Annotated in this window: 99 protein-coding genes and 4 tRNA genes (1 of these 103 only partly in view); 36 read left to right on the top strand and 67 right to left on the bottom strand. The window is 56.1% G+C overall.

Annotated features, from left to right (window positions below):
* A protein-coding gene (locus ABIE29_RS14450; RefSeq protein ID WP_429619428.1) for an ATP phosphoribosyltransferase regulatory subunit crosses the window boundary here: on the bottom strand, positions 1-727 show its beginning. It extends 824 nt beyond the left edge of the window; only the first 727 of its 1,551 coding nucleotides appear in the window; it begins with the start codon at positions 725-727; its stop codon lies off the left edge, out of view.
* 781 nt (positions 728-1,508) lie between these two features.
* Here ABIE29_RS14450 and hdcC point away from each other — a divergent pair.
* The 5 genes from hdcC to ABIE29_RS14425 all read left to right on the top strand — a co-directional run bounded on the left by hdcC (position 1,509) and on the right by ABIE29_RS14425 (position 7,416).
* Entirely contained in the window at positions 1,509-2,861 is a 1,353-nt protein-coding gene (gene hdcC, locus ABIE29_RS14445) for a histidine-histamine antiporter (RefSeq protein ID WP_429619427.1), read from the top strand.
* 41 nt (positions 2,862-2,902) lie between these two features.
* Complete coding sequence (locus ABIE29_RS14440) at positions 2,903-4,039, top strand: histidine decarboxylase (protein WP_429619426.1); 1,137 nt, start codon at positions 2,903-2,905, stop codon at positions 4,037-4,039.
* A 199-nt stretch (positions 4,040-4,238) separates the two neighbouring features.
* Positions 4,239-5,690: an amino acid permease gene (locus ABIE29_RS14435; RefSeq protein WP_429619425.1), complete on the top strand. Its 1,452-nt coding sequence runs from the start codon at positions 4,239-4,241 to the stop codon at positions 5,688-5,690.
* Positions 5,687-6,946 carry a histidine--tRNA ligase gene (gene hisS / locus ABIE29_RS14430; protein WP_429619454.1) on the top strand — a complete coding sequence of 420 codons (1,260 nt, stop codon included), beginning with the start codon at positions 5,687-5,689 and terminating at the stop codon, positions 6,944-6,946. Before ABIE29_RS14435 ends, hisS begins: the two co-directional genes overlap by 4 nt.
* A 107-nt stretch (positions 6,947-7,053) precedes the next feature.
* Positions 7,054-7,416: a hypothetical protein gene (locus ABIE29_RS14425; RefSeq protein ID WP_429619424.1), complete on the top strand. Its 363-nt coding sequence runs from the start codon at positions 7,054-7,056 to the stop codon at positions 7,414-7,416.
* A 163-nt stretch (positions 7,417-7,579) separates the two neighbouring features.
* Here ABIE29_RS14425 and ugpQ read toward each other — a convergent pair whose 3' ends face one another.
* The 11 genes from ugpQ to ABIE29_RS14370 form a co-directional block, all read right to left on the bottom strand.
* On the bottom strand, positions 7,580-8,326 hold the full coding sequence (gene ugpQ / locus ABIE29_RS14420; RefSeq protein ID WP_429619423.1) for a glycerophosphodiester phosphodiesterase: 747 nt from the start codon (positions 8,324-8,326) through the stop codon (positions 7,580-7,582).
* Positions 8,326-9,399: a sn-glycerol-3-phosphate import ATP-binding protein UgpC gene (locus ABIE29_RS14415; protein WP_429619422.1), complete on the bottom strand. Its 1,074-nt coding sequence runs from the start codon at positions 9,397-9,399 to the stop codon at positions 8,326-8,328. Before ABIE29_RS14415 ends, ugpQ begins: the two co-directional genes overlap by 1 nt.
* A 5-nt stretch (positions 9,400-9,404) precedes the next feature.
* Positions 9,405-10,250 (bottom strand): sn-glycerol-3-phosphate ABC transporter permease UgpE, encoded by an 846-nt coding sequence (gene ugpE, locus ABIE29_RS14410; protein ID WP_429619421.1) that lies wholly within the window; start codon positions 10,248-10,250, stop codon positions 9,405-9,407.
* Positions 10,247-11,134, bottom strand: coding sequence for a sn-glycerol-3-phosphate ABC transporter permease UgpA (ugpA, locus tag ABIE29_RS14405; RefSeq protein WP_429619420.1), 888 nt, complete (start codon positions 11,132-11,134; stop codon positions 10,247-10,249). The genes ugpE and ugpA overlap by 4 nt, the downstream gene beginning before the upstream one ends.
* A 114-nt stretch (positions 11,135-11,248) precedes the next feature.
* The gene (gene ugpB / locus ABIE29_RS14400) at positions 11,249-12,568 is read right to left on the bottom strand and encodes a sn-glycerol-3-phosphate ABC transporter substrate-binding protein UgpB (RefSeq protein ID WP_429619419.1); all 1,320 of its coding nucleotides are present in this window, start codon (positions 12,566-12,568) and stop codon (positions 11,249-11,251) included.
* Positions 12,569-12,761: 193 nt separating this feature from the next.
* Positions 12,762-13,949, bottom strand: a complete 1,188-nt coding sequence (locus tag ABIE29_RS14395) for a PLP-dependent aminotransferase family protein (protein ID WP_429619418.1) — start codon at positions 13,947-13,949, stop codon at positions 12,762-12,764.
* A 43-nt stretch (positions 13,950-13,992) separates the two neighbouring features.
* Entirely contained in the window at positions 13,993-14,694 is a 702-nt protein-coding gene (gene livF, locus ABIE29_RS14390) for a high-affinity branched-chain amino acid ABC transporter ATP-binding protein LivF (protein ID WP_021807790.1), read from the bottom strand.
* 4 nt (positions 14,695-14,698) lie between these two features.
* On the bottom strand, positions 14,699-15,466 hold the full coding sequence (gene livG / locus ABIE29_RS14385) for a high-affinity branched-chain amino acid ABC transporter ATP-binding protein LivG (RefSeq protein WP_179251101.1): 768 nt from the start codon (positions 15,464-15,466) through the stop codon (positions 14,699-14,701).
* The gene (locus tag ABIE29_RS14380) at positions 15,463-16,746 is read right to left on the bottom strand and encodes a high-affinity branched-chain amino acid ABC transporter permease LivM (protein ID WP_024529578.1); all 1,284 of its coding nucleotides are present in this window, start codon (positions 16,744-16,746) and stop codon (positions 15,463-15,465) included. Before ABIE29_RS14380 ends, livG begins: the two co-directional genes overlap by 4 nt.
* Positions 16,743-17,669 carry a high-affinity branched-chain amino acid ABC transporter permease LivH gene (gene livH / locus ABIE29_RS14375; RefSeq protein ID WP_021181499.1) on the bottom strand — a complete coding sequence of 309 codons (927 nt, stop codon included), beginning with the start codon at positions 17,667-17,669 and terminating at the stop codon, positions 16,743-16,745. Before livH ends, ABIE29_RS14380 begins: the two co-directional genes overlap by 4 nt.
* Before the next feature lie 148 nt (positions 17,670-17,817).
* A complete protein-coding gene (locus ABIE29_RS14370) occupies positions 17,818-18,933 on the bottom strand; it encodes a branched-chain amino acid ABC transporter substrate-binding protein (RefSeq protein WP_429619417.1) in 1,116 nt (371 codons plus the stop codon).
* Between the two features lie 463 nt (positions 18,934-19,396).
* Here ABIE29_RS14370 and panM point away from each other — a divergent pair, with 463 nt between their 5' ends.
* Genes panM through ABIE29_RS14355 form a run of 3 tightly spaced genes read left to right on the top strand, consistent with a single transcriptional unit; the run spans position 19,397 to position 23,065 of the window.
* Positions 19,397-19,789, top strand: a complete 393-nt coding sequence (gene panM, locus ABIE29_RS14365) for an aspartate 1-decarboxylase autocleavage activator PanM (RefSeq protein ID WP_429619416.1) — start codon at positions 19,397-19,399, stop codon at positions 19,787-19,789.
* Positions 19,786-21,003 (top strand): DUF3142 domain-containing protein, encoded by a 1,218-nt coding sequence (locus ABIE29_RS14360; RefSeq protein ID WP_429619415.1) that lies wholly within the window; start codon positions 19,786-19,788, stop codon positions 21,001-21,003. The genes panM and ABIE29_RS14360 overlap by 4 nt, the downstream gene beginning before the upstream one ends.
* Positions 20,990-23,065: a hypothetical protein gene (locus ABIE29_RS14355; RefSeq protein ID WP_429619414.1), complete on the top strand. Its 2,076-nt coding sequence runs from the start codon at positions 20,990-20,992 to the stop codon at positions 23,063-23,065. The genes ABIE29_RS14360 and ABIE29_RS14355 overlap by 14 nt, the downstream gene beginning before the upstream one ends.
* A 57-nt stretch (positions 23,066-23,122) precedes the next feature.
* Here ABIE29_RS14355 and rpoH read toward each other — a convergent pair whose 3' ends face one another.
* The 4 genes from rpoH to ftsY all read right to left on the bottom strand — a co-directional run bounded on the left by rpoH (position 23,123) and on the right by ftsY (position 27,527).
* A complete protein-coding gene (gene rpoH / locus ABIE29_RS14350) occupies positions 23,123-23,980 on the bottom strand; it encodes an RNA polymerase sigma factor RpoH (protein ID WP_021181503.1) in 858 nt (285 codons plus the stop codon).
* A gap of 313 nt (positions 23,981-24,293) precedes the next feature.
* On the bottom strand, positions 24,294-25,247 hold the full coding sequence (ftsX, locus tag ABIE29_RS14345; protein ID WP_021181504.1) for a permease-like cell division protein FtsX: 954 nt from the start codon (positions 25,245-25,247) through the stop codon (positions 24,294-24,296).
* Positions 25,237-25,908, bottom strand: coding sequence for a cell division ATP-binding protein FtsE (gene ftsE / locus ABIE29_RS14340; RefSeq protein WP_094982265.1), 672 nt, complete (start codon positions 25,906-25,908; stop codon positions 25,237-25,239). The genes ftsX and ftsE overlap by 11 nt, the downstream gene beginning before the upstream one ends.
* 5 nt (positions 25,909-25,913) lie before the next feature.
* On the bottom strand, positions 25,914-27,527 hold the full coding sequence (ftsY, locus tag ABIE29_RS14335) for a signal recognition particle-docking protein FtsY (protein ID WP_429619413.1): 1,614 nt from the start codon (positions 27,525-27,527) through the stop codon (positions 25,914-25,916).
* Positions 27,528-27,748: 221 nt separating this feature from the next.
* On the opposite strand from ftsY, the gene rsmD reads away from it, so the two are divergent.
* Both rsmD and ABIE29_RS14325 read left to right on the top strand, forming a co-directional pair.
* Complete coding sequence (gene rsmD, locus ABIE29_RS14330; RefSeq protein ID WP_429619412.1) at positions 27,749-28,372, top strand: 16S rRNA (guanine(966)-N(2))-methyltransferase; 624 nt, start codon at positions 27,749-27,751, stop codon at positions 28,370-28,372.
* A complete protein-coding gene (locus tag ABIE29_RS14325; RefSeq protein ID WP_021181508.1) occupies positions 28,362-28,634 on the top strand; it encodes a DUF1145 family protein in 273 nt (90 codons plus the stop codon). Before rsmD ends, ABIE29_RS14325 begins: the two co-directional genes overlap by 11 nt.
* 29 nt (positions 28,635-28,663) lie before the next feature.
* On the opposite strand, the gene ABIE29_RS14320 is transcribed toward ABIE29_RS14325, so the two are convergent.
* Entirely contained in the window at positions 28,664-29,023 is a 360-nt protein-coding gene (locus ABIE29_RS14320) for a DUF2500 domain-containing protein (protein ID WP_429619411.1), read from the bottom strand.
* Positions 29,024-29,184: 161 nt separating this feature from the next.
* Here ABIE29_RS14320 and ABIE29_RS14315 point away from each other — a divergent pair, with 161 nt between their 5' ends.
* From ABIE29_RS14315 to ABIE29_RS14295, 5 genes are all read left to right on the top strand, one after another.
* On the top strand, positions 29,185-29,811 hold the full coding sequence (locus tag ABIE29_RS14315; protein ID WP_429619410.1) for a lysoplasmalogenase: 627 nt from the start codon (positions 29,185-29,187) through the stop codon (positions 29,809-29,811).
* 141 nt (positions 29,812-29,952) lie between these two features.
* Positions 29,953-32,289 carry a zinc/cadmium/mercury/lead-transporting ATPase gene (locus ABIE29_RS14310; protein ID WP_429619409.1) on the top strand — a complete coding sequence of 779 codons (2,337 nt, stop codon included), beginning with the start codon at positions 29,953-29,955 and terminating at the stop codon, positions 32,287-32,289.
* 381 nt (positions 32,290-32,670) lie between these two features.
* Positions 32,671-33,534 (top strand): hypothetical protein, encoded by an 864-nt coding sequence (locus tag ABIE29_RS14305; RefSeq protein WP_429619453.1) that lies wholly within the window; start codon positions 32,671-32,673, stop codon positions 33,532-33,534.
* Positions 33,534-34,670 (top strand): BamA/TamA family outer membrane protein, encoded by a 1,137-nt coding sequence (locus ABIE29_RS14300; RefSeq protein WP_429619408.1) that lies wholly within the window; start codon positions 33,534-33,536, stop codon positions 34,668-34,670. Before ABIE29_RS14305 ends, ABIE29_RS14300 begins: the two co-directional genes overlap by 1 nt.
* Positions 34,670-35,791 (top strand): DUF4056 domain-containing protein, encoded by a 1,122-nt coding sequence (locus tag ABIE29_RS14295; RefSeq protein ID WP_429619407.1) that lies wholly within the window; start codon positions 34,670-34,672, stop codon positions 35,789-35,791. The genes ABIE29_RS14300 and ABIE29_RS14295 overlap by 1 nt, the downstream gene beginning before the upstream one ends.
* A 15-nt stretch (positions 35,792-35,806) precedes the next feature.
* Here ABIE29_RS14295 and tusA read toward each other — a convergent pair whose 3' ends face one another.
* The gene (gene tusA / locus ABIE29_RS14290) at positions 35,807-36,058 is read right to left on the bottom strand and encodes a sulfurtransferase TusA (protein WP_429619406.1); all 252 of its coding nucleotides are present in this window, start codon (positions 36,056-36,058) and stop codon (positions 35,807-35,809) included.
* A gap of 198 nt (positions 36,059-36,256) precedes the next feature.
* On the opposite strand from tusA, the gene ABIE29_RS14285 reads away from it, so the two are divergent.
* Positions 36,257-36,922, top strand: a complete 666-nt coding sequence (locus ABIE29_RS14285) for a 7-cyano-7-deazaguanine/7-aminomethyl-7-deazaguanine transporter (RefSeq protein ID WP_429619405.1) — start codon at positions 36,257-36,259, stop codon at positions 36,920-36,922.
* A 217-nt stretch (positions 36,923-37,139) separates the two neighbouring features.
* The gene (locus tag ABIE29_RS14280) at positions 37,140-37,706 is read left to right on the top strand and encodes a DcrB family lipoprotein (RefSeq protein WP_429619404.1); all 567 of its coding nucleotides are present in this window, start codon (positions 37,140-37,142) and stop codon (positions 37,704-37,706) included.
* Between the two features lie 35 nt (positions 37,707-37,741).
* Here ABIE29_RS14280 and glpC read toward each other — a convergent pair whose 3' ends face one another.
* Genes glpC through glpA form a run of 3 tightly spaced genes read right to left on the bottom strand, consistent with a single transcriptional unit; the run spans position 37,742 to position 41,848 of the window.
* Positions 37,742-38,941, bottom strand: coding sequence for an anaerobic glycerol-3-phosphate dehydrogenase subunit GlpC (glpC, locus tag ABIE29_RS14275; protein ID WP_429619403.1), 1,200 nt, complete (start codon positions 38,939-38,941; stop codon positions 37,742-37,744).
* Complete coding sequence (gene glpB, locus ABIE29_RS14270; protein ID WP_429619452.1) at positions 38,938-40,209, bottom strand: glycerol-3-phosphate dehydrogenase subunit GlpB; 1,272 nt, start codon at positions 40,207-40,209, stop codon at positions 38,938-38,940. The genes glpC and glpB overlap by 4 nt, the downstream gene beginning before the upstream one ends.
* Complete coding sequence (glpA, locus tag ABIE29_RS14265; RefSeq protein ID WP_429619402.1) at positions 40,199-41,848, bottom strand: anaerobic glycerol-3-phosphate dehydrogenase subunit A; 1,650 nt, start codon at positions 41,846-41,848, stop codon at positions 40,199-40,201. The genes glpB and glpA overlap by 11 nt, the downstream gene beginning before the upstream one ends.
* 361 nt (positions 41,849-42,209) lie before the next feature.
* Here glpA and glpT point away from each other — a divergent pair, with 361 nt between their 5' ends.
* Positions 42,210-43,562: a glycerol-3-phosphate transporter gene (gene glpT, locus ABIE29_RS14260; protein WP_021181519.1), complete on the top strand. Its 1,353-nt coding sequence runs from the start codon at positions 42,210-42,212 to the stop codon at positions 43,560-43,562.
* A 104-nt stretch (positions 43,563-43,666) separates the two neighbouring features.
* Positions 43,667-44,746: a glycerophosphodiester phosphodiesterase gene (glpQ, locus tag ABIE29_RS14255; protein ID WP_429619401.1), complete on the top strand. Its 1,080-nt coding sequence runs from the start codon at positions 43,667-43,669 to the stop codon at positions 44,744-44,746.
* A 34-nt stretch (positions 44,747-44,780) separates the two neighbouring features.
* Here the strand turns inward: glpQ and ABIE29_RS14250 are convergent, their stop codons facing one another.
* Positions 44,781-45,269: a DUF2938 domain-containing protein gene (locus ABIE29_RS14250; protein ID WP_429619400.1), complete on the bottom strand. Its 489-nt coding sequence runs from the start codon at positions 45,267-45,269 to the stop codon at positions 44,781-44,783.
* A gap of 90 nt (positions 45,270-45,359) precedes the next feature.
* On the opposite strand from ABIE29_RS14250, the gene ABIE29_RS14245 reads away from it, so the two are divergent.
* On the top strand, positions 45,360-46,031 hold the full coding sequence (locus tag ABIE29_RS14245) for an ArsR/SmtB family transcription factor (protein ID WP_429619399.1): 672 nt from the start codon (positions 45,360-45,362) through the stop codon (positions 46,029-46,031).
* Between the two features lie 101 nt (positions 46,032-46,132).
* A complete protein-coding gene (locus tag ABIE29_RS14240; RefSeq protein WP_429619398.1) occupies positions 46,133-46,843 on the top strand; it encodes a hypothetical protein in 711 nt (236 codons plus the stop codon).
* A gap of 75 nt (positions 46,844-46,918) precedes the next feature.
* Here the strand turns inward: ABIE29_RS14240 and yigL are convergent, their stop codons facing one another.
* The gene (gene yigL / locus ABIE29_RS14235; protein WP_429619397.1) at positions 46,919-47,719 is read right to left on the bottom strand and encodes a sugar/pyridoxal phosphate phosphatase YigL; all 801 of its coding nucleotides are present in this window, start codon (positions 47,717-47,719) and stop codon (positions 46,919-46,921) included.
* Between the two features lie 11 nt (positions 47,720-47,730).
* Positions 47,731-48,768: a lysophospholipase L2 gene (pldB, locus tag ABIE29_RS14230; protein WP_429619396.1), complete on the bottom strand. Its 1,038-nt coding sequence runs from the start codon at positions 48,766-48,768 to the stop codon at positions 47,731-47,733.
* Between the two features lie 105 nt (positions 48,769-48,873).
* Between pldB and rhtB the strand changes: the two genes are divergently transcribed.
* Positions 48,874-49,494: a homoserine/homoserine lactone efflux protein gene (gene rhtB, locus ABIE29_RS14225; RefSeq protein ID WP_429619451.1), complete on the top strand. Its 621-nt coding sequence runs from the start codon at positions 48,874-48,876 to the stop codon at positions 49,492-49,494.
* Positions 49,495-49,527: 33 nt separating this feature from the next.
* Here the strand turns inward: rhtB and rhtC are convergent, their stop codons facing one another.
* The 3 genes from rhtC to pldA are packed head-to-tail and all read right to left on the bottom strand — an operon-like array spanning position 49,528 to position 52,933.
* Entirely contained in the window at positions 49,528-50,154 is a 627-nt protein-coding gene (gene rhtC / locus ABIE29_RS14220; RefSeq protein ID WP_429619395.1) for a threonine export protein RhtC, read from the bottom strand.
* 12 nt (positions 50,155-50,166) lie between these two features.
* Positions 50,167-51,999 (bottom strand): ATP-dependent DNA helicase RecQ, encoded by a 1,833-nt coding sequence (recQ, locus tag ABIE29_RS14215; RefSeq protein ID WP_429619394.1) that lies wholly within the window; start codon positions 51,997-51,999, stop codon positions 50,167-50,169.
* Positions 52,000-52,054: 55 nt separating this feature from the next.
* Positions 52,055-52,933 (bottom strand): phospholipase A, encoded by an 879-nt coding sequence (pldA, locus tag ABIE29_RS14210; RefSeq protein WP_429619393.1) that lies wholly within the window; start codon positions 52,931-52,933, stop codon positions 52,055-52,057.
* A gap of 202 nt (positions 52,934-53,135) precedes the next feature.
* On the opposite strand from pldA, the gene ABIE29_RS14205 reads away from it, so the two are divergent.
* Both ABIE29_RS14205 and rarD read left to right on the top strand, forming a co-directional pair.
* Positions 53,136-53,606 (top strand): thioesterase family protein, encoded by a 471-nt coding sequence (locus tag ABIE29_RS14205; RefSeq protein WP_429619392.1) that lies wholly within the window; start codon positions 53,136-53,138, stop codon positions 53,604-53,606.
* Between the two features lie 101 nt (positions 53,607-53,707).
* Complete coding sequence (gene rarD, locus ABIE29_RS14200) at positions 53,708-54,595, top strand: EamA family transporter RarD (RefSeq protein WP_429619391.1); 888 nt, start codon at positions 53,708-53,710, stop codon at positions 54,593-54,595.
* On the opposite strand, the gene ABIE29_RS14195 is transcribed toward rarD, so the two are convergent.
* From ABIE29_RS14195 to ysgD, 3 genes are all read right to left on the bottom strand, one after another.
* Positions 54,587-55,648, bottom strand: a complete 1,062-nt coding sequence (locus ABIE29_RS14195; protein WP_429619390.1) for an AbrB family transcriptional regulator — start codon at positions 55,646-55,648, stop codon at positions 54,587-54,589. The two genes, rarD and ABIE29_RS14195, sit on opposite strands and share 9 nt — an antisense overlap.
* A 131-nt stretch (positions 55,649-55,779) precedes the next feature.
* A complete protein-coding gene (gene corA, locus ABIE29_RS14190; RefSeq protein ID WP_429619389.1) occupies positions 55,780-56,730 on the bottom strand; it encodes a magnesium/cobalt transporter CorA in 951 nt (316 codons plus the stop codon).
* 166 nt (positions 56,731-56,896) lie between these two features.
* Positions 56,897-56,968: a YsgD/CorL family protein gene (gene ysgD, locus ABIE29_RS14185; RefSeq protein WP_363136375.1), complete on the bottom strand. Its 72-nt coding sequence runs from the start codon at positions 56,966-56,968 to the stop codon at positions 56,897-56,899.
* 207 nt (positions 56,969-57,175) lie between these two features.
* Here ysgD and ABIE29_RS14180 point away from each other — a divergent pair, with 207 nt between their 5' ends.
* On the top strand, positions 57,176-57,649 hold the full coding sequence (locus ABIE29_RS14180; protein ID WP_429619388.1) for a WbuC family cupin fold metalloprotein: 474 nt from the start codon (positions 57,176-57,178) through the stop codon (positions 57,647-57,649).
* A 216-nt stretch (positions 57,650-57,865) separates the two neighbouring features.
* Here the strand turns inward: ABIE29_RS14180 and uvrD are convergent, their stop codons facing one another.
* The 6 genes from uvrD to lptM form a co-directional block, all read right to left on the bottom strand.
* On the bottom strand, positions 57,866-60,028 hold the full coding sequence (gene uvrD / locus ABIE29_RS14175) for a DNA helicase II (RefSeq protein WP_021181533.1): 2,163 nt from the start codon (positions 60,026-60,028) through the stop codon (positions 57,866-57,868).
* 78 nt (positions 60,029-60,106) lie between these two features.
* Positions 60,107-60,823, bottom strand: coding sequence for a 5-amino-6-(5-phospho-D-ribitylamino)uracil phosphatase YigB (yigB, locus tag ABIE29_RS14170; RefSeq protein WP_429619387.1), 717 nt, complete (start codon positions 60,821-60,823; stop codon positions 60,107-60,109).
* On the bottom strand, positions 60,823-61,734 hold the full coding sequence (gene xerC / locus ABIE29_RS14165; protein ID WP_429619386.1) for a tyrosine recombinase XerC: 912 nt from the start codon (positions 61,732-61,734) through the stop codon (positions 60,823-60,825). Before xerC ends, yigB begins: the two co-directional genes overlap by 1 nt.
* Complete coding sequence (locus ABIE29_RS14160; RefSeq protein WP_429619385.1) at positions 61,731-62,435, bottom strand: DUF484 domain-containing protein; 705 nt, start codon at positions 62,433-62,435, stop codon at positions 61,731-61,733. Before ABIE29_RS14160 ends, xerC begins: the two co-directional genes overlap by 4 nt.
* Complete coding sequence (gene dapF / locus ABIE29_RS14155) at positions 62,432-63,256, bottom strand: diaminopimelate epimerase (RefSeq protein WP_021181537.1); 825 nt, start codon at positions 63,254-63,256, stop codon at positions 62,432-62,434. Before dapF ends, ABIE29_RS14160 begins: the two co-directional genes overlap by 4 nt.
* 70 nt (positions 63,257-63,326) lie before the next feature.
* Positions 63,327-63,521 (bottom strand): LPS translocon maturation chaperone LptM, encoded by a 195-nt coding sequence (gene lptM, locus ABIE29_RS14150; protein WP_429619384.1) that lies wholly within the window; start codon positions 63,519-63,521, stop codon positions 63,327-63,329.
* A 78-nt stretch (positions 63,522-63,599) separates the two neighbouring features.
* Here lptM and cyaY point away from each other — a divergent pair, with 78 nt between their 5' ends.
* Positions 63,600-63,920: an iron donor protein CyaY gene (gene cyaY / locus ABIE29_RS14145; protein WP_024484168.1), complete on the top strand. Its 321-nt coding sequence runs from the start codon at positions 63,600-63,602 to the stop codon at positions 63,918-63,920.
* Positions 63,921-63,958: 38 nt separating this feature from the next.
* Here cyaY and ABIE29_RS14140 read toward each other — a convergent pair whose 3' ends face one another.
* Positions 63,959-66,517, bottom strand: coding sequence for a class I adenylate cyclase (locus ABIE29_RS14140; protein WP_429619383.1), 2,559 nt, complete (start codon positions 66,515-66,517; stop codon positions 63,959-63,961).
* Between the two features lie 314 nt (positions 66,518-66,831).
* Here ABIE29_RS14140 and hemC point away from each other — a divergent pair, with 314 nt between their 5' ends.
* The 4 genes from hemC to hemY are packed head-to-tail and all read left to right on the top strand — an operon-like array spanning position 66,832 to position 70,854.
* Positions 66,832-67,773, top strand: coding sequence for a hydroxymethylbilane synthase (gene hemC, locus ABIE29_RS14135; RefSeq protein ID WP_429619382.1), 942 nt, complete (start codon positions 66,832-66,834; stop codon positions 67,771-67,773).
* The gene (hemD, locus tag ABIE29_RS14130; RefSeq protein WP_429619381.1) at positions 67,770-68,510 is read left to right on the top strand and encodes a uroporphyrinogen-III synthase; all 741 of its coding nucleotides are present in this window, start codon (positions 67,770-67,772) and stop codon (positions 68,508-68,510) included. The genes hemC and hemD overlap by 4 nt, the downstream gene beginning before the upstream one ends.
* Before the next feature lie 22 nt (positions 68,511-68,532).
* Positions 68,533-69,657 (top strand): uroporphyrinogen-III C-methyltransferase, encoded by a 1,125-nt coding sequence (gene hemX / locus ABIE29_RS14125; RefSeq protein ID WP_429619380.1) that lies wholly within the window; start codon positions 68,533-68,535, stop codon positions 69,655-69,657.
* A 3-nt stretch (positions 69,658-69,660) separates the two neighbouring features.
* Positions 69,661-70,854, top strand: a complete 1,194-nt coding sequence (gene hemY, locus ABIE29_RS14120; RefSeq protein WP_429619379.1) for a protoheme IX biogenesis protein HemY — start codon at positions 69,661-69,663, stop codon at positions 70,852-70,854.
* 435 nt (positions 70,855-71,289) lie between these two features.
* Here hemY and ABIE29_RS14115 read toward each other — a convergent pair whose 3' ends face one another.
* The 20 genes from ABIE29_RS14115 to trxA form a co-directional block, all read right to left on the bottom strand.
* Positions 71,290-71,538: a hypothetical protein gene (locus tag ABIE29_RS14115; RefSeq protein WP_429619378.1), complete on the bottom strand. Its 249-nt coding sequence runs from the start codon at positions 71,536-71,538 to the stop codon at positions 71,290-71,292.
* 601 nt (positions 71,539-72,139) lie between these two features.
* A tRNA-Pro gene (locus tag ABIE29_RS14110) sits at positions 72,140-72,216 on the bottom strand.
* Between the two features lie 76 nt (positions 72,217-72,292).
* Positions 72,293-72,379, bottom strand: a tRNA-Leu gene (locus tag ABIE29_RS14105).
* 47 nt (positions 72,380-72,426) lie between these two features.
* Positions 72,427-72,502: transfer RNA gene (locus ABIE29_RS14100), tRNA-His, on the bottom strand.
* Between the two features lie 70 nt (positions 72,503-72,572).
* Positions 72,573-72,649: transfer RNA gene (locus tag ABIE29_RS14095), tRNA-Arg, on the bottom strand.
* Between the two features lie 135 nt (positions 72,650-72,784).
* On the bottom strand, positions 72,785-74,188 hold the full coding sequence (gene thrP, locus ABIE29_RS14090) for a bifunctional threonine/serine APC transporter ThrP (protein WP_429619377.1): 1,404 nt from the start codon (positions 74,186-74,188) through the stop codon (positions 72,785-72,787).
* Positions 74,189-74,503: 315 nt separating this feature from the next.
* Entirely contained in the window at positions 74,504-75,244 is a 741-nt protein-coding gene (wecG, locus tag ABIE29_RS14085) for a lipopolysaccharide N-acetylmannosaminouronosyltransferase (RefSeq protein WP_429619376.1), read from the bottom strand.
* Between the two features lie 8 nt (positions 75,245-75,252).
* Complete coding sequence (gene wzyE, locus ABIE29_RS14080; protein ID WP_429619375.1) at positions 75,253-76,620, bottom strand: ECA oligosaccharide polymerase; 1,368 nt, start codon at positions 76,618-76,620, stop codon at positions 75,253-75,255.
* The gene (locus tag ABIE29_RS14075; RefSeq protein WP_429619374.1) at positions 76,617-77,702 is read right to left on the bottom strand and encodes a TDP-N-acetylfucosamine:lipid II N-acetylfucosaminyltransferase; all 1,086 of its coding nucleotides are present in this window, start codon (positions 77,700-77,702) and stop codon (positions 76,617-76,619) included. Before ABIE29_RS14075 ends, wzyE begins: the two co-directional genes overlap by 4 nt.
* Positions 77,699-78,949, bottom strand: coding sequence for a lipid III flippase WzxE (wzxE, locus tag ABIE29_RS14070; protein WP_248945033.1), 1,251 nt, complete (start codon positions 78,947-78,949; stop codon positions 77,699-77,701). Before wzxE ends, ABIE29_RS14075 begins: the two co-directional genes overlap by 4 nt.
* Before the next feature lies 1 nt (position 78,950).
* Entirely contained in the window at positions 78,951-80,081 is a 1,131-nt protein-coding gene (gene rffA / locus ABIE29_RS14065) for a dTDP-4-amino-4,6-dideoxygalactose transaminase (RefSeq protein ID WP_429619373.1), read from the bottom strand.
* Positions 80,068-80,787 (bottom strand): dTDP-4-amino-4,6-dideoxy-D-galactose acyltransferase, encoded by a 720-nt coding sequence (gene rffC / locus ABIE29_RS14060; protein ID WP_429619372.1) that lies wholly within the window; start codon positions 80,785-80,787, stop codon positions 80,068-80,070. The genes rffA and rffC overlap by 14 nt, the downstream gene beginning before the upstream one ends.
* A complete protein-coding gene (rfbA, locus tag ABIE29_RS14055) occupies positions 80,765-81,646 on the bottom strand; it encodes a glucose-1-phosphate thymidylyltransferase RfbA (protein WP_059199113.1) in 882 nt (293 codons plus the stop codon). Before rfbA ends, rffC begins: the two co-directional genes overlap by 23 nt.
* Positions 81,647-81,712: 66 nt before the next feature.
* Entirely contained in the window at positions 81,713-82,780 is a 1,068-nt protein-coding gene (rffG, locus tag ABIE29_RS14050) for a dTDP-glucose 4,6-dehydratase (RefSeq protein ID WP_429619371.1), read from the bottom strand.
* A complete protein-coding gene (wecC, locus tag ABIE29_RS14045; protein WP_021181554.1) occupies positions 82,777-84,039 on the bottom strand; it encodes a UDP-N-acetyl-D-mannosamine dehydrogenase in 1,263 nt (420 codons plus the stop codon). Before wecC ends, rffG begins: the two co-directional genes overlap by 4 nt.
* Complete coding sequence (gene wecB / locus ABIE29_RS14040; protein ID WP_429619370.1) at positions 84,036-85,166, bottom strand: non-hydrolyzing UDP-N-acetylglucosamine 2-epimerase; 1,131 nt, start codon at positions 85,164-85,166, stop codon at positions 84,036-84,038. Before wecB ends, wecC begins: the two co-directional genes overlap by 4 nt.
* 86 nt (positions 85,167-85,252) lie before the next feature.
* Positions 85,253-86,305 carry an ECA polysaccharide chain length modulation protein gene (gene wzzE, locus ABIE29_RS14035; RefSeq protein WP_429619369.1) on the bottom strand — a complete coding sequence of 351 codons (1,053 nt, stop codon included), beginning with the start codon at positions 86,303-86,305 and terminating at the stop codon, positions 85,253-85,255.
* Positions 86,306-86,325: 20 nt separating this feature from the next.
* The gene (gene wecA / locus ABIE29_RS14030) at positions 86,326-87,423 is read right to left on the bottom strand and encodes a UDP-N-acetylglucosamine--undecaprenyl-phosphate N-acetylglucosaminephosphotransferase (RefSeq protein WP_429619368.1); all 1,098 of its coding nucleotides are present in this window, start codon (positions 87,421-87,423) and stop codon (positions 86,326-86,328) included.
* 283 nt (positions 87,424-87,706) lie between these two features.
* The gene (rho, locus tag ABIE29_RS14025) at positions 87,707-88,966 is read right to left on the bottom strand and encodes a transcription termination factor Rho (RefSeq protein ID WP_021181558.1); all 1,260 of its coding nucleotides are present in this window, start codon (positions 88,964-88,966) and stop codon (positions 87,707-87,709) included.
* Between the two features lie 447 nt (positions 88,967-89,413).
* The gene (gene trxA, locus ABIE29_RS14020) at positions 89,414-89,740 is read right to left on the bottom strand and encodes a thioredoxin TrxA (protein ID WP_024484188.1); all 327 of its coding nucleotides are present in this window, start codon (positions 89,738-89,740) and stop codon (positions 89,414-89,416) included.
* A 131-nt stretch (positions 89,741-89,871) separates the two neighbouring features.
* Here trxA and rhlB point away from each other — a divergent pair, with 131 nt between their 5' ends.
* A complete protein-coding gene (gene rhlB, locus ABIE29_RS14015; protein WP_024484189.1) occupies positions 89,872-91,161 on the top strand; it encodes an ATP-dependent RNA helicase RhlB in 1,290 nt (429 codons plus the stop codon).
* Between the two features lie 9 nt (positions 91,162-91,170).
* Positions 91,171-92,670, top strand: coding sequence for an exopolyphosphatase (ppx, locus tag ABIE29_RS14010; protein ID WP_429619367.1), 1,500 nt, complete (start codon positions 91,171-91,173; stop codon positions 92,668-92,670).
* 148 nt (positions 92,671-92,818) lie between these two features.
* Here the strand turns inward: ppx and rep are convergent, their stop codons facing one another.
* On the bottom strand, positions 92,819-94,843 hold the full coding sequence (rep, locus tag ABIE29_RS14005) for a DNA helicase Rep (RefSeq protein ID WP_429619366.1): 2,025 nt from the start codon (positions 94,841-94,843) through the stop codon (positions 92,819-92,821).
* 115 nt (positions 94,844-94,958) lie between these two features.
* On the opposite strand from rep, the gene ppiC reads away from it, so the two are divergent.
* A complete protein-coding gene (ppiC, locus tag ABIE29_RS14000) occupies positions 94,959-95,240 on the top strand; it encodes a peptidylprolyl isomerase PpiC (RefSeq protein ID WP_021181563.1) in 282 nt (93 codons plus the stop codon).
* Between the two features lie 249 nt (positions 95,241-95,489).
* Here the strand turns inward: ppiC and ABIE29_RS13995 are convergent, their stop codons facing one another.
* The 9 genes from ABIE29_RS13995 to bcsR all read right to left on the bottom strand — a co-directional run bounded on the left by ABIE29_RS13995 (position 95,490) and on the right by bcsR (position 111,730).
* On the bottom strand, positions 95,490-96,986 hold the full coding sequence (locus ABIE29_RS13995; RefSeq protein WP_429619365.1) for a M16 family metallopeptidase: 1,497 nt from the start codon (positions 96,984-96,986) through the stop codon (positions 95,490-95,492).
* 318 nt (positions 96,987-97,304) lie between these two features.
* On the bottom strand, positions 97,305-98,597 hold the full coding sequence (locus ABIE29_RS13990) for a dicarboxylate/amino acid:cation symporter (protein WP_429619364.1): 1,293 nt from the start codon (positions 98,595-98,597) through the stop codon (positions 97,305-97,307).
* A gap of 315 nt (positions 98,598-98,912) precedes the next feature.
* Positions 98,913-100,925: a biofilm formation regulator HmsP gene (hmsP, locus tag ABIE29_RS13985; protein ID WP_429619363.1), complete on the bottom strand. Its 2,013-nt coding sequence runs from the start codon at positions 100,923-100,925 to the stop codon at positions 98,913-98,915.
* Positions 100,926-101,244: 319 nt separating this feature from the next.
* Positions 101,245-104,718, bottom strand: coding sequence for a cellulose synthase complex outer membrane protein BcsC (gene bcsC, locus ABIE29_RS13980; protein ID WP_429619362.1), 3,474 nt, complete (start codon positions 104,716-104,718; stop codon positions 101,245-101,247).
* Complete coding sequence (gene bcsZ / locus ABIE29_RS13975; protein WP_429619450.1) at positions 104,700-105,812, bottom strand: cellulose synthase complex periplasmic endoglucanase BcsZ; 1,113 nt, start codon at positions 105,810-105,812, stop codon at positions 104,700-104,702. Before bcsZ ends, bcsC begins: the two co-directional genes overlap by 19 nt.
* Positions 105,813-105,820: 8 nt before the next feature.
* Entirely contained in the window at positions 105,821-108,130 is a 2,310-nt protein-coding gene (bcsB, locus tag ABIE29_RS13970; RefSeq protein WP_429619361.1) for a cellulose biosynthesis cyclic di-GMP-binding regulatory protein BcsB, read from the bottom strand.
* Positions 108,131-108,194: 64 nt separating this feature from the next.
* A complete protein-coding gene (gene bcsA / locus ABIE29_RS13965) occupies positions 108,195-110,798 on the bottom strand; it encodes a UDP-forming cellulose synthase catalytic subunit (protein ID WP_429619360.1) in 2,604 nt (867 codons plus the stop codon).
* Positions 110,795-111,532, bottom strand: a complete 738-nt coding sequence (gene bcsQ / locus ABIE29_RS13960; RefSeq protein ID WP_429619359.1) for a cellulose biosynthesis protein BcsQ — start codon at positions 111,530-111,532, stop codon at positions 110,795-110,797. Before bcsQ ends, bcsA begins: the two co-directional genes overlap by 4 nt.
* 3 nt (positions 111,533-111,535) lie before the next feature.
* On the bottom strand, positions 111,536-111,730 hold the full coding sequence (bcsR, locus tag ABIE29_RS13955) for a cellulose biosynthesis protein BcsR (protein ID WP_429619358.1): 195 nt from the start codon (positions 111,728-111,730) through the stop codon (positions 111,536-111,538).
* 192 nt (positions 111,731-111,922) lie between these two features.
* Here bcsR and bcsE point away from each other — a divergent pair, with 192 nt between their 5' ends.
* Genes bcsE through bcsG form a run of 3 tightly spaced genes read left to right on the top strand, consistent with a single transcriptional unit; the run spans position 111,923 to position 115,337 of the window.
* Positions 111,923-113,485 (top strand): cellulose biosynthesis protein BcsE, encoded by a 1,563-nt coding sequence (bcsE, locus tag ABIE29_RS13950; RefSeq protein WP_429619357.1) that lies wholly within the window; start codon positions 111,923-111,925, stop codon positions 113,483-113,485.
* On the top strand, positions 113,482-113,679 hold the full coding sequence (gene bcsF / locus ABIE29_RS13945) for a cellulose biosynthesis protein BcsF (protein WP_429619356.1): 198 nt from the start codon (positions 113,482-113,484) through the stop codon (positions 113,677-113,679). The genes bcsE and bcsF overlap by 4 nt, the downstream gene beginning before the upstream one ends.
* Positions 113,680-113,681: 2 nt before the next feature.
* Positions 113,682-115,337 (top strand): cellulose biosynthesis protein BcsG, encoded by a 1,656-nt coding sequence (gene bcsG, locus ABIE29_RS13940; protein WP_429619355.1) that lies wholly within the window; start codon positions 113,682-113,684, stop codon positions 115,335-115,337.
* Positions 115,338-115,343 lie beyond the last annotated feature (6 nt).

Here is a 115,343-nt window from a genome sequence, read left to right as displayed (position 1 = left end):
ATTGCAGCATGATATGTTCCAGCTCGATATCAATATGCTGATAGCCGAATGCCTCAACACCCACCTGCTGATATTGTTCAATGTGAGTTTCACTGTTGGCGCGAAACATGGTGCCAAGATACCAAAGCCGGCTGGTCGCCTGCAGATGCTGATGCTGTGCAATGGCCCGCAGACTCCCCATGGTACCGTCACCGCGCAAGAGAGCCTGATGGTTACAGATAAAATCGTTATCTAGTGTACGATCATGACGGAAAGCAAAAGCATTTTCAGGGTGCTCTTCCCCCCATTTCTCCAATAACGGCAAACGAATTTCCTGGTAACTGTAGCGTTGTAACAGCCGCGATGCCTGATTTTCCAACCAGACCCAATCAGACACCTGATTATGGTAATGCTTACGGGGGCGACCACAATGGCGGGGCCTGACATGGCGATGAACCAACGCTTCTACCTGCTGGCAATACTTGGGCGTACCCAATACACAGTTCTGATTCAGACAGTTTTGGATCCGGGCCTGAATCGCCGGGCTGAGTAAAGCCTGAATAAAACGACGATAGCTGGTGGCCTGCTGCGCAGCAGTATCGCCGAGCTTCAGGTATTCAGCATGAGGGGTAATTCTATCCAGTTCAGCCTCGCCGATGTGATGCGCATAGCTACTCCATACGGGGTTGCCATTATAGCCGTCTGTCTGCAATTTTTCATAAGTATCAACGAATTGCTGTGTCAGCAATAAATAGGCTCCGGGTTCGATCGGACAACTGTTATAGCGCCCCTCCCATAATGAGCCACTACGGTGATATTTGTTATTGTAATAAGGCACATAGCTGCGACCAACATGCTGGATTAAACGACTGAGCGACTCTTTACTCGGGGGCGTTAACAACAGCAATAATTTATTTGGCAGAAGAGTGTAAGCATGCAACTGACAAGAATACTGTGTTAGTGCGCTATCCAGAAAGTTAAGGAATGATTGAAAATCTTCATGATCAATAAATAATCTTTCATTATTATGGCCCTTGAGCTGAATGAGCTGAGGTAATCCTGGTATATAAATTCGCTCTCTTCTTGACATATTTATCTTCTATCTTTAATTGTTGGCTTATCGTTATTGCTCTAAAAATCAATTAACAAAACTTACTGATAGACTCGGTGTCAAAATCGTTTAAATACTTGATTATTTATTGTGTCATTGTCAATGTAATTATCGTTACAAAAAGAGATTGACGATTATCAAATGTTTTGTGATAAATATGTTTTAATAATGTTATTGCTAACGCAAGTATATTACCCAAGAATAAAACCGCATTAAAAAAGCAAATATTAAATGGGACAGAGTGCTTTTTGGTATTTTAGAAAAAAAAAGGACGTAATTTGCACAGATTAAAAACGCCTCCCCCATTGAGCGTGATCCAGATCACGTTATGAGCCTGTTCAGTTCTTAGAATCCCTCTGTCTTAGTGATACATCGCCTGTATTCACTTCATTCTAATGCTACTTATAGGACATTTAATATGGGATCAGTAAGTGCAAGTTCAGCCCACAAAATGGGGGTTGTAGCGCTTACACTTGTTACTGCATCGAATATGATGGGGTCAGGTGTATTTATGCTACCAACCAACCTCGCCGGTGTTGGCTATATATCACTGTGGGGCTGGTTATTGACCATTGTTGGCGTTATTGCTCTGGCTTTGGTTTTTGCCAAAACCAGTCTGATTACGCCACGGAACGGTGGGATTGTCGCCTATGCCAGCGATGCATTCGGTCCATTCATCGGCTTCCAGACTACAATGTGTTACTGGATCAGTGCCTGGGTGGGTAACGTTGCCCTATTGGTGGCAGGCGTGGGTTATCTTAGCTATTTCTTCCCCCAACTGCGTGATCCCACCATTGGCAGTATTGTCGCCATTGTCATTTTGTGGGGCTTTATCGTTCTTGCCAGCTTTGGTGCCCGAGTGGCTGGCCGCGCACAATCCTTTACCGCAGGCTGCATGCTGGTTGTCGTTCTTGGTGTTGGTGTGGTCGGCTGGTTCTGGTTTGACCCACATATGTTCACCCAGGTGTATAACGGCACGGGAAAAAGCAATTCATCCGCAATTATCACTGCCGCATCTATCGCACTATGGGGTTTTCTCGGGGTAGAGTCCGCCGTAGTCTCCAGCGGTCAGGTTGAAAAACCGGAATATACCGTGCCAAGAGCAACAGTCTACGGTTTACTGATTGCCTCTGTGTGCTATGTGGGCAGTTGCTCGGTCATTATGGGCCTGGTTCCTCATAGTGAATTGGTCAACTCGGCAGCCCCTTTTGCCGATGCCGCACGTTACATGTTCGGCGAAACCGCTGGCAACATCGCCTCCGCGCTCAGTATTATCGCCTGTTTTGGTTCCATTTCCGGCTGGCTGATCCTTCAGTCTGAAGGGCCACGTGCGGGTGCTCAGCAGGGATTGTTCCCTCAGTTCTTCGCCGATGCAAATAAAAATGACGTGCCGATGAAGAGCCTGATTTTTACCGGCGTACTAATGAGTGCCGTATTGCTGATGACAGCGTCGCCAAACCTGGCGAAACAGTTTGAAGTGGTTATCCTGATGTCGGTATTCGCGTCGTTGTTACCCTACATGTATGCACTGATTTCTCTACCCATCATCATGGTTTCCAAAAAATTAAACCGTGGGCGCGCCTTTATGTTTTATAGCGTGATGGTCGTTATCGGGATGGTCTACAGCATATTTGCCCTGCTGGGTTCAGGTTCGGACTCCATGTACTGGGGCATCGTCATGATGATGCTGACCATTCCACTCTTCTGTTTTGTCGCCGCAGGGCGAAGTAAAAAAGGAGCTGACGTACTTTATCTTGATAAAAGATCTTGAGTGACATTGTTTAAACCAATCATTGAATAGAGAGATTAAAAATGACGTTATCAATTGCCGATCAAAATAAACTTGATGCATTCTGGTCTTATTGTGTAAAAAACCAATATTTTAATATTGGCTACCCTGAATCAGCAGACTTTGATTATACGCTGCTGGAGCGTTTCATGCGATTTTCCATTAATAACTGTGGCGATTGGAGTGAGTATTGCAACTATCTTTTAAACTCCTTTGAGTTTGAAAAAGAGGTAATGGTGTACTTCTCCGAACTGTTCAAAATTCCCTTTGAGGAAAGCTGGGGGTACGTCACAAACGGTGGTACCGAAAGTAATATGTTCGGTTGTTATCTGGGCCGTGAGATTTTCCCGGATGGTACACTCTACTATTCTAAAGACACGCATTATTCCGTGGCTAAAATTGTCAAACTGTTACGAATTAAATCACAGGTTGTTGAATCATTACCTAACGGTGAGGTCGATTACGATGATTTAATGGCCAAGATTGCCAAAGACAATGAAAAACACCCGATTATCTTTGCCAATATCGGTACTACCGTTCGGGGCGCTATCGATGATATTCATCTTATTCAGCAACGTCTGAAAGAGGCCGGCTTCAAACGTGAGGATTACTATCTGCATGCAGATGCAGCATTAAGCGGGATGATTTTACCGTTTGTTGATGAACCGCAAGGCTTCACGTTTGCCGATGGCATCGATTCGATAGGCGTGTCTGGTCACAAGATGATCGGCTCTCCGATCCCATGCGGGATTGTCGTGGCCAAGAAAAAAAATGTCGATCGTATCTCGGTAGAAATTGATTACATTTCCGCACACGATAAAACTATCACCGGTTCTCGCAACGGCCATACGCCGATGATGATGTGGGAGGCAATCAAAAGCCACAGCCTTGCAGACTGGCAACGCCGTATCGAACGCAGCTTGCACATGGCGCAGTACGCGGTTGATCGTATGCAAAAAGCCGGAATTAACGCCTGGCGCAACAAAAACTCCATTACCGTCGTTTTCCCTTGCCCATCCGAAGCCGTGTGGAGAAAACACTGCCTGGCAACCTCACACGAGGTCGCCCACCTCATCACAACGGCTCACCATCTGGATACCAGCCAGATTGACGCCTTGATCGATGACATCATCGCCGACAGCCGCGCCAACGCGGCATAAAAAAAAGCAGTGAGGATCTCTCACTGCCCCTTTCTTACTTGCGTTGCCGGCTCTGACGCCAATCACACCGGCAACACCTATTAACCTAAACAGATTGAGCAAATGATGCAATAACAGACTGGCAGGTCACTCTGCCTTCGGCGTGCATTATGCCTTGCATCTTTGGTCGCTGTAGCTACCTCAGTGAAGATAAAATGACATGGGTTCAAACCGCCAAACCACCAACCGCATGGGGCTTACGGCTCTAACCATAATGACGACGTCCAATATGATGGGAAGCGGCGTTTTTATGCTGCCCAGCTCATTGGCGCAAATCGGCTCGATTTCTGTTTGGGGATGGGCGTTAACGTTCTGTGGCGCACTCGCGCTTGCCCTGGTATTCGTCAAAGTCAGCGAACTGACCTCTTGCAAAGGCGGTGTCATCGCCAATATCGGCAACGCTTTTGGCCCGTACATCGGGCTGCAAACGACACTGTTTTACTGGCTTTCTACCTGGATAGGCAATTGCGCCCTGCTGGTTTCCGGCGTGGGCTACCTCGCCTATTTCTTCCCTACGCTACATCATCCTCTCCATGCCTCCCTGGCCTGTATCGCTATCCTGTGGATCTTTGTCGCCTTGGGGTTACAGGGTGCCAGGGTCGTTGGTTATGCACAAATTTTTACCGGGACATGCATGCTGGTTGTCGTGCTCGGTATCGGTACTTTAGGCTGGTTCCACTTCGATTACAGTCTCTATACACAAACCTATAACGTCACAGGGCAAAGTAATACGCATGCCATCCTGAGCGCAGCGCTTATCTCGCTATGGGGATTTTTAGGTCTCGAGTCCGCATCGGTTTCAGAAGCGTTGATTATCAAACCCAAGCGCAATATTCCATTGGCAACGATTTGCGGGTTAGGGATTGCCGCACTCTGTTACGTTAGCTCCAGCAATGTCATTATGGGGATCCTGCCTCACCAACAGCTGATCGCCTCAACCTCACCCTTTGCCGATACCGCCAGGTTGTTATGGGGAAGCACGGCGGGCAACTGTATTTCAGCCATGGCGATAATCGCTTGCCTGGGTGCCATGCCAGGCTGGCAGATCCTGCAAACAGAAGTGCCAAGAACCGCCGCACAAGCCGGTTTGTTCCCTCAAATGTTTGCCGTCACCAACCGACACGGGGTCCCCTACAAGGGGCTGATTTGTACGGCCTGTCTGATGACTGGCGTTATCTTGCTCACCATTTCTCCCCATCTGGAACAACAGTTCAGGACCATCATTATTCTGGCCATCTCCGCCTGCCTGATCCCCTATGCCTTTGCCGCCGTTTCTCTGCCCGTGGTAATGGTGACCAAAAAGCTCAGACGCGGCCGACAATTTGCCATTTATAGCAGCCTGAGCCTGCTCGGACTGGCTTTCGTTGCCGTCGCACTGGCGGGTGCCGGGACGCAACCGCTCTTCTGGGGAATCATTTTGCAGATGGTAACGATACCCTTGTATCTGCTGTTCATTATGCGGCAACAGGCCTCATCAACGTTTACCGAAGGTTCAACGCTCAGCGCACTACATTCAGAACGGCGCTTGGGCAATGGGCCTTCTGCGCCAATATCTGCTGGCAACACCGGCGGCAGGTACCTTGTTGATACAGTGTATAAGGAACAACAATAGTGAAGATTCAGTCAATTAGAGGAATGAGAGACATTCTTCCCGAAGAAACGCCCCTCTGGCAGTGGTTGGAAAGCAAGGTCCGGAATATCACCTATCGTTATGGTTACCAGGAGGTGCGCCTACCGCTTCTGGAACCCGTTGCGCTGTTCGAACGTGCCGTTGGGGAGTCTACCGACATTGTCTCAAAAGAGATGTATAACTTCCGGGACAAGAATGGCGAACATATTACGTTACGCCCGGAAGGAACCAGCGGTTGCGTACGCGCGGTTATCGAAAACAACATGTGCTACAACACCACGCAACGCCTCTGGTATCAAGGCCCGATGTTCCGCTATGAGCGACCTCAAAAGGGCAGACTGCGTCAGTTCACCCAATTTGGCGTAGAGACCTTCGGTATGCCAGGCGCGGATATCGACGCAGAATTAATCTATATGGTCAAAGATCTCTTCAAGGCGCTAGGGGTCGATCGCTATATTCGCCTGGAGATTAACTCACTGGGTACGCTGCCGGAGCGGAAAGAACACCGTCGCGAACTGATTGAGTATTTCCTGCAACATAAGGAATTACTCGATGAAGACAGTCTGAATCGCCTGGAAACCAACCCGCTGCGGATCCTGGACAGTAAAAATCCGGACATGCAGGAGATGCTTGAAAACGCACCGCGGCTGCTGGATTTTCTGGGTGAGGAGTCTCGACAACATTTTACCGACCTGTGTCAGTTGTTGGATCAGGCAGGCATTGAGTATATCGTCAACCCGCGTCTGGTAAGAGGCCTGGATTACTACACGCGCACGGTGTTTGAGTGGATCACCGACGAGTTAGGTTCTCAGGGCACGGTCTGCGGCGGTGGCCGCTATGACGGGCTGGTGGAACTCTTCAGCAACAAAGGGTTACCCGCCTCCGGTTTCGCTATCGGTATTGAACGCCTGTTGTTATTGATCCAATCAGTGGACAGTAACAAGAATATCACCAATAAACCTGACATTGTCGTCACCTATGAGGAGGCAACGGCGAATATCCCCGCCCTGCTGTTGGCCAACCGTATTCGTCAACATCTGCCACAGCTGAAGCTCCTCAGTGATTTCAGCGGCTCAAAGCTGAAGCGCCAGCACAGCAACGCATTGAAAACCGGCTGCCGCTATATCGTTACGCTCAACGCAGACGGCAAGATTGGCCTATGGGATTTGATCAAAGACCACAGTGAAATTGTGGCGGAAGAGGAAATTTGGGCAATAATAGAAGCTGAGTCGAAATAGCAGGACAACCTCATCCCCGGCGCTCAATAGCTGCTTTCATCCTTCGGCCCAGGCGTTTGCTGGGCCGTAATCAGCGTTCAGAGGTGGGGATAGCCGGAGTGGATCTCATGCACAATCAACGACTGTTCGCCTTACTGCTGCTGCCCTGGTTGGCGGTGGCGGAAAACGGCGTTACCACACTCAGTCAGCAACAGCAGTTTCTTCACCACAGTGACCAGCAGTGGCAGCAACAGCGCGTCCTGAACAATCAGCAAATGGAACAACGCCATCAGCAGCAAGGTTATCCGCTCAAGATGAACCAACCCAAAATGCTGTCAGATAACCCAGGTGGCAACCCGATGCGGCCAATGAACGCTAACCGCAATACGATGCTGCAAAACGGCGGAGGGCCGCGCAATCCATTTAATAACACGCCTCCCGTGGTGCCACAGGCCCCACTCCCGGCGACCCTCTCACCCCCCTCATGGTAAGGATCAACGGATTGGTCAGTACCCTGCGCGTCGTTTTGATAGAACCTTGTCGCGTCAGTGAGGCGTTCGAGACACCCTATCCCCGAAAAACGGATACTAACCCCGCGCACCGGCTGACTCACTCCCCCTTTGAAAGGAGGCATTATCGCCCAGGAATAAGGAACTAACCGTTTGAAAAATCGGGGCCTATTAAATCTATCCGGTCGGTACAAATACAGTCAACGCCCCAGCTTAGTAATACACGTGCCCGCTCTGGTTGATTGACGGTATACACCAGAATACGCAGCCCGGCGTCTTTTAGCGCCGCGACACGCTCGGCGGTCAGTTCTTTATGATTAATATGCAGCGAGACACAGCCCAGGCGCTCGGTCAGCGCACGCCAATTGTCATCCCACTTGTCCAGCAACAGACCACGCGGCAGTTCTGGGGCGGTCTGCTGTGCTGCCGCCAGGGCTTCCACCGAGAACGAAGAAAGCAGCGGATCGGTTTGCCCTTGCCACAACATGCTGGCGGCAAACGCCACCACCCGGCCGGTTTCCTCGTCACTGCCGGTGGTTGGCTTGATTTCAATATTGGCCATCATGCCGTGCTGCTTACAGCGCTCCGCCACGTCCGACAGCAGCGGCAAACGCTCCCCTTTAAAGGCCGAGCTGTACCAGTCGCCGGCATCCAGTTCTACCAGCTTTTCCCATGGCAGTTCTCCCGCCACGCCCCAGCCGTTGCTAGTGCGTTCGAGCGTGTCATCATGCAGCAGGAAAATCTGCCCGTCCTGCGCCAGTTTGGCGTCAAACTCGATCATCTTATGGCCATGACGCGCGCCGACATCAATCGCGGCCAGGGTATTTTCCGGTGCCAGAGAACCGCCGCCGCGATGGGCGACAATATGGGGATAAGGCCAGGCTGTAGTCATCAATCCATCCGTGTTCCGCTATGGGTAGCAAAAAAGTGCAGCGCCGACGCAGGCAGCTGTAAATACAGGATGCTGCCCGCAGGCGGCAGGGTTTCATGGCTCAGGCGGACGATCACGCCTGCACTCCCCCATTGCCCATGTGCCAGGTTATCGGCACCGAGCAACTCCAGCGTTTGCAGCTCTAACGGAATGCCGCCCTGCTCGCGCGTACTCAGTTGAATATGCTCCGGTCGGATACCCAACGTCAACTCCTGTCCACCCCACTGTGGCCGAGGCTCTGGCAGATCCAGCGCCATACCACCGGCCAGGTGCAGTTGTTTGCCATCCGCACTCAACGTGCCGGGTAGCAGGTTCATCGCCGGGGAGCCGATAAAGCTGGCGACAAACAGCGTCGCCGGGCGTTGATAAACCTCACTCGGCGTACCGATTTGCTCCGCCACGCCTTTATTCATCACGATCACCCGCTGCGCCAGCGTCATCGCTTCAACCTGATCGTGGGTGACATACAGGCTGGTGGTTTTCAGGCGGCGATGCAACTGCTGCAATTCCAGGCGCATCTGGACGCGTAATTTGGCGTCCAGGTTGGAGAGCGGCTCATCAAACAGGAACACCGCCGGTTCGCGCACAATCGCACGCCCCATCGCCACCCGCTGGCGCTGGCCACCGGAAAGCTCACGCGGTTTGCGCTGCAACAGGGGTTCCAATTCCAGAATACGCGCGGCTTCCTCCACTCGCTGGCGGATGTGCTGTTTGCCAAAGCCACGGATTTTCAGGCCATAGGCCATATTGTCGTACACGCTCATATGCGGATACAGCGCGTAATTCTGGAACACCATGGCGATGCCGCGATCTTTCGGTTCCAGATCGGTCACGCGCTGGCTATCGATATAGATATCCCCGCTGGTGGTGCGCTCCAGCCCTGCCACCATCCGCAACAACGTCGATTTGCCACAGCCGGAGGGGCCAACCATCACAATAAATTCACCGTCAGCCACGTCGAGATCGATCTGCTTGATCACCGGCGTTTTGCCGTCGTAAGACTTGGTGACCGCCTGTAGTTTTAAACCTGCCATATTCGTTACTTCTCGCTATCAACCAGACCGCGCACAAACCAGCGCTGCATCAGAAGAACCACCGCCAACGGCGGGATTAAAGTCAACATCATTGCCGCCATCACCTGATTCCACTGGGTCGGTGCGCCGGAGGTGGAAATCATGCTGCGGATCCCCGCCACCGCCGTGCTCATCGAGGCGTCACTGGTGACCAGGATCGGCCACAGGTACTGGTTCCAGCCGTAGATGAAGGTGATGACAAACAGCGCCGCCAGATTGGTTTTCGACAGCGGCAGTACGATGTCCCAAAAGAAGCGCATCGGCCCGGCACCGTCGATACGGGCTGCCTCCAGCAGCTCATCCGGCAGGGTCATAAAAAACTGACGCAGCAGGAAGGTGGCCGTGGCCGAGGCCATCAGCGGCAGCGTGAGGCCGGTGTAGCTGTCCAGCAGGTTGAGGTTGGAGATCACTTCCACCGTCGGGAAGATACGCACCTCGACCGGCAGCATCAGCGTCATGAAGATCAGCCAGAAGAACAGGCTGCGCAGCGGAAAACGGAAATAGACGATGGCATAGGCGGACAGCACCGAAACCACGATCTTGCCGCAGGTGATCGCCAGCGCCATGATCACGCTGTTAAGCAGCAGCATCGAGAACGGCACCTTGAGGGTGCCCACACCGCCCTGCCAGATATGGCGGACGTTGTCCCACAGGTGTCCGCCAGGGACCAGCGTCATCGGCACCTGGAACACTTGCTGATCGTCCAGCGTAGCGGCCACGAAGGCCACATACAGCGGGAACAGCACCACCAGCACGCCAACAATCAGCATCGTATGGCTGAAGATATCCAGCCCGCGTCGGTTCTCAATCATTGGTAACGCACCTTACGTTCGACAAAGCGGAACTGGATCACCGTCAGGCCAATCACCAACAGCATCAGCACCACCGACTGCGCCGCCGAGCTGGACAGATCCAGACCGGCAAAGCCTTCACGATAGATTTTGTACACCAGCGTAGTGGTCGATTGCACCGGCCCACCGCCGGTAGCGGCGTCGATCACCGGGAAGGTATCGAAGAAGGCATACACCAGGTTCACCACCAACAGGAAGAAACTCACCGGCGTGATCAGCGGCAGCACCAGGTTGAAGAAACGCCGTACCGGGCCTGCCCCGTCGATCGCAGCCGCTTCCACCAGGGAACGTGGGATGGATTGCAAAGCGGCCAGGAAAAACAGGAAGTTATAGCTGATCTGCTGCCACACCGATGCCAACACCACCAGGAACATTGCCTGGCCGCTGTTTTGCGCATGGTTCCAGTCGTAACCAAAACCGGCGAGCACATGGGTGATCAGGCCCATACCGGGGCTGAACAGGAAGATCCACAGCACCGCCGCTACCGCAGGGGCAACCGCATAAGGCAGGATCATCAACGTCTGATAGAAGCGGCTGCCGCGCAGCACGTAGTCCACCAGCGCGGCAAAGAACAGCGATACCAGCAGGCCAACACCGGCCACCAGGAAGCTGAACAGTAACGTGGTATAGAAAGAGTCCAGGTAATACGGGTCCTGGAACAGCTGTGTAAAGTTGTCCAACCCGACAAACTGGCTGGAGAGGCCGAACGGATCGACGCTTTGTACCGAGTACCACAGCGCCTGACCGGCAGGCCACAGGAAGAATACGACGGTGATCAGCAGCTGTGGCAGCACCAACATATAGGGCAGCCAGCTACAGCCAAAGCCGGGACGGGATGATGACATAGGGTTAACCGTTAAATATGGATGAGGACCGGTATCAGCCCCTCACCCCAACCCTCTCCGAAAGGAGAGGGAGTGGATCGATGTCGTTTGGCAGAATATCGCCCAATCTGACGCTTACTTGGTGGAGGCTTCGAAGCGGCGCAGTAACACGTCACCGCGCTGTACCGCGGCATCCAGCGCCTGCTGCGGGGTTTTCTTGTCGGTCCACACGCTTTCCAGTTCTTCATCCACCACGGTACGGATTTGCGGCATATTGCCCAGGCGCAGCCCTTTGGTGAATGCCAACGGTGGCTTGTTCAGCATCTGGCGGGTGGCCACATCAGCCCCTGGATTCTGGTCGTAGAAGCCCTGTTGCTTGGTCATATCAAAGGCGGCAGTGGTGATCGGCAGGTAGCCGGTCTTCTGATGCCATTCGGCGGCAATCTCAGGCTGGGCCAGATATTGCAGGAATTCCGCCACGCCTTTGTAGGTCGCCGCGTCTTTGCCGTTCATCACCCACAGGCTGGCCCCGCCGATAATGGCGTTCTGCGGTGCATTTTTTGCGTCAGCATCAAAAGGCATCATGCCCACGCCGAAGTCAAACTTGGCGTATTTGCGGATGCTGGCCAGCGAGCCGGAAGAGGCGGTCGCCATGGCGCAGTCGCCGTTGTAGAACTTCTCGGTAGGTTCGTCTTTGCGGCCGAAGTAGGTGAAATCGCCCTTCTTGTTCATGTCTTGCAGGAACTGAATATGTTTCACCTGTAGCGGCTGGTTGAACTCCAGCTTGGCATTGGTGCCGCCAAAGCCGTTGTTTTCACTGGCGAACGGCACGCCATGCCAGGCGCTGAAGTTCTCCAGTTGGATCCAACCCAGCCAACCGCTGGTGTAACCACACTTCATGCCAGCCGCGCGCAGTTTGGCCGCATCAGCCGCCAGCTCCTGCCAGGTTTTCGGTGGCTGATCCGGGTTCAAGCCCGCTTTCTTGAAGGCGTCTTTGTTGTAATACAGCACCGGGGTGGAGCTGTTGAAAGGCTGGGACAGCAAATGGCCGCTCTTGTTATCGGTGTAGTAACCGGCCACGGTCGGCACAAACACCGATTCATCGAACTTGACGCCCGACTCCTGGAACACCTGATACACCGGCTTGATCGCCTTGCTCGCCATCATGGTGGCGGTGCCCACTTCGTAGACCTGCAGGATCGCCGGAGCCTTGCCGGAACGGTAGGCGGCAATGCCCGCCGCCAGACTTTGTTCGTAGTTGCCTTTATAAACCGGGACGATCTTCACATCGCTGTGAGTTTGGTTGAAACGGTCCGCCAGAGAGTCCACTTCAGCGCCCAGTTCCCCTTCCATCGAATGCCAGAATGGGATCTCGGTGGCAGCAATTGCATGGCCGCTGACCGCCAGGGCCAAGGTAACGCACAACGTGGTTTTTTTAATCGCGTGAGCAAACATGCCTAACTCCTGAAAAAGCTGGTGTGATCAAAACGCGTGAGCGAAAAGAAACAGTTTTTGTTCGGATGCTAAACATGCCATGCGCGGATGACAGAAAAATAACCGTTAGATGACAACAAGATGACGGAAGGGGGAAGTGCAGATGACGGTTTGATGTCGGCGGCAGGGAATTCACCCCACCGCCGCAGAGAGATTACAGCGAGCGACGCAGGCGGGCGACGGCCTCTTGCATCTGTTGTTCGGTTGCCGTGGCAAACGACAGACGGAAGGTAGAGCGATCCGGTTTTTCAGAGAAGAAGTATTCTCCCGGCACAAACACCACGCCCTGCTTCAGGGTGGTTTTCAGCCACTCGGTGGCATCGAATTGCTGACGGAAACGCGCCCACAGGAACATGCCGCCTTTCGGCATATCAAAGCTGATCACATCACCCAGCTCTTTTTCCACCAGCCCGGCCAGGATCTCGCCTTTGTGCTTGTAGGCCGCGCGGATCTTTTCGATCTGCGCCGGTAAACGATCCAGCCCCAGGTAACATTCGACGATGCTCTGCGACAGCGCGCTGGCATGCAGATCCGCCGCCTGCTTGATGATCGCCACTTTATGCAGCAGGAATGGCGGCAGGATGGCCCAACCCAAGCGCAGGCCCGGAGCCAGGATTTTGGAGAAGGTGGAGGTATAGATAATGTTTTCGGTATGGCCCAGTACCTGCTGCGAAACCTGATACAGCGTAGCATTACGCTCTTCGGTGAAGCGCAGCTCGCCGTACGGGTCATCCTCGATAATCAGGAAGTTATGCTCCACCGCCAGTTTCACCAACTGCTCACGGCGTGCGGCGCTCAGGGTCAGGCCGCTCGGGTTGCCGAAGTTCGGCACCACGTATACCCCTTTGATCTTCTGGGTTTTCAGCAGTTCAGCCAGTTCATCAACCACCATGCCGTCGCTGTCTGAAGAGACGGACATGACGTTGGCTTCCGCCAGTTCCAGCGTTTGCAGCGCTGCCAGATAGGTCGGGCGCTCTACTACAAACACATCACCGGGGTTAATCACCGCACGCATCACCAGATCCAACGCCTGCTGGGAGCCTGCGGTCACCACGATATCTTCCGGCCTGGCATTAACGCCACGCTGTGCGCATAGGGTACAGATGCCTTCACGCAGCAGTTCGCTGCCTTCGGTCAGCCCATATTGGAACGCGCTTTTTGGCTGCTCGGTAATGGCCTGCTGGGTGGCAATGCTCAATCCTTCGAAGTCAAACAGCGCATCAGAGGGAATGCCACCCGCCAGCGAAATGACGTTTTCCATTTTGCTGTGCTTGAGCAATTCGCGGATTGCCGAGCTTTTGACCTTTACGATGCGCTGCGCGAGTAGTCCTTCTGTCTTCATTGCTTGTTCTCGTAATCGTTAAAATACGTATATTGCCGATGGTTCAACCACCGAGATAGGCCGAGCGTACTGCTTCGTTTGCTAATAATGCGGCCCCCGTATCTTCCAACACCACGCGGCCGTTTTCCAGCACATAACCACGATCCGCCAGTTTTAGTGCCTGGTTGGCGTTTTGTTCCACCAGGAAGATGGTCATCCCCTCTTCGCGCAGTTGCTGGATGATATCGAAAATCTGCTGGATGATGATGGGGGCCAGCCCAAGTGAAGGCTCGTCCAACAGCAACAACTTCGGCTGGCTCATCAGCGCACGACCAATCGCCAGCATCTGCTGCTCGCCACCTGACATGGTGCCAGAGCGCTGGCTACGGCGCTCCAGCAGGCGTGGAAACAGGGTAAATACCCGCTCGATGCGTTGGTGATACTGCTCGCGATCGGCAAAGAAACCGCCCATCGCCAGGTTCTCTTCCACCGTCATGCGTGAGAACACCCGCCGCCCTTCCGGTACGATCGCCACGGCCTCACGCATGATGCGCGCTGTCTGCCACTGGGTGATGTCCTGATCCATCAAGGTGATGGACCCTTCGCTGGCCCTTGGGTCGCCGCATAGCGTGCCTAGCAGGGTGGTTTTACCGGCACCGTTGGCGCCGATCAGGGTGACGATCTCCCCCTGTTGAATGTTCAGGCTGACCTGGTGCAGCGCCTGGATTTTGCCGTAATGGGCGGAAACCTGATTAAATGACAACATATGCTTATTCGCCCAGATAGGCCCGGATCACGTCCGGGTTATTGCGGATTTCTGCCGGTGTGCCTTGCGCCAACGGCGTTCCCTGATTCACCACGTAGATGCGATCGGAAATCCCCATCACCAGTTTCATATCGTGCTCAATCAACAGCACCGACACCTGGTGCTGGTCACGCAGCTCGACGATCAGGTGATCCAGCTCATCGGTTTCTTTCGGGTTCAGGCCCGCCGCCGGTTCATCCAGCATCAATAGTTCCGGGCGCGTTACCATGCAGCGGGCGATCTCCAGCCGACGCTGCTGGCCATAGGCCAGATTACCCGCCGAACGGTTAGCCATCTCCAACAGGCCCACACGCTCCAGCCACACCGCCGCACGCTCCAGCGCATCGGCCTCTGCACGGCGGAACGCCGGGGTTTTCAGCAAACCGGCAAACACGCCGCTTTTCAAATGCTGATGTTGGGCCACCAGCAGGTTTTCAATCACCGTCATTTCACGGAACAGCCGCACGTGCTGGAAGGTGCGTACCACGCCCATGCGGGCAATGGTCTGGCCGGAAAGCCCTTCCAGATGGCGATCGCGCAGTTTGATGGTGCCACTGGTCGGGCGATAGAATCCGGTCAGGCAGTTGAACACCGTGGTCTTGCCCGCGCCATTCGGACCAATCAACGAAACAATCTCACCTTGATGCAGTTCCAGCGCGACGTTGTTTACCGCCAGCAAACCACCAAAACGCATCGAAAGCCCGGCTACCGCCAGTAAAGGTTGAGTACTCATGCCTGCTCCCCCTTCACGGCTTTGATATCAGCCACTTTCAGCTTCAACTGCGGGCGTTTCATCGGTAGCAGCCCCTGTGGCCGCCAAATCATCATCAACACCATCAGCGCCCCCAGCAGCAACATGCTGTATTCATTCAGATCGCGCATCATCTCACGGGACACTACCAGCAGGATCGCCGCCAGGATCACCGCAAACTGTGAGCCCATGCCGCCCAATACCACGATCGCCAGCACAAAGGCCGACTCCACAAAGGTGAAGGATTCCGGGCTGACAAACCCCTGACGTGCGGCAAACAGCGTGCCGGCAAAACCGGCAAAGGCGGCACTGATGGTGAAGGCGGTCAGTTTGATTTTGGTCGGGCTCAAGCCCAGTGAACGGCAGGCGATCTCATCTTCGCGCAACGCTTCCCAGGCACGGCCCAGCGGCATACGCAGCAGGCGGTTAATCACAAACAGCGTCAATATCACCAGCAGCAACGCCACCAGATAGAGGAACACGATGCGGTCACTGGGATCGTATTTCAGGCCAAAGAAGTTATGGAAGGTATCCCAGCCACCGTCGCGGGCGCTGCGGTTAAACTCCAGACCAAAAAAGGTGGGTTTCGGGATCTGGCTGATGCCGTTCGGCCCGCCGGTAATTTCGGTGTTGTTCAGCAACAGGATGCGGACGATTTCACCAAAACCGAGCGTGACGATCGCCAGATAGTCTCCCCGCAGGCGTAACACCGGGAAACCGAGCAGGAAGCCGAAGATGGCAGTGACGATCCCCGCCAGCGGCAGGCTTTCCCAGAATCCCAGGCCGTAATAATGGTTCAGCAATGCATAGGTATAGGCACCGATGGCGTAAAAACCGCCGTAACCCAGCACCAACAGACCGGAAAGACCGACCACCACGTTCAGGCCCAGCCCCAGCATCACGTAGATCAGCGTCAGGGTAGCGATATCCACCGTGCCGCGCGACACCAGGAACGGCCAGACGACGGCGGCAATGATGATCGCCGCTGCCAGCACCTTCTGGCGCATGGTGGAACCGTCAAAGCTGGGTAAGACGAACGCCGGGCCGGAGATTTTCTTCATCCCGTGCTGCATCAGCGGACGCAGCAGTTGGAAGAAAAATACCACCACACAACCGATCCCAATCCACATCCAGCGCACTTCGGCAGCGCCGTGCACTACCAGCTTGGTGCCGTCGAGGCTCAGTTGCATCCCCATCAGGAAGGAGGCCATGACAAACAGCACGACCGTGGCAATACAGGCGTTAAGCAGACCGAGTTTCATACTTTCTCAACCTCCGGACGCCCAAGGATACCGGTTGGCATCACCAGCAACACCACAATCAGCAAGGCGAAGGACACCGCGTCTTTGTATTCGGTGCTCAGATAGGCCGAGGTGAGCGCTTCAGCCACGCCCAGCACCAGCCCGCCGATCATCGCCCCAGGAATGCTGCCAATCCCGCCCAGTACCGCAGCGGTGAAGGCTTTCATCCCGGCCATAAAGCCGATGTAAGGGTTGATCACGCCGTAGAACTGGCCGAGCAACACGCCCGCCACCGCCGCCATCACCGCGCCGATCACGAAGGTAAGCGAAATCACCCGGTCGGTATTGATGCCCAGCAGGCTGGCCATCTTCAAATCTTCCGCACAGGCCCGGCAGGCACGGCCCATACGCGAATAACGGATAAACATCGTCAATGCCAGCATCGCCAGGAAGGTGACCACCCAGATGATGAGCTGCATGGTGCTGATGGTCGCGGCAAAGCCGTTGCTCTCACCCAGTACCCACTGGCCGGTGACCAGGCTTGGCAGCGCCACATCACGTGACCCCTGCGTCAGGCTGACGTAGTTTTGCAGGAATATCGACATCCCGATGGCGGAAATCAGCGCAATCAGGCGCTTGGAGTTGCGCACCGGTTTGTAGGCCACCCGCTCGATGCTCCAGCCATAGGCGCTGGCAATCACGATCGACACCAGGAACGCTGCGCCAATCAGCAGCCAACCCACGTCGATGCCAATCATCATCAGGGCGGCGATCACGATAAAGGAGACATAGCTGCCGATCATATATACCTCGCCGTGGGCGAAGTTGATCATGCCGATAATGCCGTAGACCATGGTGTAACCGATGGCGATCAATGCATAGGTGCTGCCCAGCGTCACGCCGTTGAACATCTGCTGCAGAAAATAGAGAAACTGCTCTGACATACTCTGACCTTCTAAGGTGTTGTACTGGCCGACAAAGAGCGGCCCAACGGCCTGCTGACGTTGCAGGCACCGAGAATTCCCGGTTTGTAGATTTTGCTGTCGAGGTGGCCTCCGCGCCCAAAAAGCGCCGAGGCCACCTTAAACGGGCTTATTTAATCGGCGTTGATGAGCCGTCGGCATGCCATTCAAACACCCCGAACTCGAAGCCTTTCAGGTCGCCTTTATCATCCCAGCTCAGTGGCCCCATCACGGTTGCCACCGGTTGGCCGGTTTTCAGATCTTTGACGATATCTGCCGGTTCCTGGCTACCACTGCGCTCCATGCCGGTGACCAGCGATTGCAGTGCTGCATAGGTGGTCCAGACAAATGGCCCAGTCGGATCCAGCTTCTTGGCTTTTAATGCATCAACCACCGGCTGGTTGGCTGGCACCTGATCGTAACGTTTTGGCAGCGTCACCAGCATGCCTTCAGACGCGGCACCGGCGATGTTGGACAGCGAGGAGTTACCCACACCTTCCGGCCCCATGAAGCGAGTCGTCATGCCCGCCTGTTTGGCCTGACGCAGGATCTGCCCCATCTCCGGGTAGTAACCGCCGAAGTAGACGAAATCGACGTTTTCTTTCTTCAGGCGAGCCACCAGGGTAGAGAAATCTTTATCCCCGGCGGTGATACCTTCAAACATCACGACGTCGGTACCCTGCTTTTTCAGGCTGTCACGCACTGAACGCGCCAGCCCTTCACCGTATTGCTGCTTGTCGTGGACCACGGCGATACGCTTGGGTTTAATCTCGTTGAGGATGTAGCTGGCAGCCGTTGGGCCTTGATCGGAATCCAGGCCAGTAGTACGCAGGATCATCTGGTAACCACGGGTGGTCAGATCGGCGTTGGTCGCCGCCGGGGTGATCATGATCACGCCTTCGTCTTCATAGATGTCGGAAGCCGGCTGGGTCGAAGACGAGCACAGGTGGCCGATCACGTAACGAATGCCGTCATTGATGACCTTGTTGGCTACCGCCACCGCCTGTTTCGGGTCGCAGGCATCGTCATACTCTACCGCCACCAGCTTATCGCCCTTGATCCCGCCTTTGGCGTTGATATCGGCAATCGCCTGACGCGCACCGGTGAACTCCATATCACCATACTGCGCCACCGGGCCGGACATGGCGCCCACTACGGCAATCTTGATGTCTTTTGCCACAGCGACATGGCCGATAGCCATCGCGATACAACCGGCCAGCAGCGCTTTACCCTTTGTTAATTTCATCCGCATAATCCCCATCTGTCGTTGTGAGTGTTTCTGTTGTATTTGTCACACCTAATCATTGTTTCTGCCCGGCAGATTGCAAGTAACGGCCAACTGACCGTGGCTTGCGAAACGCCGGTAAATCGCTTTTATCTATAAGTAATAATGATTTAGGTAGATTCGCGACAATATTTTCTAATAAGACTTTATTTTTCATGCCATTAAACAGGAGTTTTCTTCTGCAAAGCAACTCTCAATGCCAGAAACAAGCGGTGTAAACAGGATAAAATCCGGATTAATTCTGCGCTGTTTAGCGTAAGGAACAGCGTGATATGCTGGTTAACACCTCATTAACCAATCGTTTACTCGGAAAATGTCCACAGCAAAAAACATTTCGCGCAGACCTCGTATAGAAAAACTTACACAACGCGCTGTGCAAGATCCATTACACTGTCGACATTCCTTATCGGTGCGGAAATCCGGCATGAAACTGACCATTGAACGCTTGACCAGTTTGTCCCCACAAGACCTTATCGACCTTGGTAAAATCTGGCCACATCAACAGCCTGCGCAGTGGCTAAGCTGGCTGGAGGAGGGTAAAGCGCTGTTTGCCGCCCGATTTAACGAGCGGCTGCTGGGGGCGGTAAAAATCGAGATAGAGGGCCAGAACGCCCAATTGCACGATCTGCTGGTGCGCGAAGTGACACGCCGCCGAGGGGTGGGACTGTATCTGATAGAAGATGCCCAACGCCAATTGCCACAGGTGCAGCATTGGCAACTGGCTACTACCGGGTTGGCCGCACGTGAACGTGGTGAGGTCGGCAACTTTATGCGCGCCTGCGGTTTCCAGGCTCAGGGCGATTGCTGGCAAAAATGAAACGTTGGATAGCTCTGAGCGTCGTCACGCTGCTCGCAATAATGGCCTGGTTTGCAGGGCGCTACCAGGCAATGAATCTTCATCAGCCTTGGGATCAGCAGACCTACGTTTGGCAAAGGGTGTGGACACCTCAGCATGCCGAGGCGCTGGCCGCCAGCCATGACCTGTTTGCTACCCTGCGTGTGTTGGGCTTGCAGGCGCATCCCCGTGAGGGTTTCAGGGACATCACGGTCAATACCACCCTGCTGAAACAGGATGGCCGCCCGCTATGGCTGGTGGTACGGGTAGACGGGCAATTGATGCAGTTGGATGAGGCCGCCATCTATGCCCGTCTGCAACAACAGCTGCAACGCTGGCAGGCGGCCGGTTTACCGGTGATTGGCGTGGAAATCGACCATGACGCCGCCACTGCACGGCTGCCCAAATATCAACAATTTCTGCGTCAACTGCGCCAACGACTTCCCCCTTCATTACAACTTGGCATCACCGCCCTGCCCGCCTGGATCGGCTCCCCGGCACTGCCCGGCGTGCTGCGACAGGTAGACAGTTCGGTGCTTCAGCTACATGCGGTGCTCTCTCCCACCCAAGGCTTATTCGATGGCCGGTTGGCGCAGGAGTGGACACGCCAGTACGCGCGCCTTAGCCCTAAACCCTTCCGTATTGCCCTGCCGGCCTACGGCATGGCTCTGCTAGGGTTCGATGCCCAGGGGGCTCTGGTTGAAAGCGAAGTCTCACAGCGCGTGGCGGGCAAGATCCAGGAACTGACCGTGGCACCGCAGCAGGTTGCCGATTTTTTGCAGCAGCTCGCACAACGCCCACTGCCACGTCTGCGCGGCATTATCTGGTTCCGCCTGCCACTGGAAACCGATCGCCGCGCCTGGTCGATGGCGACGCTACGGGCAGTGATCCAACATCAGCCATTGCTCACTAACTGGCAGGTTAAGTTTTTGCCGCAGCCACAGCAAAATGGGTTGTATGATTTGATTATTGAGAATCAGGGACCGGTGGATGCCCCGTTACCCCGTGAGATCCACATTCAGGCCGAAGGTTGCCTGGCTGCTGACGCGGTAGGTCATTACCAGTTGGCAACGCCATCGGAACCCCAACGCTTTATCCGCATTAGCGGCGATCAGCTACGAGCAGGGCAATCACGCCCCTTGGGCTGGCTACGCTGCCAACAGATCACGCCAGGAGGCACCCATGTCATACCTTGATTTGCACGTAGCAGGGCGCCGTCGCCGTGCACTTCCGTTAGCATCCCTGATCGCTGCGGCATTGATGATACCGCTGAGCGGCCAGGCCTGTGGGCCAAACTTCCCCAACCGCCTGCTGGTTAACCGCAACGGCACCCTGCTGCTTATGCCAGAGGGCAACTTCGCTTTCGAAGCCACCCGCCTGGTGCCGGTAGATCCACAGTTGCCACGCTGGCATGCTCCGGCCCCGGCGATACCGCCAAAACCGATGCCCCTCTCGCCGGAACAGCAAGCTATTACCCAGATGCGGGCGACACAGACCGTAGAAGAAGCCGACGCGGTGAATGCGCAAGGGCTATCTAATGCCGCGCGCTTATATACGCTGGGGGCAGTAGCCTTTGCCGCAGAAGATCCCCGGGCGTCGCAATATTTCCAGCAGGTGTTGGCGTTGCCAGCCGCCGAGCAGGGAGCATGGGGATTACGGGCACAATACTCGCTTGGCCGTCTGCTGATGGACGATCATGGCACGCCGGAAAGCGAGTCTGGGGCCAAGCCGGTGGTGATCCTCCCCGAGAAAGCTCAGCTTGAACAAGCCCAAGCCGTCTTCCAGCAGGTGATCGAGCAGGTGAAAAATGGTACCGCCGATCCCGATCAACTGGCGCTGAGTAGTCTGGGCCAGCAAGCACGTATTCATTTGTGGCTCAGGGAGATCGCTCCGGCAGCACAGCTATATGCCCAGCAGGCCGCTCAAGGCGATCCCGATGGCGGGCTTTCGTTGCAGTATATCTCCAGCTATTTGATCAACCCGCAGCATGTAGAGGCGTTAAAACAAGCCATTCACGATCCGCTGGTGCAGCAGTTGGTCACCATTGAGCTGTTCGCTCGCAGCAGTAACCTGGAGATGTCCGGCATCATTAACGGTGAGACCGGCGCCAAACAGCTTGTCGATCAGACCCTGACGCTGCTCAATGACTCGGTTAAAAGCGGTTTCACCGGTAGCGACCGGCTGGCGGCGCTGGCCTATCGTTCCGGGCAATATGCCATGGCGGCCAATCTGCTGAAAAATGCGGGTGATGGCGGTTTAGCCTGGTGGTTACGTGCCAAAATGGCCCTGCGTGATGGCGATGTGAAAGCCGCCACTGCCGCCTATGCCAAAGCCGCAGCCGCATTCCCTACGGATGAAAGCTGGGGAGTACAGCGTAACGAAGACTTCGTAGCCGAAATGATCGTGCCGGATTGCCGAGTTGCCGGCGAGCAGGCCATTCTGGCGCTGAACCGGGGGGATTATCTGCAAGCGATGGACCTGATGTATCGCGGCAAAGAAAACTACTGGGCAGACGTGGCGGATATCGCCGAGCGGGTGCTGACGATCGATGAGCTGAAAGGCTTTGTGGATAAGCATGCACCAGCGCCCACCACGCCGCTCAAGCCGGTCAAACCCAATGAATACTATGGCGAGCGGATCACCCAAGAGGTTCAACTGCGTGAATTGCTGGCACGGCGCATGATGCGCGCTGGCCGCTATGATGAGGCGGTGAACTACTTTGCCATTCCGAACTACCGCCAGACGGCGCAGGACTTTGCCAATCTGATGAAAGCGGCGCAGGATAAAGCGGCAGATAAGAACGCACGCGCCAAAAGCTACTATCAGGCGGCGGCGCTATTGCGCTCGCAAGGGTTGGATTTCACCGGTTATGAGATGACGCCGGATTACAATATTTATGGCGCGGGGTATTCCTATGTGGGGGATGCTTTCGACACCAAAGATATCAAAGACAAGAGCTGGATCAGCGCGGCAGAAGCGGCTCGGGCCAAGAAATCGTTGCCCGATGCGGATAACCGTTTCCTGCATTACCGCTGGCAGGCGGCGGGTCTGGCGCAAAAAGCCGCCGATCTGCTGCCAGCGAAAAGCCAGGCCTATGCCGCCGTATTATGTAATGCCGCAGGTTGGGTGATAGCCCGCGACGCCAAGACTGGCCGGGCGCTGTATCAGCGTTATATCAAGAACGGCACCCAATTTGAATGGGGAGCCAAATTTGGCTACGACTGCCCGGCACCGGAGTTTGATAGCGCAGCCAACTAACTACAAAAACAGAAAAGCCCGGCAAGCCGGGCTTTTCAAGCGTTAGCGCTATCGGTATCAGGCTTCGATCGCCATCTTCAGTTTCTTCATGGCGTTCTTTTCCAGCTGGCGCACACGCTCGGCAGAGACGCCGTACTGATCGGCCAGCTCTTGCAGGGTGGACTTGTTGTCGTCGTCCAACCAGCGGGCGCGAATGATATGCTGGCTACGCTCGTCCAGACCTTCCAGCGCGTAGGCCAGTTTGTCTGCGGCGTTGCTTTCCCAGTTATCTTCTTCGATCCCTTCGGCAAAGTCCGAGCTTTTATCTTGCAGATAGAGCATTGGGGCCATGGCATGACCGTCACGCCCTTCGTCTTCCGGCGTTGGGTCAAAGGTCATGTCCTGCGCCGCCATACGCGACTCCATCTCACGCACGTCTTTGCTGGTGACACCCAGCTCGCGCGCAACCAACTCCACTTCGTCCTGATTGAACCAGCCCAGACGCTGCTTGGTTTTACGCAGGTTGAAGAACAGCTTGCGCTGTGCCTTGGTGGTCGCCACCTTGACGATACGCCAGTTGCGCAGCACGTATTCGTGAATTTCTGCCTTGATCCAATGCACCGCAAAGGACACCAGGCGTACGCCAACCTCTGGGTTGAAGCGGCGCACGGCCTTCATCAGGCCGATATTCCCTTCCTGGATCAGGTCTGCCACCGGCAAACCGTACCCTGAATAGTTACGGGCAATATGAGCGACAAAGCGCAGGTGAGACAGGATGAGCTGCTTAGCTGCTTCCAGATCGCCCTGATAATGCAGCCGTTCAGCCAGTTCCCGCTCTTCCTCTGCCGTCAGCATCGGATAGGTGTTGGCTGCCCGCAGGTAGGCTTCCAAGCTGCCCTGTGGGACTAAGGCTAAAGTGCGCATTTCTTTGGTCATTCAAAACCCTCTCTTGATAAAACTGGTCATGCAGGTGATTTCACGGCGGGGAGTTAGTGATCTTGCGGCAGTTGCTGTTGCAAAAGCGGTTCCACACGCCGGGCACCTAAACATTTGCTGCAGATTTGGACCGTGCTCAACCCCAAAAGTTCACCGTTTTCACACACAGTGCAGACGACAATACGTCATGCAAGCTCAGGTTGATTGGGAATTTGTGCGTTTGAGAAGAGATCGGAGATATTGCGGTCTGGCAGCTCTTCCCCCGCAGCACGGCAACCGGGCCGCAGCAGGAGAAGAGTATACCAAAAATTCACTATTGTGGTGTAAATCGGCGTAAATGTTGCACGGTGGCCAACCAGGCGGCAATCCAGCCAATCATCGCCGAGATCAGCAGCAACAATAGCGCCTCATCCCAACCCAGGCCATGCAGGGTAAAGGTGGTGCCAAACACCTTCGCCACGTTGGTCACTACCGACTCCAGCTTCCACACCAGCGCGCCAGACAGGGCCAGCGATAACAGCGCGCCGAAGAAACCGAGCATGGCACCACCATTAAGGAACGGCCGCAGGATAAAACCGTCGGTGGCACCGATCAGCTTCATCACGTTGATGGTATCGCGACGGCTGAAGATGCTCAGACGCACGCTGTTACCAATCACCAGGAATACCGCCACCACCATCAGTATGCCGATCATCAAGGCCACCTGGCCCACCAATCCGGTCAGCGCCGCCAGGCGGGCAAACCAGCTGTCGTCCATCCTGACTTCATCCACGCCCTGCACCGCCGCTACGCGATCACGCAGGGTGGTGAGCGTATCGGAACTCTGGAAACTCATCTGCGGCGTGACAATCGCCACGGCTGGCAGCGGGTTTTCTTCCAGCATATCCAGCGCACCGCCAAAGCCAGACCAGTTGCGGAACTCGCCCCGCGCCTCTTCACGCGACAGGTAGTTCACCTTCTCCACCCCGGCCTCGGCCTTGATGGCATCCAGCACTTTGACCGCCGCGTCATCGTCGAGGGATTTATCCAGATACACCGTCAGCTGTGGCGTTGGGTACCACTGTGTCGCCGCGGTACTGACGTTCTTCCAGACGATGTAGCAAACGCTCGGCAGCGTCAGAGAGATGGCGATGACCATCACGGTCAGCAGCGTTGCCAGCGGTTGGCGCAGCATATCGGCAATGGCGTTCATCCAGGCATAGCGCCACTGTTCACGCCAGCCACCGCGCAGTGCCTTGCTCTTGGCGGTTTTTGCATTATTCGCCATGCTGTGTGCCCCCTACCATACGGCCCTGGCTCAGCGTCAGGATGCGGTAATTGCGCCGGGCGATCAGCCCGGTGTCGTGGGTTGCCATCAGCACCGTCACTCCAACGCGGTTAAATTCTTCAAACAGGCGCAGGATCCCTTCCGACAGGGCGTCGTCCAGGTTACCGGTCGGTTCGTCTGCCAATAGCACCGCTGGCTTGTTCACCACCGCGCGGGCAATGCCAACGCGTTGCTGCTCACCACCGGAAAGCTGAATAGGGAAGTTCTTCGCTTTATCCAGCAGCCCGACCTTGTCCAGCGCAGCCGAAACGCGGCGACGGATATCTTCGGTACTGGCTCCAGCGATGACCAGCGGCATCGCCACGTTGTCATACACCGTGCGATCCAGCAGCAGATGGTGATCCTGGAAAATCATGCCGATCTGACGGCGCAGGAAAGGCACCTCACGGTTTTTCAACCGGCTGATGTCATGCCCGCCAAACCAGATATGACCGGCGCTTGGCCGCTCAATCCCACAAATCAGTTTCAGCAGGGTACTTTTCCCCGCGCCGGAATGGCCGGTCAGAAACGCCATCTCCGCCGGACGCAGATGAAAATCTACCCCCTGCAGGGCTTGCCGTCCGCCCAGATAAGCTTTACTGACCTGTTCAAAGCGAATCATCCGTATCAATCCTCTCGGGCAAAAAGTGCCTCAATAAAGTCATCAGCCTTAAACGGCCGCAAATCTTCGATGCCTTCACCAACGCCGATGTAACGGATCGGGATGGTAAACTGATCGGCGATGGAGAAGATCACCCCGCCTTTGGCGGTACCGTCCAGTTTAGTCAGCGTTATGCCGGTCAGGCCCACGGCTTCATTAAATAATTTCGCCTGGTTAACCGCATTTTGTCCGGTGCTGGCATCCAGAGTCAGCATAACCTCATGGGGGGCCTGCTCGTCCAGTTTTTTCATCACCCGCACGATCTTCTTCAGCTCTTCCATCAGGTGCGCCTTGTTCTGCAGGCGACCGGCGGTATCAGCAATCAGCACATCGATATTGCGGGCTTTAGCCGCCTGCACCGCATCGAAAATCACCGAAGCGGAGTCGGCGCCAGTATGCTGAGCGATGACAGGAATACGGTTACGCTCACCCCAGACCTGCAACTGCTCCACCGCAGCGGCGCGGAAAGTGTCGCCTGCGGCCAGCATCACCGATTTACCTTCGGCCTGGAACTGACGCGCCAGTTTACCGATGGTGGTGGTTTTACCCACACCATTCACGCCAACCATCAGGATCACGAACGGCGTTTTGCCGCCGACATCCAGTGGCTGATCCACCTTGGCGAGAATTTCCGCCATCTCTTCTTTCAGTTTGCCATACAACGATTCGGCGTCTTTCAGCTGCTTACGGCTGGCGTGCAGAGTAAGAGACTCAATGATTTTACGAGTGGTTTCTACGCCAACGTCGGCGATTAACAGCTGTTCTTCCAGCTCTTCGAACAGATCGTCGTCGATCTTCTTGCCGCGGAACAGGCCGATAAAACCGGAACCCAGGTTCTGTTTGGTTTTCAGCAGGCTGCGTTTAAGACGGGCGAAGAAGCCTTCTTTGCTAGGGCGCTCTTGCTCTTGCGTCACCGCCGGAGCCAGCAGTTCAGGCTGTTCAGGTTCCGCAGCCAGTTCTGGTTCGATAACCTCTTCAATCAGCTCTGGCTCAGGTTCGATAATCTCCGCGGGCGCTTCGATGACCGCTTCAATTACCTCTGGCTCAGGTTCGATAATCTCGGCAGGCGCCTCGATAACCGCTTCAATCACCTCTGGCTCAGGCTCGATAATTTCAGCAGGCGCCTCGATAACCGCTTCAATCACCTCTGGCTCAGGCTCAATAATTTCAGCAGGCGCCTCGATAACCGCTTCAATCACCTCTGGCTCAGGCTCGATAATTTCAGCAGGCTCTTCGATAACCGCTTCAATCAGCTCTGGTTCTTCTGCTTGCAGCTCAGGCTGTTGCGCTACGGTAACTTCTTCGATCGCTACCGGCTCAGCGTGGTGTTCATCCAGCGGCAGGATATTTTCGGTGATAGGCTCGCCACTCAGGCTGCTATCCCACTCCCCTGGGGTATCTTTGGTGGCGGCGGGTGCAGACTCCTGGGCGGGAAGCTTATCGTCCAGTTTGGGGGCAGCCGGGGTTTCTGCGGCCTGCTGTTCCGCCTGTTCTACGGCAGACTCAGGTTGTTGCTGCTCTTCTTCCTTCTGGCCGAAGCCCAGCCAGGAGAAAAACCCACGTTTTTTATCTTTTGCCATGCTCTGACCTACTCCGTACCAATGGCTTAATGTCCACGAAAATCTAATTAACTCATTATTTTTTGAGTTTATCACTTTCCCTCGCGCAGCAATACGCATCGGCAATGCTTTCATCACGGTAGTTTTAACGCTCCCACCGCCTCCAGGCTGCAACTTATCCGCAATCCGGTATAGAATAGCGGCAACTTTTCGTTAACCCCGCAACTGATTAAGACTCTTTTATGGCAAAACAACCACCGCGCGGCGCGCTCAAAAAACCGCAGACGGCCTCCGCTGGCCAGATCCGTATCATCGGCGGCCAATGGCGCGGGCGCAAACTGCCGGTGCCCAACAGCGAAGGGCTGCGGCCAACCACCGATCGCGTACGCGAAACCCTGTTCAACTGGTTAGCCCCGGTGATCCGCGGCGCTCGCTGTCTGGACTGCTTCGCGGGTAGCGGTGCGTTGGGGTTGGAAGCGCTGTCGCGCTATGCCGAAAGCGCCACGCTACTGGAATACGAACGTTCGGTAGCCCAACAGTTGGGGAAAAATCTGGCGCTGTTGCAAGGCAATGGCAGCGTCGAGCATACCAACGCGTTGACCTGGTTGGCAGGCAACGGGCAGCCTTTTGACGTGGTGTTTCTCGATCCCCCGTTCCGTAAAGGGTTGCTGGCCGAAACCGTCACGCTGCTGGAGCAACAGGGCTGGTTAGCGAACGAAGCCTGGATTTACGTGGAGGCCGAAGCCGAAAGCGCCGCCACCGATGTTCCTGCAACCTGGACACTGCACCGCGAGAAGGTCGCCGGTCAGGTAGCCTACCGTCTTTACCTCCGTACTCTTGAAGAGAAAACCGAACATGCTGATTAATCTGGGCCGTCTGCTGATGCTGTGCGTGTGGGGCTTTCTGCTCACCAACCTGTTTCATCCGTACCCCAAGCCACTGACCTACTTCATCAACGTAGCCTTGTTCTTTATGGTGGTGATGCATGGGCTACAGCTGGTGTTGCTGAAATCCACCCAGCCGAAAGATCAGCCCATCAGCCGCTGGCTGGAAACCAAGATCTTTATTTTTGGCGTGTTTGAGCTGTTGGACTGGCAGAAAAAACAGCCGCCACTAAAGAAAAAATAGACTTTTAACGGGCGCCGCATGCGGTGCCCCTACGATTTCTGCGCCGTGAAGGAGATAAAGCGGGTGCCCTGCAGGCTCAGCGTACCCTGAGCGCCTTTATCTATTTGATTATATTGCTGCTGAGGCAGCGGTATTTTGATCTCGCCACCGCCCGTCAACGGGCGGAAATACACTTCGTAACGCATATCTTCCACTACAATATTTTCCCGCTGCCGCGAACGACGATTCGGCGAGGGGAACTCACGCTTGGCACTGACCTCCACTTGTAATGTACGCACCGGCTGGCGGTCATTATCCGCATCCTGACGACGTTTGTTGAGATATTGGCGGGTCGCCAGCACCGCAATCAGCGCGATCACGGCAACAAAGAACAACGGTGGTTTACTCATCAAAGGCTTTCCTCTTTACCCGGCGGATTTCATTGCGTCTAAAACCGCGTAAACATAGCATTCAGAAGAAAGCATTGTCGAACCCACGTGCGCTGCTTACACTGGGAAAGTAACAACCTGGAGCTGGTTATCCCGGCTCCCATCATGAATAAGGAAGACATATGAGTTGGCCGTTCCTTGCCGTATTTTTTTCCGGTTGGTTGTTCGTTGATGCCTCCTATCGCGGCCCGCGCTGGCAGCGCTGGGTGTTTAAACCGGTCACCTTGCTGCTGTTGCTGTTATTGGCCTGGCAGGCCCCGGTATTAGGCCCCGCGGGTTACCTGATCGTTCTGGGCCTGTTGGCGACGCTGGCGGGCGATGCCTTGCTGCTGTTGCCACGTGAGCGGGTACTGTACGCCATCGGCGCTTTCTTCCTCTCACAACTGCTGTATACCCTGAGCTTTGCCAGCCAGATGACCTTCAGCCTGTTCTGGCCCTTGCCGCTGGTGCTGCTGGTGATTGGTGCACTGCTGCTGGCCATCATCTGGAGCCGCCTGGAAGAGATGCGCTGGCCGATCGCCACGCTGGTCACCATGACGCTGCTGATGGTATGGCTGGCAGGGGAACAATATTTCCTGCGCAGCACCGACTTTGGCTTCTCATTGCTGGTGGGCACCGCGCTGCTGCTGCTGGCCAATATCGTCTGGCTGCTGAACCGCTACCGCTTTACCTTCCGCGCGGCAGACGCCGTGGTCGCCTTCTGCTACTTCTCCGGGCATTTCCTGGTCGTTCGCTCACTTTATCTGTAATGACAGGCTGCGGGTGCGGGCAACCGGATCCGTAGCGCCCCTTCAATTAATAATAATTCTCATATCGCACTTGACTCTGGAGTCAGCTCCAAGGTGTAGAGTGGTTATTGAGACGATATTGGATTGCCTGAAGGGGGCGCTATGCAGACTCATAAACCGCACAATCACCAAGAGCATCAGCATCAAGAGCATCATCACGATCACAGCTGCGGCTGTAACCATGATCACGCCAAAACCCAGCATGGCTGTAGCAATGAAAAAACCGCAGTGGGAGCAACGGCTGCCCACGACCATCGATCGGCCCATGAGCACGGAGCCAGCTGTTGCAGTAGCGATGGCCCCGACGATCCAGATGAGGAAAGCGACAGTCTGGCTGCCGCTCCCCCTTCCGGCAGCCAGCGTTTCAGTTGGAAAGTCACCGACATGGATTGTCCCAGCTGTGCCAAAAAAATCGAAAATGCCGTAACGTCGATCCCCGGCGTCGACAGCGCTCGCGTGCTATTTGCCACGGAAAAACTGGTGGTGGATGCCCAATCCGACGTCAGCATGCGGATCCAGGAGGCGGTAAAACAGGCTGGCTTTACCCTGTTGGGGACTACCCCTGCGGCAATAGGCGATGACCCCAAAGCCTCCCGCCTGGGCGAGTACGGCCCCCTGCTGTTGCTCTCCGCGCTGATGGTGCTCAGTTGGGTTCTGGACTTCTTCAACCCACGGCTGGGCGAAATTGCCTTTATCGCTACTACCTTGGTCGGCCTGGTGCCGATTGCCAGCAAAGCCCTGCGGCTGATACGGTCAGGCACGCCGTTCGCCATAGAAACCCTGATGAGCGTTGCCGCCATCGGCGCGCTGTTTATCGGTGCCACCGCCGAAGCGGCCATGGTGCTGCTGCTGTTTATGGTAGGGGAGCTGCTGGAATCCTACGCGGCCAATCGTGCACGCCGTGGCGTGAAGGCATTGATGGAACTGGTACCGGAAGATGCTCTGCTTATCCAGGATAGCGAACGCAAACGCGTGCCGGTGGTCAGCCTGCGCCCCGGTGACGTGATAGAGATCGCGCCGGGGGGCCGTTTGCCTGCCGATGCCGAATTGCTCAACCCGTTCGCCAGCTTTGACGAGAGCGCTTTAACCGGTGAGTCCGTGCCGGTAGAGCGCCTACGGGGTCAGAAAGTGGCCGCTGGCAGCCTGTCCGTCGATCAGGCCGCACAGATGAAGGTCACTTCCGAGCCGGGCAAAAATGCCATCGACCGTATCCTGCAACTGATTGAAGAGGCCGAAGAGCGCCGGGCACCGATTGAACGCTTCCTCGATCGCTTCAGCCGCTACTACACTCCGGCGATCATGCTGCTGGCCGTGGCGGTGATCCTGGTGCCACCGCTGCTGTTTGCCGAACCTTGGGAGATGTGGATCTACCGGGGTCTGACCTTGCTGCTGATCGGTTGCCCGTGTGCCTTGGTCATCTCCACGCCAGCGGCCATCACCTCTGGCCTTGCTGCGGCCACACGCCGGGGAGCGCTGATTAAAGGTGGTGCTGCATTGGAACAGTTGGGCCAAGTGCAAACCATCGCGTTCGACAAAACCGGTACGCTGACCGAAGGCAAACCGACCGTGACCGACGTACTGCCGGCAGACGGCCTCAGCGAGCAGCAACTGCTGGCCATCGCAGCGGCAGTCGAGGCGGGCTCACACCACCCCTTGGCGCAAGCTATCGTCAATCGCGCGGCGCAAAACGGGGAGGCGTTACCTCTGGCCGAAGGCCGCCGTGCGCTGGCGGGTATCGGGGTTGAGGGGAAAATCGACGGCAAAACCATCCTGATCAGCGCACCGGGCAAGTTGACGGAAAGCCAGTTGAATAACCAATGGCGCAGCCAGGTAGAGACGCTGGAAACGGCGGGTAAAACCGCTGTGGTGGTGCTAGAGGACGGGCAGCCTGTCGGTTTGCTGGCGTTACGTGACACCTTACGTCGCGACGCCAAACAGGCGATTGCCGAGTTGGCGCAGTTAGGCATTCGTGGCGTGATGCTCACCGGCGACAACCCGCGCGCTGCGGCCGCCATTGCCAATGAACTGGGGATCGATTACCGCGCCGGGCTAATGCCGGAAGATAAAGTGAAAGCGGTAACCGAGCTGAGCAAGCTGCAACCCACCGCCATGATCGGCGACGGTATCAACGACGCCCCGGCGATGAAGGCCGCCAGCATTGGTATTGCGATGGGAAGCGGCACCGACGTGGCATTGGAAACGGCGGATGCCGCACTGACGCACAACCGATTGACCGGCGTTGCCGAGATGATCCGCATCTCCCGCGCTACACACGCCAATATTCGCCAGAACATTACCATTGCGCTAGGGCTGAAAGCGATTTTCCTGGTCACCACTCTGCTGGGGATGACCGGCCTGTGGCTGGCCGTATTGGCAGACTCCGGGGCGACCGCGCTGGTGACCGCCAACGCCTTACGGCTGCTGAAAAAACGTCAGTAAGACCATTCTATCGTCAGGGTACAACCCACTGTGCCCTGACGCTCTTACCTGAAAAAATAGCGCGAACAAGACGCACTTAATGCCCCTGCAAACCACAGGACTTTATTATATTCTCCAAGCACCTTTACATTACATACCTATAAATTCTATGAATTTATCAGGGTAATGGTCGAATGAATGAAACCACTACATCATTATAAAATTCTGAATCTGATCGTTGTTACCTTTATTCCTTCCCTGGCTCTGGCGCAACAGCCTGATACCGCCGCTACCGCACAGCTCATTGATGAAGCAAAACGCCCACCATTCACCCAAGGTGCGGCGATGCCAACCACCCAACACAACGCACCAACAACGGCAGCACTCCAGCCAGAACATCGTATGTTGCCGATTTGGGGGGATGAGGCTCGAGCCCGCGGCTATGAGCTGCCGGAACCTTTCGGTGTTGGCGTCAACTACATGAACATGCGGCAGAATATCAATGTCGACAGTATCAATTTTTCCGGACTAGGCTTGGGACCGCTCGCAATTCCGTCGGATTTGTTCAGCATCGGCGTTGGCAAAACCCGCGAACAGAGCAAAACGGAAACCATGCGTCTGGACACCTGGCTGTTTCCGTTCCTCAACGTCTACGGCATTGTTGGCCATACCAAAGGCAGTTCGTTATCTCAGGTCTCCGTGGACGCCGATCCCAGTAAATACAAAGGATTGGATCGTATCATCGCGTCTGCCGTGCACAGCCTGAACCGAAGCGGGCAACTGCGCGATCTGGACTTCAAGCTCGATTTTAAAGGCACCACTTACGGCGCAGGCGTCACGCTAGCCGGGGGCTATGAGAACTGGTTCACCACGCTCGATACCAACTATACCCGCACCAGTTTCAATATTCTTGACGGCCAAATTTCTGCACTGACGGTGACACCCCGTGTTGGCTACCGCTTCCAGGTGCCCGGTATCCATGGCCAGAGTAATCTGAACCTGTGGGTCGGCAGCATGTACCAGGATGTGCAGCAGGAGTTCCGAGGCAGCCTGTCTGATCTACAGATGCCCGCAGCGCTGCAGCCCCTGATCGCCATCGCCAACCAGAAAGGAGAAGGCCGTTTCGACGTGAAGCAGCATCTGCAATCACCTTGGAATATGCTGCTTGGTGCACAATATGAGATCACGCAGCATTTCAACCTGTTGACCGAATTTGGCTTTAGCCAACGCAACAGCTTTATGGTCTCGGGTGAATATCGCTTCTGATGGCGATACCGCTCCGCTGCCTGGCGCTGACCCTGCTCGCTCTGCTGCCCGGTGCCCATGCCGCTTGGCTGTCACGTCAGCAAGTTGATGGAATGCTAGCCCCTCTGGGTTCGGACAATCATTTCGACAACAGTAAAACCATCGATTGGGGTATCTTGCCCGGCCCGTTTTATACCCCAGAACTCGGTCTTGGCATCGGCACCGCTGTCGTAGGCATGTACCGGCCAGACAGCCTTGACAGCGCCAGCCAAAATTCGACGCTGGCGCTGAAGGGCTTTTTCAGCAGTACAGGTGCCTTCGGCGTTGGCTTTGAAAACTACAGCTTTTTCGCTAACGACCAATGGCGCTTCTTTGCCAGCGGCTCCCTGAATAATATGCCAACCTATTTCTGGGGCACCGGTTATCAAGCCGGGCGTCACGATGGTAATAAGGAAAAATATACCCAGCAAGCGTTCCAGATAGCACCACAGCTGCTGTATCGTATTGCCAATGCCACCTACGCAGGGGTTGGCTGGGATTTTTCTTCGACGCACGCCAGCGATCCCGATGGGGGAGATAGTAGCCTGTTCAAAGCTCAAGAAGCTGGCCCCTCATCGATCAGTTCAGGGATCAGTGGCTCGTTAAGTTACGATACGCGCGATTTCGTTTCTAATGCCAGCCGAGGCCAGTTTCTCAGCCTGAGCGACACCTATTTCGCGCCAGAATTGGGCGGCGATAGCCGCTTCAATACCCTTGCAGGACAATACAATGCCTATCACAGTCTGAGTGAAAAGAGCGTACTGGCATTGGACGTCTACAGCCGTCTGACCACCGGCGATGTCCCCTGGGACAGGCTGTCCGAACTGGGAGACGACAAACGGATGCGGGGCTATTACCAAGGGCGTTATCGCGACAGGAATACGCTCAGCGGCCAGGTTGAATATCGCCGCAAATTGAGCTGGCGGCACGGTTATGTCCTTTGGGCAGGAGCCGGAACCCTAAGCCGCAAAACCGGTGATCTGGGCCAAGGGCCTTGGTTGCCGACGGTGGGGGTTGGCTACCGTTTTGAATTCAAACCGCGGATGAACGTACGGCTCGATTTTGGGGTCGGGCGTGAAAGCAGCGGGTTTTATTTTCAGGTAGGAGAAGCTTTTTAATGCGTTTTATTGCGCTGATATTTTTGCTGCTGCTTAGCCCCATGCTGCCCGCCAAGGCCCTGGAAACGCTGATCACCTCGCAACCTACCCGTGAGAGCCTTGTTGCCTGGCCGGTGACTGAGCCACTCTCGCCACCGGATGGTTTGCGCCCTTGCTGCGCCTTTGGCTATAACCTCAAAGTACAGGCGTTAGGCATCCCGGTGCCGTTTTATCAATTGGGTAATGTCGTAGACGCCGATCGGCTTGGCGCACATCACTATAATGACAGCGCTTTCAATGCCATCGGCAACTTGCTGGGATTGGGCAGTGAGCAATTGGGGTTGGTCTACACCTATCGTGGGGGATTTATCGACATCGCTCACGTTCGCGATACTGCCGACAATACCCTGTTCCTGTTCAGCCAGCTGTTGCCTAAGCTGGGCCAGCAATGGACTCTCGATCTTGGCCCGGAATTGGCAAAGCGTCGTATACAACTGAACGCCTTTACCCCACCACGAGAGGCTGCCCAACGCTATACGTTAGCGGCTTACCTGGCCGGAGAGCTCGCCTTCCAGATGGCGGCATGGCATGAAGTGGCACAGTGGTACGGCTACCAATCGGTGCCCGGATTTCCTGAACAGATTTCTGCATTTACGCCAGAGGATTTGTATTCCAACCTGCTGGGGGCAAGGTTGGCGATCGACGCTATCCTGCAAGGGCGCGCGGTATCCGTTGCCAGTTACAATAGCGCAATGGAAACGCTGATACCCGAGGCATTGCACCAGCTTGGCGCAGTTTCAATCACCGAAACCCAGCGGCAATTTGACGGCATTGACGGCGACTGGTGGGACAGCCACCGCCGAGTACCGGAGAAATTTTTAGTCTTAAAACGGGATTACACCACCAGCAGCAATCGCCTGCCCAATCAGCCGCCCTTCGAATATACCGCTCCGCAACGTCTGACGTTGCCACTACAGATTGAAGGATTAACGCTGGCGAAACTGGCGGAACTGCAACTCTGGCCTGGGGATGCCATGCACAACTTGCCAGCCCCGGCGCATTATTATCGCCCGGAGGATTTTAGTGGGTTGGCCTTACACGCGAGTGCACTGGACGCGCAGCAGATACTGCAGAAACGTTAAGCAACCGCTCAGTGATTAACTCTCGATCCCTTTGCGCAGCAGATAGCGATACGGGGCCTGCTCGGTTTCCTGAGCCACCAGCGTATGTTCCATAAAACGGCAAAAACCCGGGATGTCGCGGGTGGTGGCCGGATCGTCGGCGATGATCAGCAAGGTTTTACCGTTATCCATATGGCGCACGGTTTTACGCACCATCATTACCGGTTCCGGACAGCGCAGCCCCAGCGCATCTAGCGTCTGGTCTGCCTGGGCAAAAATGTCAGTCATACATCTCTCTCGATCTAAAACGATCGGCGAACCCTCGCCGGATCTGATTACCCGCTAGTTTACGCCGGTAGTTTTTCTGCGCAAGATACGTTAACGTTTGCGTTAAATTTAACCATTGCATTGAATGCCCAAACGCGTACCATGTCGCCGCGCAGTTAACAATGGGTTCCCTCACCCCACACTCAAAAAGGCTACATTATGTATTCGTTTACCGATCGACAACGCTTAATCGCGTTGGTTTGGCTATCGCTATTCCACATCGCCATCATTACTTCCAGCAACTATCTGGTGCAGTTACCGATCAGCATTTTCGGCTTTCACACCACCTGGGGTGCCTTCACTTTTCCGTTTATCTTCCTGGCCACTGACCTGACCGTACGGATCTTCGGAGCCCCGCTGGCACGCAGGATTATCCTTGCCGTGATGGTCCCGGCGCTGTTTATCTCCTATGTGATCTCCACCGTCACTTTCCAGGGCGAGTGGCAAGGCTTTGCCGCCTTGGCCAGCTTCAACCTGCTTGTGGCGCGTATCGCCGCCGCCAGCTTTATGGCGTACGTGCTGGGCCAGATCCTGGACGTACAGGTGTTCAACCGCCTGCGCCAACGCAGCGCCTGGTGGGTTGCTCCCGCCGCGGCCATGTTCCTTGGCAATATCAGCGATACCCTGGCCTTCTTCTTTATCGCCTTCTACAAAAGCAGCGATCCCTTTATGGCCGCCAACTGGGTGGAGATCGCACTGGTGGATTACAGCTTCAAGGTGCTGATCTGTCTGTTGTTCTTCCTGCCGATGTACGGGGTACTGCTCAATATGCTGCTAAAACGTCTGGCAGAGCGCCAACCCGCCAGCCGGTTGCAACTGAGTTAATCCACCTTCTGGTTTATACTGGGCAGCCTGACTTTATGGTGGCTGCCCATGTGCTTGACCACTCGCCATGCTAATAATGCTCATTAGCCACAAATATCAGATTTTCACTCTAGAAAAGAAAGGCGAAGTAGACGACTATCGTCTATTACTTAAAAAACCTGTGACATCTTGCCATACGGTCAACCAACTCTCTCTGCAAAGGAATAAGGAACACCAGATGCGTAAAGTAACAAAATTGATGGGTATCGGCCTGTTAGTGCTTGGCCTGGCGGCCTGTGATAGCGCCACCAAAGACAGCAATGCACCAGCAGGTAACGCAGCAGCCAGTGTCCCAACCGGGCAACAGGTGAGTTTATTGGATGGCAAGCTGACCTTTACGCTGCCAAACGGTTTGGCCGATCAGAGCGATAAGCTGACCAACCAGCCGACTAACGTGCACATCTATACCGACAGCACCAACCAGCGTGCGGTGATCGCGATCGTCGCGGACAAGGCAGCGGACGATCTGGAAACCCTGACCACGCGTATGGAAGAACAGCAACGCTCCCGCGATACCAACCTGCAGGTTATCACCAATAAAGCGGTTGAAATTAACGGTACGCCAATGCGCCAACTGGATACCGTGATCACCGTGGCTGGCCAAAAAGCCTACTCTGGCGTACTGCTCAGTATGCTGCCAAACGGTAAGCAACTGACCCTGCAAATCACGCTGCCGGCAGATAACCAGCAGCAGTCTCAAGACATAGCGGCTGGCGTGTTCAATACTGTGAAGATCAAGCAGTAAGCGCAGTGGGCCAGCATGCTGGCCCGATTAATGCGTTACGCCAATGCCTGTGCCAACAGGGTGATCGGATGTTCACAGCGCTTGCTGGTGGACATCTCGATCTGCCATTTGCAGGTTTCACAGTCGGTGATCACCATATCCACCCCGCTCGCTTCAATCTGGCGAAATAGCGAGGCACCAATGCCTTGCGAGGTTTCATAGTTTTCCGACTTGAAGCCGTAAGTCCCGGCGATACCACAGCACTGCGAATCCAGCACCACCAGTTCCAGCCCTGGGATCTGCCGCAATAGCTCCAGCGTATAGGCCGTCCAACCCATTTTCTCCATATGACACGGCGTGTGGTAAGCCACCCGCAGCGGCATCTGTTTGAGCGGCAAGGTGCGCCCTTCAGCGATCAGGCGATAGAGATAACGCGTGGCCAGCTCCACCCGTTCACGTACCGCCGAGGTGTCCACCTCCAGCAAATGCGGGTACTCGTCACGCAGGGTGAACGTGCAGCTCGACGAAGTAGCCACCACCGGTATGCCTTTGGTCAGGACCGCCTCATGCAGCGATTCCGCATTCACTTTGGCCTGTTTCTTCGCCTGCGCAATAAAGCCGTTGGCGATCAGCGGTACGCCGCAGCATTTCTCACGTTTGAGCAGCTGCACGCCGATATCCATGGCGTTAAACACCTTGATCAGGTCTTTGCCAAGCTGCGGATGGTTGTAATTGACAAAGCAACCGTGGAAAAACGCCACCTGCTCGGCATAGTGCTGTTGCTGCTCTGCCTGCTGGCGATACCAACGGCGGAAGGTGCCAAACGAATATTTCGGCAGCTCACGCCGATGGTCGATCTTCAGCGCCTTATCCAACAGTTTGCGTACCGGCTTCAGGCCGGTAGTCGCGTTAACGATCGGCGCAAACGGCGTCGACAGAGTGCCCATGATGTCGGTATGGCTGAGGATGGCATCGCGCAGCGTCGGTTTGCTTTGGCTGAAATTGGCCCGGGCGCGTTGGATAATATCGCCAATTTTAACGTCGGAAGGGCAAGCCACTTCGCAACGTTTGCAGTTAGTACAATATTTCAGTGCTTCGTCGTAAAGTGCAGGATCTTTCAGCCGCAGGCGCTCCCCGTCCGGCCCGGCCTGTTTTGGCCCCGGATAGAGCGGGTTGGCCTTGGCAACCGGGCAATAGGTAGTGCAGACAGTGCATTTGATACAGCTCTCGAAGCTGTTGTCTGGTAACAGGCTCATGCTACAACCTCCTCTGCCAGGATCTGTTGGGCCACGTGCAGCGCACCGAGCAGCGAAACCCCAGCGCCACAGCCCTGCTGCAACGGATCGTAACCGCCAGCCACGGCTCCGATAGCATACAGATTAGTCATCGCCTCACCCTGTTTTAACGCCCGCAGCGCGGTATCGGTCTGAACCCCAAATTGCAGGTACGGCTGCGGGGCAAACAGATCGGCATCGCTCCAGTCGGCACGTTCGGCTTTGCTGTACACGTCGAGGCCAAATACCGGCTCACGAATGCCGTCAAAAGCGGCCACCAGGCCGTTGCTGAAGAAGCTGCCGCTGGCCAGTATCACCTGCTGCGCCCGCAGCGGAATATCGGTGTGATTGCGGGTATACAGACCGGTGACGCGCTGCCCGTCGAAGCTGGCACGCAATACGCTATCCCCCGGCATAAACACTCCACCCAGCTGCTGCAAGCGCTGGCGCAGTGCCTGATGCAGCCGCATACCGAGCACGGAAGGCGGCAGCGTGGGTAACAGATAAACGGGCTTACCGACCAGCCGGCGCAACGTCATCAACGGTTCATCATCCTCTAACCCCAGGCAGGCAGGTAGCAAAATAGCCTCTGCCTCACCTGCCTGGCGCGTGATCTCCTCTGCCAGCAGAGCCAGATGTTCTGGCAGATCCAGTACGCGGGCAATATTCACCGCGCGGAACTCGCTGGGATTATTACGTAGCCGATCCAATACCGGCAGATGCAAAAATGCCACCTCGGCCTTGAGAGCCTGCTCTTGCATCAATGAGCTGGCCGCCATCTGCGGTTGGAAATCCAGAAAGCCTTCAATCCCCAGTACGGCGATATTCTGCCACGGCAACTGGCCGTCCAAGGGTGAGACAGGGATCGCCAGGGGGCTGAGCCAGGTGGCACGGCAAGTCCCGAGAGGGGTCACGCGTAGATGGTTTTGGCTGCTATCACCCTGCATCTGCCACCCGCAACGCTGTAGCAATTGCTCGGCTTGCGTAGCCAGCGCAGCCACCTGTGTGGCCCCCATCAGACTATACGGATGCTGCGGAGCCTGCTGCGCCAGCGCGGGTAAGGCGGACAGAGGCGACGCCACCGGCGTCCCATCGGGCAGATGGGCCAGCAGATCGAGCGAGCCGGAAGAAAAATAGAGCGCACTTTGGCCGGAACTGACCACTGCGCAGCGTTTGCCATGCTCGGCTAAACGGATAGCACAGCTCAACCCGGCCAAGCCACCACCAATCACCACCGCATCAAATTGCATCATCCGCCTCCTGCTTAGGATCGCCCTGCGCATCCAACCCACATAGCCCTTGATATACCCAACTGGTGAATTCGCTCTCCCGCAGGGCATCGCCCCAGGCGATAGGCCGCACGCCTTTCCAGCGTTCATTGAGGAAATGGGACAGTTGGGTGATGGATTGCTGCGGCGTCACCACGTTAAACCGCGTCAACAAACCTGCGGCACGGCAGGCACACAGCTCACCCTGGCAGGTCCCCATACCAACGCGGGTACGGCGGCGCAGATCGACCAGATTGTTGACGGTCAGAGAATCCACCGCATAACGTACCTCACCGGCGGTCACCGCTTCACACTCACACACCAGGCTGTTGTCCAGCCGGTTGCCAGCAGGGACCAGGCTGGCGCGATCGCCATGACGGTACACTGCCGAACCCCGGATGCTGGCAGGCAGTGAAACCACGCTGCGCACCGTTTCTTCGGCGCTCTGACGGGAACCGGGCAACGCCACTTCCGCCGTGGTACAAAGGCTGTCAATGCCCAGCTTGGCGCAGACCAGGTCGGTGGCCCATTCGGCCATCAGCCGGTAAGTCATCAGTTTGCCGCCGGTAATGGTGATAAACCCCTCCAACCCGTCGCGCGCCGCATGGTCGAGCAGCACGATGCCACGGCTGACGTTGCGCCCAGAGGGATCGTCGTCGCTGGCAACCAGTGGCCGCACCCCCGCATAGGCACGTAGAATGCGCGTTTGCGCCAGTTTCGGGGCCAGCAGCGAACCTTCGCGGATTAATATATCCACTTCCTGTGGCGTCACCACCATGTTGTCTATCTGATCGTAATCGATATGGGTGGAGGTGGTACCAATCAGCGAGATGGTATCGCCAGGCACCAGAATGTCGGCATCTGCCGGTTTGCGGCAACGGTTAATCACCATGTTATTGATGCGATGGCCCAGGATCAGCAACGCCCCTTTAGCAGGGAACATACGGATGCGCAGATCGGCATACTCGGCAATTTGCTGGCCCCAGATCCCGGCGGCGTTGACCACCACCTGAGCATGAATATCGTACTGATGAGCGGCCTGATGATCGAAAACGCGCACGCCCGTCACGCGATCGCCAGTACGCAACAAACCTGTAACCTGATGATAGGTGAGGATTTGTGCGCCATGTTCACGCGCATCAAGCATGTTGGCCGCCGTTAAGCGGAAAGGATCGACGGTGCCATCCGGTACTCGCACCGCGCCGATCAGCGCCGGGTTAGCCGCAGGCTCCAGGCGTAATGCCAGTTCGGGGTCAATGGCTTCGGCCTCAATCCCGGCGCTGCGACAGGCGGTAATAAACTGCTGCTGAAAGGCCAACGAGTCCTGAGGCAAAGTAATAAACAGGCCGTCGGTACGTTCGATGCAGTGGTGGGCAATACGCTTGAGGATACGGTTTTCTTCAATGCATTCCCGTGCCGATTCGCCATCGGTGACCGAATAGCGTGCCCCGCTGTGCAACAACCCGTGGTTGCGGCCGGTAGCGCCAGTGGCGATGTCATGCCTTTCCAGTAAAACGCAACGCAGACCGCGCCGCGCACAGTCACGGGCAATCCCCGCGCCGGTAGCGCCGCCGCCAATGATGATCACGTCCGTTTCGGTGATTAATGAGTTGTTGCTCATCACGCCCCCTGAGCCTGTAGTTATGGGTTTATTTAGCCACAGCCAGTAGGGTCTTTGTTTGATAAGGAACAATAACGAACAGAAAACGAAAACAATATGGCCATAAAAAGCCATGAATGTGACCAACGTCACGCATTTGTGCTATTTAGTCATTCCAAAATGTTAACCGATCACTCAAAATCCGCCACAGTTTCATAAAAGTGTAACAAATGCGCCACCCATCACGGTGATACCGGGGGATTTTCTCTAGCATTGCGCTCGTTATGGAACATTTAACAACACTTCAGGTATCCGCAAGCTCATCTTCAGGACAGCCATTTCCTGTTGAGGCAATAAACAGATAAAGCCATCGGAGGCGCTCATGTTGAGTATTTTTAAGCCAGCCGCACACATTTCTCGTGTGCCAGTCGATAAGGTAGACCCGCTCTACCGTAAACTGCGCTGGCAAATTTTTATGGGGATCTTTTTCGGTTACGCCGCCTATTATCTGGTGCGTAAAAACTTCACCCTGGCGATGCCGTATCTGATCGATCAGGGCTTCAGCCGTGGTGACCTGGGCTTTGCGCTGTCGGGGATCTCCATCGCCTACGGTTTCTCCAAGTTCATCATGGGTTCGGTTTCTGACCGTTCCAACCCGCGTGTATTCCTACCCGCCGGCCTGATCCTGGCCGCTGCCGTCATGCTGTTTATGGGCTTTGTGCCTTGGGCAACCTCCAGCATCGCCGTGATGTTCGTGCTGCTGTTCCTGTGCGGCTGGTTCCAGGGCATGGGGTGGCCGCCTTGTGGCCGGACCATGGTGCATTGGTGGTCACAGAAAGAACGTGGCGGTATTGTTTCGGTATGGAACTGTGCGCACAACGTCGGTGGCGGCCTGCCTCCACTGCTGTTCCTGCTGGGTATGGCCTGGTTTAACGACTGGCATGCGGCGCTGTATATGCCTGCCTTTGGTGCGATCCTGGTGGCCCTGATCGCCTTCGCCTTGATGCGCGACACCCCGCAATCTGTTGGTCTGCCGCCGATTGAAGAATACAAAAATGACTACCCGGATGATTACACCGAAGAAGCAGAAGAAGAGCTGACGGCCAAGCAGATCTTCATGCAGTACGTGCTGCCAAACAAACTGCTGTGGTACATCGCGATCGCCAACGTGTTCGTGTATCTGCTGCGCTATGGCATCCTGGACTGGTCACCAACCTACCTGAAAGAAGTGAAACACTTCGCGCTGGATAAGTCCTCCTGGGCCTACTTCCTGTACGAATACGCCGGTATCCCTGGCACCCTGCTGTGCGGCTGGATGTCGGACAAGGTGTTTAAAGGCAACCGTGGTGCCACCGGGGTGTTCTTCATGGTTCTGGTGACCATCGCCACCATCGTTTACTGGCTGAACCCGGTAGGTAACCCTGGCATCGATATGGCCTGTATGATCACCATCGGCTTCCTGATCTATGGCCCAGTCATGCTGATCGGCCTGCACGCGCTGGAACTGGCACCGAAGAAAGCGGCAGGTACCGCCGCAGGCTTTACCGGTCTGTTCGGTTACCTGGGCGGTTCGGTCGCAGCCAGCGCCATCGTCGGCTATACCGTTGACTACTTCGGTTGGGACGGCGGCTTTATGGTGATGATCGGCGGCAGCATCGGTGCGGTGATCCTGCTGGTGCTGACCATGATCAGCGAGAAGAAACACCACGCAGAAATCGCGGCCAAACGCGGTTAAAAGCTAAGCGGGCGCAGCATGCAGCGCCCCTACCTACCCTTTATCGTCAATCTAAGGCCGCGCTGCGGCCTTTTTCTTACCTCTACAACATGGAGCAACACAGAATGCGGACTCAAACCAAAGCCCTGCTGACAGGGATCATTCTTGCCACTTCAATGCTCAGTGCCGCCCAGGCTGCGGATAAAGTGGTTATCGCTCACCGCGGTGCCAGTGGCTATCTGCCGGAGCATACGTTACCGGCCAAGGCGATGGCCTACGCGCAGGGTGCCGACTTCCTTGAGCAAGATCTGGTGATGACCAAAGACAACGAGCTGGTGGTGTTGCACGACCACTATCTGGATCGCGTCACCGACGTTGCCGAGCGCTTCCCGGACCGGGCGCGTAAAGATGGCCGCTACTACGCCATCGACTTTACGCTGCCTGAGATCAAATCGCTGAAGTTCACCGAAGGCTTTGATATCAAAGATGGTAAGCAGGTGCAAAGCTACCCTGGCCGCTTCCCGATGGGCAAATCCGACTTCCGCGTCCACACCTTCCAGGAAGAGATCGAGTTCGTACAGGGTCTCAACCATTCAACCGGCAAGAACATCGGCCTCTACCCGGAAATCAAGGCCCCCTGGTTCCATCAGCAGGAAGGAAAAGACATCTCCACCAGGGTGCTGGAAGTCCTTAAGCAATACGGCTACACCAGCAAGAGCGATAACGTCTATCTGCAGTGTTTTGATGCCAACGAGCTGAAACGCATCAAGGATCAGCTGGAACCCAAGATGGGGATGGATCTGAAGCTGGTGCAGCTGATTGCCTACACCGACTGGAACGAAACCTACGAGCAGAAGGCCGACGGCAAGTGGGTCAACTATGACTACGACTGGATGTTCAAACCGGGTGCGATGCAAAAGATCGCCCAGTATGCCGACGGCATCGGGCCTGACTATCACATGCTGATCGTCGAAGAAAAATCCAAACCGAACCAGATCGTGTTGACCGAGATGGTCAAGGACGCTCATGCCAGCAATATGGCGGTGCACCCTTACACCATTCGTGCCGATAAGCTGCCGAAATACGTCACCGACGTGAACCAACTGTTCGACGCGATTTACAATCAGGCGGGCGTTGACGGCGTGTTTACCGACTTCCCGGACAAGGGCGTACAGTTCCTGCAAAAGCAGGGGCAACATAAGTAACGACGACTCCCCCACCGGGTTACCCCGGTGGGGATCAGAACCAAGCCTGCCGTAACAGCAAAGCACTCACATAAATGCCTATACCAAACGAGGCATGGGCGATCAGGCTACGCTGGCGTGCAACATTGGGCTGCGGCGTTCTGGCAGCCGCGAAGCCAAAACCGAAACTGGGCTGCATCAGGAAAAATGGCGCAACTACGCTGATAATCCCCATCGCCAGAGCGGGCAGGAAGGTTGGCTGTTCGAGCCAGGCTGGCCCCATGATGATGAGAAATAGCCAGGTAAAGACGATACCGATCAGGTAATGCGCCCCCCACCCCATCAAAGTTTCGCCCTTGACCGGCGTTGCCTGCACAATGGTGTGGTGAACCCACTTCCCCCTTGGCATATGCCCGATCCAGCGCCCAACTAGCCGATAGTTGAGCGAAGGGATATTAAACAGGCGTTTCTGCCCTATTGCCCAGAGATCCATGATCAGGGTCGCAGCGATCCCGAGTACGGTGGCGTGTAATAGCATATCCATCAAGCGGCCCTTTTGAGCTGGCTAGCGTCAGCCAGTTTTGATATCCTAACATTCAATTAATAAATTGAATGATGATTTAACGAGGACCGCATGTCAACACTCAGTGATGATAGCCAACGCCTGGTGTTTAACGAGTTTGCCGAAATCACCCGCTCACTGGGCAATGTGCATCGCCTGGTGCTGCTTGAACATATCGCCCAAGGAGAAAGGCCAGTAGAAAGGCTGGCCGAACTGGCTGGCCTGACGATAGCCAACGCCTCCCAGCATCTGCAACACCTCAAACGCGCCGGTTTTGTGCAATCACGCCGGGAGGGAAAACACGTTTACTACCGTTTGGGGGATGGGCCTGTGCAACCTCTGCTGGCCGCTATCCGCCAGTTTATGGAGTTCCGCCATAATGAGATCGGCAGCTTTGTCGCCGACACCCTCAACCAGCGCGAGCGTCTGGAATCCATTTCCCGCGCCGAGTTGCTGCGCCGACTGCATGAAGGTGATGTCACATTGCTGGATGTGCGGCCAGCGGAAGAGTTCGCCTCTGGCCATCTGCCTAACGCCATTAACATCCCGGTGGAAGAATTGGCAAGCCGACTGCCTGAGTTACTCAAGCAGCAGGAGGTGGTAGCCTATTGTCGCGGGCCTTATTGTGCGCTGTCTGTTAATGCCATGAAGACGTTACGCGCCAACGGATTTACCGCTCGCTGTCTGGAAGATGGTTTTCCGGAATGGAAAGCGGCGGGATTGGAAGTGCAAAACGACGGGTAGGACGTTGATTTGCCACTCTGGCAATAATGAGTCTCCTCCTTGATTATTACTCTAGGTGATGAAAGGATACGGCCGTCGGCGATTGATAAGGAAAAGAGATCGTGGAACGTTCAGTGTTACTGCATCATATCAAGACGTCTTGTTATGCCCTTTCCGCCATAGTGCTGACCGGTTGGGTCACCGATGCGCTGAATGAAGGGCTGATCTTCAAGATGATATTGCGCTTCTTCCGCCCGGATGACGTCGAGCGCTATGCGCACCCGTTTACCGATCTGACCAGTTTCTTCATCTGGTTTATCCCGCTGTTGTTTACCACGCTGCTGTTGCTGTTGGCCTCGGTCATGACGTTACACCACGTTAAAAAACCCCATATCTACCGCATCACCAAGAAAAAACCGCTGCTGCACGGCCCACATGTGGTCGGCACCCCGGCGGTTGGCAAAGTTGTGCCGTTCCTGCAAACCTATACCAATGCAGAGAAACTGTCGTTGCTGCTCCCTCAAGCCTTACAGCTTGAGTATCAGACCGAACTGGCCAGCATTGAAGGGGCAAGAGAGGTTGAGATCCACCTGCTGAAAGAAAATGACGATCTGCAAAAAATCGCGCTTGAGCTGGAACAGTGGGTAAAGAAACAGTTGAAAAACAGACCGGCTGATAACGTCAGCCGCCTGTTCATGGATATTACCTACGCCACACCGCTGCACAGCGCCGCCGCTTTATTTTGCAGCCTGGATCAGGATATCGAGCTGATCCAAGGTACCCCGGACGGCAAATTATCTTCGTACGATTTGGTCTGCAAGGTCCAGGAATAATGCTTCACAGCTGACCATGGAATGTGAGCCAGGTCGCTCGGTGGGCGCAGCCGGTGAAGACTGCGCCCCGATCAGTTAAATCGAGTACATTTTACGCAGGTAATGAGGCACGGCGTCGTCAACGTTGGAGCCAATCACTTCCAGCTCCGGCAACTTGTCTTTCAGACGCTGCTGGGCATCCTGCATGATGCAGCCTTTCCCCGCCATCGACAGCATTTCCAGATCGTTCATACCGTCGCCAAAGGCGATGCACTCGTTGAGCGAATAGCCGATGATCTTGGCCACCTCTTCCAACGCATGGCCTTTCGATACGCCACCGGCCATCACTTCCAGGCAGGTTGGGAACGAGAAGCTGACGTTGACCCGATCGCCCCAGCGCGCGTTGATGGCATCTTCCAACGGCAGCAGCAAATCATGATCGTCGCAGGTGAAATACACCTTGCACACGCCATCGGTTTCCAGCAAGCCCGGCTCAAACAGCTCATATTTAAAGATCGATTCCTGGAAAAATTCTTCCTGCTCCGGGCTTTCACGGTTCATGAACCAATCGTCGTTGCGGTAGACGTTGGTCAGGATATCCTGGTTATCGTGCATCATGTTGTACAGATCGCGGGCGATATCTTCATCCAGATTGTGGCTGAAGATCAGCTCACCGGCGGTGTTATGTACCCGCGCACCGTTGGAGGTGATCATAAAAGCACTGATGCCGAGATTATCGCGGATCTGGGAAACGTCGATATGGTGGCGGCCGGTTGCGAAAACAAAGTGTACGCCCTGCTGCGTCAGCAGTTGCAGAGTTTCTTTGGCGTATGGTGTCAAGGTGTGCTCAGGGGACAGCAGAGTGCCGTCTAAATCGGAAGCAACGACGTGATACATAGCGATATGTTCTAACCTCTAGTGGAATTTTCGGCGGCAGCAGTACCGCCTAAGTGCTGAGCAAAGAAACGCAGGATTGCGTTCAGTGCCTCGGCGCGCATCGCGTCCCGTTCAAACAGGATCTCATGGCGAGCGCCTTTGATAACCCACGGTTTTCCCCCTTCACAAGGGTGCCCCGCGTCTGACAGTGCCTGACAAAAAGCGCGCTGGGAACGGTTGTCTACCACCCGATCCTCACCGGCCTGTAATAATAAAATCGGCGTAGTGATGCCAGCAGCCTGGGCAATGATCTGCTGCCCGGCCAGAATACTTTCCCTGACCCAGTGATAGGTTGGCCCACCGACCCGCAGCTCGGGATAATCGGCGTAATAACGCAGGTTGCGACGATAACGCTCGCGGCTGTGGGTCAGCGTATTGACCACATAGGGCAATGGCCGCCATTGCCCGGTACCAACCGCGTAATAGTCACGCAGCCCTGGGCGCTTTTCCGTCCAGTTCAAAATACCGTTGACCATCCAGCCCGGCATCGGCAGATAAATGCCCAACATCGGCGCACAGAGTGCAGCTGCAGCAAACGCCTGTGGCTCCCGTGCCAGAAACTGCGCCAGTATCGCGCCCCCCATCGAGTGTGCCAGCGCAACATGCTGCCGGTAACCCAAGGGTTTAACCTGCTGATGGTAAAACTGGGCAAAATCGTCCACGTAGTCGGCAAAGTTTATCACATGCCCACGGTGCGTATCTGCCAACATACGTCCGGACAGCCCCTGACCACGATGATCGATGATCATCACGTCATAGCCGCTGTGAAACAGATCGTACGCCACTTCCGAGTACTTGATATAGCTTTCGATGCGCCCCGGACTAATCACCACCACCCGCTGATGCAACGGGGAAGCAAAGCGCACAAAGCGGATCGGTACGCCCCCCACGCCGGTGAACTCCCCTTCTTCACGTCGCCGCCAAAAATCCAGCAGTGGCCCGGTCGCGAAGGCAGAAAACTGCTTTTCACGGTTTAACCATTGCGCGGGATCAAGGGTGAATGACGACATGGCCTACCTTTTAACGGGATGTTCAGAGAGGTGAATGTGATCTCTGGCACGGGAAATCATACTAGCGTATTGTGGCACAAATTGGTGACAAATTGGTGTATTGCGATGACCCTGGACTGGTGGTTAACCTATCTGCTGACAACCCTTATCCTCAGTCTTTCCCCCGGCTCCGGTGCCATCAACACCATGAGTACCGGCATCAGCCACGGCTATCGCGGAGCGGCAGCGTCGATCGCGGGTCTGCAGGTTGGCCTGAGTATCCATATCGTGCTGGTGGGGATTGGCCTCGGCGCGGTGGTCTCCCAATCGCTGCTGGCCTTTGAATTGCTGAAATGGTTTGGTGCGGCCTATCTGGTGTGGCTGGGTATCCAGCAGTGGCGCGCCGCAGGCGCGTTGGATCTGCACACTCTGGCAGGCACCCTGCCACGCCGCCGTCTGTTTCGCCGTGCCGTGCTGGTGAATCTGACCAACCCCAAGAGCATCGTGTTCCTGGCGGCCCTGTTCCCACAGTTCATCATGCCCAACCAGCCACAGGCCGAGCAGTATGTCATTCTCGGCGTCACCACGGTGGTGATCGATATCCTGGTGATGATTGGCTATGCCACGCTGGCCACGCGCATTGCCGGTTGGCTAAAAACTCCGCGCCAGATGCAGTTGCTGAACCGGATTTTTGGCTCACTGTTTATTCTGGTGGCAGGATTACTGGCAACAGCAAGAAAGGCATGATCGATTGGGCCGAAGCGTTCGGCCCGACGATCATTAACGGGTAAAAATCAGGTGCAGACCAAAACCGGTGAATAACACCCCGGCCAAGCCATCGATCCACTTCGCCATCCGCTGATAGCCCCGGCGCATGGCGGGTAACGCGAAGATGATCGCCACCAGGGTGAACCAGATAAAGGTTTCACCGGTGATCAGCGCGAACAATCCCCAACGCGCCCCGGCTCCCACATCCTCACCAACAAACAGCGAGAACACGCTACCAAAGTAAATCACCGCTTTCGGATTGGAGAGATTGGTGAGCAAGCCACGGATAAAGCTGCGGCCCGGCTTGGGTAACGCCACCTTCACCTCTGCTGCCGGAGCCGTCTGCCCATTCTGGCTACGGGCGGAGCGCAGCAGTTGCCAGCCCATCCAGCACAGGTACAGGCCGCCGCCCACCATGATAATCTGGTGCAACCAGGCCATCTTTTGCAGGATCAGGTTCAACCCCAGCAGCGCCACACTGGCCCAGACCATGACGCCAAGGGAGATCCCCACCACGCCCATCATTGCTTCGCGGCGGGAACGGCTGGCTGCGGTTTGCGATACAAAAAAGAAGTCCGGCCCTGGGCTTATCAGCGCAATCAAATGCACCATCGCCACCATTAAAAACAGCATCAGCATCAGTGATTCCCTTTATTCGTCGTCACCGTCAAGGTGAGCGCGGATCATCGCCATAAATGGCGCACCAAAACGTTCCAGCTTACGCTGCCCCACGCCGTTGACGCTCAACAGCTCGCTGGCCCTGATCGGCATCTGTTCGGCCATCTCCAGCAGCGTTGCGTCGTTGAACACCACGTACGGGGGGATGTTCTCTTCGTCGGCAATCGATTTACGCAGCTTGCGCAGTTTGGCAAACAGCTTGCGATCGTAATTACCGCCGTAGGATTTCTGGTTGGCGCTGCTGCGTACCTTGAAGCTCTGAATACGCGGCACTGCCAGCTGTAGCACCACTTCGCCACGCAGCACCGGGCGGGCAGCCTCGGTCAGTTGCAGCGCCGAATGCATAGCAATGTTCTGGGTGATAAAACCCAGATGGATCAGTTGGCGCAGCACGCTGGTCCAGTGTTCGGTGGTCTGATCGCGGCCAATGCCGTACACCGGCAGCTTTTCATGACCATATTCACGGATACGCTGGTTATTGGAGCCGCGTAGCACCTCCACCACATAACCTATCCCGAAGCGTTGCCCAACGCGGCCAATCGCCGACAGCGCCTTGCGGGCATCCTCCAGGCCGTCATAACGTTTGGGCGGGTCGAGGCAGATATCGCAGTTGCCACAGGCCTGCTGCTTGCCTTCACCGAAGTAGTTCAGCAGCACCAGACGGCGGCAGGTTTGCGCTTCGGCAAAAGCCCCCATGGCGTTGAGCTTATGGCGCTCGATATCCAGTTGCTGCCCCGCCGGTTTCTCTTCCAGGCAACGGCGCAGCCAGGCCATATCTGCCGGGTCATACAGCAGGATAGCTTCCGCTGGCAGGCCATCACGCCCTGCACGACCAGTTTCCTGATAATAAGACTCGATGTTGCGCGGAATATCGAAGTGCACCACAAAACGCACGTTGGGTTTGTTGATGCCCATGCCGAAGGCCACGGTGGCCACCACCACCTGCAAGTCATCCCGTTGGAAGGCTTCCTGCACCTGGGAGCGGCGTTCGTTGTCCAGCCCGGCGTGATAAGCCCCAACGCTCAATCCACGGCTTTGCAGACGTGCGGTGGTGTCTTCGACCTTGGCGCGGCTGTTGCAGTAAATAATGCCGCTTTTACCGCGCTGGTCCTGCACGAAGCGCCAAAGTTGGTCGAGCGGCTTGAACTTCTCCACCAGCGTGTAGCGGATATTGGGGCGGTCGAAACTGCTGATCTGGATCAGCGGCTCGTCTAGCGCCAACAAACGCACAATATCTCCCCGCGTGGCTTCATCAGCAGTGGCCGTCAATGCCACTACCGGCATGGTCGGGAAGCGTTGTTTTAACTGGCCCAGTGCGCGGTATTCCGGGCGGAAATCGTGGCCCCACTGGGAAATACAGTGCGCCTCATCCACCGCCAGCATCACCGGCGGGCAGTGATCCAACAGTTCGAGGAAGCTGTCCATCATCAGCCGCTCGGGGGCGATATACAGCATCTTGATCTGACCGCTGCGGCAGCCTGCCATCACCTCCAACTGCTGTTCCCGCGTTTGCGTCGAGTTATAGCAGGCAGCGGAAACGCCGTAGGCCAAGAGCTGATCGACCTGATCTTTCATCAACGAGATCAGTGGGGATACCACCAGCGTCAGTCCATCCATCACCAGCGCCGGGATCTGGTAGCACAGCGATTTACCCCCGCCGGTCGGCATCACCACCAGGCAATCCTGGCCGCCGATAATTGCGTTGATAATCGTTTGTTGACCCGGACGGAACTGCTGGTAGCCGAAGGTATCGCGTAATACCTGCTCTGCCAGCAACTCTCTGTTTATCACTGCTGCGGTTGACACACACTTCCCCATTTTTCGCTATCACGGTGCCTGGCTGACACCGTTATTACCTAAACTACATAATATCGTTAAGCATGACACCAACACCCAGCCGTGTCTGCTTGAAGTTGTAATCAATCATCGATTCGCCGTAGCCGCTGAATACCTGGGTATAGAAACGCACATGGCTGGTAATTGGGTAGCTCCAGCCCAACTGTGCGCCGCCAAAGCCGCTATTCCAGTTGTATTGGCCTTCGGCACTGAACACGCTTTCCCCCAAGGCATAGCCCACCGTCAGGCGGTAATAGCCCATATACTTGGTGATATCCGGGTTATCGTCGCTGCTGTCGCTTTCCGAGAAGCGGAACCAGGGTTTGACTTCGACCTGCCAGTCGCCATTCTGCGCCATCAGGCGTGCATAACCACGGTTCCAGCTACGTGAGGTAGGATCTTCACGGCCATTGGACTCATGATTCAAACCCACTTCGATATCACGCAGCGTCCAGCCGGCAAATTTATACGCCGTGGCCCAGCCGACAAAAATTTGCGGTTCGTAGTTGGTTTCACGAAACGGTGAAGATTCGCCATGGTTGGAGAGCTGCCACCAGGAACGCTGGGTGTAAGAGGCCCCCAATACCGAGTTTTCGCCAGCAATGCCACGCCAGATCGGAAAGGCCAGGCTGAGCTGGAACTTCACCTCATCCTTGCGGGCATTTTCCGCCCAACTGTAGGATTTGATCGCTTCTTTGTTCAGATCGCTGGTATCGGTATAGATCAGGTAGTTCGTTTCATAAGGGTACAGAGTGAACGGATTATCATAGTGTTGCAGCATGTTACCGATGATACTGCCACGAACCGCCGGTTTATTCAGATTCTTTTGCTCGGTGGCCTCATCAGCCTGCACCACTACTGGCGCAAACAGCATCGCCATCACAATCCCAGACAGAACGCGCATAATTTTGTTTACTCTCGAAAGATAAGGAAAAACCCAGAAATAAAAGCAGGTCATTTTACACACATTGCAGGATTTACCGCACTAGTGAATACATTTATCTGTCAGGTCTGGAAAGCAACAAAAGATAAGCATAAAATCCACAAGTTATTAACCTGGACTGACCAGTACATCGGCTGGCCAAACTCAAATGAAGAAAGGAATTATGTCACACACTCTGTTAACCCTCGAAGCCGCCCGCCAGAAAATAGGCGAAATCTTCGTCTATCACATGCCGTTTAACCGTGAATTGGGACTGGAACTACGCCGCTTTGAGGACGACTACGTTGAATTGAGCTTTACCAACCAGCCTAAGCTGGTGGGCAATGCCGCCCAGAAAATCCTGCATGGCGGCGTGATCGCTTCCGTACTGGATGTTGCCGCCGGGCTAGCGTGTGTGGGCAGCGTGCTGATGCGCCAGGATCCGCTGATCGAAGAAGAGCTGGCGGCCCGCCTGTCGCGCATGGGGACGATCGATCTGCGCGTCGACTATCTGCGCCCAGGCCGTGGTGAGCATTTTGTCGCATCCGCCAGCGTACTGCGCAGCGGCAATAAAGTGGCGGTAGCCCGCGTTGAGCTGCACAACCACGATGACTTACACATCGCCAGCGCCACCGCTACCTACCTGGTGGGCTAAAGTTGCCAGCTGGTTGTGCTCCACAAACCACACAATTGTGGGACACGGCCGGTTATCTTCAGTAAAATCACCGCATCTCCTTTTCCCATCCGGTAACCGTCATGGACGCTCAACAGACGCGGCAGGGCATTTTCTTTGCTCTGGCCGCCTATTTTATTTGGGGTATCGCCCCCGCCTATTTCAAACTGATCCAACAAGTCCCTGCCGATGAAATCCTCACCCACCGGGTGATCTGGTCCTTCTTCTTTATGCTGGGGTTGGTGTCATTGGGCCGTAACTGGCCACAGGTGCGGGCCGCCTGTAAAAACCGCAAGCGGCTACTGCTGCTGGCCGTCACCGCGCTGTTGGTGGGAGGGAACTGGCTGCTGTTTATCTGGGCGGTGAATAACCACCATATGCTGGAGGCCAGCCTGGGCTATTTCATCAATCCGCTGGTGAACGTGCTGCTGGGGATGCTGTTCCTGGGCGAGCGTTTCCGCCGTATGCAGTGGGTGGCCGTAGCCTTGGCCTTTACCGGAGTGCTGGTGCAGCTGTGGCAGTTTGGTTCGCTGCCGATCATCGGGCTTGGTCTGGCCTTCAGCTTTGCCTTCTACGGCCTGCTGCGCAAGAAGATTGCCATTGATGCACAAACCGGCATGCTGATCGAAACCCTGTGGCTGCTGCCGGTGGCCGCCATCTACCTGTTCCTGATTGCCGATAGCCCAACCAGCCATCTGAGTGCCAACCCATGGTCGCTGAATTTACTGCTGGTTGCGGCCGGGGTGGTCACCACCGTTCCACTGCTGTTCTTTACCGCAGCAGCCACCCGCCTGCGCCTGTCAACGCTCGGGTTCTTCCAATACCTGGGGCCAACGCTGATGTTCCTGCTGGCGGTCACCTTCTACGGCGAGACCATCGGCCAGGATAAGCTGGTGACCTTTGGCTTTATCTGGGCAGCCTTGGTGCTGTTCCTGCTGGATGCCTTATACCAGCAGCGAAGGCTACGCTGATTGTGCGGGCAGGGCGTGGTTGGAGATGAATCTGGCCATCGCCGGGCCAGTCAGCAAAATAGTAAACAGCCGCAGCGTCTGCATCGCCATCACAAAAGTGATATCGACCCGGCTGCCTGCGGCGATGATCGCCACGGTATCCAACCCGCCGGGGCTGGTGGCCAGATAGGCCGTCAGCAGATCGACCGGCAGGAACTGGGTCAACATCCACGCCAGCCCGCCGCAAAACAGCATCAGCGCGACAATCGATACCACCATCTGTGGCAAGGTGCGTAACGCCAGCAGGAAGATCGGCCGGGTAAAACGCAGCCCAACGCTCCAGCCAATCAACGTGTAGGCCAGCGCCAGCAGCCACTCGGGCACCTGTAACGCCATGATGCCGGTAGAATGTAATGCCGCCCCCGCGATCATTGGCAACATCAGCGCACCGGAAGGAATGCGCAGGCGCGGTCCTAACCAGGAGCCGATAATGGCCACCCCCATGGTGCCAGCAAAGCGCCAGTCGAGGGTAGGGAACCATTCCAACGCAGCGCTACCCTGCCCGGCCTGATCACCCAGACCAATTCGCGCCACGACCGCTGCTGCCGTCGCGACAAACAGTACGCGCAGATACTGCATAAACGCCACCAGCCGCACATCCGCGCCGAAATCTCCCGCCATCGCTACCATCGCCGATGCGCCGCCAGGGGAAGATCCCCAGGCACCGGTAGGACCGGGCAGCCCACTGAAACGCACCAGGCACCAGCCGGACACGCCGCTCGCCAACAGCGTCGCGATCAGCACCAGCAACACCAGCGGCCAGTCATCCAACAGGGGGGTAAGAATATTGGGCGAAAGGCTTTGGGCGATCATACAGCCCAATATCGCCTGCGCCGCAATAAAGAAGGGGCCAGGAATGCGCACCGAAGCGCCGAGCAACCCCATCGCGACACCGACAATCATCGGCCCCAGCAGCAAGGCGGCAGGAACGTGGAAGGCCTGTAGACCAAACCCCAACACCAGCGAAGCCAGCAGCAGGATCAGCCATTGAATGACGCGCGGGAACTTCTCCATCAAAACTCATGCCTTACGAGCCGATAAGCAGTGGGGATATTCTACCCCGGTTTAACGGGCGAAGGAGGGATCATTGAAGATAAAATGGGGCGATGGTGCAGACCACCACCCGAAGCGTACGAGAGCCGGATTTAAAGCCAGTTCTTGCGTTTGAAGTAGAGATAAGGTGCCAGCCCCGCCACGATCATCAACGCTATCGCCCCCGGGTAGCCGAACGACCAACGCAGCTCGGGCATAAACTCAAAGTTCATCCCGTAGCTTGAAGCCACCAACGTCGGCGGCAGGAATACTACCGAAACCACCGAGAAGATCTTGATGATGCGGTTCTGTTCGATGTTGATAAAGCCCATCGCCGCCTGCATCAGGAAGTTGACCTTCTGGAACAACGATTCGTTATGGGGCAGCAGGGATTCAATATCGCGCAGCACTTCCCGCGCCTGTTCCAGCTGGCTGGTTGGCAAACGCGCCTTGCGCACCAGGAAATTCAGCGCACGTTGGGTATCCATCAGACACAGGCGTACCTTCCAACCGATATCTTCCTGCTCGGCCAGCGTGGACAGCGCTTCATCATATTCGTCGCCCTGATGCCCTTCCATAATCACCCGGCTGAGCTTTTCCAGATCGCTGTAGACGTTTTCTATCTCGTCGGCCAGCTGTTCAATTTTGGTTTCAAACAGATCCAGCAGCAGCTCGTAGGCGTTGCCGTCCACCATCCGCATATTGCGCGCACGCATCCGGTAAAGCCGGAAAGCGGGCAGTTCGCGTTCACGCAGGGTATACAGGCGGCCATCGCGGATGGTGAATGCCACGGTAGAGTTGCCCGCGTGATCTTCGGCGTCTTCGTAGTAGAAAAAGGAGTGGATATGCAGGCCGTCATCATCTTCGAAGAAACGGGCCGAGGCTTCGATATCATCCAGTTCGGGGCGTGTCGCCAGACTTTGGCCCAACTCACTTTGCACGCGCTCGCGTTCGCCTTCCTCCGGCTCAACCAGGTCAACCCACAGCGACGAGGTCAAATCATCTGAGTCATCCAACTCCAGACGGGATAAGCGGCTGTTATCTAATTTAAAAGCGCTTAGCATGTGCCAAAACTCCCTAATGGTAACGGGGTAGACAACGCATTGAAGCACAGAAAGCGAGGGAAGTATGCAATACCAGCTCGTTCCAGACCATGAAGAGATCTGACTCGGAGCGACGCTGGGGAGGGTCGCCGACAACCACGAAGGGTATCAGCGCAATGGGATAGCCTTAGAAGTTGTACCTGGTGTCCAGGTCTGTGAGCCAGTATCTACTGGGTGTGTCCAAGGCGTGTGTCCTCATTGATATTCGTGCGCGCATGTTACGCCGAGAAGAAAAAGCCTGTCAACCGGTTAGGGCGGATAATCGCGCAACAATTCATCACGCTCGCGGCCAGTTTGTAACACTCCTGCAACCTTGGCACGCCTGATGGAAAACCTGGTCGCGATCTCTGACCGCGGCCACGAATCTTGCTAAGATTAGCGCACAGAAATATTGCGGATTGACGACATGAAACAGATTACCGCCCACGACTTGACGACCATGAGCGAACAGGCAGCCACAGTGCCACGCCTGCGTGCCCATCGTACCTTGCATGAAGAGTTGAGCGATCCGGTGCAGCGCCTGGCGATTGCCATGGAGCCTGGCACCTATATTCGCCCACACCGCCACCCGCAAACCTGGGAGTTACTCACCCCGCTGCGTGGCCGTTTCGTGGTGCTGCAGTTCAATGACGAAGGCGTGGTCACCCAACGCACCCTGCTAGGTGAAGAAACCAAGGTGCTGGAGATGCCGGCGTTGACCTGGCATGCGGTGCTGTCTGTCGATCCGGGTGGCGTGGTGTTTGAAGTGAAGCATGGCCCTTATCAGGCACTCGGCGAAGAAGACTGTATGCATTGGGCTCCACCGGAAGGTGGCGAGGGGATCGAAGCGGTAATGCGCTGGTATGCCACGGCCAAAGTGGGCGATCGTTTCGCTCACTAAATTATTGTCCCCTCACCCTAACCCTCTCCCAAAGGGCGAGGGGACCGATCGAGTTGGCCTGAAAGAACGGTGATACGTCATGTGCTTTTGTTGGCTCACCTTAGGTGAAGGGAAACTCAAGTTTTGCTGAGATTATCTTCTAGCCTCCAACAGAGCAGGGACTTTCAGCTCCCTCTCCCTGTGGGAGAGGGTTGGGGTGAGGGGAACGTTTCCCCGTTACACCGTTTCCAGCTTGGCGTAAGCCGCTACCAGCCACTTGATGCCTTCACCCTGAAACGCGATCTGCAACCGGCTGTGTTCACCGCTGCCTTCCAGATTGACGATGGTACCCTCGCCAAACTTGGCATGGCGCACACGCTGCCCCAGCTTGTAACCGGTGTCGTTTTCACTGATCGGCGTCCCCATCCTGCGGTGGCTCACTGAACGTGAGACACTGGCCCGCAGGCGCACCTCTTCCACACAGTCTTCCGGGATCTCACCGATAAAGCGTGATGGCCGGTGATACACCTCTTTGCCATACAGGCGGCGGGTTTCCGCATAGGTCAGCGTCAATTTTTGCATCGCACGGGTCAGGCCAACATAGGCCAGACGGCGTTCCTCTTCCAGGCGGCCACCTTCGTCCAGCGACATCTGGCTTGGGAACATGCCCTCTTCCATGCCGACGATAAACACCTGGCGAAACTCCAGCCCTTTGGCCGAGTGCAGGGTCATCAGCTGAACTGCGTCCTGATAGGCATCTGCCTGCCCTTCTCCCGCTTCCAGCGCGGCATGGGACAGGAAGGCCTGCAACGGCATCAGATCCTGATCTTCATCCTGGTAGCTGTACTGGCGCGTAGCCGTGACCAGTTCCTCAAGGTTTTCGATACGCGCCTGACCCTTCTCGCCCTTTTCCTGCTCATACATGATGAACAGCCCGGAATCGCGGATCACCCGGTCGGTTTGCACATGCAGCGGCATTTCGGCGGTTTCGTGAGCCAGTGAGTCCACCAGCTCCAGAAAACGCTGCAGGGAGGACGCTGCACGGCCCGCCAGCACCTTATCTTGCAGCAGCGCACGCGTAGCCTGCCACAGCGTCAGCTGGCGGTCTCGTGCCGCCTGGCGCACTACGTCGAGGGTGCGATCGCCAATGCCACGCGTTGGGGTATTCACAACGCGCTCAAAGGCCGCATCGTCGTTACGGTTGGCAATTAAACGCAGATAGGCCAAGGCATCCTTGATCTCCTGACGTTCGAAGAAGCGCATGCCGCCATAAATTCGATATGGCATGGCGGTTTGCAGCAAGGCTTCTTCCAGCACGCGCGATTGGGCGTTGCTGCGATACAGGATGGCGCAGTCGTTCAGCGCGCCGCCGTTGTCCTGCCAGGCCTTGATGCGGTTAACCACAAAGCGGGCTTCATCCAGCTCGTTGAACGCACAGTAAATCGAGATCGGCTCGCCTTCGGCCCCTTCGGTCCACAGGTTTTTGCCCATGCGCCCGTCGTTATTGGCGATCAGGGTGTTGGCAGCCTTTAGGATGGTGCTGGTCGAGCGGTAGTTCTGCTCCAGACGCACCGTTTCCGCACCGGGGAAATCCTTCAGGAAACGCTGGATGTTTTCCACCTGCGCACCACGCCAGCCGTAAATCGACTGGTCATCATCCCCCACGATCATCACGTTGGCCTTACCCCCGGCCAGCATGTGGATCCAGGCGTACTGGATGCGGTTGGTATCCTGGAATTCGTCCACCAGGATATTGGTGAAGCGCTCACGATAATGATTGAGGATATGCGGCTTGTTCAGCCACAGCTCATGGGCGCGCAGCAGCAATTCGGCAAAATCGACCAGCCCTGCACGGTCGCAAGCCTCCTGATAAGCCTGATAGATCCGCAGCCAGGTGGCTTCCACCGGATTGCCGTAGCTTTCGATATGCTGCGGGCGTAGGCCATCATCTTTCTTGCCGTTGATGTACCACATCGCCTGGCGTGGCGGCCATTGCTTCTCGTCAATGTTCAGCGCCCGCACGATGCGTTTCAGCAGGCGCAGCTGGTCTTCACTATCCAGGATCTGGAAATCCTGCGGCAGGTTGGCGTCCATATGATGAGCGCGCAGCAGGCGGTGTGCCAGACCGTGGAAAGTGCCGATCCACATGCCGCCCTGGCTGGTGCCAATCAGGTGTTCGATACGGTGGCGCATCTCTGCCGCCGCCTTGTTGGTGAAGGTCACCGCCATGATCGAGTACGGCGAGCAGTTCTCCACCGCCAGTAGCCAGGCAATGCGATGCACCAGCACCCGGGTCTTGCCGCTGCCTGCACCGGCCAGCACCAACAGGTTGCTGCGTGGCGCAGCCACGGCTTCACGTTGTTTATCATTCATGCTGTCGAGCAGGTCGGAAACGTCCATAGGCACCATTGATTGGTAAAGGGAAAACCCGCCTTCCACGCGCTTTCCACTGGGAATTTATACAGAGTTCTGCTGGGATTATAACAATGCTGTCAGCGATGCCAACTGCGAAATCTCAATATGTGGTAGAAGGCGGCTGTCAGCCACCTGCATCAGGCTGCGCTGACGGTCGTTGATCCAGCAGGCTTGCAGGCCCGAACGCAGCGCCCCGGCAACGTCGGTGGTCAGATCATCCCCGACATGCAGGATTTGGTCTGGCGCCACGCCCAGCCTTTCGACCGCCAGTTGATACATATCCTGATACGGTTTGGCGCGGCCATCTGGCCCGGAGCGCAGCACAAACTGGAAGTATTGCTCCAGCCCGCACTGGGCCGGATCGGCATTGCCGTTGGTGATCGCCACCAGCGGATAACGTTGCCCCAACGCCCGCAAGGTCGCGTGAGTGGCTTCTGGCACATCGATACGGCTGCGCCACAGGGCAAAGTTCTGCATGGCGGCATCCGCACCAATGGACGCTTCAGCATCGCGCAGCCCCTGACGGCTCAACGCCAGGTGGATCGCCCGCCAACGCCATTGGGTAACGTCGTGGTAAATCTCCGGATCCTGTTCCCGCAGTTCCTGCCGCAGACGATGGAAATCCGCCGACTGAAAGTGGCTCAATCCCGGGTGGTAGTTCTGCAGAAAGGCCACCGACTCATGCTCGGTCTGCTTGATCACCGGACGGTTGTCATACAGCGTATCGTCCAGGTCGAAAGTCAGCGCAACCAACGGGCGTAACGGACGGTAAAAGTGCATCAGGATTTCCCTCGTTTGGCGCGTGGATGCGCGGCATCGTACACGTTCGCCAGATGTTGAAAGTCGAGGTGGGTATAAATTTGCGTGGTGGTCAGGTTGGCGTGCCCCAGCAACTCCTGCACCGCGCGCAGATCGCCGCTCGATTCCAGCATATGGGTGGCAAAGGAGTGGCGCAGCTTGTGCGGATGGATATGGCTGTTGATGCCCTGCTTGACGCCCCACTCGGCAAAACGCTTTTGTACATTGCGCGCCGAGATACGCTTGCCCTGATTGGAGAGGAACATGGCATCATCCTGTGGCGCAAACAGATCGCGCAACGCCAGCCAGTGTTCCAGCCAGGTAACCGCCGTGCGGCCTATTGGCAATTTACGCTCTTTGCTGCCTTTCCCCAGCACCCAGATCTCACCGCCGCCCAGATCGACATGGCGGCAATCCAGCCCCACCAGTTCGGCCAGACGTAGCCCGGCCCCGTACATCACCTCCAGCATCGCGCGATCGCGAACCGCCAGCGGATCGTTGAGATCGATGTTCAGCAGTTGGTTCATTTCATCGACGTCGATATTCTTCGGCAAATGACGGCCACTGCGCGGTGTACGAATGCCTTTGGCGGGGTTGGCGCTTATCACACCCTGGCCGACCAGCCAGTCCAGAAAGCTGCGTAATGCAGAGAGGCGTAGCGCCAGGCTGGAAGACTGCAACCCAGCCCGCTTACTGCGGGCTGCCAGTTGACGCACTCTGGCAGCATCCAGCATCGGCCATTCGCTGACACCCAGTTCGCTTGCCAGGGTAATCAACGCCTGTAGTTGGCGCGAATAGCTGATCTGCGTCAGTGGGCTGAGTTGCCGCTCCACCTTTAAATAACGCAGGAAAGCGTCCACCGGCGGTTGCAGGTTGGCCGCTACGCCGGTCATATGCGTTCTATCCAGCGTTCCAACAGTTTTGGCAACATACGCGCCAGTTGGCCGAGCATCACGGTGCCCATCCCCTGTTGATAATGTTGGGTATCGCGGCTGCTGAAGATCACCATGCCGAGATCGCCCTGCTCCCCCAGCAACGACAGTGCCACGGAACCAACCTGTTTAGCCTGCGGCAGCAGCAACAGCAGCTCGGGGCAATTAAGGTTGCCGAGGTAGTGATAGCGATCGCCCAGGCGTTGAATACGCAGCGGCTCAAACGCCGAGCGCGCCAGGCCAAGATGGGTGAAATCCGACGGCGCGCCAATATTCCAGCGATCGGTAAACAGGCGGATATTCGCACCTGCCAGCCCAAACCCGCTCGCCCAACGCTGCAAGCGGTTGAGCATATCCTGCAGGCTGCTGGCGGTGGCCAGGTCGGCCTGTAGATGCAACAGGCTGCCAAACAGTGATTCGTTGGCGCTGGCCTGCTCCATCAGCAAAGTGATCCCTTCTTCCAACTGGGTGATTTGATTGCGCTGACGCGCCAGATGCCACTCCACCAACGATACCGTACCCCGCACCGGGTGAGGGACTCGCATCTGTTCAACCAACCGGGCATTGCGCATAAAGAAGTCCGGATTCTGCATCAGAAATTGCATCACCGTTTCATCATCAAGCTCAACGCCCGTGGCTATCCGATCGTCAACCTGCTTCATAAGTGAATAAATCCATCATAAACATGAGTGGCTGGGCCGGTCATAAATAACGGCTCCCCTGGCCCTTTCCAGCGGATATGCAGGCTACCGCCGGGCAGTTCGACATGCACCTCTTCCGCCAGCAGCTCTTGCTGGATGCCCACCGCCACGGCGGCACAAGCGCCGCTGCCACAGGCTTGGGTTTCACCGGCACCGCGCTCATAAACCCGCAGTTTGATGTGCTCACGGCTTACCACCTGCATAAAGCCGATGTTGGCGCGTTCCGGGAAGCGATCGTGCCCTTCCAGTACCGGCCCCAGCAGCTCTACCTTGGCGGTTTTCACGTCGTCTACCTGCAATACGCAATGTGGGTTGCCCATCGAGACCACGCCGCACAGCACCGTATGTTCCGCCGCGCGCATGATGTAGGTTTTTTCCGCTTTAGTGGCGCGGAACGGCACAATCTGCGGATCGAAGTTCGGCTCACCCATATTGACGCACACCAGGTCATCATCGGTGACGCTCAGTATCATGCGCCCGGTCTGGGTGCTGACGCGGATATCACGTTTGTTGGTCAAGCCTTTCAAGCGCACAAAGCGGGCAAAACAGCGAGCGCCGTTGCCACACTGAGCCACTTCGCTACCGTCAGCATTGAAAATGCGGTAATGGAAATCGAGTTCGGGATCGTACGGCGGTTCTACCACCAGCATCTGGTCAAAACCCACGCCCAAATGCCGATCGGCCAGGCGGCGGATCAGCTCAGGTGAAAAGTAGACGTTCTGTGTAACGGCATCGACCACCATAAAGTCGTTGCCTAAACCGTGCATTTTGGAGAACTGCATATCATACTCCGCTTTCTGGACGCGCTATCCGTCTGATATTTATGGCGGCATCAGCCACCATAAAGGCTCATTACTGGTTGCTCATCGACGGTTGCGGCTGAGTGCCCGCGGGTTCTTGTTGGTTTTTACTAACGGTACCGGCACTGGTTACCGGTTGCTCTGCCGGTTTGTCCTTCGGTGGAAAATACAGTGGGCCCTTCAGGCCACAGCCAGAAAGCCCGGCCAGCAAAACGGCCATCAGCGCATAGCGTAGTTGTTTTTTCATTTGCATTAATGCCTGTAATTCATGCGTCCAAGCTCACTATAATCGCAGGTGGATCATGAAAAGCAATAGGAATCGAATATGAACGATAGCGAGTTTCACCAGTTGGCCGACCAACTGATGCTGAATATTGAACAGACCCTGGACGATTTTGACGGCGATGCGGATATCGATTACGAAACCAACGGTGGGGTGATGACGCTAAGCTTCGAAAACGGCAGCAAGATTGTGATCAACCGTCAGGAGCCGTTGCACCAGGTGTGGCTGGCCACCAAGGCCGGAGGCTATCACTTTACCTATCGTGACGAGAGCTGGCAGTGCGATCGCAGCGGCCGGGAATTTTACGAGCTGCTGAGTGAAGCGGCCAGCACACAGTCCGGTGAAACAGTCAGCTTTAGCTGAGTGCTGCTGAGGGGCGCAAGCGACTGCGCCCTCGAGCATTAATGCAGCTGGAACTGTTGCTTCAGAGGCTGTGCGGCATTGCCGTCGGCGACCGTGATACACAGGTTCGACAGCGCATTGCTGCGAAATGGGATCACCTGGGTGCGGCCATCAAGATGGACTATCTGATAGAACTGCGGCAGGTTGAAGTTGATAAAGCTGGAGCCGTAGGTAAAGCGATCGTGTGAGGAGGAATAGAAGCGGCTGACGTCGCGCACCAACTCCTCTTTGCTCCCTTCACAGTGGTGATAAACCTCAACCCGGTTCGACTCATCCAGAATATAAATGTTGAAACCTTTATCATCCGTGGTGTCTTCAAAGAAGAACTGGATAATCCCCTCACTGGCAAAACCATCGACTACCGGTGGCAAATGCACCTGATCGGTTTCTACCTTGATTGACAGGCCATGCAGTTTGTTGTTGGAAATCGCCCCGTAGAACTCCACCGCGTTTTCCAGCTTCTGCACCGACACGCTCAGGCGTTCGAAGAACAGGCCCCAGGTTTGCCCGGCCACACGCACCGCTTTAAACCGGCCCGGCTCCAGGCGAGTGCTGGAAAGACGCAGCTCGATGCATTCGGAAACCAGCTGTTGAATGCGGGTACGGATCAGGCCACGCAGGTGCTGGCTATAGCAGAATACCTCCACCGATTCCGGCGGTGCAGCATCCTGATGCATCTTGCCCAGAATGGTCTTCAACGCTTCAAGCACCGACTGCTCACCGCTGAAATGCAGGGTGCGCACTTCATTCCATGAGTTGCGGTACAGCAGATCGATACTGCCAACCAGGCATTGCTGCTGCTGGCCAAAGCTGAACACATCCAGCTTGCGGAAATCGAAATGCACCACCTGATTCCGGAAGGCCGCCGTCGGGTCGTTTTCCAGGTTGACGATAATCGCCAGATGGCGAATTTCGCACGGGCTGTAGAGCGCTTTCGGCGTCGGAGCGGCCAGGCGCAGCGGGAAATGGTGCGATACGTCGGTAACCAGTTCCTGCAGTTTGGCGGGGTCGCAGATATTGCCGCTCTTGATATGCAAGCGGGTGCGCGAAGTGAGCAGGCCGTTGAAATAGGCCCAGGCCACCAGCTTGTTGAGATAGCGGTTATATTCCAGCGGCTGATGGCTGACAATCGAACTCATCTCCGGTGCCTGGTTGTACAGGTACCAGCCAGTGCGGTTGGCGCGGCCAATCGGCACGTGAATAAAGGTCAGGTCGTTTTCTGACAGGTCTGGTGAAATTTGCGGGTTCACCAGCGTCACCTTACCCGGCAGAGCCTCAAAGGCCGCGTACAGTTTACGGGTCAACACCCCGATATCCTGCGGGCTGGCACTGACGCTGAGATTGTTGCGGCGAGCGAAACGGATCAGGTTGCGATAGCTTTGCATCATCGCATCCAACAGTTCGTTATGGGCTTCGCGCACCCGTTCGATCTTCCAGTTAGCCCGGTTATCGAGGATCTCCAACCGCTCTTCGTCCCAACCCCACTCACTGACCAGTTGGCTGAGGATTTCCCGCCGCCAACCGATAGTGGCGTTGTTGGACTGCGACAGTTTCTCGCAGACCTTCAGATAGAAGCAGCGGCGAACCAGGTCAAGACGGGTGGTATCGTTGATTTCGGTCAGGTAGTGGGTGACGCGCTCGAGCATCATGCAATAGGCATCAAGGCCGAAGCAGACGATCTCCCCCTGGTGCAGACGATGTTTGATCCCCATCGCCAGCAACTGAGTTTTCGGGTATTCCCATGAATAGGCTTCGAGCAGCAGCGTTTTCAACACCGCCTTGTAGGGCGAATCAATGCTCTTATACAGCTGCCACAGGCTGGCACCGAAGTACTCTTCGGCAGAGAGCGTGCTCAATCCGCCGAGATCCAGCCACTCATTCGGGGTTAATACCCCCTGGGAATAGAGCGACAGCACATATTCATCGTAATGTGCTTCCTCTTCGCCCGGCACCATATTCCACAGGATGCGTTTCCCCGCCAGGCGCACGGCCGTGCGGTAGAACTCATCGAGCAACAGAATATGTTGGGTCGAGCCGCAGTCTTCACCACCCAGGCTGCCGCTTTCGTTATGGCGGAAGCGGTTTTCGTCGATCAGGAAGAAGCTGACTTCCACCCCCATCGAGGCCGCCCATTTCTCCAGCAGGCTGCATTTTTGCTGCAGGCGGCTGCGCTCTTCGTTGTCCAGCCAGGACTGGTGGCAGACCCAGATATCCAGATCCGAGGTGCAGCTCTGGCCGATCGAGGAGGTGCTGCCCATAGAGTAAAGCGCCGTAATCGGCAGTTCGCCCGTGGCCATTTTCTCAAACGGGCTGCCCCATTTGTCTTCTAAATCATTGAGATAAGCTTGTTGGGTTTCATCAGGCGTGTAGAGACAGATGCCATGGGGAACGTTACCGTTGAGGTAGCCCGGCATCAGTGGATGATGGTGGTGCAATAAGGTAGGCAGCAGACTGTAGACCCGTTGGAACGCAGGCTTCATGGCTGCCAGGGCACGATCGACACGTAGTTGGTTGATCGCATCCAGTCTTTGTTTCAGTGTCTCGATGTAGAGGTACAAGACGTCTCGCCTGATTATCCCGATGCTTGAAAAAAACCCGTATTCCCGCTGCGTCTTGAGTTTAGAAGAATTTTTGACGACTTATTGCTGGAAACGTGACCAATCTAACACTTTGCTGATTGACCGTAAAGGAGGTAAAGCGACACACTTATCCTAGCGCCTCTATAAACGATTTACCCGCAGTGTGAACTGCCGCCAACCTCCCCTCACGCCCCTTTGATTCCGTTGTCCTTTCTCCGCCTGTGGCTTCTTGCACTGACAGTTTTGATCCTCAGTGGTAGGATGGACGGCGAATTATAAAAACGGTAACCAGCATGTTAGACAAAATTATTCGAATTGCCACCCGTCAGAGCCCACTTGCCCTATGGCAAGCCCACTATGTTCAGCAGCGCCTGATGGCTAGCCATCCGGGCCTGCAGGTGGAACTGGTGCCTATGGTCACGCGCGGCGACATCATTCTGGATACGCCGCTGGCCAAGGTTGGTGGTAAGGGCCTGTTCGTCAAAGAGCTTGAGCTGGCTCTGCTGGAAGGCCGGGCAGACATTGCCGTGCACTCGATGAAAGACGTCCCCGTCGACTTCCCCGCCGGCTTGGGGCTGGTCACCATCTGCGAACGTGACGACCCGCGTGACGCTTTCGTTTCCAACAACTTTGCCTCGCTCGATCAACTGCCGCAAGGCAGCGTGGTCGGCACCTCCAGCCTGCGCCGTCAATGCCAGCTGCGTCGCCGTCGCCCAGATCTGATCGTGCGCGATCTGCGTGGTAACGTCGGTACGCGGTTGGGCAAGCTGGATAACGGCGATTACGACGCCATTATTCTGGCCGTGGCCGGGTTAAAACGTCTGGGCCTGGAACAACGTATCCGCTGCCCGTTGAGCGCCGAAGAATCCTTGCCCGCTGTCGGCCAGGGCGCAGTCGGTATCGAATGCCGCCTTGACGATGACGTCACCCGCGCTTTGCTGGCCCCTCTCAACCACCGCGAAACCGAAATTCGTGTCCGTGCCGAACGGGCGATGAACACCCGGCTGGAAGGGGGATGCCAGGTTCCCATCGGCAGCTATGCCGAACTGACAGGCGATGAGCTGTGGTTACGCGCGCTGGTAGGTGCCCCCGACGGCAGCCAGATGGTTTGCGGTGAACGCCGTGGCCCATCGGCACAGGCTGAGCAAATGGGCGTAGCACTGGCAGAAGAACTGTTGGCTGCCGGTGCCCGTGAGATCCTGCATGACGTTTATCAGGGAAACCCTCCGGCATGACCATTCTGGTAACCCGCCCTTCTCCCGCCGGGGAACAACTGGTGAGCCGCCTGCGCGCACTTGGCCGGGTTGCCTTCCATGCGCCGCTGATCGACTTCGCCCCCGGTAACGATCTTGCCCGCTTACCTCAGGGGCTGGCAGAGTTGCAGGCGGGCGATCTGGTGTTCGCCCTGTCACAGCACGCCGTCAGCTATGCCAGTTCGGTCATCAACCGTGCCGGGCTTCAATGGCCTGGCCAGTTGTCCTATTATGCTATTGGCCGCACCACCGCGCTGGCAATGCATCGCATCAGCAGCCTGCCGGTAGACTATCCGCGTGAGCGTGAGATCAGCGAAATGCTGCTGCTGTTGCCCGCGTTGCAACAGCTCACCGGTAAACAGGTATTGATCATGCGGGGCAACGGCGGCCGTGAACTGCTAGGCGAGACGCTGGCAGAGCGGGGTGCTACGGTAAGCTATTATGAATGCTATCAACGCAGCCCGGTGCATTATGATGGCAGTGAGCAAAGCGCCCACTGGCAACGCGCCGGGATCGATACGCTGGTGGTGACCAGCGGTGAAATGTTACAACAGCTCTATACTTTAGTTCCTGATTACTATCGCTCTTCGTGGCTATTACGTTGCCGCCTGATAGTCGTCAGCGAACGTCTTGCTACCCTTGCCCAGGAGCTGGGTTGGAGCACTATTCGGGTAGCTGAAAACGCAGATAATGACGCGCTGATCCGCGCGCTACAATAACCTGACTATGGGATGTGCCACTATGACGGAACAAAACACTCCATCCGCCGCGGTTGAAGAACCAACCCCAGCGGTTGAGAGCCCCCAGCAGCCAGCCGCTGACCACCGGAAAGGTAAAAATACCGGCCCGGTATTGGGTACGATTGCTATCGTGCTGGTCATCGCTCTGGGTGCTGGCGGCTATTACCACACGCACCAGCAGGCGCAGACATTAATCGCTGCCAACCAGGCTTTCCAGCAACAGTTGGCAGAACTGAAGCAGAGCCAGCAGCAGGAAAAGAGTGCGCTGGAAGGCTTGCTACAACAGCAGGGTAAAACGCTGGAGGCCGCCGATCGCGAGCAAACCTCGCTGGTGCGTCAGCTCAATGAACTGCAAGATAAGGTTGCCACCATTTCCGGCAGCGATGCCAAAACCTGGCTGCTGGCGCAGGCGGACTTCCTGGTGAAAATGGCAGGCCGCAAACTGTGGAGCGATCAGGATATCACCACCGCGGCTGCGCTGCTGAAAAGCGCCGACGCCAGCCTGGCAGAGATGAACGATCCGAGCCTGATCGAGATCCGCCGCGCCATCACCGAAGATGTCGGCACCCTCTCCGCCGTGGCGCAGATAGATTTTGACGGCATCATTCTGAAGGTCAACCAGCTGTCCAATCAGGTCGACGACCTGCGTCTGGCGGATAACAACCGTGACGAACGGCCGATGGATGAAGACGACGGCGAACTGTCCAGTTCGTTGAGCGAATGGCGTCAAAACCTGACCAAGAGCTGGCATAACTTTATGGCGGACTTTATTACCGTCCGTCGCCGTGATAGCAGTGCCGAACCGCTGCTGGCACCGAATCAGGATGTTTACCTGCGTGAGAATATCCGTTCGCGCCTGCTGGTTGCCGCACAGGCGATCCCTCGTCATCAGAACGAAGTGTTTAAACAGTCGCTGGAAACGGTGTCGACCTGGGTACGCGCCTACTTCGATACCACCGATCCGGCCACCAAGGCGTTCCTGGAAGAGTTGGACAACCTGAGCCAGCAATCGATCTCTATGGACGTACCGGGCGAGTTGAAAAGCCAGCCGATGCTGGAAAAACTGATGCAGACCCGGGTGCGTAATCTGTTGGCCCAGGCCCCTGCCACTCACCAGGAGGGATAAGCCATGTTACGCGTGTTATTCCTGTTTCTGGTGCTGATTGCCAGCCTGGTGCTGGGGCCGATGCTGGCCGGGCACCAAGGCTATGTGCTGATCCAGACCGACAATTACAACGTCGAAACCAGCGTCACCGGCCTGGTGATCATGGCCGTGCTGTTGTTCCTGGCGCTGTTGGTCATCGAATGGATCCTGCGCCGCGTCTTCCATACTGGCGCGCGTACCCGTGGCTGGTTCCTTGGCCGCAAACGCAGCCGCGCCCGTAAGCAAACCAAAGCAGCGTTGATCAAACTGGCGGAAGGGGATTACAAGCAGGTAGAGAAACTGCTGACCCGCAATGCCGATCATGCCGAGCAACCGGTGGTGAACTACCTGCTGGCGGCGGAAGCGGCGCAGCAACGTGGCGATGACTTCCGCACCAATCAGTATCTCGAGCGTGCCGCAGAGGCCGCCGATACCGATCAGTTGCCGGTAGACATTACCCGCGTGCGTATTCAGTTGGCGCAGGGTGAAGTCCATGCGGCACGGCACGGCGTCGATCGCTTGCTGAACCAGGCGCCGCGTCACCCGGAAGTGCTGCGGCTGGCGGAGCAGGCCTATCTGCGCACCGGTGCTTATGCCTCACTGCTGGAAATCCTGCCTTCGATGAGCAAAATCAACCTGCACAGCGAAGAAGAGCTGCAAGCTTTACAGCAGCAGGCCTATATCGGCCTGATGAATCAGGCCATGGCCGATGAAGGCAGTGAAGGGTTGAAGTGCTGGTGGAAAAATCAGAGCCGTAAAATTCGCCACGAGATCCCGCTGCAGGTAGCGATGGTAGAACATCTTATTGAGTGTGATGACCATGAATTGGCACAAAGCATTGTGCTGGACAGTCTGAAACGCCAATACGACGAGCGGCTGGTGTTGCTGATCCCACGTATCAAGTCAGGCAACCCAGAGCAGTTGGAAAAAGCGTTACGCCAACAGATCAAGCAGCATGGCGCGACGCCGTTGCTTAACAGCACGCTGGGTCAGTTGCTGATGAAGCACGGTGAATGGCAGCAAGCCAGCGATGCGTTCCATGCGGCACTGCAACAGCGGCCAGATGCGTATGACTTCGCCTGGCTGGCAGATACGTTGGATAAACTGCACCGCAGCGATGAAGCCACACAGATGCGCCGTGAAGGGCTGATGTTAACGCTCAAACAAAACGGCGAGTAACCTCTTCGGTTGGATTATCAGGGCTCAGCATGCCGTGCTGAGCCCTTTTCTTTGCCTGCAACTTTCCTTGGCGCAAAAAAAAACACTTGCCGCAAGACAAGTGTATAAAAGAAGCAATCAGGTCTAGGACAACTGGGGTGGTGCCTCACTCAACGTTTTGCCCGGAGTGTGATGAAGCCGTTGCAAGCAACCCTTTCATCGTTCTGGTGGGCAATAGGCACCCTAAAATCGGCTCTGCATCATTCCTGGGTTTATGAGGCCTAAGGCGAACATAAGAAGTGGAATGAGCATCTACGATAGAGATATTGCACTTCGCGTGCCAACTTTTAACTGATGAGTGCCAACGAGCAAAAAACAAACGCATTACATTGAATTTAAACGATTTAAAATAATTTCCGCCAGGCCCTTTGATTTTTCCCTCCCGTTCGCTGCTTTTTACCCCGTTACGGATCCTGTCGCCTTAAAACGACGGGTTAATGAGAAGTCTTTTTTATTGATTAAAATCATCAGGTTAAATGTCTCAAACTGACGACAACAGGCATACCCATAAAGGACAAAAGGAGACAGGTTGAAATTTCGTTGGGTTTGCCAAGATAAAGCCGCTCGATAAAACGACTGCTCTCTGGGGTAGGAATGGCATGATGCCGATATGCTCCAGAAGTCGTTGCGTTGTTTATCCTCCATTTCGCACCCTGCCATTTTTCCCGCGCTTATCTCTGCTTCCTTCTGATCATTCCCTTGTAAGGCCAGCTCTAAAGTCGTCTGTTTCCCCTCACCCCAACCCTCTCCCAAAGGGCGAGGGAGCTGTCCGGAGCGCTTGATTAGCCCGTGCTGCTTCGGAAAGTGATGAGTAAGAAGAAAGGCTGAATATTACACAGAGAAATCAACGAACTCGATCGCATCTCTCCCAAAGGGCGGGGAGCTGTCCGGAGCGCTTGATTAGCCCATGCTGCTTCGGAAAGTGATGAGTAAGAAGAAAGGCTGAATATTACACAGAGAAATCAACGAACTCGATCGCATCTCTCCCAAAGGGCGGGGAGCTGTCCAACGTTGTTAGCTAATCTGTGGCTTGGTTGATTTGAGGACAAATGCTGTATAAGTGTGGCACTTTCGGTCCCCTCTCCCTGTGGGAGAGGGTTAGGGTGAGGGGCCAGCACGATATCTCAGGTATCGGACACCCACAATGTCACTCAGATAAAAAGCAAAAAACCCGCTCATTGCTGAACGGGCTACACAAATTCCAGACGTAAAAAAACCTGCTTAAAAAAGCAGGTTTCTTTGAAATTGGTCGGCGAGAGAGGATTCGAACCTCCGACCCACTGGTCCCAAACCAGTTGCGCTACCAAGCTGCGCTACTCGCCGATTTCTTGTTGCTGATACTACCGAACTTTCCAGCCTATGTCTATGTAAATATTAAATTTATCAGACATTTTGTGTGTGGTGCGAAGAGAGGGACTTGAACCCTCACGTCCGTAAGAACACTAACACCTGAAGCTAGCGCGTCTACCAATTCCGCCACCTTCGCACTGTCACAAAACAGCTTTCAATTCTTTTACTTTACCCTAGGTAAAGTGGGGTGGCTAATGGGGCTCGAACCCACGACAACTGGAATCACAATCCAGGGCTCTACCAACTGAGCTATAGCCACCATAACTACTTTATCTACTGCTTACTTCACGCGGTAATCATACCACCGCAGCTCCTGCGCACAAAATTAATGGCGCGCCCGACAGGATTCGAACCTGAGACCTCTGCCTCCGGAGGGCAGCGCTCTATCCAGCTGAGCTACGGGCGCGTAGCGCCGTTGCGGGTGGGGATACTACGGTTTTATGCCCATCCTGTCTAGTGCTTTTTCTCAGAAATGTTGAGTTCGCTGACCCTTTGCTCACTCTTGCAGCAGAAAGGGCCCGGCAAGGCCCTTTTCTTAAGTTTAGCGCTGACTTTCTGTCCGCTTTTCAGGCTGATGATGAACTTTGTGCATACCGAATGCAAAGTAGCACAGGCTCACCGCAGCCAGGAAAATCATCCCCACCAGCAACGAAATCCGCGTATCCGGGTTGATCCCCATGCCAACCAGCACACAAATCAGGAAAGCGAGGGTCAGGTAGTTCACGTAAGGGAACATAAACGACTTGAAGCTATGGGTCTTCATCGCTTCTTTATGGGCACGGCGGAAATAGATCTGGCTAATCAGCACCACAAACCACGGCATCATGCCCGGCAGCACGCTGGCGCTGTAGACATAGACGAACACCTGCTGAGGATTGGGGATGACGTAGTTCAGCGCCGATCCCACCAACAGGCAAATGATGGTAATGGCAATGCAGTTGACCGGCACACCGCTGGCAGAAAGCCGGGTCAATGCCGCTGGCAGTTGGCGGTTCTTGGCCAGGGCATACAGCATACGGCCACCGCTATACATGCCGCTGTTGCAGCCGGAGAGCGCGGCGGTCAGCACCACAAAGTTGATGATACCGGCGGCGGCGACGATACCAATCTTGGCAAAGGTCAGCACAAACGGGCTGCCAGCGGTGCCGATGCCGTTCCACGGGAAGATGGTGACAATCACGAAGATGGCCCCGACATAGAAAATCAGGATGCGCCACAGGATGTTGTTGATCGCACGTTTGAGCGTCATCTGCGGGTTTTTGGCTTCCCCGGCGGTAATGCCAACCAGCTCAACCCCCTGGTAAGAGGCCACCACGATACACAGCGCAAACAGGAAGCCTTTCCAGCCACCGGCAAAGAAGCCGCCGTGAGCCGTCAGGTTGGCAAATCCGGTCGGCTGCCCGCCGTTACCGAAGCCGAAGAAGATCACCCCCAGCCCCACCAGGATCATCACGATAATGGTGGTGACCTTAATCATGGCAAACCAGAACTCCAGCTCACCGTACAGGCGCACCGCCGCCAGGTTGGCTAACGCGACCATGGCGACCGCGATTAATGCAGGCAGCCATTGGGGTATCTCTGGGAACCAGAACTGCACATAGACGCCGATAGCCGTGATTTCCGATATCCCCACGGCAAGCCACATAAACCAGTAGCCCCAGGCGGTGAGATAGCCGAAAAAGGGGTTCATGTATTTGTGTGCGTAGACGGCGAAAGACCCCGCCACCGGCTCCAGGAACAGCATCTCGCCCATCGAACGCATGATGAAGAACACAAACAGGCCGGCGATGATATAGGCCAGCAGCACCGAAGGCCCGGCCCATTTCAACGTACTGGCCGAGCCCATAAACAGACCCACGCCGATCGTGCCACCCAGGGCGATCAGCTCTATATGTCGCGCTTCTAACCCGCGATGTAAACCTTGTGGTTTTTCTTTGCTTGCCATAAATCCTCAGTCATATTTTTTATGATGTTGTTTGCCTGCCGATCGGTGCCGGTCATTATTGTTTTAGATAAGTTTAGGGCCATTCATCCCCCGCCAGGCAAAAGCATTCCGCACAATTTAGTGACGGGGGAAATTTTCGGGCGCTATGGTTTCGCATTTTGCCGCTATAAGCAAACCGCGAATTAAAACCTTATGGAATAACTGCAGGGGGAATGATTAATCGAGGTTATAGCCTTGACCACGTTATGGTCGATAGGGAGATTATTTGGGCAAAACAGACGCTGGAGCAACGGAGGGGCTGCTCCAGCCGGAGGATCACATCTTGCCGGTGTAGTAATAGCCGACGAACTTGAGTAGCCGAAGTTGACGGCGAATACGGCTCGGCTGGCTGAGCAGGCGGTAGAGCCACTCCAGGCCCAGATTCTGCCACACCTTGGGCGCGCGCTTCACATGGCCGGTAAACACGTCATAGGTGCCGCCTACCCCCATATATAGCGCCTGCGGATGCCCCTTGCGGCAATCCCGCATCAGGATTTCCTGCTTTGGCGATCCCATTGCCACGGTCACGATAGCCGCGCCGCTGGCACGAATGCGTTCAAACAAGGCATCCCGCTGTTCCGGCTTGAAGTAGCCATCCTGGCTGCCTACCAGATTCACATTCCACTGGCTACGCAGCTTCTGCTCGGTCTCTGCCAGCACAGAAGGTTTGCCGCCAACCAGAAATACCGGCGTGCCTTCCTGCCCGGCGCGCTGCATCATGGCTTCCCACAGATCGGCCCCAGCTACACGAGACACCTCCGCGCCAGGATACTTGCGGCGGATGGAACGCACCATGCTGATGCCGTCGGCATACTTGTACTCCGCCTCATCCAGCAGGGCATGCAGTGCCGGATCGGTTTCTGCATTGAGGATTTTCTCGGCGTTCATCGCCACCAGGGTACCTTGCTTTACCCTGCCACCATCGAACAGAAAATCCATGCACTGCGCCATGTTGCGAAAGCCCCACAGGCTGAAACCGCGCAGCTCATACTTGGGAACCGAAATATTTGCTTCCATTGTCACTGTTACCTTGGCACAAGGGAGCTGGCCACGGGAGCCAACGCGCGCTTGCGCATAATTCGAGTCTTGATAAGACCGGCAGCATCAAACAGCCAGTACAGTAATTTTGCCAATACCAGGCAGGCACCAAAAATGATGCAGAAGAACACCACGCGCGAGACAAAGGAATCTACCCCCTCACGCGCCAGCACGATGATATTAAACACCGCACCAAAGCAGAACCCTTGCAGAATCGCCGCCTTAAAGCGGTTCTGCTCGCTTTTGCCCAGTTCATACAGCCAGTCGAACCACTTGACGATCAGGCCCACCACAATGGCACCCAGCGGGATAAACAGCACCCCGCCCATCACCACCAGCGAACCAATCAGCGTCGGGGAAATTGCCAGGCCGGAGTGGTTGTCCAGCACTTCCCAGGTAAAGTAGTTGGCGGTGTTCAGCACCAGATCAGGCCGCCCCGGCCACAGCCAGGAAGGGATAAAGACATAAAAATCACGCACGATCGGGGCCAGCCCCTGGAAGTCGATCTTGTCGTAATTTTGCAGCAGCAGCCCCAGGTTCTCCCACGGCGAGAAGGTATCACGGGTCAGATACAGGAAAGTGTAGAACGCTTCCGGGCCGCTGACATCCAGGCTATAGCGTTTCAGCGCCAGCCAGAACATGCCGACAATGCCAAACACCCCTGCGGCCACCAGCATCCACAGCGAAATCCAGCCGCGCACAATGCCGATAAACAGGAACAGCGAGAAAGCGATGATAATGTTGGCACGGGTACCGCCCACGATCACGTAGGTCAGAATGCCAAAAGACACCGTAGCCGCCAGGAAGAAGAACCAGGCGCGCAGATCCTGCTTAAGGAAATAGACCACCAGCATCGCCGGGATAAAGAAGTAGAAGAAGCGCTTGAGCGCCACCCCTGACACATCGCTGGAGAAGATTTGGCTGTAGGAGTTGAGCTTGAACAGCAGGAAACCGTTCTGCATAAAGAAAATGCCCACGGTGCCGATCGCCACCAGCGCCAGCAATATCCAGGTGATATGGGTCTCTACCCGGTTCATGGTGAACACCGGCTTATGCGGCTGGCTGCTGCGCTTACGCAACCGGGTCTTGTAACTAACATAGTAAATCGCGTAGAAGCCGGTAGCGGAAAGAATGGCGTACAGCAGGAATTCTACTGGCACCACGGCCACATCAAACTGGAACACCAGCAGGCAGGTCAGCGGGAAGCCAAAGTAAAACGTCAGCAGATAGAGCAAGGAAAAGAAGACGTTAAAGTTGAAGCGGACGCGACGAAACTCCTGATAGGTCAGGGTCAGCACAAACAGCGCCCCGATCAGATAGACGACAAGCAGCCCGCCAAACTGTGCCAGCGTCATGGGTTTTCCCCCGCCGCCAGCGCCAATGCCTGCTGCCAGCCATCCACGTAGTTCGGATTGAAAAAGGCGATGGACTGTTTGTCCAGCGTTGCCAGTTGGCGCTGTGATTCTCGTACCACCGCTTCATCCAGCGAGTCACCATAGAACAATACCGGCAGATGCTGCTCGGCCAGGTCTTGCCAGAACGGGTTCTTGCGGCTGAGCACAAAAGGCACGCCAAACTGGATCAACAGGCACAGCGTACCGACCCCCTGCTGGCGGTCGAAAATGAAGTAGCCGAGATCGCACTCACGCAGGATATTGAGATAATCGTCAAACGCCACCTGCTGGGTCAGCAGTTGCAGATTCGGCTCGGAGAACAACTTCAGGCCCGCCGCGCGCACCTGGGCAATATAGGCGTCGTTATTGGCCGGATAGCCCATCGGCAAAATCACCCGCACCTTGTCACCAAATTGCTGATGGATCGCCTGTAACGCCTCAATATGGCGGTTGGTAGTATCGCCAGAGTTGCCCACCAGGATGGTCATCGGCCCAGCCAGGTTCTTTTCGACTTCGATACCTGTCAACGCTGGGTCCATCCGCGTCGGGAAATACAGCAGCGAGGCCGGAACGCGCGCGTGCCGCTGCTGGTAGTGGATCAGGTCGCCTCGGGTGGCAAACACGTGGCCCACCCGCCCTTGGGCAATGCGGCGCAGCATATAGAACAGGCGGTATTTCCAACTGGTGGCGTTTTCATACAGATCGGCCCCCCAGATATGCCAACTCACCTGGCGCGATTTGATCTTGCCACTCAGCAAGGCCAGCCACAGCGCTGCGTTAAACTGGCCATGCAGGAACAGGCGGGTATCGCGGTTGGCCTTGGCGCGTGCAATCACCGCCTCTGCCAGGCTCTTTTTGCCTGGGAAAGCCTCGATGGTCAGTTTGGGAAAGTGCCCCAACGCGGCCACGTCTTTGGCTGCCACCATAAAATGACACGCAAGTTCTGCGGGCAGGCGTTCGGCCAGCACGTCATTAAAGAAGCGCAGCACCGTCTGATTATGATGCGGGATATCAGATCCCAGTACGTGGATCAGTATGGTCATACTCGTCTTCGATAAAGAATAAATACGCAGCTACAGAGCGCAAAATACACGATGTAGGTTGCCATATAGGCCTGTGCCGCCCCCAATGCGCCGTGCAACGGGATCAGCCAGTGCGAGAACAGCGTCAGCAAGGCGAACTGACTGACCTCTGCCAGAATATAAAAACGTAGCGACGCCTTGGCGATCACCAGATAACCAAAGACGTAGGCCCCGACTTTCAACACGTCCCCCACCAGTTGCCAGGCAAACAGATCGCGCATGGCAACGAATTTCTCAGAGAACAGCAGCCAGATGGCGAAGTCACGCAGCAGCCAGACGGTAAAGCTGGCAGCGGCGACCGCGGGCAGCACAAACTTCAGCGAGCGCACGATCTCCCGCGAAATGGCGCTTTTCTCTTGCAGGCGCGACAGCGTTGGCAGCAGGTAAACGGTGAACGAAGCGGTAATAAACTGCAGGTAGGCATCGGAGATACTGCTCACCCCTTGCCAGATCCCCACTTCGTCCCAACCGTAATGCTCCGCCAGCAGGTTACGCATCATTACATAGGCAACCGGCAAGGTCACGGAGGTGATCAACGCCATCAGGGTAAACTTACCGAGATGGCTGGCCAGCGCCTTATCCCAGGCCAGCGCCAGATAGCGCAGCGGCAGTGCCTTGCGCCGCCACAGCATGAAACCGGCAGGCAACACCACCAGGGCTGGAACCAGAGCCAGCCCGGCCAACGCGCCTTCATAGCCGCCCAGCTTAAAGCATAGCGTAAAGGCAACCACACCGATCAGGCTGCCAGCGATCACCGCCAGCGCGTTACCCATCGCATCGCGATAACCTTTGAGGATCGCCAGGAACAGGTTGGCGTAGGCAATCCCCATCTGGATAAACGCCACCGCCCGCACCACGTTCACATAGTCACCATGGCCAAACAGCCCACGGCTGATCGGCTCGGCAGCAAACAGGAACACCAGCGCCAGCAGGGTTGAGAAACCCAGCACGATGCTGGATGCGGTACCCACCGCCATCCGCAACCGCTGCGGATCCTGATGGTATTCCGCCACATACTTGGTGATACCGTTAAAAATCCCGGCACCCGACAGCACGCCCAGCACGGTGATCAACTGGCGGAAGTTACCCGCCTGCCCGACCCCGCTGGGGCCGAAGGCCACCGCCAGCATTTTTACCACCAACAACCCCACGCCGATCTTGATCAGCGTGGAGCCAGCGGTCCAAATCGATGCTTTTGCCAGCGACATATCAGACGAGGAAGCTCAGGATGGTATTGATCACCGTACGCTGGTTGACGTCTGACATGTTAAAGAACAGCGGCAGACGCACCAGGCGCTCGCTCTCTTTGGTGGTGAAGCGGTCTTCGCCGGAGAAACGGCCAAACTTCTCACCTGCCGGGCAGGCGTGCAGTGGGATGTAGTGGAACACCGACATGATTTCGGCTTCTTTCAGGTAGTCAATAAACTCGGTGCGATCCTGCACGTCTTTCAGCTTGATGTAGAACATATGGGCGTTGTGCACGCAGTTGGCTGGAATGACCGGCAAGGCGATACGCCCCGCAGCCGCCAACGGCTTCAATGCATCGTAATAGTTCTGCCACAGCTTCAGGCGGCGCTGGTTGATCGTCTCGGCGGCTTCCAGCTGTGCCCACAGATAAGCGGCTTGCAGATCTGACATCAGATAGCTGGAACCAATATCGCGCCAGGTATATTTGTCCACCTGGCCACGGAAGAACTGGCTGCGGTTGGTGCCTTTTTCACGGATCACTTCGGCACGATCGATCAGGGCCGGGTCGTTAATCAGCGTCGCGCCACCTTCACCGCCAGCGGTATAGTTTTTGGTCTCATGGAAGCTGAAGCAGCCGATATGGCCGATAGTCCCCAAGGCTTTGCCTTTATAAGTCGACATTACGCCCTGCGCAGCATCTTCCACCACCATCAGGTTGTACTTCTTCGCCAGCGCCATGATGGTGTCCATTTCGCAGGCCACGCCAGCGTAATGCACCGGCACGATGGCGCGGGTTTTATCGGTGATCGCCGCTTCAATCTTGGTTTCATCGATGTTCATGGTGTCTGGACGCAGATCGACAAACACCACCACCGCACCACGCAGCACAAAGGCGTTAGCGGTGGATACGAAGGTGTAGCTCGGCATGATCACTTCATCACCCGGCTGGATATCCAGCAGGATGGCGGCCATTTCCAGTGACGCAGTGCAAGACGGCGTCAGCAGCACTTTCGGGCAGCCAAAATGCTGTTCCATCCACTGCTGGCAGCGACGGGTAAAACCACCGTCACCACAGAGTTTGCCGCTGCTCATCGCAGCCTGCATATAATCGAGTTCCGTGCCAACAACCGGTGGAGCGTTAAATGGGATCATGTAAACCTCTATAGAACCAATACGCGGTGCTTTCTAGGGTGGCACCGTGCCGTTGATAGAGCCGTAACGCGGCAATATTACTTATCTGAGTCGCGATCCGCAGGCGCTGCAGGCGTTGCTGCTGGCACCAGGCGATCGCGGCAGTCATCAGCCGAGAACCGGTCCCTTTTCCTTGTACACCTGGGAATGCCGCCAACAGGCCGATACGCGCCTCTTGCTGGCCGATATCACGCAGGCTGACAAACCCTTCTGGCTCCCCATCGCTGCCCAGCACAAGCAGGCACTGATGGTCAAACGTCCCCAGCACCGCTTTTTCAATCCAGGTGGCGTAAAAACGCCCGCTGTCCTGCGGCTGATACCAAGGCGCGCGAAAACGGCTGGCGGCAAAAACCTTGGCCGCCACCGAACGCAACAGTGGAATATCTTCAGGCTGGGCGATGCGGATGGCCGGTAAATCCAATGCACAATCTGTGCCAATTGCCAGGGCAAAGTCCACTTCGCCCTCTACCAGCCGAAATCCCACGCCAGCCAAACCATCGGCCAGATCCAGGCGCTGGGCCGGGATCTTGGCCTGAACCAGCGCAAACGCGTCCAGATCGGCAGTGGCGAGCACCGGAGCCGCATCGTCAAAATGCAGCTTGGCGCTGGTGAGCTGGAAATACTCGCTTTCCCAACCCAAAGGCTCAATATTGGCGTGGACGGACATGCAGTAAATCCAGTAAATATTTGCCATAGCCGGTTTTGGCTAACGCCTGCGCCGAGCGTCTTACGCCATCATCATCCAGCCAACCGTTACGCCAGGCGATCTCTTCCAGACAGGCAATCTTGAACCCCTGACGCTTCTCTACCGTCTGCACAAAGGTACTGGCTTCGATCAGGCTGTCGTGGGTGCCAGTATCAAGCCAGGCAAAACCACGCCCCAACAGCTCGACACTCAGTTCGCCACGCTCCAGATACATCTGGTTGATGCTGGTGATTTCCAACTCACCGCGTTCGGAGGGTTTCACCTGCTTGGCGAAGTCCACCACCTGATTGTCATAGAAATAGAGGCCGGTGACCGCCCAGTTGGACTTCGGCTTTAGCGGCTTTTCTTCAATCGACAGCGCGCGGAAGTTATCGTCGAACTCCACCACGCCAAAACGCTCTGGATCCATCACTTGATAACCGAATACCGTGGCACCTTTGAGACCCTGGACCACGCTTTTCAGTTTCGGGCTGAAGCCCTGGCCGAAGTAGATATTGTCGCCCAGCACCAGGCAGCACGGCTCACCGCCGATAAACTCTTCGCCGATCAGGAAGGCCTGCGCCAACCCGTCCGGGCTCGGTTGTTCGGCGTAGCTGAGGTTGATGCCAAACTCTTCACCGCTGCCCAGCAAACGGCGAAACGAGGGCAGATCTTCAGGCGTAGAGATAATCAGAATATCGCGGATCCCGGCCAGCATCAGCACCGAGAGCGGATAGTAAATCATCGGTTTATCGTAAATGGGCAGCAACTGCTTGGAGACGCCGCGGGTGATCGGGTGTAAACGCGTCCCCGAACCGCCGGCTAGAATAATACCTTTCATCTTCACTCCTGAACTTACGATAGCCGCACGGCGCTTACCGCCCTCCGTGCGTTCGTCTGGATGGGATTACTGGCTTAACCCGAGGCGTTCGCCTGCGTAGGAGCCGTCTTGAACACGACGCCACCAGGTTTCATTGTTCAGATACCAGGAAACCGTCTTGCGGATGCCGCTTTCAAAAGTTTCCTGTGGGCGCCAACCCAGTTCACGTTCAATTTTGCCCGCGTCGATGGCATAGCGCATATCGTGGCCCGGGCGATCTTTGACGTAGGTGATCAGATCGCGATATTTCGCCACGCCCTGCGGTTTGTTCGGTGCCAGCTCTTCCAGCAGATCGCAGATGGTCTGTACCACTTCGATGTTTTTGCGCTCGTTGTGGCCGCCGATGTTATAGGTTTCCCCAATCACACCTTCTGTCACCACCTGATATAACGCTCGCGCATGGTCTTCCACAAACAGCCAGTCACGCACCTGCGCACCATCGCCGTAGACCGGCAGCGGTTTGCCGGAGATGGCATTAAGGATCACCAGCGGCACCAGCTTCTCCGGGAAGTGGTAAGGGCCGTAGTTGTTGGAGCAGTTGGTCACGACGGTGGGGAAACCGTAGGTACGCAGCCAGGCACGCACCAGGTGGTCGCTCGAGGCCTTGGAGGCAGAATACGGGCTGCTTGGCGCGTAAGGCGTAGTTTCGGTAAACAGATCGTCGGTGCCGTGCAGGTCGCCGTACACCTCATCGGTAGAGATATGATGGAAGCGGAAAGCCTGCTTTTTCTCTGCCGCCAGCGCCTGCCAATAATGACGGGCAGCCTCCAGCATGGTGTAAGTGCCCACAATGTTGGTTTCGATAAAGGCCGCCGGGCCGTCGATCGAGCGGTCAACGTGGCTTTCCGCCGCCAGGTGCATCACGAAATCCGGCTGGTACTGCGCAAATACGCGGTCCAGTGCGGCACGGTCGCAGATATCCACCTGCTCGAAAGCATAGCGCTCGTTGTCCGCGACACCCGCCAGCGACTCCAGGTTACCGGCGTAGGTGAGCTTATCAACCACCACCACGCTATCGCTGGTCCCCTCGATGATATGTCTTACCACGGCAGAGCCGATAAATCCGGCACCACCGGTGACCAAAATACGTTTCAACGCCAGACTCCTTTGGTGTCCACGATCCAGGACTGCTTAATCTCTTCCGGCCTGATCGCCTTGAATTCTTTATGATCGACCAGCATCACGATCACATCCGCCTGCTGTAAGGCCTCAGGCAGTTTTTTCAGCGTAACCTGGCCCGCCAGTGACTTCGGCAATTGCTCAACGTTAGGCTCGACCGCCAGGGTTTCACCCACGTGCCAATCGGCGATCAGGTGGGCTACTTCAACCGCCGGGCTTTCACGCAGATCGTCGATATTAGGTTTGAACGCCAAACCGAAGCAGGCAATTTTCACTTCAGAAGCGCGCTTGTTGGTGGCCGCCAGGCAATCTGCCACGGCAGCCTTGACTTGATCGACCACCCAGAGCGGTTTGCCGTCGTTAACCAGGCGCGCGGTATGGATCAGACGAGCCTGCTGCGGGTTCTGCGCCACGATGAACCAAGGGTCCACGGCGATACAGTGCCCGCCCACGCCAGGACCAGGTTGCAGAATGTTGACACGCGGATGGCGGTTGGCCAGGCGGATCAGTTCCCACACGTTGATGCCTTGCTCGGCACAAATCAGCGAAAGCTCGTTGGCAAATGCGATGTTAACGTCGCGGAAGCTGTTTTCCGTCAGTTTGCACATCTCGGCGGTGCGCGAATTGGTGATCACACACTCACCTTCGAGGAAAATCTTGTACAGCGCGCTGGCGCGCTCGGAGCATTTTGGCGTCATCCCGCCGATCACGCGGTCATTCTGAATAAGCTCAACCATCACCTGCCCAGGCAGCACACGCTCGGGGCAGTAGGCAATGTTCACGTCAGCCTGCTCACCGGCATCCTGCGGGAAGCTCAGATCGCTACGCGCCTCTGCCAGCCACAGTGCCATCTGTTCGGTAGCGCCCACTGGTGAGGTGGACTCCAGGATCACCAGGTCGCCTTTTTTCAGTACCGGTGCCAATGACTTGGCGGCGGCTTCAACATAGGCCAGATCGGGTTCGTGATCCCCTTTGAACGGCGTGGGTACGGCGATCAGGAACGCATCGGCCGCCAGCGGTTTAGTCACCGCCTGCAGATAACCGCCTTCTACCGCTTCTTTTACCACGCGATCCAAATCAGGTTCGACGATGTGGATGGCACCACGGTTAATGGTATCTACCGCGTGCTGGTTAACATCTACGCCCACCACTTTTTTCTTGCGGGAAGCGAACGCCGCCGCCGTTGGCAAACCGATATAACCCAGGCCAATAACTGAAATAGTGTTAAAACTCATAGTGTCACCTGATTATTCTTTAAAGCTTCGAGGATACGTTGGCAGGCATGCCCGTCACCGTATGGGTTATGCGCCCGGCTCATAGCGTGGTACTCGCCTTCGTCTGTCAATAACCGGGTTACCGCATCAACAATTCTAGCTACGTCCGTTCCCACCAACTGTACCGTGCCGGCATCTACCGCTTCTGGCCGCTCGGTGGTATCACGCATCACCAACACCGGTTTACCCAGCGATGGCGCCTCTTCCTGGATACCGCCCGAGTCGGTCAGGATCAGATAAGATCGCGTCATCAGATAGACAAACGGCAGGTAATCCTGCGGATCGATCAGAATGATGTTATCGACCTCTTTCAAGATACGGTTGACCGGCTCACTGACGTTCGGATTGAGATGTACCGGATACACCACCTGCACATCAGGATGCTTACGGGCAACCTCGGCCAAGGCGCTACAGATGCGCTCGAAACCGCCACCGAAGCTCTCGCGGCGGTGGCCGGTCACCAGGATCAGCTTTTTATTGGCATCCAGGAAAGGATAACGTTGGTCAAGGCTGCTGCGCAGCTCTGAATTGTGCATGATGCGATCGCGCACCCACAGCAACGCATCGATCACGGTGTTGCCCGTGACGAAAATATGGTCGTCCCGCAGCGATTCACGTAACAGGTTCTGCCGTGAATTTTCGGTTGGCGAGAAGTGATACATCGCCAAATGCCCCGTCAACTTGCGGTTAGCCTCTTCAGGCCACGGAGAATAGAGATTACCGGTACGCAGACCCGCTTCCACATGCCCCACCGGGATACGCTGATAAAACGCCGCCAGGCTGGTCGCCATGGTGGTCGTCGTATCACCATGAACCAACACCACGTCCGGCTTGAAGTCCTCCAGTACGCCTTTGATCCCTTCCAGAATGCGGCAGGTGATTTCACTCAGCCCCTGGCCAGGCTTCATAATATTCAGGTCGTAATCCGGTACGATTTCAAACAAACGCAGTACCTGATCCAGCATCTCGCGATGCTGTGCCGTAACGCAGACTCTTGACTCAAAGGCATCATCCTGAGCCAGAGCATGTACCAGAGGTGCCATTTTGATGGCTTCCGGTCTGGTGCCAAAAACAGTCAACACTTTCACAGCGAATCTCTTTTGGTCGGTGGAGCGCAGGCGAACCTGCAAAGTTGGGCACTCAGAGCCCAACAGCGAAATTATTATATTATGTATTAACTTCTAGGCCGGCGAACCAAGGCAACGCCCGCACCAATCAGGCCACCGATTGCGCCCCACATAATCAGCCAGAATACCCGGCGCGGACTATCACGTTTCACCGGCTCTTCCGGCGTACGTAAATAGCGGTAGGTCTGGAATTTGGCATCCAGCGTTGGGCCGACGTTCAAGGTGGCCAGCATGGCCCGGTTCTGATCGTAGCTCACATCGTAAGCCGGGCCTGAAGCCTGCAAACCTTCCAGACGCGCCTGCAGCATGGGTTTGCCCAGCAGGAACAGATCGGAATCTGGCAGCTGTTCGGCTGGCGTATCGGTCTGCGTATGACTAATCCCCTGCTGCTCGGCAATTTTCAGCGCCTGCTGCACGGTCTTGAGTTCACGCTGATATACCGCATCGGCTACCGCTTCCTGGCGTTTTACCTGCGCACTCATCGAGGTAGTACGCGCCGCCCAGGCTCCCTGGATCTCTTCATTCAGATGCTGCGCCGCACGGTGGCTGGCAAAGGCAACATACTGACGCAGCAGATGGTTGGAGTCTGGCGCAGTCTCGGCGGTGAGTTTCACGCTATCATTCAGCAATTTCTTGTCGTCGCGCGGCGTGAACTGGATATTGTTAATCAGGTCATCAAGCAACGCCGCGTCGGCACGGGCATCCCCTTCCTGGCGCAGCTTGTAGTAATCGCTTTGCAGCCAGAAATCACGACGCGTGTCATAGGCGGCCAGCTGCATGATAAATTCATTATAGGCTTCATCGGCGATGCCTGGCTGATCGCTGGCAACCGCGGGCAGCGTCCGCAGATCCAGGTTACGCAGGAACTGCTGCTGAGAGTAATATCCCCCCAACGCATTCACCGTTGGCTTATCGGTGATCGCCGTGGCGCTCCACTCCTGTTTCACCAGGTAGGAAACGATCAGCGCGACGGCAGCAAACAGCACCGCGAAACCGATAATCCATTTTTTGCCGCGCCACAGGGTACAGCACAGGCCACGGATATCGAGTTCGTTATCAACCACCGGGGTATTCTTGTCAGACGTTGTTTCAGGATTCATCACTGCCCTAAAGCCTCAGGTTAAGGTACTTGCTTATTGTTCGTTGCATTTCGCAGGCGGCGCTTGAGACGTTTGATATAGCGCGCGACCCGCCATGCACGTTTGATGCAATAGCCATACAAGAAGAATGCAAGCAAGAATAATGCCAACATAACCCATTCAGGTATGAAAGTCAGACGTTCGCCTATCACACCAACCGCCGCCAGCAGCGCTGCGGCTAGGGTGATGAGCACAAAAGCCTGACGAGGCGTAAAGCCCGCTCGCATAATCAAATGGTGGATGTGTTGACGGTCTGGCGAAAACGGGCTCATGCCCTTACGCAGACGGCGATACATGATGGCAATCATATCCATCAACGGGATGGCGATAACCCACAGCGCGGTGACCGGTTTGATCGGATGATTTGGCCCTTGTGAGCTTTGCACCAGCAACCAGATGGCGGTAAAACCGATCAGCGTACTACCGGCGTCACCCATAAAGACTTTATAGCGACGGCCAAGGATGCCGAGGTTAAGCAGAATATAGGGAACAATGGCCGCCAGCATGGCGAAGCACCAGAAGGCAAGCTCACTATGGCCGCCTTGATACAGCAGGATCCCCATCGCGCCAAACGACACGCAGGAGAGGCCACCGAGCAGACCATCGATACCGTCGACCATGTTAAAGGCGTTAATCGCCGCCCATACGGCAAACAGCGTAACCAGGTAGCCAAACGGCCCCAACTGCATTTCCCAGCCACCAAACACATAGCCGAGGCTGCGCAGATACAGGCCGGCAAACACCATCATGGCAATGCCGACCAGTGCCTGAATGGTGGCGCGGATCTTGACGCTGATATCGAAGCGATCGTCCAACGCCCCGACGAATACCAGCACACCGGCACAGGTGAGGTAGAGTTTGCTGTGCGCAATCGTCTGGTCGGTGATCAGGAAGGCAAAGCAGATGCCAGCGTAAACAGAAATCCCACCCACCAGCGGGATCAGCCCCTGATGACGTTTGCGATAATTAGGCTTATCCACCAAGCCAATAGGTTTTGCTGCCTTGCGAGCAACAAATAAAAAAGCCAGAGAAAATAGAAAAACAAAAAGAATTTCAGTACTCATGGTGAGTAAGTTCACGGTTAACAAATCTCTGAAGAAGATGAGGCAGCTTAACATGGGTAAAAAAACGCGCCACATGACCAAGCAACCTTTCAGTCATTTCCTATGACATAGACATTCACACTTATCAATGCCCAAAGCGTTTCTTGCTTCAACGCACTAACGCAAAAACAGGCGCAAATAAGATGAGTTCTCAATAAGTCGCAAAAATAACTTACTTTCCTTTACTGTGACTTATCGTATCCGCCAAAAGCAAAAAACGCCACGACTAGGCGTGGCGTTCCTCGAATATTTTACTTATTTATGAGCGTTTCATCATGTCGAAGAATTCATCGTTGGTTTTGGTCATCGCCAACTTGTTAATGAGGAACTCCATCGCGTCGATTTCGCCCATTGGGTGAATGATCTTACGCAGGATCCACATCTTCTGCAGTTCTTCAGAGGTGGTGAGCAACTCTTCTTTACGCGTACCGGAACGGTTGTAATCGATAGCAGGGAAGACGCGCTTCTCGGCGATTTTACGCGCCAGATGCAGTTCCATGTTACCCGTACCTTTAAACTCTTCGTAAATCACTTCGTCCATCTTCGAACCGGTGTCGACCAGCGCGGTAGCGATGATGGTCAGGCTGCCGCCTTCCTCAACGTTACGAGCCGCACCGAAGAAACGCTTCGGACGATGCAGGGCGTTGGCATCCACACCACCGGTCAGCACTTTGCCTGAGGCAGGTACTACGGTGTTGTAGGCACGCGCCAGACGGGTGATGGAGTCCAACAGGATGATCACGTCTTTTTTGTGCTCGACCAGGCGTTTGGCCTTCTCGATCACCATTTCGGCAACCTGTACGTGGCGGGATGCGGGTTCGTCAAAGGTAGAAGCGATCACTTCGCCTTTGACCAGACGTTGCATCTCGGTCACTTCTTCCGGACGTTCGTCGATCAGCAGCACCATCAGCACGCAGTCTGGATGGTTGTATGCGATGCTCTGCGCAATATTCTGCAGCAGCATGGTTTTACCGGCTTTCGGCGGTGCCACAATCAGGCCACGCTGGCCACGACCGATTGGCGCTGCCAAATCCAGTACGCGAGCCGTCAGATCTTCGGTAGAACCGTTGCCGCGCTCCATACGCAAACGTGAGTTGGCGTGCAGCGGCGTCAGGTTTTCGAACAGGATCTTGTTACGGGCGTTTTCCGGTTTGTCATAGTTAACTTCGTTAACTTTCAACAGGGCAAAATAGCGCTCGCCTTCTTTTGGCGGACGAATCTTACCGGAAATGGTGTCACCTGTGCGGAGGTTGAAGCGGCGGATTTGGCTGGGAGAAACGTAGATATCGTCGGGGCCTGCGAGGTAGGAACTGTCTCCGGAACGGAGGAAACCAAATCCATCCTGCAATATCTCCAGCACGCCATCACCGAAGATATCTTCTCCGCTTTTCGCATGTTGCTTGAGTATAGAGAAGATAATGTCCTGTTTGCGCAGGCGGGCCAGGTTTTCCAGCCCCATATTTTCGCCGAGAGTAATCAGCTCAGAAACCGGCGTATTCTTTAATTCGGTAAGATTCATAGTGGGGGTTCTTAAACTCGGGGTGTGTCTCGAACTAGTATCGTGAATGGTATGGCAGCGTGTTATACCCATCGCCTTTCAAGCTACAACGTGAAATTCATAGGGTATGCGTGCCTGTTACTGGACGTTCGATCGCCGGGCTGCTGGGCCGCCGCAGTAAGAAATGGCTTAGCTGGGGCGCACACGCTGACGGTTTAAGATCGAAGGTGCCTTAAAACTGATTTTTTGTAAAACCGCTTGATCGTTAAAACATGGGCTCGGTTCACAGTAAAATGCTTAGTGCCGATGGTTCAACGTAGAGTAATGCTTAGATTCTGACTCTTTAGATTTAATACTTATGGCAAGTTCAAAATGCAGTGTGGTTAAACTTAACACGCTTCTTGGCAGGCGTCTAGCGGTGAATGAAAATCCACCTCCAGACGCCCGTCATGGGGCTTCCCGCCCTAATTACAGATTCGCGTCCAGGAACTCTTTGAGCTGACCCTTGGACAGCGCGCCGACCTTGGTCGCTGCCACTTCACCGTTCTTGAACAACAACAGCGTCGGGATACCACGGATGCCGTATTTAGGCGCGGTAGCCGGGTTTTGATCGATGTTCAGTTTGGTAATGGTCAGCTTGCCGGCGAACTCTTCGGCAATCTCGTCGAGGATCGGAGCAATCATCTTGCACGGACCACACCATTCAGCCCAGAAATCGACCAGGATAGGCCCTTCGGCTTTCAGCACATCGGAATCGAAGCTGTCGTCAGTCAGGTGAATAATTTTATCGCTCATGTTCTACTCCACAGGATTAGGTCTACCTTGTTGGTGTAGCATCAAACCAACTCAGGTGATTTTATTTCACCGCTTTTATTTCAACGGATATGCTTTCGTAAAGCAATAGTTAGCTGATATTCTACCACACTATGAGCAAAACACACTTGACCGAACAGAAGTTTTCCGACTTCGCCCTGCACCCGTTAGTCCTTGAAGCCCTTGAGAAAAAAGGGTTTCACAACTGCACGCCCATCCAGGCGTTGGCATTGCCGCTCACCCTCAGTGGGCGCGACGTTGCAGGTCAGGCGCAAACCGGTACCGGAAAGACGCTGGCATTTTTAGCGTCTACTTTTCACTATTTGCTGTCCCACCCGGCGAAAGAAGGTCGCCAGACCAACCAGCCGCGCGCCTTGATCATGGCGCCTACGCGTGAACTGGCGGTGCAGATCCATTCCGATGCAGAGGCGCTGTCGCAGTCTACCGGGTTGAAGCTTGGCCTGGCCTACGGCGGCGATGGCTATGACAAACAGCTGAAAGTGCTGGAAAGTGGCGTAGATATTCTGGTGGGGACCACCGGCCGTTTAATCGACTACGCCAAACAGAATTATATCGATCTGGGTGCTATCCAGGTTGTGGTGCTCGATGAAGCCGACCGCATGTACGATCTGGGCTTTATCAAAGATATCCGCTGGCTGTTCCGCCGTATGCCTGCGGTCGATCAACGCCTGAACATGTTGTTCTCTGCCACCCTGTCCTATCGCGTACGCGAACTGGCCTTTGAGCAGATGAACAATGCCGAATATGTGGAAGTTGAACCGGAACAGAAAACCGGCCACCGCATTCAGGAAGAGCTGTTCTACCCTTCCAACGAAGAAAAAATGCGCCTGCTGCAGACGCTGATCGAGGAAGAGTGGCCGGACCGCTGCATCATCTTCGCCAACACCAAGCACCGCTGTGAAGACATCTGGGGCCATCTGGCTGCCGACGGTCACCGCGTGGGCCTGCTGACCGGCGACGTGGCGCAGAAAAAACGCCTGCGTATTCTGGACGACTTCACCAAGGGCAATCTGGATATCCTGGTCGCCACCGATGTCGCCGCACGCGGCCTGCATATCCCGTTGGTGACTCACGTCTTCAACTACGATCTGCCGGACGACTGCGAAGACTACGTGCACCGCATTGGCCGTACCGGCCGCGCGGGCGAAAGCGGTCACTCCATCAGCCTGGCCTGTGAAGAGTACGCGCTGAATCTGCCAGCTATCGAAACCTATACCGGCCACAGCATTCCGGTGAGCAAGTACAACAGTGATGCGTTGCTGAGCGATCTGCCAGCACCGAAGCGCCTGGTGCGTCCACGTGGCAACAACGGCCCACGCCGTAACTCTTCCGCGCCACGTCGTGGTGGTGCGCCACGTAACAACCGTAAACGTTCGGGCTAACAGACGACTATGCCAGGTTCCAGCACCCTCTATGCCGCCATCGATCTGGGTTCCAACAGTTTCCATATGTTGGTGGTACGTGAGGTGGCTGGCAGTATCCAGACGCTGGCTCGCATCAAGCGCAAAGTGCGCCTGGCGGCCGGGCTGGATCAGCACAATCACCTGTCACAGGAAGCCATGCAGCGTGGCTGGCAATGCCTGCGGCTGTTCTCGGAACGCCTGCAGGATATCCCGCGCGATCAAATTCGGGTCGTCGCCACCGCAACGCTGCGCCTGGCCCACAACGCGGCCGAATTCCTGCAAACTGCCGAAACGATCCTTGGCTGCCCCGTTCAGGTCATCAGCGGCGAAGAAGAAGCCCGCCTGATCTACCACGGCGTCGCCCACACCACCGGCGGCCCGGATCGGCGTCTGGTGGTCGATATCGGGGGGGGCAGCACGGAGTTGGTCGTAGGTACGGGTGCTCAGGCCGCGCAGCTGTATAGCCTTTCGATGGGCTGTGTCACCTGGCTCGAACGCTTCTTCAGCGATCGTAATCTGGAGCGGGATAACTTCGAAGCCGCCGAACAGGCCGCACGTGAAATGGTGCGGACGATCGCTCCACAACTTCGTCAACATGGCTGGCAGATTTGTGTCGGCGCCTCCGGTACCGTGCAAGCGCTACAGGAAATCATGGTGGCGCAGGGGATGGACGAACGTATTACCCTACCCAAGCTGCGGCAGTTGAAACAACGAGCCATTCAGTGTGGCAAGCTGGAAGAGCTGGAAATCGAAGGGCTGACGCTGGAACGTGCGTTGGTGTTCCCAAGCGGCCTGTCGATACTGCTGGCCATTTTCCAGGAGTTAGGCATCGAAAGCATGACGCTGGCCGGTGGCGCTCTGCGCGAAGGGCTGGTGTATGGCATGCTGCATCTGCCGGTCGAGCAGGATATCCGCAGCCGAACGTTACGCAACCTGCAACGCCGTTACCTGCTGGATATCGATCAGGCTGAACGCGTCAGCCAACTGGCCACGAACTTCTGTTTGCAGACCACCAACGAATGGCAATTGGATACGCGATGTCGTGAGCTACTACATGCGGCCAGCCTGATCCACGAAATCGGCCTGAGCGTCGATTTCAAACAGGCTCCCCAACACGCCGCCTATCTGGTCAGCCATCTTGATTTACCCGGCTTTACCCCGGCGCAGAAAAAACTGTTAGCCACCCTGCTGCAAAACCAGAGCAATGCCCTCGATCTGCCGCTGCTGAGCCAACAGAACGCCGTGCCGCCCCGAGTGGCACAGCGCATGTGTCGTCTGCTACGTCTGGCCATCATCTTTGCCAGCCGCCGCCGTGACGATACCCTGCCTGCGGTACGCTTGCGCGCCAACGATGAAGAATTGCATGTGATTTTGCCACACGGCTGGTTGGAACAACATCCGCTGCGCGCTGAAGCGTTGGATCAGGAAAGCCATTGGCAGAGTTATGCCCACTGGCCACTGTTTTTGGAAGAGCAGCCCTCACCCTAACCCCCTCCCAAAAGGAGAGGGGACCGATCGAGTTCGCTGATTTCTCTGCATAATACCCTGTCTTTCTTCTTGCTCTTCACTTTCCGCAGCAATACAGGCTAATCAAGGAGAGGGTTGGGATAAGGAGAAATTTCGAGTGCCCCCTGCCTCAACTACCGCCTTTGGCCTTGGCCAACATCGCTTTTACGCTGGCCAAATGGCTCTGGCCTTTCTCCATCCGCTCCTGTGGGCTGACTACCTTACGTTCCGACTCCCAGGCCAGATCGTCCTGAGGCAGTTCCAACAGGAAACGGCTGGGTTCCGGGCGCACCAACTCACCGTATTGGCGACGTTCGCGACACAGGGTGAAAATCAGCTCTTTCTGGGCACGGGTGATCCCCACATAGGCCAAACGCCGCTCTTCATCGACATTATCCTCGTCAATGCTGCTCTGATGCGGCAATAACCCCTCTTCCATCCCCACCAGGAACACATAGGGGAATTCCAGCCCCTTGGAAGCATGCAGAGTCATCAGCTGTACCTGATCCAACTCTTCATCACTTTCGCCGCGCTCCATCATGTCGCGCAACGTAAAGCGCGTGACCACCTGGGTCAGCGTCATCGGCTCGTCCAGATCGTTGCCTTCCAGCATCTCGGTCATCCAGCCAAACAGCGTGTTGACGTTTTTCATGCGCATTTCGGCCGCTTTCGGGCTGGGCGAAGTTTCAAACAGCCAGCTTTCATAGTCGATGCCGCGGATCAGATCGCGCACCGCTGCCACCGGCTCACGCTCCACCATCTGGATGATCCCTTCCATCCAGTGGGTGAAACGTTGCAAAGATTCCAGCCCCCGGCCGGTCAGATACTGGCCCAGACCAAGATCGAAACTGGCACGGAACAGACTTTTGTTACGCTGATTGGCCCACTCCCCCAGCTTTTGCAGCGTTGCCGGGCCGATTTCCCGCTTCGGCGTATTGACGATACGCAGGAAGGCGCTGTCATCATCCTGGTTGGTCAGCACCCGCAGATAGGCCAGCAAATCCTTGATTTCCGGGCGCGAGAAGAACGACGTGCCGCCAGAAATCTTGTACGGAATGCGGTTCTGCATCAGCATTTTTTCAAACACCCGCGACTGATGGTTTCCGCGGTAAAGGATCGCATAGTCGCCGTAATTGGTTTTCTTCACAAAGTGATGGGCAATCAGTTCCCCCACCACCCGCTCGGCCTCGTGGTCTTCATTATTGGCCGTGACCACCTTCAACTCTTCGCCGTAGCCCAGCTCGGAGAACAGGCGTTTTTCAAAAACGTGCGGGTTGTTGGCAATCAGGATGTTGGCGGCTTTCAGAATACGTTCGCTGGAACGGTAGTTCTGCTCCAGCTTGATCACCTGCAACGCCGGGAAATCTTCCTTTAGCAGTACCAGGTTCTGCGGACGCGCACCGCGCCAGGAGTAAATTGACTGATCGTCATCCCCCACCACGGTAAAGCGTGCGCGGTTACCCACCAGCAGTTTCACCAGTTCGTACTGGCTGGTGTTGGTGTCCTGATATTCGTCCACCAACAGATAGCGGATACGATTCTGCCAACGCTCACGCACCTCCTCATTACGCTGTAGCAACAAGGTGGGCAGCAGGATCAGATCGTCAAAATCCAGGACGTTACAGGCCCTCATGTGGTCGTGATACAGCCCGTAGCAGTGGGCGAACAGCTTGTCCCGCTCGGAACGCGCCAGCCCCATTGCCCGTTGCGGATCCACCAGATCGTTCTTCCAGTTGGAAATGGTCGAAATCAGCTGGGCCACCAGAGTTTTGTCGTTTTCCAGCCACTTCTCGGTCAGTTCTTTCAACAACGCGAGCTGGTCTTGATCGTCAAACAGTGAGAAGTTGGACTTCATCCCCAACGCGGCATATTCGCGTTTGATCACTTCCAGCCCCAGCGTATGGAAGGTGGAGATCATCAGGCCACGCGACTCTTTGCGCCCCATGGTTTGCGCCACACGCTCTTTCATCTCACGCGCAGCCTTGTTGGTAAAGGTCACGGCGGCGATATGCCGGGCCTGATAGCCACATTGGTGGATCAGGTGGGCGATTTTATTGGTGATCACACGCGTTTTGCCGGAACCGGCACCGGCCAGCACCAGGCAAGGCCCGGTAACGAATTCGACGGCTTGTTGTTGGCTGGGGTTTAATCGCATGGCGCTTTATTGCTCAATATTGGTGTGCTGGGGAGAAGGATTGTAGCAGAAAGCGCCGCGCGGATTTAACAGGTATAATGGCGGCAAATTCTACATGACTGATTGGATTATGAAGATGGCAAAGACCGCAAGCGCGCTGCACATCCTGGTGGATAACGAAACACTGGCCAACGAGCTGCTGGCCAAACTCAAGCGCGGCGTCAGCTTTGATACGCTGGCGCGCAAATACTCGAGCTGCCCATCCAAGCGCAACGGCGGCTCCCTGGGTGAGTTCAACAAGGGGACTATGGTCGCTGCCTTCGATAAGGCGGTGTTCAGCATCCCGTTGCTCAAGCCCTATGGCCCGGTGAAAACCCAGTTCGGTTATCACATCATCAAGGTGTTATATCGCAACTAGGCCCCTCACCCTAACCCTCTCCCACAGGGAGAGGGGACCGATCGAGCTAGCTATCAGCTAAAGAAAATTACCTGACCACAGCACCAAATCAGATCCTTTTCGTGTCAGGAACAGATCTATCACAGTACATGACCACAACACCGGACCAGCTCCCTCTTGTGAAGGGAACAGATCTATCACAGTACCTGACCACAACACCAGGCCAGCTCCCTCTCCCTATGGGAGAGGGTTGGGGTGAGGGGACAATGATTACTGAGCGCTGGCTTCCGGTGCTGCGGTAGCCGCGTCCGCCGGTTTTGGCTCTTCGCTCACTACGGCCGGTGCTGGTGCCATGATGCCATTGTAGGTTTCCTGCAACTGCTTCATGTTCATCTCCGGCTCCCCCTTCGGCTGTAACAGCACCAAAGTGGCCTCCTGCGACAGTTGCAGCTTCAGTTCCTGATTCAGCGATGCCAGCGTCAGCGACGACAAGAAGGCCTGACGCAGCTTCTGGTATTGCTCCGGAGCGATATCCACCACACCACTTTGCTGCGAACGTAGACGTTGGCTCATCAGCACGTCGGTGTCGGTACGGGCATAGGTGGCAAACAGTTTGCTCAACTGATCGGTTTTCTGTGCCAGCAAGGCATTGTACTCATCCTGGGACAGGCCGTTGTTACGCACATTGGCCAATTCGCGGGCAATAAAGGCCAAACCGCTGTTCAGATTATCATTCGGTGAATTAAGATGGATCGCACACTGGGCGCGTTGATACTGCACCCGGCAGTCGAAGCCCAGCTTGATGTTTTTCTGCTCGCTCTTTTGCAGCACCTGCTGAATGTGCCAGAACAGGGCTTCACGGGCCATATCGCTGCGCCAGTAACGGCTCAGGCTTTGCGAATCGCGAATCGGATGCCATGGCGTATCCCACATGATCGACAGCGTATCCTGCTTCACCTGATCGCTGATCAGACTGACCGGCTGCGGCGGCAGTGGAGTCAGGGTTGGCATGGTTGCCGGTACTTCGCGCTTGCCTTGGAGAGGGGAGAACGCCTTGTTGATCTGTTCGGTCAGGCTACGGCTATCAACTTTGCCCACCACGTATAACGTCATGGCATCTGGGGTATACCACTGCTGATAAAATTTCTGCAGTTGCTCGATATTGACCGGGCGCTTGACCGGTTGGCCCGGATCGTGTGCCAGTAACGTTGAGCCTTTCAGGCGATAACGCCACCAGTTGTCTTTGGGATCCGGCGGGAAGATACCGATAGGATCCACATTGGCATTCATCACCGCTTCTACCGTTGGCTCATCGATAGCCAACTTACCCGTGGTATCCGCCAGCCAGGCCAGCGCCTCTTTCAACAGATCGGGGCGGTTGTTGGGCAGGCTCAGGTTGTAAATGGTGAAATCATAAGAGCTGATGGCTGGCGGCAATGGCCGTTCACTGTCCACGCTCTGTTGCCACAGCGACTGTAGCTGCGGCTGGGTAAAACTCTCGCTGCGCGTAATCGCAATACGCGGCAGCAGATGAGCAAAACCGATCTGCTGGGCAGATTCCACCAGCGATCCGCTATTGACCATCAACCTTAACTCAACACGATCGCTCGGGCGCTGTGGTGTATCGAGGATCTGCCAAGAAAAACCGTTATTCAGCTGCCCCTGCTGCCAGGCAGGATCAGGTTGTAGCGCTTCAGCGTGCACGCTGCCGTTGGCCGCAACCAACAGCAGCCCACCCACTAAAAGACGAATTCTGGTGCCCTGCATGTGAACCCCTACTTAATGACTAGCCAATTTTTTATGCGAATAAGGTATTCCAGTCAATGGAATATAAGGCATCGTCTCGCCTCGATGCTGACGAATACGGCCTGAACTGTGCGTGGCACAGCGACGATCACACCCTGAGTTTCACCGTAGGGCGGAAAACACAAAGTGTACCATTCTGTTAGACCGCGCGCCTTGGCGGATGTCACTCATCACAGTGAAAAATAATAGCTGTAAGGTGTTATGGATAAAAAACGAACAAGAAGCAAGGGGAAATGACATCGGCTGCCATGGCAGCCGATGTAGAGGACAGGAAAAAACTTAGACAGAAGGCAGCTTTTTGTCAGTAGCAACCGTCTCTGTTCTGTTATTCAGCACGTCTTGCAGCTGCTTTTCATCCAGTTGGTTACACCATTTGGCTACCACTACCGTCGCCACACCGTTACCGACCAGGTTGGTCAAGGCACGGGCTTCGGACATAAAGCGGTCGATACCGAGGATCAGCGCCAGACCGGCCAGTGGTAAATGCCCAACCGCCGAAATGGTCGCTGCCAGTACGATAAAGCCACTGCCGGTCACCCCTGCCGCCCCTTTCGAGGAGAGCAGCAGCACCACCAACAAGGTCACCTGATGCATGATGTCCATATGAGTGTTGGTTGCCTGGGCGATAAACACCGCCGCCATCGTCAGATAGATCGAGGTGCCGTCAAGGTTGAACGAGTAGCCCGTCGGGATCACCAGGCCCACCACCGATTTCTTGCACCCCAGATTTTCCATTTTATCGAGCATGCGTGGCAGCACCGATTCGGAAGACGAGGTGCCCAGTACGATCAGCAGTTCTTCTTTGATATAGCGAATGAATTTGAAGATGTTGAAGCCGTTGTAACGGGCAATCGAACCCAGCACCACCACCACAAACAGCACGCAGGTGATATAGAAGCAGACAATCAGCTGGCCCAGTTGCAACAGGGTGCCTACACCGTATTTACCGATAGTGAACGCCATGGCACCAAAGGCCCCCAGCGGCGCCAGGCGCATAATCATATTGATGATGCCGAAAATGACGCGGGAGAAGCTGTCGATGACGTTAAAGATCACCTGGCCTTTCTCACCCAGACGATGCAGGGCAAAACCGAACAGCACCGCAAACAGCAGAACCTGCAAGATGTTGCCGCTGGCAAAGGCACCAACCACACTACCCGGGATAATATCCAACAGGAAAGGCACGATGCCCTGCTGCGAAGCCTGCTCGGCATAGACCGCCACCGCTTTGGCATCCAGCGTCCCCGCATCGACGTTCATCCCGGCACCGGGTTGCACCACGTTAACGATCACCAGGCCGATCAGCAACGCAATGGTACTGACGATTTCAAAGTACAACAGGGCAATCGCCCCGGTACGGCCCACGGCCTTCATGCTTTCCATGCCCGCAATGCCGGTCACTACGGTACAGAAGATCACCGGAGCGATAATCATTTTGATTAATTTAACAAACCCATCACCCAGGGGTTTCATCTGGGCACCGAGGTCAGGGTAGAAATGGCCAAGCAGGATCCCCAGCGTTATCGCTGTTAACACCTGAAAATAGAGGCTCTTAAATATAGTTGTTTTCATATGCACATCCTTTGGGGGAGATAACGCAGCAGGCGGGCAATCAATCGTCCGTCCTGTTTTATCGCTTGCGCGGAAAATAACACCCCCATAACAACATGGAAATAAATTGTTGCCGTAGTACAGGCATATTGGTGTGAATTTAAGAGCTGAAACGCGTCAGTCAGTGTACAAGTTCCGGCGTTACGTCCACTTTCCTTTGCATTAACTCAGAATAGGTAGTGGTGGAAACTGGTTTTTGACTGGGAAATAAAGCAGGCTCCCCCGCCCGAAAAGTACCCGGCGGGAGGGTAAAAACTCAGCGTAAGGCCAACCGGGTCACACTTTGGCAACAGAGGCAAACTGCGCTTCAAACTCCTTGCGGGGCAGGGGCTTGGCAAACAGGAAGCCCTGGCCAGTGCGAACGCCGTGCTGTAACAGCCAGTCTCGCTGCGCCACGGTTTCTACCCCTTCCGCCATTACCGGCAGGTTAAGCACCTCGGAAATCGAGCTGACGATCCGCACCATCGCATCGTCCTCCGGCAGGCCATCAATAAAGCTTTTGTCGATTTTAATCAGATCGATCGGCAGGGATTTCAGACGATTGAGGTAATTCAGGCTGGCATAGCCCATGCCAAAATCATCCAGGGCGATCGACACGCCTACATCATGCAATTGACGTAGCAATTCCAGAGCCACATCAAGGTCGTGGATACGCACCGTCTCGGTGATTTCCAGCAGCAGCTTATGCGGGTCGATCTGGTGCTCATCCAGCAGCCGTTTCAACTGAGGCACAAAGTCTTTATGCTGCAACTGGATCGGCGAAATATTTACCGCCAGCGGCAACGTGATGCCCTGGGATTGCCACGCGGCCAGAATACGACATGACTCTTCCAGCACCCAGTTCCCCAGGGGCACAATCACGCCCAACTCCTCCGCCAGCGGGATCACATCCGCCGGGAGAATAATCTGGCCGTCGGGCAGTTGCCAACGCAGCAGGGCTTCCGCGCCGGTCACCTGATTGGTTTGCATATCCCACTGCGGTTGCAAGAATAGTGCAAACTGACGCTGCTCAATGGCCTGCAGGATCTCACTTTCCTGCGTCAGACGCTTTTGGGTTTTTTCGGTCAGGCAAGGCTCGAAGAACAGGATCTGATTTTTACCCTCACGATGTGCCGACATCATGGCCGAAGTGGCGCTACGCAGCAGTTGCTCCGCACTTTCCCCCGGATTGGGGTAATGAGCAATGCCGATACTGGCGCTTGGCCGCAGCGGCATCTTCTGTTGCAGGTTCAGCGGCGCATTGATGGCCGCCATCACTCTTCTGGCCAACTGCATGGCGTGAATGGGCTGCTCGATATTTTTCGCCAGGATGGCAAACTCGGCATTGCTCAGCTGTGCCAGCACGCAGTCCACACCGATAACCTGACGCAGCTTTTTCGCCAGCGTCAGCAACAGCGCTTCACGCATTGACGGATTCAGCACGCCGGAGGCTTCATGCAGGGTTTCGATCCCCACCACCAGCAGATTAAAACGCGGTGGCCGCATACTGGCAGCAATATGCTGTTCAAGCAGCGCGGCAAACAGCACCGGATTGGGTAACTCGGTCATCGAGTTATGGGTACTCAGGCGGCTCATGGCGGTATGCGCCTTGGCCAGCGTTTGCTGGTTGCGGTTGTAATTGCGCACCAACAAGCCCAATTCATCGTCCTGATGTTGGGTAGGCAACATCAGTTGGTGGTAAGGGAGATCTTCCTGAGGGACATTTTCCAGTTCGCGCGCCATGGCACGCAACGGATAAACCAGCAGCCGATTCATGCACCAGCTAACGGCGACCGACAGGATCAGCGCCAACAGCAGATAGGTCGACAGCATGGTCGATAGCGTGCTGAGGATAAACTGATACATACGGTACGAATCGGCCTGCAACACCAGATAGGCCAGCGGCTGAGGATTGGCAGGTATCCGCTCCAGAGAATAGAGCGGCACCGAAATCTGTACCGGCAGCTCAAAGATGCGCGCCACTAACGCAGGGACCGGGCGTTCCGGTGGGAAATTGGCATGCAGCGCCTGAAACTCGTTCGGCAGGACGATATCCGCTCGGGTAAGGATCCCCACCGGCTGCAAGGCATCGAGCACGCGTTTGGTTTCCGGCACATCCATCCGCAGCACGGCTTCTGCCAGAGGCTGACGCACAGCCTGGGCCACATTCTCCAACTGCTGGGCATAGTCATCTCTGCGCTGCTGCACAAAGTGAAATAGCTGGATCACGATGAAGATACAGATCGTCACCAGTGCCACACCAGACACCGCCGCCATCTGCTTAATCGTTAATGAACGCCTGACCCGCAAAAACCTGCACTCCTAGATTAATCAATGACGCCCCTCACCCTACCCCCTCCCACAGGGAGAAAGGATTGAATGTGCTGACACTTAACTCTTGTGCCCGACCGCAGCTCCGTATCAGCTCCTGCAAGGAGGGACTGGGGTAAGGGGAAAATATTGCTTGCTGGATAAGCGGCTTGAGTATACCCGATTGCCCCGCGTGTTTACCTTACCAACCGCTTGGTGGCAGCAGGAAAAGCGCGGGTTTCGGTATTATCCTAGCCGTAATAGTCACAGGGTAGCAAAACTACCCTGTGGGCGACACCACGAATCGACCAATTTCACGTTACTTGAAGTCGGCGTACGGCGTCAGCGGCTGCGGTGGCAGATCGAGATCACCCTGCCAACCGGCGAGCGAGTAACGCAGATAAATCAACGCATGGCTCGGGGTATAGTCTTTAGCCTGTTGAATATCAATGCCGGCCCCCAGCGTCCAGTGGGAACTTAGGCGGCGTTCGATCAGGGCTCGTAGCGTATAGCCCACGCCGGAGGAGGAGCCACCGCTTTCCACCGCGTCCTTGTCTGGCAGGGAGTCTGGGATCAGCCCTTGCAGGGGATAGCGTTTTTCATCGTTGGTTTTCGAGTGCGAAATCGACACCGAGCCCCCCACTTCCCACGACCAGTTTTCCGTGCGCTGGCGATAGTTCACCGGCACCGCCAGCGAAACATATTGCTGGGGGCTGTAATAGCCTCCCTGCCCAAGGGAGTAACCGCTCAAGTCCTTCTGATAGTGCCAGAGCATGGTGCTTAGCCCAACGGTAGCACGGCGGTTATCTTCGTTAATCACCTTATAGTAATAACCGGCCATCAAGCGCTGACGCTGGTTATCTTCGACATTCTGGCCGCTAAGCTGATGGGCACTGAGATCGGCCCACACGCCGTTGGCTTCACCGCGATCATAGCTGGCGCTCAGGTTGATCCCGGTGGCACGCACGCCACCCCAGATAGTACCGGTGTTCGGATCGCGAGTCCCGCCGAAGGCCAACAGCGAGCTGGTAATCGGCCGCCGCGAGGCGCCCAGCGTCCAACCAATATGGTTCCAGTCACCGCTATAGGCCACGCCGCCGACCCAGTCCACCACCTCAAATCCCATCGGGGTGGTACCAATATCGGTTTGCCAATGATCGTTGGCCCAACCGGCCGCCACGCTGGTGCCGGTGGTTTTTTGCCGTTCGTCACCGCTGCAACCCTGCGTATTACAGGTGCCAAAGGTTTCGAAGTACTTGCCATTATTATCGGTCGAGAAGCTACCCGCGTTCAGTTGAACGGTGTCGGTACGCAGGAACGCCCGGCCATTATACAGCGGCATATCCACCTGCAACATGGTGTCATGCGCCCGATAATCCGAGATGCCACCAGTGCCGCTCGAACGCCAGTAGTCGTGATCGAGCGTGACCCTGACGTCCTGTTGGCGGTAGAGATCGGCAGCATCGGAGCGGATACCGCGTTTTAGCCAGTCATCCGTCGCGTTATTGCGGGTCAGACGGGTGTAACCGTCATTATCCTCGGGCACCGTTGGCGCAATGCCGCTGGCCACCATCGCCTGACGATAATCCTGCTGCGCCAGTTGCGGTTGCAACTGCTTTTGCTCCAGTCTGGCGGCATCACGATACACCAAGGCTTTGGCCTGCCCCGGCGGCTCTTGCCGGGCAGCCACTTTTAGCTGCTTGAAGATATCGGTCGCTTTTTGCGGTTCGCCCACTGCCGTCCAGGCATTGGCAACACGGCGCTGGCCATTGATCGACTCGTCCGCTTGCGCCGGTGCCGTTTGCAGCCGTTGGCGGGCCTCGCTCAACTGACCTTGCGCCACATAGGCTTCAATCTCCCCCAAACGCGCATCCGGATTATTCGGCTCACGCGCACGCACCCGCTGATAATCCGCCAGCGCCTCGTCATACTCTCCCCGTTCCAGCGCCCAGTCGGCCAAGGTCAGGTCGATGCGCGTTGCCGGGGGCTGCTGGCGCAGATAGGCGATTGCTGCGGGTTCATCACCGGCAGCTCGGAGCCGTTCGGCATGATCGAGCGTGGCCTGCATCTGCAAGCGCTGGGCCATCTCACGCATCCCGTCGCTCCACTGCGCTTTGGGCAATGTATTCAACTGGGCCAACGCCTGGTTGTCACGATCGCTGCCAGCCAGGTACAGCGCATAGGCATAAACCTGCTGCGGATCGCCGGGCTTCTTCGCGGCCAGTTGACGCATCAGCACGTCGGCCTGCTGCGGTTGCCCGGCCTGACGCAGCGTTTGCGCATAGTGATAGGTCAGCCAGACGTCATCAGGATCCTTCTGGTGCGCCTGCCGGTACTTTTCCGCCGCCTGTGGCCACTGCTGGCGCTGGGCCAGTTCGTCGGCCTGCTGTTTGAGCATGTCCAGTTGCAGCCCGTCGAGGGTACTGCGCAGCTTGTTCTGCTGCCCGCGAGGCAGACCATTAAGGTAGGCCAGCGCTTTTTGTGGCGACTGACGCTGGTAGATATTCACCAAGCCCCGTACCGCGCTGCCGCTACCCGGATCCAGGCGCAAAGCCTGCTGATAATAGCGCTCGGCGGCAGCATCATCTTTACGGGCTACGGCAACGTCGCCCAGCCCGATCAACGCATCGCTGTCGCCGTTATCAATCTGCCGTGCCTGCTGGTATTGTTGCTGCGCCAACGGCAGGTTACTGGCCTTTAACGCCTTGTCACCCGCATCGATCGCCAGCCAGTAACGGGTGGTTTTGATCAGGCTCTGCCATTTGCTGCTGTCGTAGTTATCCTTATCCGCCTTCTGCGCCTGTTGGAACAGGCTCAACGCCTGCTGCCGGTTGCCGGCACGGGAATAGGCCAGGCCAAGCGCACCAAGCACTTCGGCATCATTAGGCGCACTCGATAGCGCTTCTTTCAGTGCCGGGATCGCCGCACGGCTACCGCCTTTATTTACCTGCGCCAGCCCGGTCATGCGCGCGCGATAGGCCGGATCGGACAGCAGAGTCCGCTGGCGCGCCAGTTCCTGTTGTGCGCCAAGCGCCTGCTCACCGCTTTCAAACACGCCGAGGAAACGGTTCAACGCCGCCACGCTCTGCGGGCTGACCGGTAGCGCCTTGACCTTCTCCAGCCACAAATCCGCCGCAGAACCGCGGCCTACGGGATCCGCGGCCACCTTCTGTAACAGCTCATAGGCCTGAGCGTCGCGATCCTGGCTGAACAGCAGCCGCGCCAGCGCCATGCGCAGCGTGACATTGCCAGGATATTGCCGATCCAGCGCCTGTAATTGCTGTATCGCTCCCGGTTCCTGGCCGGGTAGCCTGGCCACCAGACGCCAATACTCCACCGCCAGCTCGAGCGTTGGCAGATTACCGTGGAACAGCTCGTCGTACTGGGCTTTGGCCTCCGGCAAGCGCCCTGCGGTCGCCATCAGGCGTGCCTGTTGCAGCTTCTGGCGGGTTTCCGGCTGGGTCAGCAGCATGTTCATTTCTGCCTGGCGGAACACCGGCGATTGCGGTGCCACCCCCTTCAGCTTATCCAACTGTTGTTGCGCCAGGACCTGATTACCCTGCCGCAGCGCCAGACGCATACGCGCCGCTATCACGTCGGGATTATTCGGATCCATCAGCTCAAGGCGATACAGCGATTGACGCACCAGTTCATCTTTGTTGCTGGCTTCGCCGATGCGCACCTGCTCCAGCAGCCATTGCTCCGGGGCAACGCTCTCGGCACTCTGCGCCTGCGGCAACAGGGTAAGGCTTAAAGGAAACAGGCTTAGCCAGCCTAGTGTGAAGTTGCGCATTGATTACCCCAGGCGGGTTGAAGTTCACCCTGACGGTTGAAACGATAGCGTTGCTGATCCCATCCCTGGCCGAACAGCAGCAAAGAGGCGCTGAAATAGGCGTCATTACCCAAGGGGTTATCCTGAATACGTTGGCGTTGCACCGCCAGAACATCGGGTTGTGCGGCCAGCAGCGGCAACAGCGCGGCGGAGAAGCCTACCGGGCCAGTACCGTTGGTTTTCCCGCTGGCAGTATCGACTTTCTCCGGCACCGCGCCAAGCTGGGCGGTGAGGCGCATCATCGGTTGGAACTGCTGCACCAGAGTCGCTTTATGCGGATCGTCGTCCGCCAGCATTCCGGCCCAGAGATAGACGCGGATGGCGTCATAGCTGCCGACATTGGGTTTGACGGGATCGGGCTGCCAGCCTTTAGCGGATTGCCACTCGGCCCAGTCGGGTGAAAATCCTTGCGGAGCCGTTTCCAGCAGCAACCGCTGGCTGGTTTTCTGCATCGCTCGCCACGGCCCGTTCAATTGAGCAAAGCGGGCCAGCAACTGCGGCGGTATATAGCTGGGGTTCAAGCGCCAGCGATCCTCGGCCACAAAACCCATCTTGCCCGGCAACAGCATCAACCCCAAACCGGGGATATTCGCCACCTCTTCACGGCCAATCCGTTGCAACAACAGCGTGCCCAATGTCTGATAGCGGCGGCTTTGCCACAGCCGCCCCGCCTCCAGCAGGTTGTAAGCGATCCATAGATCCGCATCGGCAGCCGAGTTGCTGTCCAGCACCTTCCAGGCTTTGGCATCGTCCTGCCCCCACAGCCAGGCGGGCAGATGTGCGCTCAGGTCGCCAGAGGCGAGATTGTTCTCCGTCCACGCCAACAGCTTATCGAAGGCAGGCCGATCGTTGGCCACCAGCGCGAAGAACATCCCATAGCTCTGCCCTTCGGACGTGGTGATGCGCTGCGGGCTGCTGGGATCGATCACCCGCCCTTCATCGCTGAGATAAAACCGTTGGTACTGCTGCCAGGCAGGCCAATCACAGCTTGCCGCCGCGCTGAACGCGCACAGCAGCATCAGGCCAGGCAGCAGGCGACGCAGGCAGATCCCCATCATGGCAATTAATCCCGATCTTCCGGTGACAGACGACGACGGCTAAAGGCCTTCAGACCACGCCGCAGCAACAGAGCCACCACTACCACCACCAGCGCGGCTATCGCCCCCAGCAGCAGCGGATGCGTCGACAACGCATACCAGATACGTTCCCACCACGGCAGATGGCCAACGTAGTAAACATCCCCCACGCGCAGGCTGTCGACGCCGGACTCACGGATCACGGCCACCGAACCAAACATGGCCGCACGCTTGCCGCTGTCCAGTTGCGCATTATTCAACAGTTCATAACCCCGTGGGCTGTCCGCCAGCAGAGCCACAATGCTGCGCTGATCGTGGAACGGGGACTGCACACCGACCACCGCCGCCATCGCCCCTTCCGAGCTGATGGTGGTTTTGCTGTCTGGCGTAGCGTCATCCTGCTGCACATCCATACTCGGCAACGGCAGTTGGCGCATCGGCATTTTCACCCAGCTCAGCGTAGCTTCTACCAGCAGATTGATTTTCTTGTCATCACGCAGCTCCGGTGGAATAGTGCCGATCAGCAGGATATCGGCGTCCTTATCCTTGGCCTGCGACCAGTCATCGGACAGCGAGAAAGCCAACGCCGGATAGCCGGTTTGCGCCCCCATGTTACCCATAGCGTTGAGCAAGGCGCTCACCTGGGCAGGCTGCGGCTGTTTGTTCACCAGCACCAGCGTTTGCGACAGATCTGCCAGGCGGCTGAAAGGGAAACCGGCGTTGGCAAAGGCTCGCAGATCGGGCATGGTGATAAAGTGGCGATAGCCGGAAAAATCGATGGTGGAGTTGCCGTCGATCACCGCATGGTTCGGCACCAAGGAATAGGTTTCGCAACGCCCTTCGGTCCCGCTGGCCAGCAGCGTGGTGTAATCGAAGTCAAAGCGCAGCTGGTTGGTCGCCCCCAACTTCAAAGCCGGAATATTGACCGCCTTGTCAGAATCGAGCAACCCCTGAGCCAGCGGCAGGCGCAACAACTGCGCGCCCTTCTCATGCTCCGGCACCAGGGCATAGGACTGCACAAACTGATTGTTCAGGCTGATGCTCAGGCGGGAACCATCCTCAATACGCGGCGAGGTATAGCGGTATTTCAGCTGCATATCGATGCCAGTGCTGTGGATCAGGAACAGATCCGGCGGCAGGTTCATCGACAGTGATATCGGCCCAGGTTCGACGCCGTTAGTCTGCAACTGCTCGGCATATTGCTGCAGTTCGCTGAACTTCATCGCCCGATCGGTACGCACCCAGTTTGGCGCATCGTACGGCTGGCGAACGGCCAACTGCTCAACCTTATCCACACTCAGATTCTGGCCACGGAACAGGATATTGCCCTGCGCTATGCCCTTCACCGCCGTGATCAGGTCGTTATCATCACGGCCCTGTACTAACAACAGCTTCACATAGGGGTTATCCGGGTGGCTGATCATCTCCACCGTCGGCCCATTGACCGCCGGGTAATCCTTCAGGAAATCCGGGCGCTGTTTATTGGTGGCAAACACGATGGCGTGCTGGCTCGGCAAACGGTTAAACAGCGTCGGGAAGGACTGACCGCGCCACTGCGCCTGGGTGCCGAACCAGGAGGCCAGGATCCCCGCCGCCCGCTGTTGTTCCAGATCCGGTTGGCTGGCAAACACCATCGGCAGCGTTAATGGCCGATCGTCGCGGCTGTCGAAGAAGGGTTCCGGGAAGTGGGAAAGCTCATTTTTTACCGGTAGCGTCTGGTAACGCAGGTTCAGCGAGCTGGATTTGCTGACGTCCAGCCACAGCGTACTGTTGGCCGGGTTCTCACAGATATTCTGGTAATGGCCGACAAATACCAGGCGAATGCGGTTATAATCGGTGATATAGCGCGGATCGATCGGCAACTGGACTCGATTAGGCTTACCCAACTGCTCTTTGGTAAAGGTGGTGGCCCCCATCAACTCATCGTTGAGGTAAATCTTGACGTGCGACTCTACCGGGATCAGCGACGGTGAAGGGGTAAACTCCAGGTCCAGCAGCGCCTGTGAAACCACTTCGTCACTGCGCACGCTAAACTCAATCTGGCCTTCTGGGCGAGTGCCACGCAGGATAAAGGTGCCTGGCGGTGGTGCCACCTCGGTAAACGGCAGTTTTACATCACGTACCGGCGCATCGGGTGCTTGCGGCGGCGCCACTCCCATAGGTTCGGTGACCAGAGCTTCGGCCACGGTGCTCGCAGGCGGAGTCACACCAGCCGCTGGCGTGGGGGCCGTTTCCGCCTGAGATAGGCTACTGATGCCTAAGGCCAGCGCGGTAAACCAGTTTATTTTTCTCGTCATCGTATCATCATCAATGTTGGGGCCGGTTCGCAGGGCTTGCGAGCGGGCAGTTACGATACACAGCCTATGCCACCGTCTCTGGGGCCGTAGAAGCGCGCTCTCTTCCTACGCCATGCGGAATAAATGACAGGATCCAGGTGGCCAGCGAAGTCAGGCCGACCAGGATCTTGCGCATCATTGGCGGCGCATAGTCCGCCATGCGCCGATAGCCATGAAAACCTAATTTCAGGACATCCCGCAGGCTGTCCACCGGCCGGTCTTCCGGGAATGCGTCTTGCCACAGTGCCCAGGTATCGGCCCGGGCAAAGGTGCATTGAATAAATTCGATATGTTGGCGGGTCGAGATCTCGACCAAACGGACCCCCACCGAGCGGCCATGGGATCGCGTCACCACGCAAGGGAAGCTGAACTCCTGTTGGCCACGTTTAAGCAGCAGCGCAATCTGGTCATGCTCTTGCAACTGATCCGGCACGCGCATTTCGATACCCACCCCACCATCGGAGTAATCACGCAGCGTACAGGGGAACAGATGTCCGTCGGCCCGGGCTACCGCCGCAGGCATGGCGATCTCCACGCGGTGCGACTGCCGTACCTGCCTGGCCTCCACCGCCACGGCCACCGCCCCACCCAGGATAGTCATGTTATAGATCACCCAAACCAGGCTGATGACCACCGTCATCATCTCTTCCGTCGGGCCGTAGAAAAAGCGCCACACGCCAAAACCCAGACCTGCCAGATTGAGTATCACCAGCAACAGGTAAGGCCGAGTGATCACCCAATCGACGTGCTCTTGCGTTATCAGCCCGCCTTTGGCGGTGACGTTGAACTTGCCTTTATGCGGGTTGAACAGCGCCACGGTGGTAGGCCGGGCGATATACCAGGCCAACACGGTTTCGTAGATTTCACTCCAGAAGGAGTGGCGGTATTTGCCCTGAATACGTGAGTTGGTCAGGCTGGCGTGGATCATGTGGGGCAATACATACAGCGCAATCGCCAAGGCAGGTGCGAAGATGATGTAAGCATGCATCAACAAAAATGCCAGCGGCGCGGTCAGGAAAATCAGGCGTGGAATGCCGGACAGGAAGTGCAGCATGGCGTTGGCATAGCACAGGCGCTGGGCAAACTTCAGCCCCTTGCCCAATAACGGGTTATCCAGCCGGAAGATCTGCACCATGCCGCGCGCCCAACGAATACGCTGACCGATATGGGCAGACAGGCTTTCCGTTGCCAGCCCGGCGGCCTGTGGAATACGGATATAGGCCGAGGTGTGGCCAAGGCGGTGCAGACGCAGCGAGGTGTGGGCATCTTCAGTCACCGTTTCTACCGCAATACCGCCAATTTCATCTAACGCCGTACGGCGCAGGATAGCGCAGGAACCGCAGAAGAAGGTGGCATCCCACATATCATTGCCGTCCTGCACCAGCCCGTAGAACAGAGTGCCTTCGTTCGGCGTCTGGCGAAAACGCCCCAGGTTGCGCTCAAACGGATCGGGCGAGAAGAAGTGGTGCGGCGTTTGCAGCATCGCCAGCTTCTTGTCTTTAAAGAACCACCCCATGGTCAGTTGCAGGAAAGAGCGCGTGGGAACGTGATCGCAGTCGAAGATGGCAACAAAATCACCGTTAGCGTACTTGAGCGCATTGTTGATATTGCCCGCTTTGGCGTGTTCATGGGTTGGCCGGGCGATGTATTTCACCCCGACCTCTGCGGCAAAGGCTTTAAACTCTGGCCGGTTACCGTCGTCGAGAATATAGATGTTGATTTTATCTTTCGGCCAGTCGATACCAAGCGCCGCATAGATGGTGGGTTTCACCACGCCCAGATCTTCGTTGTAAGTGGGCACCAGCAGATCGACGGTCGGCCAGGTGTTGCTGTCGGCTGGCATCGGCACCGGCTGGCGGTTCAACGGCCACACGGTTTGGAAGTAGCCCAGCACCAGCACTACCCAGGCATAGGTTTCCGCCGCCAGCAACAGCAGGCCGCAGGTCAGACTGAGCGGATCGTCCCAGTTGAGCGTTGAGGTATAGCGCCACCATAAATAACGGCAGGAAACGGTCAGCGACAACACAATCAGCATCAGGCTGGGTAACCGCCCCGGAATACGCCGCACCACCATGGCAATGCACCACAGCAGCAGCACAAAAATAAACTGGGCGGGGAGTTCAAAGGGCTGGGATATACACAGCAGAGCCAACAGCCCGGCCAATAGGCCAGCAATGATAAACAGCACCCGACGCACCCGGTGATTCATCCGGTTGAGGCGCTGTACCGTACGCTCCTCCATACCGGCCCCCTGCAAACGCTGCGGCAGGCTTTGCAACCAGTTGGCATAACGCAGTTGCAAGCGGTGCCAACCGGCAAAGTGGTAACGCCCCATCGGGGCCGGGCCACTGTGGGTCACCAGCAGCCAAAACCCCTGCAACAAATAACGCAGCGTGTCTGCCGGGCGTGGGCGATGGGGGGAAATATGGGGGAACCAATAGCTTTGGCCTGCCTGCACCTTTTGCCAACCAGGGGATTCAAACCGCAGCAACAGCCAGCCGATGGCCACCATCAGGGTCGTGAGGCCAGCGGTAAATGCCGTGGCCCCCGCATGACGATAAGCGCGATAGCGTTGTTGCACCGCCCGGTGAACGGGGGGCACCAGCAGCAGGCTCAATACCCTGCTCATACCTCGGCGTCCTGCAGGTTGAGCAGACACCAGTTGGCCAGCGTCAGCACTTCGTCGGCTGCCAGGCTTTCCGGCCGATACTCTCCCAGCGGCTGCTTGACCGCCATCGCTTCCGCCAGCGCTTCATCACGATGGATCACCAGCGGCAACAGACCTGTCAGCGTTTGCAGCCACAGCTGATGCAGATCTTGTTGCAACGGGCTGGCCGAGGAGTAGTGATTAATCAGCAGGTGGCACCCCGTAGGCAGCGGTTGCTGATGCAGGCGCGCATGGCAGTTGGCATCGGGGCTAAGCAACAGGAAAACCTGGTCGGCCAGCGCCAACTGCTGTTCAATCTGGGGATCGTCACCCGCCGGGATATCCAGCAGGATCCAGCGATACTGCTCAGAAGCACGCAGTTGCACCAGAAAATCATACCAAGGTTGCAGAGTATCACGCTCTTGTTGCCGCACTTTTAACCGTTCGGTAGCACTTAAGCCGCCAAAGGGTAGAAAATCGAGTTTTTTGCAGTAACGCATTGCCCCTTGCTGCCAACCGGTGCCATCCAGCTCTGCACGAGCCCAGCCCCGGTTCAGTTCAAAGGGCATATTAAAGTGTAATCGCAACAGGTTGTCCGGTGACAGGTCAATCGCCAGTACCGACTCGCCCAGCTGTTGTAGCGCCCAGGCTAACGCCGCAGTGATTGACGTAGTACCAATACCACCTCGAACCCCTTGCAATGCAATGACCGGCATGACTCAAACACTCCCCGTCTTGTTGGCCAGCTCCGCCAACAGCGGCCAGCGGACCATCATTTGTGCTAGCCGTTCCTGGCGTGAAATATCGATGTAGTTTAACTTGGGTAACGAAAAAGCGCGGCTTAACGCCTGCAGATCGTCCTGAAGTTCTACCGGTGCTTTTTCCTTAAGCCTCCTTAACGCATCATTATTCATCTTGCCGCCTTCTAAAATAGGCTAATGTTAAATGACTATAGCAATGTCCGAAAAAAACGGGCCAATAAGATGAATCTTAACAGATAATAGCGACTATAAAGTCAAATTTGCTAAGATAGATCTGGCTTTACGATCCCAAAGTGACCCGATCCGGTCGGTCTACGACACTTTCAACGAAAGTAGAATAAATCCATGGCGCACTCATTTTCATTAGGTATCCGACGTATTTGGCAAGAATTGTCGGTTATGCAATCCCCAGGTTTTTACTGGGTGAATATCGATCGCCAGAGCGATGCCAACCTGTTTTGCCGGCAGATCATCGCCGCCCAGGAAGAAAATAGCCCGTTGGCACTGATTTGTAGCGGCAACCAGGCGGACACCTTATTGGCAACGCCTCTTTCCTCTGCGATTAAAAAACTCCCTTTATATAGCCTGCCAGAAAAAAAAGCGGCGTTGCTGCATTTGGCAGACGATCTGATGCGTGAGCTAAAACCCAGCAACCGCTTACTGATCCTGTTGGCCCACGCCAGCCTGTGGCAAACCTTTACCAGCGATGAATTGCGCAAATGGGCCGCTCAACTCGGCCAATGGTTACACCAGCAGCAGTGTACGCTGGTAATACTCAGCCACGGTAGCGGCGTGAGTAAACTCAAAGGCCAGCTGGCCGCCGAGCACCGTATTCTCAACGGCCTGGCCAGCCTGCAGGGGCTGCAAGGCAGCGCCCAGTATCTGGTGCACTGGTGGAGCACGGCAAACGGTATCAATGCCAACCAGCTGTTCACTCTGACCGAAGGCCCGGAAGGCTGGGAAGGAGCGGACGACAGCAACCAACCCTCTCCTACCCCGGAACGCAACGACGAGAGCCTGTGCCTGGCTGAACAACGCATTCTCGAAGGCGCCCCGCCGCTATCGGCCAGTTGGCAACTGTTTGAGAACAATACCAAGTTGATGCAGCGTGGCATGTTGACCATCGCCGCCACGCTGATCTTCGCCCTGTATCAAAGTGACGAAATTGACGAATTGGCCCATCAGATCCATAGCCTGCGCCGCAGCAGGGGCGACGGGCTGAAGATTGTGGTGCGCGAGATGAGCGCCAGTCTGCGCTACAGCGACGAACGCTTGCTGCTGGCCTGCGGTGCCAATCTGATCGTGCCCCACGTGGCACCGCTTTCCAATTTTTTGACCATGCTGGAAGGTATTCAGGGACAACGCCTGTCGCGCCATATTCCGGCGGACATCGATAAGCTGCTCGCCGGGCTGCGCCCAATGCAACTGAAAGGCTACCTGCCGCTAGAGGAATTCAGCCGGGCGGTGACATCGCTGATGGAAAATACCCTGTTGCCGGAAGATGGCAAAGGGGTGATGGTCGCCCTACGCCCAGCACCGGGGTTGAGCGCCCGCCAGTCGATGACGCTGTGCCATTTGCGACGTTTTGGCGACATCATGACCGTGGCACAGAATCGGCTGTTCCTGTTCCTTTCCACCTGCCGGATTAACGATCTGGATACCGCACTGAAATTCGTCTTCCGCCTGCCAGTGAGCGAGGCGTTCAGTAATCGGGTAGTATGGCATCAGGATGTGGATATTATCGATAAAATCAGGCTATTGAGGCAGCATATCGAGTTTTCTCTCCCCGCCAGCAAACTGCAACCGGCCGCAGCCCAAACCAGCTCCGCAGAAACGGAACACCTGACCGAACGCCGGGAACCCATCCCCTTCACCCTGGTGAGCCTCGGGCAGGAGGAACAGACATGAACACTCTTGACGATATCCTGCAACTGGTGAGCCTGTGCGCAATAGTGTTTATCCCTACGGGATACCTGCTGCATCGCCGTTTCCCCAACTGGCTCCGATCTTGGCAGAATTTGTTGTTATCACCGCGCTATTTAAAGTCAGCAGGGCTATGGGTGCGCACAGGTTCCACCTCTCAAATCAAGCGTAAAAAATAACCATGAATAACGATAAAATAACGCAACCCGGCAATAGCCTATGGCGCTACTGGCGCGGTCTTGGCGGCTGGAACTTCTATTTCCTGGCCAAGTTCGGCCTGCTGTGGTTCGGCTACCTGAACTTCCATGCGCTGCCCAACCTGGTGTTTATGGCCTTGTTACTGATGCCGATCCCGTCGCCGCGCTGGCACCGCTGGCGTCACCTGATCGCCATTCCTATCGGTATCGGTTTGTTCTACCACGACACCTGGCTACCGGGGATTAACAGCATCCTTAGCCAAGGCTCACAGCTCACCGGTTTCAGCGCGGATTACCTGCTGGAACTGACTAACCGCTTTATCAACTGGCAAATGATTGGTGCCGCCTTCGTGCTGCTGATTGCCTATCTGTTCCTGGCCCAATGGATACGCGTGACGGTGTTTACCGTCGCGGCGTTGGTGTGGTTGAACGTGGTCAATATTGCTGGCCCGGCGGTGTCCTTGCTGCCTGCCACCGGTACCACCAAGGTAACGGATACCCCGTCTGCACCAGACTCGACGACGACACCAGGCGACAATCTGCCTGCGGCCAATGGCCCACCGACCAATGCCAACCTCACGGCCTACCTGGAGCAGTTCTACCAGCAGGAAAAAGCCCGGGCGACCAACTTCCCGGCCACCTTGCCCACCGATGCCCAACCGTTTGACGTGCTGATCATCAACATCTGCTCGCTAGCCTGGGCCGATCTGGATGCCGTCAATCTGCGCAACCACCCGCTGTGGGCCAAAATGGACGTGATGTTCACCGACTTCAACTCGGCCACCTCCTACAGCGGCCCGGCGGCTATCCGCCTGTTACGCGCCAGTTGCGGCCAGCCCTCGCATCGCGATCTGTATCAGCCCGCCAACCAACAGTGCTACCTGTTTGATAACCTGGCGAAGTTGGGCTTTAAACAACAGCTGATGCTGGATCACTCCGGCGTGTTCGGTGACTTCCTCAAAGAGCTGCGTGAGCAAGGTGATATGCAGGCTCCGCTGATGTCACAGGCCGGGATCGGCAATAAGCTGGCGTCGTTCGACGGTGAACCGATCTATAACGATCTGCAACTGCTCAACCGCTGGCTCGATCAGCAGAAACAGGGCGGCGATGCCCGCACAGCCACCTTCTTCAACCTGATCCCGTTGCATGACGGCAACCGCTTTGTGGGTGGCAAACAGATCGCCGATTACCAGCCCCGGGCGCAGCAGCTGTTCGATCAGTTGAACACCTTCCTGGACGAGCTACAGAAATCCGGGCGCAAGGTGATGGTGGTGATCGTGCCGGAACACGGTGCGGCGCTGACGGGCGACAAGATGCAGATGTCTGGTCTGCGGGATATCCCAAGCCTGAACATTACCCATACGCCGGTTGGTATCAAACTGGTTGGTATGCAGGCCCCGCATCAGGGCAGCCCGGTGGAAATTAAAACGCCGAGCAGCTATCTGGCGCTGTCCGAGCTGGTCTCGCGGTTGGTGGACGGCAAGGTGTTTACTGCGCCAAGCGTCGACTGGCAAGTGCTGACGCAGAATCTGCCGCAGACTGCGGTGATCTCTGAGAATGACAATGCCATCGTGATGCAATATCAGGGCAAGGCTTATATTCGCCTTAATGGCGGCGACTGGGTGCCTTATCCTCAATAAGCGGTG

Origin of the sequence: Serratia sp. 2723 (assembly GCF_050434425.1) — a bacterium.
Lineage (GTDB): Bacteria > Pseudomonadota > Gammaproteobacteria > Enterobacterales > Enterobacteriaceae > Chania.
The sequence above is the reverse complement of the archived record's forward strand: the minus strand, read 5'-3'. Positions and strand labels throughout refer to the sequence as shown.

Bases quoted from the DNA above. Each gene is read 5' to 3' on its own strand.
- hdcC (WP_429619427.1), top strand. From the start codon at position 1,509: ATGGGATCAGTAAGTGCAAGTTCAGCCCACAAAATGGGGGTTGTAGCG.
- ABIE29_RS14440 (WP_429619426.1), top strand. From the start codon at position 2,903: ATGACGTTATCAATTGCCGATCAAAATAAACTTGATGCATTCTGGTCT.
- ABIE29_RS14435 (WP_429619425.1), top strand. From the start codon at position 4,239: ATGGGTTCAAACCGCCAAACCACCAACCGCATGGGGCTTACGGCTCTA.
- ABIE29_RS14425 (WP_429619424.1), top strand. From the start codon at position 7,054: ATGCACAATCAACGACTGTTCGCCTTACTGCTGCTGCCCTGGTTGGCG.
- ugpQ (WP_429619423.1), bottom strand. From the start codon at position 8,326: ATGACTACAGCCTGGCCTTATCCCCATATTGTCGCCCATCGCGGCGGC.
- ABIE29_RS14415 (WP_429619422.1), bottom strand. From the start codon at position 9,399: ATGGCAGGTTTAAAACTACAGGCGGTCACCAAGTCTTACGACGGCAAA.
- ugpE (WP_429619421.1), bottom strand. From the start codon at position 10,250: ATGATTGAGAACCGACGCGGGCTGGATATCTTCAGCCATACGATGCTG.
- ugpA (WP_429619420.1), bottom strand. From the start codon at position 11,134: ATGTCATCATCCCGTCCCGGCTTTGGCTGTAGCTGGCTGCCCTATATG.
- ugpB (WP_429619419.1), bottom strand. From the start codon at position 12,568: ATGTTTGCTCACGCGATTAAAAAAACCACGTTGTGCGTTACCTTGGCC.
- ABIE29_RS14395 (WP_429619418.1), bottom strand. From the start codon at position 13,949: ATGAAGACAGAAGGACTACTCGCGCAGCGCATCGTAAAGGTCAAAAGC.
- livF (WP_021807790.1), bottom strand. From the start codon at position 14,694: ATGTTGTCATTTAATCAGGTTTCCGCCCATTACGGCAAAATCCAGGCG.
- livG (WP_179251101.1), bottom strand. From the start codon at position 15,466: ATGAGTACTCAACCTTTACTGGCGGTAGCCGGGCTTTCGATGCGTTTT.
- ABIE29_RS14380 (WP_024529578.1), bottom strand. From the start codon at position 16,746: ATGAAACTCGGTCTGCTTAACGCCTGTATTGCCACGGTCGTGCTGTTT.
- livH (WP_021181499.1), bottom strand. From the start codon at position 17,669: ATGTCAGAGCAGTTTCTCTATTTTCTGCAGCAGATGTTCAACGGCGTG.
- ABIE29_RS14370 (WP_429619417.1), bottom strand. From the start codon at position 18,933: ATGAAATTAACAAAGGGTAAAGCGCTGCTGGCCGGTTGTATCGCGATG.
- panM (WP_429619416.1), top strand. From the start codon at position 19,397: ATGAAACTGACCATTGAACGCTTGACCAGTTTGTCCCCACAAGACCTT.
- ABIE29_RS14360 (WP_429619415.1), top strand. From the start codon at position 19,786: ATGAAACGTTGGATAGCTCTGAGCGTCGTCACGCTGCTCGCAATAATG.
- ABIE29_RS14355 (WP_429619414.1), top strand. From the start codon at position 20,990: ATGTCATACCTTGATTTGCACGTAGCAGGGCGCCGTCGCCGTGCACTT.
- rpoH (WP_021181503.1), bottom strand. From the start codon at position 23,980: ATGACCAAAGAAATGCGCACTTTAGCCTTAGTCCCACAGGGCAGCTTG.
- ftsX (WP_021181504.1), bottom strand. From the start codon at position 25,247: ATGGCGAATAATGCAAAAACCGCCAAGAGCAAGGCACTGCGCGGTGGC.
- ftsE (WP_094982265.1), bottom strand. From the start codon at position 25,908: ATGATTCGCTTTGAACAGGTCAGTAAAGCTTATCTGGGCGGACGGCAA.
- ftsY (WP_429619413.1), bottom strand. From the start codon at position 27,527: ATGGCAAAAGATAAAAAACGTGGGTTTTTCTCCTGGCTGGGCTTCGGC.
- rsmD (WP_429619412.1), top strand. From the start codon at position 27,749: ATGGCAAAACAACCACCGCGCGGCGCGCTCAAAAAACCGCAGACGGCC.
- ABIE29_RS14325 (WP_021181508.1), top strand. From the start codon at position 28,362: ATGCTGATTAATCTGGGCCGTCTGCTGATGCTGTGCGTGTGGGGCTTT.
- ABIE29_RS14320 (WP_429619411.1), bottom strand. From the start codon at position 29,023: ATGAGTAAACCACCGTTGTTCTTTGTTGCCGTGATCGCGCTGATTGCG.
- ABIE29_RS14315 (WP_429619410.1), top strand. From the start codon at position 29,185: ATGAGTTGGCCGTTCCTTGCCGTATTTTTTTCCGGTTGGTTGTTCGTT.
- ABIE29_RS14310 (WP_429619409.1), top strand. From the start codon at position 29,953: ATGCAGACTCATAAACCGCACAATCACCAAGAGCATCAGCATCAAGAG.
- ABIE29_RS14305 (WP_429619453.1), top strand. From the start codon at position 32,671: ATGTTGCCGATTTGGGGGGATGAGGCTCGAGCCCGCGGCTATGAGCTG.
- ABIE29_RS14300 (WP_429619408.1), top strand. From the start codon at position 33,534: ATGGCGATACCGCTCCGCTGCCTGGCGCTGACCCTGCTCGCTCTGCTG.
- ABIE29_RS14295 (WP_429619407.1), top strand. From the start codon at position 34,670: ATGCGTTTTATTGCGCTGATATTTTTGCTGCTGCTTAGCCCCATGCTG.
- tusA (WP_429619406.1), bottom strand. From the start codon at position 36,058: ATGACTGACATTTTTGCCCAGGCAGACCAGACGCTAGATGCGCTGGGG.
- ABIE29_RS14285 (WP_429619405.1), top strand. From the start codon at position 36,257: ATGTATTCGTTTACCGATCGACAACGCTTAATCGCGTTGGTTTGGCTA.
- ABIE29_RS14280 (WP_429619404.1), top strand. From the start codon at position 37,140: ATGCGTAAAGTAACAAAATTGATGGGTATCGGCCTGTTAGTGCTTGGC.
- glpC (WP_429619403.1), bottom strand. From the start codon at position 38,941: ATGAGCCTGTTACCAGACAACAGCTTCGAGAGCTGTATCAAATGCACT.
- glpB (WP_429619452.1), bottom strand. From the start codon at position 40,209: ATGCAATTTGATGCGGTGGTGATTGGTGGTGGCTTGGCCGGGTTGAGC.
- glpA (WP_429619402.1), bottom strand. From the start codon at position 41,848: ATGAGCAACAACTCATTAATCACCGAAACGGACGTGATCATCATTGGC.
- glpT (WP_021181519.1), top strand. From the start codon at position 42,210: ATGTTGAGTATTTTTAAGCCAGCCGCACACATTTCTCGTGTGCCAGTC.
- glpQ (WP_429619401.1), top strand. From the start codon at position 43,667: ATGCGGACTCAAACCAAAGCCCTGCTGACAGGGATCATTCTTGCCACT.
- ABIE29_RS14250 (WP_429619400.1), bottom strand. From the start codon at position 45,269: ATGGATATGCTATTACACGCCACCGTACTCGGGATCGCTGCGACCCTG.
- ABIE29_RS14245 (WP_429619399.1), top strand. From the start codon at position 45,360: ATGTCAACACTCAGTGATGATAGCCAACGCCTGGTGTTTAACGAGTTT.
- yigL (WP_429619397.1), bottom strand. From the start codon at position 47,719: ATGTATCACGTCGTTGCTTCCGATTTAGACGGCACTCTGCTGTCCCCT.
- pldB (WP_429619396.1), bottom strand. From the start codon at position 48,768: ATGTCGTCATTCACCCTTGATCCCGCGCAATGGTTAAACCGTGAAAAG.
- rhtB (WP_429619451.1), top strand. From the start codon at position 48,874: ATGACCCTGGACTGGTGGTTAACCTATCTGCTGACAACCCTTATCCTC.
- rhtC (WP_429619395.1), bottom strand. From the start codon at position 50,154: ATGCTGATGCTGTTTTTAATGGTGGCGATGGTGCATTTGATTGCGCTG.
- pldA (WP_429619393.1), bottom strand. From the start codon at position 52,933: ATGCGCGTTCTGTCTGGGATTGTGATGGCGATGCTGTTTGCGCCAGTA.
- ABIE29_RS14205 (WP_429619392.1), top strand. From the start codon at position 53,136: ATGTCACACACTCTGTTAACCCTCGAAGCCGCCCGCCAGAAAATAGGC.
- rarD (WP_429619391.1), top strand. From the start codon at position 53,708: ATGGACGCTCAACAGACGCGGCAGGGCATTTTCTTTGCTCTGGCCGCC.
- ABIE29_RS14195 (WP_429619390.1), bottom strand. From the start codon at position 55,648: ATGGAGAAGTTCCCGCGCGTCATTCAATGGCTGATCCTGCTGCTGGCT.
- corA (WP_429619389.1), bottom strand. From the start codon at position 56,730: ATGCTAAGCGCTTTTAAATTAGATAACAGCCGCTTATCCCGTCTGGAG.
- ABIE29_RS14180 (WP_429619388.1), top strand. From the start codon at position 57,176: ATGAAACAGATTACCGCCCACGACTTGACGACCATGAGCGAACAGGCA.
- uvrD (WP_021181533.1), bottom strand. From the start codon at position 60,028: ATGGACGTTTCCGACCTGCTCGACAGCATGAATGATAAACAACGTGAA.
- yigB (WP_429619387.1), bottom strand. From the start codon at position 60,823: ATGCACTTTTACCGTCCGTTACGCCCGTTGGTTGCGCTGACTTTCGAC.
- xerC (WP_429619386.1), bottom strand. From the start codon at position 61,734: ATGACCGGCGTAGCGGCCAACCTGCAACCGCCGGTGGACGCTTTCCTG.
- ABIE29_RS14160 (WP_429619385.1), bottom strand. From the start codon at position 62,435: ATGAAGCAGGTTGACGATCGGATAGCCACGGGCGTTGAGCTTGATGAT.
- dapF (WP_021181537.1), bottom strand. From the start codon at position 63,256: ATGCAGTTCTCCAAAATGCACGGTTTAGGCAACGACTTTATGGTGGTC.
- lptM (WP_429619384.1), bottom strand. From the start codon at position 63,521: ATGAAAAAACAACTACGCTATGCGCTGATGGCCGTTTTGCTGGCCGGG.
- cyaY (WP_024484168.1), top strand. From the start codon at position 63,600: ATGAACGATAGCGAGTTTCACCAGTTGGCCGACCAACTGATGCTGAAT.
- hemC (WP_429619382.1), top strand. From the start codon at position 66,832: ATGTTAGACAAAATTATTCGAATTGCCACCCGTCAGAGCCCACTTGCC.
- hemD (WP_429619381.1), top strand. From the start codon at position 67,770: ATGACCATTCTGGTAACCCGCCCTTCTCCCGCCGGGGAACAACTGGTG.
- hemX (WP_429619380.1), top strand. From the start codon at position 68,533: ATGACGGAACAAAACACTCCATCCGCCGCGGTTGAAGAACCAACCCCA.
- hemY (WP_429619379.1), top strand. From the start codon at position 69,661: ATGTTACGCGTGTTATTCCTGTTTCTGGTGCTGATTGCCAGCCTGGTG.
- ABIE29_RS14115 (WP_429619378.1), bottom strand. From the start codon at position 71,538: ATGGAGGATAAACAACGCAACGACTTCTGGAGCATATCGGCATCATGC.
- thrP (WP_429619377.1), bottom strand. From the start codon at position 74,188: ATGGCAAGCAAAGAAAAACCACAAGGTTTACATCGCGGGTTAGAAGCG.
- wecG (WP_429619376.1), bottom strand. From the start codon at position 75,244: ATGGAAGCAAATATTTCGGTTCCCAAGTATGAGCTGCGCGGTTTCAGC.
- wzyE (WP_429619375.1), bottom strand. From the start codon at position 76,620: ATGACGCTGGCACAGTTTGGCGGGCTGCTTGTCGTCTATCTGATCGGG.
- ABIE29_RS14075 (WP_429619374.1), bottom strand. From the start codon at position 77,702: ATGACCATACTGATCCACGTACTGGGATCTGATATCCCGCATCATAAT.
- wzxE (WP_248945033.1), bottom strand. From the start codon at position 78,949: ATGTCGCTGGCAAAAGCATCGATTTGGACCGCTGGCTCCACGCTGATC.
- rffA (WP_429619373.1), bottom strand. From the start codon at position 80,081: ATGATCCCATTTAACGCTCCACCGGTTGTTGGCACGGAACTCGATTAT.
- rffC (WP_429619372.1), bottom strand. From the start codon at position 80,787: ATGTCCGTCCACGCCAATATTGAGCCTTTGGGTTGGGAAAGCGAGTAT.
- rfbA (WP_059199113.1), bottom strand. From the start codon at position 81,646: ATGAAAGGTATTATTCTAGCCGGCGGTTCGGGGACGCGTTTACACCCG.
- wecC (WP_021181554.1), bottom strand. From the start codon at position 84,039: ATGAGTTTTAACACTATTTCAGTTATTGGCCTGGGTTATATCGGTTTG.
- wzzE (WP_429619369.1), bottom strand. From the start codon at position 86,305: ATGAATCCTGAAACAACGTCTGACAAGAATACCCCGGTGGTTGATAAC.
- rho (WP_021181558.1), bottom strand. From the start codon at position 88,966: ATGAATCTTACCGAATTAAAGAATACGCCGGTTTCTGAGCTGATTACT.
- trxA (WP_024484188.1), bottom strand. From the start codon at position 89,740: ATGAGCGATAAAATTATTCACCTGACTGACGACAGCTTCGATTCCGAT.
- rhlB (WP_024484189.1), top strand. From the start codon at position 89,872: ATGAGCAAAACACACTTGACCGAACAGAAGTTTTCCGACTTCGCCCTG.
- ppx (WP_429619367.1), top strand. From the start codon at position 91,171: ATGCCAGGTTCCAGCACCCTCTATGCCGCCATCGATCTGGGTTCCAAC.
- rep (WP_429619366.1), bottom strand. From the start codon at position 94,843: ATGCGATTAAACCCCAGCCAACAACAAGCCGTCGAATTCGTTACCGGG.
- ppiC (WP_021181563.1), top strand. From the start codon at position 94,959: ATGGCAAAGACCGCAAGCGCGCTGCACATCCTGGTGGATAACGAAACA.
- ABIE29_RS13995 (WP_429619365.1), bottom strand. From the start codon at position 96,986: ATGCAGGGCACCAGAATTCGTCTTTTAGTGGGTGGGCTGCTGTTGGTT.
- ABIE29_RS13990 (WP_429619364.1), bottom strand. From the start codon at position 98,597: ATGAAAACAACTATATTTAAGAGCCTCTATTTTCAGGTGTTAACAGCG.
- bcsC (WP_429619362.1), bottom strand. From the start codon at position 104,718: ATGCGCAACTTCACACTAGGCTGGCTAAGCCTGTTTCCTTTAAGCCTT.
- bcsZ (WP_429619450.1), bottom strand. From the start codon at position 105,812: ATGGGGATCTGCCTGCGTCGCCTGCTGCCTGGCCTGATGCTGCTGTGC.
- bcsB (WP_429619361.1), bottom strand. From the start codon at position 108,130: ATGACGAGAAAAATAAACTGGTTTACCGCGCTGGCCTTAGGCATCAGT.
- bcsA (WP_429619360.1), bottom strand. From the start codon at position 110,798: ATGAGCAGGGTATTGAGCCTGCTGCTGGTGCCCCCCGTTCACCGGGCG.
- bcsQ (WP_429619359.1), bottom strand. From the start codon at position 111,532: ATGCCGGTCATTGCATTGCAAGGGGTTCGAGGTGGTATTGGTACTACG.
- bcsR (WP_429619358.1), bottom strand. From the start codon at position 111,730: ATGAATAATGATGCGTTAAGGAGGCTTAAGGAAAAAGCACCGGTAGAA.
- bcsE (WP_429619357.1), top strand. From the start codon at position 111,923: ATGGCGCACTCATTTTCATTAGGTATCCGACGTATTTGGCAAGAATTG.
- bcsF (WP_429619356.1), top strand. From the start codon at position 113,482: ATGAACACTCTTGACGATATCCTGCAACTGGTGAGCCTGTGCGCAATA.
- bcsG (WP_429619355.1), top strand. From the start codon at position 113,682: ATGAATAACGATAAAATAACGCAACCCGGCAATAGCCTATGGCGCTAC.